Origin of the sequence: Acinetobacter dispersus (assembly GCF_009884975.1) — a bacterium.
GTDB lineage: Bacteria > Pseudomonadota > Gammaproteobacteria > Pseudomonadales > Moraxellaceae > Acinetobacter > Acinetobacter dispersus.
This window is the reverse complement of record NZ_CP041970.1, coordinates 2,881,502-2,996,844: the sequence shown is the minus strand read 5'-3', so window position 1 is coordinate 2,996,844 and position 115,343 is coordinate 2,881,502. Positions and strand designations below refer to the sequence as shown.

At 42.1% G+C, this 115,343-nt stretch carries 110 protein-coding genes, 2 tRNA genes and 1 pseudogene (2 of these 113 running past the window's edge); 81 read left to right on the top strand and 32 right to left on the bottom strand.

All coding sequences use genetic code 11. From position 1 onward, the window contains the following. From FPL17_RS13780 to galE, 14 genes are all read left to right on the top strand, one after another. Positions 1-742: the 3' portion of a lipopolysaccharide biosynthesis protein gene (locus tag FPL17_RS13780; protein ID WP_159885603.1), read on the top strand. 677 nt of this gene lie to the left of the window's left edge; 742 of the gene's 1,419 nt are visible here — the last part of the coding sequence; the start codon falls outside the window, past its left edge; the stop codon is at positions 740-742. Next, on the top strand, positions 739-2,145 hold the full coding sequence (locus FPL17_RS13775) for an O-antigen polymerase (protein ID WP_159885601.1): 1,407 nt from the start codon (positions 739-741) through the stop codon (positions 2,143-2,145). Before FPL17_RS13780 ends, FPL17_RS13775 begins: the two co-directional genes overlap by 4 nt. A gap of 5 nt (positions 2,146-2,150) precedes the next feature. Beyond that, a complete protein-coding gene (locus tag FPL17_RS13770) occupies positions 2,151-3,257 on the top strand; it encodes a glycosyltransferase family 4 protein (protein ID WP_159885599.1) in 1,107 nt (368 codons plus the stop codon). 3 nt (positions 3,258-3,260) lie between these two features. Next, a complete protein-coding gene (gene wecB / locus FPL17_RS13765) occupies positions 3,261-4,331 on the top strand; it encodes a non-hydrolyzing UDP-N-acetylglucosamine 2-epimerase (protein WP_159885597.1) in 1,071 nt (356 codons plus the stop codon). Positions 4,332-4,335: 4 nt separating this feature from the next. Next, a complete protein-coding gene (locus tag FPL17_RS13760; RefSeq protein ID WP_159885595.1) occupies positions 4,336-5,565 on the top strand; it encodes a glycosyltransferase family 4 protein in 1,230 nt (409 codons plus the stop codon). Between the two features lie 10 nt (positions 5,566-5,575). Then, positions 5,576-6,181, top strand: a complete 606-nt coding sequence (locus tag FPL17_RS13755; protein WP_159885593.1) for a sugar transferase — start codon at positions 5,576-5,578, stop codon at positions 6,179-6,181. Beyond that, positions 6,178-6,837 carry a NeuD/PglB/VioB family sugar acetyltransferase gene (locus tag FPL17_RS13750; RefSeq protein ID WP_159885591.1) on the top strand — a complete coding sequence of 220 codons (660 nt, stop codon included), beginning with the start codon at positions 6,178-6,180 and terminating at the stop codon, positions 6,835-6,837. Before FPL17_RS13755 ends, FPL17_RS13750 begins: the two co-directional genes overlap by 4 nt. 31 nt (positions 6,838-6,868) lie before the next feature. Next, positions 6,869-8,047 carry a DegT/DnrJ/EryC1/StrS family aminotransferase gene (locus FPL17_RS13745; protein WP_159885589.1) on the top strand — a complete coding sequence of 393 codons (1,179 nt, stop codon included), beginning with the start codon at positions 6,869-6,871 and terminating at the stop codon, positions 8,045-8,047. A 136-nt stretch (positions 8,048-8,183) separates the two neighbouring features. Further along, positions 8,184-10,058: a polysaccharide biosynthesis protein gene (locus FPL17_RS13740; RefSeq protein ID WP_159885587.1), complete on the top strand. Its 1,875-nt coding sequence runs from the start codon at positions 8,184-8,186 to the stop codon at positions 10,056-10,058. Between the two features lie 247 nt (positions 10,059-10,305). Then, on the top strand, positions 10,306-11,814 hold the full coding sequence (locus tag FPL17_RS13735; RefSeq protein ID WP_159885585.1) for a hypothetical protein: 1,509 nt from the start codon (positions 10,306-10,308) through the stop codon (positions 11,812-11,814). Positions 11,815-12,261: 447 nt separating this feature from the next. Beyond that, positions 12,262-13,137, top strand: a complete 876-nt coding sequence (gene galU, locus FPL17_RS13730; protein WP_159885583.1) for a UTP--glucose-1-phosphate uridylyltransferase GalU — start codon at positions 12,262-12,264, stop codon at positions 13,135-13,137. Positions 13,138-13,153: 16 nt separating this feature from the next. After that, on the top strand, positions 13,154-14,413 hold the full coding sequence (locus FPL17_RS13725) for a nucleotide sugar dehydrogenase (RefSeq protein WP_159885581.1): 1,260 nt from the start codon (positions 13,154-13,156) through the stop codon (positions 14,411-14,413). A 2-nt stretch (positions 14,414-14,415) separates the two neighbouring features. Continuing rightward, complete coding sequence (gene pgi, locus FPL17_RS13720) at positions 14,416-16,089, top strand: glucose-6-phosphate isomerase (protein ID WP_167515418.1); 1,674 nt, start codon at positions 14,416-14,418, stop codon at positions 16,087-16,089. Next, entirely contained in the window at positions 16,082-17,098 is a 1,017-nt protein-coding gene (gene galE, locus FPL17_RS13715) for a UDP-glucose 4-epimerase GalE (RefSeq protein ID WP_159885570.1), read from the top strand. Before pgi ends, galE begins: the two co-directional genes overlap by 8 nt. A 52-nt stretch (positions 17,099-17,150) precedes the next feature. On the opposite strand, the gene FPL17_RS13710 is transcribed toward galE, so the two are convergent. After that, positions 17,151-18,521, bottom strand: a complete 1,371-nt coding sequence (locus FPL17_RS13710) for a phosphohexomutase domain-containing protein (protein ID WP_159885568.1) — start codon at positions 18,519-18,521, stop codon at positions 17,151-17,153. A gap of 381 nt (positions 18,522-18,902) precedes the next feature. Between FPL17_RS13710 and lldP the strand changes: the two genes are divergently transcribed. From lldP to dld, 4 genes are all read left to right on the top strand, one after another. Continuing rightward, on the top strand, positions 18,903-20,570 hold the full coding sequence (gene lldP / locus FPL17_RS13705; protein ID WP_171519522.1) for an L-lactate permease: 1,668 nt from the start codon (positions 18,903-18,905) through the stop codon (positions 20,568-20,570). Positions 20,571-20,607: 37 nt separating this feature from the next. Further along, complete coding sequence (gene lldR, locus FPL17_RS13700; RefSeq protein ID WP_266095752.1) at positions 20,608-21,342, top strand: transcriptional regulator LldR; 735 nt, start codon at positions 20,608-20,610, stop codon at positions 21,340-21,342. Continuing rightward, complete coding sequence (gene lldD / locus FPL17_RS13695; protein ID WP_159885564.1) at positions 21,339-22,484, top strand: FMN-dependent L-lactate dehydrogenase LldD; 1,146 nt, start codon at positions 21,339-21,341, stop codon at positions 22,482-22,484. Before lldR ends, lldD begins: the two co-directional genes overlap by 4 nt. 276 nt (positions 22,485-22,760) lie before the next feature. Then, complete coding sequence (dld, locus tag FPL17_RS13690) at positions 22,761-24,467, top strand: D-lactate dehydrogenase (protein WP_159885562.1); 1,707 nt, start codon at positions 22,761-22,763, stop codon at positions 24,465-24,467. Positions 24,468-24,525: 58 nt separating this feature from the next. Here the strand turns inward: dld and FPL17_RS13685 are convergent, their stop codons facing one another. Next, positions 24,526-25,740, bottom strand: coding sequence for an amino acid aminotransferase (locus tag FPL17_RS13685; protein ID WP_004801828.1), 1,215 nt, complete (start codon positions 25,738-25,740; stop codon positions 24,526-24,528). Between the two features lie 453 nt (positions 25,741-26,193). Here FPL17_RS13685 and FPL17_RS13680 point away from each other — a divergent pair, with 453 nt between their 5' ends. The 13 genes from FPL17_RS13680 (at position 26,194) to FPL17_RS13620 (ending at position 38,755) form a co-directional block, all read left to right on the top strand. After that, positions 26,194-26,904: a GntR family transcriptional regulator gene (locus FPL17_RS13680; RefSeq protein ID WP_005186499.1), complete on the top strand. Its 711-nt coding sequence runs from the start codon at positions 26,194-26,196 to the stop codon at positions 26,902-26,904. Then, the gene (gene prpB, locus FPL17_RS13675) at positions 26,897-27,781 is read left to right on the top strand and encodes a methylisocitrate lyase (protein ID WP_159885560.1); all 885 of its coding nucleotides are present in this window, start codon (positions 26,897-26,899) and stop codon (positions 27,779-27,781) included. Before FPL17_RS13680 ends, prpB begins: the two co-directional genes overlap by 8 nt. Positions 27,782-27,899: 118 nt before the next feature. Beyond that, positions 27,900-29,057 (top strand): bifunctional 2-methylcitrate synthase/citrate synthase, encoded by a 1,158-nt coding sequence (gene prpC, locus FPL17_RS13670; protein WP_005200876.1) that lies wholly within the window; start codon positions 27,900-27,902, stop codon positions 29,055-29,057. Further along, complete coding sequence (gene acnD / locus FPL17_RS13665) at positions 29,057-31,675, top strand: Fe/S-dependent 2-methylisocitrate dehydratase AcnD (protein ID WP_159885558.1); 2,619 nt, start codon at positions 29,057-29,059, stop codon at positions 31,673-31,675. Before prpC ends, acnD begins: the two co-directional genes overlap by 1 nt. 76 nt (positions 31,676-31,751) lie before the next feature. Beyond that, entirely contained in the window at positions 31,752-33,092 is a 1,341-nt protein-coding gene (locus FPL17_RS13660) for an SIR2 family NAD-dependent protein deacylase (protein WP_159885556.1), read from the top strand. A gap of 326 nt (positions 33,093-33,418) precedes the next feature. Beyond that, the gene (locus FPL17_RS13655) at positions 33,419-33,562 is read left to right on the top strand and encodes a zinc ribbon-containing protein (RefSeq protein WP_004637424.1); all 144 of its coding nucleotides are present in this window, start codon (positions 33,419-33,421) and stop codon (positions 33,560-33,562) included. 127 nt (positions 33,563-33,689) lie between these two features. Then, positions 33,690-34,265 carry a DUF4126 domain-containing protein gene (locus FPL17_RS13650; protein WP_159885554.1) on the top strand — a complete coding sequence of 192 codons (576 nt, stop codon included), beginning with the start codon at positions 33,690-33,692 and terminating at the stop codon, positions 34,263-34,265. 42 nt (positions 34,266-34,307) lie between these two features. Continuing rightward, on the top strand, positions 34,308-35,009 hold the full coding sequence (locus tag FPL17_RS13645; protein WP_159885552.1) for a hypothetical protein: 702 nt from the start codon (positions 34,308-34,310) through the stop codon (positions 35,007-35,009). 72 nt (positions 35,010-35,081) lie between these two features. Further along, positions 35,082-35,969, top strand: a complete 888-nt coding sequence (locus tag FPL17_RS13640; protein WP_151716491.1) for a DMT family transporter — start codon at positions 35,082-35,084, stop codon at positions 35,967-35,969. Between the two features lie 571 nt (positions 35,970-36,540). After that, on the top strand, positions 36,541-36,993 hold the full coding sequence (locus FPL17_RS13635; protein ID WP_159885550.1) for a hypothetical protein: 453 nt from the start codon (positions 36,541-36,543) through the stop codon (positions 36,991-36,993). Between the two features lie 98 nt (positions 36,994-37,091). Further along, the gene (locus tag FPL17_RS13630; RefSeq protein ID WP_159885548.1) at positions 37,092-37,757 is read left to right on the top strand and encodes a pseudouridine synthase; all 666 of its coding nucleotides are present in this window, start codon (positions 37,092-37,094) and stop codon (positions 37,755-37,757) included. A 23-nt stretch (positions 37,758-37,780) separates the two neighbouring features. After that, the gene (locus FPL17_RS13625; protein ID WP_159885546.1) at positions 37,781-38,263 is read left to right on the top strand and encodes a GNAT family N-acetyltransferase; all 483 of its coding nucleotides are present in this window, start codon (positions 37,781-37,783) and stop codon (positions 38,261-38,263) included. Between the two features lie 126 nt (positions 38,264-38,389). After that, positions 38,390-38,755: a ribonuclease E inhibitor RraB gene (locus FPL17_RS13620; protein ID WP_159885544.1), complete on the top strand. Its 366-nt coding sequence runs from the start codon at positions 38,390-38,392 to the stop codon at positions 38,753-38,755. Between the two features lie 61 nt (positions 38,756-38,816). Here FPL17_RS13620 and FPL17_RS13615 read toward each other — a convergent pair whose 3' ends face one another. After that, the gene (locus FPL17_RS13615) at positions 38,817-39,284 is read right to left on the bottom strand and encodes an Lrp/AsnC ligand binding domain-containing protein (protein WP_005186529.1); all 468 of its coding nucleotides are present in this window, start codon (positions 39,282-39,284) and stop codon (positions 38,817-38,819) included. A gap of 139 nt (positions 39,285-39,423) precedes the next feature. On the opposite strand from FPL17_RS13615, the gene FPL17_RS13610 reads away from it, so the two are divergent. The 4 genes from FPL17_RS13610 to FPL17_RS13600 all read left to right on the top strand — a co-directional run bounded on the left by FPL17_RS13610 (position 39,424) and on the right by FPL17_RS13600 (position 43,803). Beyond that, positions 39,424-40,680: a D-amino acid dehydrogenase gene (locus FPL17_RS13610; protein ID WP_151716494.1), complete on the top strand. Its 1,257-nt coding sequence runs from the start codon at positions 39,424-39,426 to the stop codon at positions 40,678-40,680. 23 nt (positions 40,681-40,703) lie between these two features. Then, on the top strand, positions 40,704-41,807 hold the full coding sequence (gene alr, locus FPL17_RS13605; protein ID WP_216070844.1) for an alanine racemase: 1,104 nt from the start codon (positions 40,704-40,706) through the stop codon (positions 41,805-41,807). A 9-nt stretch (positions 41,808-41,816) separates the two neighbouring features. Further along, the gene (locus FPL17_RS18950) at positions 41,817-42,176 is read left to right on the top strand and encodes a RidA family protein (RefSeq protein WP_005186540.1); all 360 of its coding nucleotides are present in this window, start codon (positions 41,817-41,819) and stop codon (positions 42,174-42,176) included. Positions 42,177-42,366: 190 nt separating this feature from the next. Beyond that, on the top strand, positions 42,367-43,803 hold the full coding sequence (locus tag FPL17_RS13600; protein ID WP_159885542.1) for an amino acid permease: 1,437 nt from the start codon (positions 42,367-42,369) through the stop codon (positions 43,801-43,803). Positions 43,804-43,867: 64 nt separating this feature from the next. Here FPL17_RS13600 and FPL17_RS13595 read toward each other — a convergent pair whose 3' ends face one another. Beyond that, positions 43,868-44,749: a LysR family transcriptional regulator gene (locus FPL17_RS13595; RefSeq protein WP_159885540.1), complete on the bottom strand. Its 882-nt coding sequence runs from the start codon at positions 44,747-44,749 to the stop codon at positions 43,868-43,870. A gap of 165 nt (positions 44,750-44,914) precedes the next feature. On the opposite strand from FPL17_RS13595, the gene FPL17_RS13590 reads away from it, so the two are divergent. From FPL17_RS13590 to FPL17_RS13560, 7 genes are all read left to right on the top strand, one after another. Next, positions 44,915-46,432: a CoA-acylating methylmalonate-semialdehyde dehydrogenase gene (locus tag FPL17_RS13590; protein WP_159885538.1), complete on the top strand. Its 1,518-nt coding sequence runs from the start codon at positions 44,915-44,917 to the stop codon at positions 46,430-46,432. A gap of 14 nt (positions 46,433-46,446) precedes the next feature. Then, entirely contained in the window at positions 46,447-47,337 is an 891-nt protein-coding gene (gene mmsB / locus FPL17_RS13585; protein ID WP_159885536.1) for a 3-hydroxyisobutyrate dehydrogenase, read from the top strand. A 78-nt stretch (positions 47,338-47,415) separates the two neighbouring features. Further along, complete coding sequence (locus FPL17_RS13580) at positions 47,416-49,065, top strand: AMP-binding protein (protein WP_159885534.1); 1,650 nt, start codon at positions 47,416-47,418, stop codon at positions 49,063-49,065. Between the two features lie 10 nt (positions 49,066-49,075). Further along, positions 49,076-50,203, top strand: a complete 1,128-nt coding sequence (locus tag FPL17_RS13575; protein ID WP_159885532.1) for an acyl-CoA dehydrogenase family protein — start codon at positions 49,076-49,078, stop codon at positions 50,201-50,203. A gap of 21 nt (positions 50,204-50,224) precedes the next feature. Further along, complete coding sequence (locus FPL17_RS13570; protein WP_159885531.1) at positions 50,225-50,998, top strand: enoyl-CoA hydratase; 774 nt, start codon at positions 50,225-50,227, stop codon at positions 50,996-50,998. A gap of 13 nt (positions 50,999-51,011) precedes the next feature. After that, entirely contained in the window at positions 51,012-52,037 is a 1,026-nt protein-coding gene (locus FPL17_RS13565) for an enoyl-CoA hydratase/isomerase family protein (RefSeq protein WP_159885530.1), read from the top strand. 117 nt (positions 52,038-52,154) lie between these two features. Then, entirely contained in the window at positions 52,155-53,519 is a 1,365-nt protein-coding gene (locus tag FPL17_RS13560) for an MFS transporter (protein WP_159885529.1), read from the top strand. 126 nt (positions 53,520-53,645) lie between these two features. Here FPL17_RS13560 and FPL17_RS13555 read toward each other — a convergent pair whose 3' ends face one another. The 5 genes from FPL17_RS13555 to FPL17_RS13535 all read right to left on the bottom strand — a co-directional run bounded on the left by FPL17_RS13555 (position 53,646) and on the right by FPL17_RS13535 (position 58,545). Next, entirely contained in the window at positions 53,646-55,127 is a 1,482-nt protein-coding gene (locus FPL17_RS13555) for an aldehyde dehydrogenase (RefSeq protein WP_159885528.1), read from the bottom strand. A 161-nt stretch (positions 55,128-55,288) separates the two neighbouring features. Then, on the bottom strand, positions 55,289-56,431 hold the full coding sequence (gene argE / locus FPL17_RS13550; RefSeq protein ID WP_159885527.1) for an acetylornithine deacetylase: 1,143 nt from the start codon (positions 56,429-56,431) through the stop codon (positions 55,289-55,291). Beyond that, positions 56,424-57,410: a LysR family transcriptional regulator gene (locus FPL17_RS13545; protein WP_159885526.1), complete on the bottom strand. Its 987-nt coding sequence runs from the start codon at positions 57,408-57,410 to the stop codon at positions 56,424-56,426. The genes argE and FPL17_RS13545 overlap by 8 nt, the downstream gene beginning before the upstream one ends. Positions 57,411-57,445: 35 nt before the next feature. Then, the gene (locus FPL17_RS13540) at positions 57,446-58,117 is read right to left on the bottom strand and encodes a DUF1028 domain-containing protein (protein WP_159885525.1); all 672 of its coding nucleotides are present in this window, start codon (positions 58,115-58,117) and stop codon (positions 57,446-57,448) included. A gap of 14 nt (positions 58,118-58,131) precedes the next feature. Next, a complete protein-coding gene (locus FPL17_RS13535; protein ID WP_159885524.1) occupies positions 58,132-58,545 on the bottom strand; it encodes a RidA family protein in 414 nt (137 codons plus the stop codon). Positions 58,546-58,951: 406 nt separating this feature from the next. Between FPL17_RS13535 and FPL17_RS13530 the strand changes: the two genes are divergently transcribed. The 4 genes from FPL17_RS13530 (at position 58,952) to FPL17_RS13515 (ending at position 64,158) form a co-directional block, all read left to right on the top strand. After that, positions 58,952-60,241 carry a flavin-containing monooxygenase gene (locus FPL17_RS13530; protein ID WP_159885523.1) on the top strand — a complete coding sequence of 430 codons (1,290 nt, stop codon included), beginning with the start codon at positions 58,952-58,954 and terminating at the stop codon, positions 60,239-60,241. Between the two features lie 47 nt (positions 60,242-60,288). Beyond that, positions 60,289-61,692 (top strand): APC family permease, encoded by a 1,404-nt coding sequence (locus tag FPL17_RS13525; RefSeq protein ID WP_159885522.1) that lies wholly within the window; start codon positions 60,289-60,291, stop codon positions 61,690-61,692. A 28-nt stretch (positions 61,693-61,720) separates the two neighbouring features. After that, positions 61,721-63,121: an aminotransferase gene (locus FPL17_RS13520; protein ID WP_159885521.1), complete on the top strand. Its 1,401-nt coding sequence runs from the start codon at positions 61,721-61,723 to the stop codon at positions 63,119-63,121. Between the two features lie 200 nt (positions 63,122-63,321). Next, positions 63,322-64,158 carry a TorF family putative porin gene (locus tag FPL17_RS13515; protein ID WP_159885520.1) on the top strand — a complete coding sequence of 279 codons (837 nt, stop codon included), beginning with the start codon at positions 63,322-63,324 and terminating at the stop codon, positions 64,156-64,158. 100 nt (positions 64,159-64,258) lie between these two features. Here the strand turns inward: FPL17_RS13515 and FPL17_RS13510 are convergent. Both FPL17_RS13510 and FPL17_RS13505 read right to left on the bottom strand, forming a co-directional pair. Further along, a tRNA-Gly gene (locus tag FPL17_RS13510) sits at positions 64,259-64,334 on the bottom strand. A gap of 41 nt (positions 64,335-64,375) precedes the next feature. Further along, positions 64,376-64,448, bottom strand: a tRNA-Gly gene (locus tag FPL17_RS13505). 190 nt (positions 64,449-64,638) lie between these two features. Between FPL17_RS13505 and FPL17_RS13500 the strand changes: the two genes are divergently transcribed. From FPL17_RS13500 to FPL17_RS13480, 5 genes are all read left to right on the top strand, one after another. Beyond that, the gene (locus FPL17_RS13500; protein WP_004801908.1) at positions 64,639-64,947 is read left to right on the top strand and encodes a BolA family protein; all 309 of its coding nucleotides are present in this window, start codon (positions 64,639-64,641) and stop codon (positions 64,945-64,947) included. Positions 64,948-64,956: 9 nt separating this feature from the next. Next, complete coding sequence (locus tag FPL17_RS13495; protein ID WP_159885519.1) at positions 64,957-65,346, top strand: SirB2 family protein; 390 nt, start codon at positions 64,957-64,959, stop codon at positions 65,344-65,346. Between the two features lie 82 nt (positions 65,347-65,428). Next, positions 65,429-66,271 carry a ParA family protein gene (locus FPL17_RS13490; RefSeq protein ID WP_004801912.1) on the top strand — a complete coding sequence of 281 codons (843 nt, stop codon included), beginning with the start codon at positions 65,429-65,431 and terminating at the stop codon, positions 66,269-66,271. A 9-nt stretch (positions 66,272-66,280) separates the two neighbouring features. Next, entirely contained in the window at positions 66,281-66,670 is a 390-nt protein-coding gene (locus tag FPL17_RS13485; protein ID WP_005186579.1) for a hypothetical protein, read from the top strand. 210 nt (positions 66,671-66,880) lie between these two features. After that, positions 66,881-67,471: a LysE family translocator gene (locus FPL17_RS13480; RefSeq protein ID WP_005186582.1), complete on the top strand. Its 591-nt coding sequence runs from the start codon at positions 66,881-66,883 to the stop codon at positions 67,469-67,471. A gap of 15 nt (positions 67,472-67,486) precedes the next feature. Here the strand turns inward: FPL17_RS13480 and FPL17_RS13475 are convergent, their stop codons facing one another. Further along, on the bottom strand, positions 67,487-68,125 hold the full coding sequence (locus tag FPL17_RS13475) for a DedA family protein (protein WP_151716504.1): 639 nt from the start codon (positions 68,123-68,125) through the stop codon (positions 67,487-67,489). Positions 68,126-68,367: 242 nt separating this feature from the next. Between FPL17_RS13475 and FPL17_RS13470 the strand changes: the two genes are divergently transcribed. Both FPL17_RS13470 and FPL17_RS13465 read left to right on the top strand, forming a co-directional pair. Next, complete coding sequence (locus FPL17_RS13470) at positions 68,368-68,784, top strand: DoxX family protein (protein WP_005186591.1); 417 nt, start codon at positions 68,368-68,370, stop codon at positions 68,782-68,784. Between the two features lie 145 nt (positions 68,785-68,929). Further along, entirely contained in the window at positions 68,930-69,301 is a 372-nt protein-coding gene (locus FPL17_RS13465; RefSeq protein WP_159885518.1) for a NirD/YgiW/YdeI family stress tolerance protein, read from the top strand. A 49-nt stretch (positions 69,302-69,350) separates the two neighbouring features. On the opposite strand, the gene FPL17_RS13460 is transcribed toward FPL17_RS13465, so the two are convergent. Next, the gene (locus FPL17_RS13460; RefSeq protein WP_171067187.1) at positions 69,351-70,577 is read right to left on the bottom strand and encodes a DUF445 family protein; all 1,227 of its coding nucleotides are present in this window, start codon (positions 70,575-70,577) and stop codon (positions 69,351-69,353) included. Between the two features lie 445 nt (positions 70,578-71,022). Between FPL17_RS13460 and guaA the strand changes: the two genes are divergently transcribed. Beyond that, entirely contained in the window at positions 71,023-72,591 is a 1,569-nt protein-coding gene (gene guaA / locus FPL17_RS13455; protein ID WP_159885517.1) for a glutamine-hydrolyzing GMP synthase, read from the top strand. Positions 72,592-72,903: 312 nt separating this feature from the next. Here the strand turns inward: guaA and FPL17_RS13450 are convergent, their stop codons facing one another. The 3 genes from FPL17_RS13450 to FPL17_RS13440 form a co-directional block, all read right to left on the bottom strand. After that, positions 72,904-74,118 (bottom strand): MFS transporter, encoded by a 1,215-nt coding sequence (locus tag FPL17_RS13450; protein ID WP_159885515.1) that lies wholly within the window; start codon positions 74,116-74,118, stop codon positions 72,904-72,906. A 4-nt stretch (positions 74,119-74,122) separates the two neighbouring features. Beyond that, a complete protein-coding gene (locus FPL17_RS13445; RefSeq protein WP_159885513.1) occupies positions 74,123-74,995 on the bottom strand; it encodes an NAD(P)-dependent oxidoreductase in 873 nt (290 codons plus the stop codon). Positions 74,996-75,061: 66 nt separating this feature from the next. Further along, positions 75,062-75,646, bottom strand: coding sequence for a TetR/AcrR family transcriptional regulator (locus FPL17_RS13440; RefSeq protein WP_159885511.1), 585 nt, complete (start codon positions 75,644-75,646; stop codon positions 75,062-75,064). 391 nt (positions 75,647-76,037) lie between these two features. Here FPL17_RS13440 and FPL17_RS13430 point away from each other — a divergent pair, with 391 nt between their 5' ends. From FPL17_RS13430 to FPL17_RS13395, 8 genes and pseudogenes are all read left to right on the top strand, one after another. Continuing rightward, positions 76,038-76,826 carry an ANT(3'')-II family aminoglycoside nucleotidyltransferase gene (locus FPL17_RS13430; protein ID WP_159885507.1) on the top strand — a complete coding sequence of 263 codons (789 nt, stop codon included), beginning with the start codon at positions 76,038-76,040 and terminating at the stop codon, positions 76,824-76,826. A 218-nt stretch (positions 76,827-77,044) separates the two neighbouring features. Then, a pseudogene (locus FPL17_RS13425) lies at positions 77,045-77,571 on the top strand (PadR family transcriptional regulator). A 13-nt stretch (positions 77,572-77,584) separates the two neighbouring features. Then, on the top strand, positions 77,585-77,974 hold the full coding sequence (locus FPL17_RS13420; RefSeq protein WP_159885505.1) for a transcriptional repressor: 390 nt from the start codon (positions 77,585-77,587) through the stop codon (positions 77,972-77,974). 19 nt (positions 77,975-77,993) lie between these two features. After that, a complete protein-coding gene (locus tag FPL17_RS13415; protein ID WP_005186599.1) occupies positions 77,994-78,290 on the top strand; it encodes a DUF3861 domain-containing protein in 297 nt (98 codons plus the stop codon). 51 nt (positions 78,291-78,341) lie between these two features. Next, positions 78,342-78,611: a DUF2798 domain-containing protein gene (locus tag FPL17_RS13410; RefSeq protein ID WP_005186601.1), complete on the top strand. Its 270-nt coding sequence runs from the start codon at positions 78,342-78,344 to the stop codon at positions 78,609-78,611. Positions 78,612-78,780: 169 nt separating this feature from the next. Beyond that, complete coding sequence (locus tag FPL17_RS13405) at positions 78,781-79,728, top strand: pirin family protein (protein WP_159885503.1); 948 nt, start codon at positions 78,781-78,783, stop codon at positions 79,726-79,728. Beyond that, complete coding sequence (locus FPL17_RS13400; RefSeq protein WP_159885501.1) at positions 79,725-80,123, top strand: OsmC family protein; 399 nt, start codon at positions 79,725-79,727, stop codon at positions 80,121-80,123. Before FPL17_RS13405 ends, FPL17_RS13400 begins: the two co-directional genes overlap by 4 nt. 97 nt (positions 80,124-80,220) lie before the next feature. Then, positions 80,221-80,874 (top strand): glutathione S-transferase family protein, encoded by a 654-nt coding sequence (locus tag FPL17_RS13395; RefSeq protein WP_159885499.1) that lies wholly within the window; start codon positions 80,221-80,223, stop codon positions 80,872-80,874. 52 nt (positions 80,875-80,926) lie between these two features. On the opposite strand, the gene FPL17_RS13390 is transcribed toward FPL17_RS13395, so the two are convergent. The 3 genes from FPL17_RS13390 to FPL17_RS13380 all read right to left on the bottom strand — a co-directional run bounded on the left by FPL17_RS13390 (position 80,927) and on the right by FPL17_RS13380 (position 84,690). Beyond that, positions 80,927-81,538, bottom strand: coding sequence for an SPOR domain-containing protein (locus FPL17_RS13390; RefSeq protein WP_159885497.1), 612 nt, complete (start codon positions 81,536-81,538; stop codon positions 80,927-80,929). Positions 81,539-81,806: 268 nt separating this feature from the next. After that, complete coding sequence (gene argS, locus FPL17_RS13385) at positions 81,807-83,597, bottom strand: arginine--tRNA ligase (protein ID WP_159885495.1); 1,791 nt, start codon at positions 83,595-83,597, stop codon at positions 81,807-81,809. A 172-nt stretch (positions 83,598-83,769) separates the two neighbouring features. Further along, complete coding sequence (locus FPL17_RS13380) at positions 83,770-84,690, bottom strand: Dyp-type peroxidase (protein WP_159885493.1); 921 nt, start codon at positions 84,688-84,690, stop codon at positions 83,770-83,772. Positions 84,691-84,846: 156 nt separating this feature from the next. On the opposite strand from FPL17_RS13380, the gene FPL17_RS13375 reads away from it, so the two are divergent. Then, on the top strand, positions 84,847-85,470 hold the full coding sequence (locus FPL17_RS13375; RefSeq protein ID WP_159885491.1) for a LysE family transporter: 624 nt from the start codon (positions 84,847-84,849) through the stop codon (positions 85,468-85,470). Between the two features lie 9 nt (positions 85,471-85,479). Here FPL17_RS13375 and znuB read toward each other — a convergent pair whose 3' ends face one another. From znuB to FPL17_RS13360, 3 genes are read right to left on the bottom strand one after another with little or no spacing between them, the layout of a single operon-like run. Next, complete coding sequence (znuB, locus tag FPL17_RS13370) at positions 85,480-86,289, bottom strand: zinc ABC transporter permease subunit ZnuB (RefSeq protein ID WP_004801966.1); 810 nt, start codon at positions 86,287-86,289, stop codon at positions 85,480-85,482. A 3-nt stretch (positions 86,290-86,292) separates the two neighbouring features. Continuing rightward, complete coding sequence (gene znuC, locus FPL17_RS13365; protein WP_159885489.1) at positions 86,293-87,081, bottom strand: zinc ABC transporter ATP-binding protein ZnuC; 789 nt, start codon at positions 87,079-87,081, stop codon at positions 86,293-86,295. Next, on the bottom strand, positions 87,054-87,551 hold the full coding sequence (locus tag FPL17_RS13360; protein WP_004801969.1) for a transcriptional repressor: 498 nt from the start codon (positions 87,549-87,551) through the stop codon (positions 87,054-87,056). Before FPL17_RS13360 ends, znuC begins: the two co-directional genes overlap by 28 nt. A 220-nt stretch (positions 87,552-87,771) precedes the next feature. Between FPL17_RS13360 and FPL17_RS13355 the strand changes: the two genes are divergently transcribed. The 11 genes from FPL17_RS13355 to FPL17_RS13305 all read left to right on the top strand — a co-directional run bounded on the left by FPL17_RS13355 (position 87,772) and on the right by FPL17_RS13305 (position 96,578). After that, complete coding sequence (locus FPL17_RS13355; RefSeq protein ID WP_159885487.1) at positions 87,772-88,611, top strand: metal ABC transporter substrate-binding protein; 840 nt, start codon at positions 87,772-87,774, stop codon at positions 88,609-88,611. Positions 88,612-88,781: 170 nt separating this feature from the next. After that, complete coding sequence (locus FPL17_RS13350; RefSeq protein WP_005186627.1) at positions 88,782-89,180, top strand: ATP synthase subunit I; 399 nt, start codon at positions 88,782-88,784, stop codon at positions 89,178-89,180. A 99-nt stretch (positions 89,181-89,279) separates the two neighbouring features. After that, a complete protein-coding gene (atpB, locus tag FPL17_RS13345) occupies positions 89,280-90,155 on the top strand; it encodes a F0F1 ATP synthase subunit A (protein WP_159885485.1) in 876 nt (291 codons plus the stop codon). A gap of 82 nt (positions 90,156-90,237) precedes the next feature. Then, positions 90,238-90,483 (top strand): F0F1 ATP synthase subunit C, encoded by a 246-nt coding sequence (gene atpE, locus FPL17_RS13340; RefSeq protein ID WP_000424060.1) that lies wholly within the window; start codon positions 90,238-90,240, stop codon positions 90,481-90,483. Between the two features lie 39 nt (positions 90,484-90,522). After that, positions 90,523-90,993 (top strand): F0F1 ATP synthase subunit B, encoded by a 471-nt coding sequence (locus FPL17_RS13335; RefSeq protein ID WP_004656525.1) that lies wholly within the window; start codon positions 90,523-90,525, stop codon positions 90,991-90,993. 11 nt (positions 90,994-91,004) lie between these two features. After that, the gene (locus tag FPL17_RS13330; protein WP_005200699.1) at positions 91,005-91,541 is read left to right on the top strand and encodes a F0F1 ATP synthase subunit delta; all 537 of its coding nucleotides are present in this window, start codon (positions 91,005-91,007) and stop codon (positions 91,539-91,541) included. Between the two features lie 42 nt (positions 91,542-91,583). Then, a complete protein-coding gene (gene atpA, locus FPL17_RS13325; RefSeq protein WP_159885483.1) occupies positions 91,584-93,128 on the top strand; it encodes a F0F1 ATP synthase subunit alpha in 1,545 nt (514 codons plus the stop codon). An 89-nt stretch (positions 93,129-93,217) separates the two neighbouring features. Further along, entirely contained in the window at positions 93,218-94,087 is an 870-nt protein-coding gene (gene atpG, locus FPL17_RS13320) for a F0F1 ATP synthase subunit gamma (protein WP_005200697.1), read from the top strand. A 30-nt stretch (positions 94,088-94,117) separates the two neighbouring features. After that, complete coding sequence (atpD, locus tag FPL17_RS13315) at positions 94,118-95,512, top strand: F0F1 ATP synthase subunit beta (protein ID WP_004656517.1); 1,395 nt, start codon at positions 94,118-94,120, stop codon at positions 95,510-95,512. Positions 95,513-95,529: 17 nt separating this feature from the next. Beyond that, complete coding sequence (locus FPL17_RS13310; RefSeq protein ID WP_005200695.1) at positions 95,530-95,949, top strand: F0F1 ATP synthase subunit epsilon; 420 nt, start codon at positions 95,530-95,532, stop codon at positions 95,947-95,949. 143 nt (positions 95,950-96,092) lie between these two features. Continuing rightward, positions 96,093-96,578, top strand: coding sequence for a DUF2846 domain-containing protein (locus FPL17_RS13305; RefSeq protein WP_159885481.1), 486 nt, complete (start codon positions 96,093-96,095; stop codon positions 96,576-96,578). Positions 96,579-96,663: 85 nt separating this feature from the next. On the opposite strand, the gene FPL17_RS13300 is transcribed toward FPL17_RS13305, so the two are convergent. The 5 genes from FPL17_RS13300 to FPL17_RS13280 form a co-directional block, all read right to left on the bottom strand. Further along, positions 96,664-97,269, bottom strand: a complete 606-nt coding sequence (locus tag FPL17_RS13300; protein ID WP_151716518.1) for a hypothetical protein — start codon at positions 97,267-97,269, stop codon at positions 96,664-96,666. A gap of 172 nt (positions 97,270-97,441) precedes the next feature. Further along, positions 97,442-97,987: a glutathione peroxidase gene (locus tag FPL17_RS13295; RefSeq protein WP_151716519.1), complete on the bottom strand. Its 546-nt coding sequence runs from the start codon at positions 97,985-97,987 to the stop codon at positions 97,442-97,444. 118 nt (positions 97,988-98,105) lie between these two features. Then, positions 98,106-98,879 carry an AraC family transcriptional regulator gene (locus FPL17_RS13290; protein WP_005200693.1) on the bottom strand — a complete coding sequence of 258 codons (774 nt, stop codon included), beginning with the start codon at positions 98,877-98,879 and terminating at the stop codon, positions 98,106-98,108. Positions 98,880-98,893: 14 nt separating this feature from the next. Beyond that, positions 98,894-100,108: an MFS transporter gene (locus tag FPL17_RS13285; RefSeq protein WP_004801995.1), complete on the bottom strand. Its 1,215-nt coding sequence runs from the start codon at positions 100,106-100,108 to the stop codon at positions 98,894-98,896. A 290-nt stretch (positions 100,109-100,398) separates the two neighbouring features. Further along, on the bottom strand, positions 100,399-101,625 hold the full coding sequence (locus FPL17_RS13280) for an MFS transporter (protein WP_159885479.1): 1,227 nt from the start codon (positions 101,623-101,625) through the stop codon (positions 100,399-100,401). Between the two features lie 137 nt (positions 101,626-101,762). Here FPL17_RS13280 and FPL17_RS13275 point away from each other — a divergent pair, with 137 nt between their 5' ends. Both FPL17_RS13275 and FPL17_RS13270 read left to right on the top strand, forming a co-directional pair. After that, positions 101,763-102,416 carry a TetR/AcrR family transcriptional regulator gene (locus FPL17_RS13275; protein WP_373885796.1) on the top strand — a complete coding sequence of 218 codons (654 nt, stop codon included), beginning with the start codon at positions 101,763-101,765 and terminating at the stop codon, positions 102,414-102,416. A gap of 103 nt (positions 102,417-102,519) precedes the next feature. Next, the gene (locus FPL17_RS13270; protein ID WP_159886870.1) at positions 102,520-103,440 is read left to right on the top strand and encodes a DMT family transporter; all 921 of its coding nucleotides are present in this window, start codon (positions 102,520-102,522) and stop codon (positions 103,438-103,440) included. A 393-nt stretch (positions 103,441-103,833) separates the two neighbouring features. Here FPL17_RS13270 and tsaC read toward each other — a convergent pair whose 3' ends face one another. The 3 genes from tsaC to FPL17_RS13255 are packed head-to-tail and all read right to left on the bottom strand — an operon-like array spanning position 103,834 to position 106,732. Then, positions 103,834-104,403, bottom strand: a complete 570-nt coding sequence (gene tsaC, locus FPL17_RS13265) for an L-threonylcarbamoyladenylate synthase type 1 TsaC (protein ID WP_151716521.1) — start codon at positions 104,401-104,403, stop codon at positions 103,834-103,836. A 36-nt stretch (positions 104,404-104,439) separates the two neighbouring features. After that, complete coding sequence (gene dprA / locus FPL17_RS13260) at positions 104,440-105,570, bottom strand: DNA-processing protein DprA (RefSeq protein ID WP_159885477.1); 1,131 nt, start codon at positions 105,568-105,570, stop codon at positions 104,440-104,442. 10 nt (positions 105,571-105,580) lie between these two features. After that, positions 105,581-106,732, bottom strand: coding sequence for a LysM peptidoglycan-binding domain-containing protein (locus tag FPL17_RS13255; protein WP_151716523.1), 1,152 nt, complete (start codon positions 106,730-106,732; stop codon positions 105,581-105,583). Between the two features lie 124 nt (positions 106,733-106,856). Between FPL17_RS13255 and def the strand changes: the two genes are divergently transcribed. The 3 genes from def to FPL17_RS13240 all read left to right on the top strand — a co-directional run bounded on the left by def (position 106,857) and on the right by FPL17_RS13240 (position 110,016). Further along, complete coding sequence (gene def / locus FPL17_RS13250) at positions 106,857-107,387, top strand: peptide deformylase (RefSeq protein ID WP_005154485.1); 531 nt, start codon at positions 106,857-106,859, stop codon at positions 107,385-107,387. A 19-nt stretch (positions 107,388-107,406) separates the two neighbouring features. Continuing rightward, positions 107,407-107,844 (top strand): DUF2946 family protein, encoded by a 438-nt coding sequence (locus FPL17_RS13245; RefSeq protein WP_151716524.1) that lies wholly within the window; start codon positions 107,407-107,409, stop codon positions 107,842-107,844. A gap of 75 nt (positions 107,845-107,919) precedes the next feature. Next, positions 107,920-110,016: a TonB-dependent copper receptor gene (locus FPL17_RS13240; RefSeq protein WP_159885475.1), complete on the top strand. Its 2,097-nt coding sequence runs from the start codon at positions 107,920-107,922 to the stop codon at positions 110,014-110,016. A 45-nt stretch (positions 110,017-110,061) separates the two neighbouring features. Here the strand turns inward: FPL17_RS13240 and FPL17_RS13235 are convergent, their stop codons facing one another. After that, positions 110,062-110,823: a hypothetical protein gene (locus tag FPL17_RS13235; RefSeq protein ID WP_005186680.1), complete on the bottom strand. Its 762-nt coding sequence runs from the start codon at positions 110,821-110,823 to the stop codon at positions 110,062-110,064. Positions 110,824-111,138: 315 nt separating this feature from the next. Continuing rightward, the gene (locus FPL17_RS13230) at positions 111,139-114,633 is read right to left on the bottom strand and encodes a hybrid sensor histidine kinase/response regulator (protein ID WP_167515369.1); all 3,495 of its coding nucleotides are present in this window, start codon (positions 114,631-114,633) and stop codon (positions 111,139-111,141) included. Positions 114,634-114,818: 185 nt separating this feature from the next. Between FPL17_RS13230 and FPL17_RS13225 the strand changes: the two genes are divergently transcribed. Continuing rightward, on the top strand, positions 114,819-115,151 hold the full coding sequence (locus tag FPL17_RS13225) for a DUF485 domain-containing protein (RefSeq protein ID WP_004656466.1): 333 nt from the start codon (positions 114,819-114,821) through the stop codon (positions 115,149-115,151). A 1-nt stretch (position 115,152) separates the two neighbouring features. Then, positions 115,153-115,343: the 5' portion of a cation acetate symporter gene (locus FPL17_RS13220; protein WP_032864364.1), read on the top strand. It continues 1,525 nt past the right edge of the window; only the first 191 of its 1,716 coding nucleotides appear in the window; it begins with the start codon at positions 115,153-115,155; the stop codon falls past the right edge of the window.

Genomic DNA, 115,343 nt, shown 5'->3' with positions numbered 1-115,343 from the left:
CTTTTGGCTAATGCAAGCATGCTCTCGTATATTTCTACTAAATAATTCAACATTATTGGAAGTAGGGATTTTTAGTGTTGCTGTCAGTATATCAGCAGGTTTTAGTGTATTAACAACTATTTTTAATACAATATGGGTTCCGACAATTTATAAGTTAATTAAAGAAGGTGATCCAGTCAAGGAAGTAGAGTATGTAAGTCAGTTTATCGCATTGGTAATTTCATTTATATTATTTTCAATCTGTTTGGTCATGCCACTAATTCCTAAATTTTTACCAAATACATATAGTGGGATTGAATATATAATATTGTTATGTGTTTTGCAGCCGCTTCTTTATACATTATCTGAGTCTACGGCGATAGGAATATTAGTTAAGAGAAAAACGGTTCTATCTATATTTGCAAGTATTATTGGTTTGCTTGCAAATATGCTTCTATTATGGTTTTTAGTTAGAAGTAATGGTGCTATTGGAGCGGCAATATCTATAGCTATTTCATTTTGGATTTATTTTATTCTCAGAACAGAGATTTCTAGTCGAGTTTGGAAGGATTTTAAGCGGTCTAAATTATATTTACATAGTTTGCTTTGTGTGTTGTTCTCGCTGTTAGTTTCTTTAATGGGGTGGGAGCATATTTATATTGTTGTCGCTGCATTGTTTTTTTTGATATTTAGTGTTTTTATGTTTTTAGATGTTTTTAGAAATATTGTAAGAAATATTTCTTCATATATGAGGATGCTATGAGAGAAATGATTAATCAAAACAATAATAAAATATTATTGTTTCTTGTTTTTCCGATAGCCCTTCTTGTTGTTTTAGCAGGGTTTGTTTCAGAATTTTATGCAACGACACCCTTTATATCATTAACAGCATCTTTTTTGTTTGTAATTATTATATTTTCAAATATAGCTTATGGTAAGAATATGCTTATCAATCCATTAAGTATATTTTCTTTTATGTATTTAGGGTATGTGTTTGGTTCATTTTATTATGCTTTTAGTGATGGCGATTTTGGTAAATTTTTATCTTACTTGAGTTTGAGTAGGTTTGAAGCTGAGTTATATTTGTTTTATGCTATTTTGTATGCAGTTATTTGTTATTTGTTTTTTATATTTGGGTTTAGTGTTTTTTATAAGAAAAAAAATGTTGCTTTAAGAGGAGGGTGGAGTGGCTCTTATTATGATGGTTTGTTGGTTTTGTATAAGCCTATCTGTTTTTTTCTTATTAGTATCGGTTTGGCTTATTGGGTGTGGATGAGTTATACATTGGCAGGCGGAATTATCCCCATGTTATTGTATTTTCAAGCATTTAGACACTTGATTGAGGATGCGCAGTTAACAACTTTACCATATCATTTGTATTATGCTGGAATTTTCTTATGGTTAATTGCGTCAGTTGTTAAAAATAATAAAATTGGCTTCTATTTTATTTTTTTTAGTTTTCTTGGTTTGGTTATAGGTCTTTCTACGGGGCGTATTACATTAGCTTTTACCTATATAATGGCACAAATGATTTTTTATTATTTTTGCTTTCCTGAAAAAAGAAGAAGAATTATAATTGTTCTTTTTTCATTAATGAGTTTGGGGTTTGTTGTTTATTTTTTAAGAATATTGAGTAATCAGTATTTTATGGGTGTTGATCTTGATCTTTCTGATAAGAGTTTTGTAGGTACTATTATCGGGGATGGTAACATTACCGACTTGCAGCAATTAGTAATTGTTTTTAAAACATTTGATAGTTCTAATATTCTGCTAGGGAAGTCCTATTTAGATACTTTTAGAAATACAATAGGCGCACAATTTGGTTATGAACCTCATTCAATTGGGTTGCTTATTAAAGAGCTATATATTCCTAGTACATCTGGTGCACCAACACCAGGAGCTATTGGTGAAGCATATGCAAATTTTTTATTCCTAGGACCTGCAATAATGTTTTTTGTTGGCAGTGTTTTCTCATATATATATATGAAGGTCTTGGATTCAAAAAACCCATTGCTAATAATGGTTTATTCTATTTTTTTAGCAAGGTTCGTTTTTATGTACCCCAAAGTAGATTCAACGATGATGGTAAACTTTCTTTGGGGTGCAGGACCTTTGATTGTAATCTGGTTTTGCCTAAGATTAACCTTTAATTTGATTAAAAAGTAATTATTATGAAAATTGCACATTTAACATCAGCCCATCCCCGATTCGATATACGGATTTATTGGAAAGAGTGTTTATCCTTGTCTAAAATATATGAGACTTATCTAGTTGTTGCTGACGGTTTTGGAAATGAGATAAAAAATAATATAAATATTGTTGATGTAGGTAAACCAAAGTCTAGAAATGATAGGTTGTTAAATGCTTCTAATAATGTGCTAATTGCAGCTCTAGAAATTGATGCTGATATTTATCATTTACATGATCCTGAGCTATTATCTATTGCATTAAAATTAAAAAAACGTGGATATAAAGTGGTTTTTGATGCTCATGAAGACCTTCCTAAACAAATTTTAGCTAAGCCTTATTTAAATAAATTTTCGGCAAGAATTATATCTTTATTAGCAAAATATTATGAAAGATATATCTGTTCCAAAATTGATTATATAGTAGCTGCGACACCTGCTATAAGAGATAAGTTTTTAAGTTTTTCTAATAATGTGGTAGATATTAACAACTATCCATTACTTGGTGAGCTTACACCTTTAAGTAAAGACTGGAATAATATAAAAAATGAAGTCGTTTATGTGGGGGGGATCTCTAAAATAAGAGGAGTTGAGGAGGTCGTTGACTCTTTGTCTTTATTAAGTACCTCAACTAGGCTTAATCTTGTAGGAACTTTTGGAGAAAAAATAACTTATGAAAGTGTAAAAAAAAATGTGGGTTGGCTTGCAGTAAATGAACTTGGACAATTGAATCGTGAAGATGTTAAAGAAATATTGCAACGATCAGTAGCTGGATTAGTAACTTTTTTACCAGTACCTAATCATATTGATGCACAGCCTAATAAAATGTTCGAATATATGAGTGCAGGTATACCTGTTATTGGATCAAACTATCCTTTATGGAAAACTATTATTGAAGATAATAATTGTGGCCTATGTGTTGATCCTACTAAACCTGACGAAATAGCTTCAGCAATTGATAAATTGATAGCAGATAAAAATCTTGCAGAAGAAATGGGTAAAAATGGAATTAAAGCTGTAAACGAGAAATATAATTGGACGATTGAAGAGTCAAAATTGATTGGACTATATAACGTATTACTAGGTAGCTAATTTATGAAAATTCTTACTGTTATTGGTGCACGACCACAATTTATCAAAGCAAGTGTGGTTTCAGCTGCAATCCGGAAAAGTTCAGGGTTACAGGAAAAAATTATTCATACTGGACAGCATTTTGATGAAAATATGTCTAATATCTTTTTTGATCAATTAGGCATTCCTAAACCTGACTATCAGTTAGATATTAATAGTGGTAGTCATGGTGCTATGACTGGACGTATGCTTGAAGCAATTGAAAAAATTTGTCTAGAAGAAAAGCCTGACCGTTTAATGGTGTATGGGGATACTAACTCCACGTTAGCAGGTGCATTGGCAGCTTCTAAACTTCATATTCCTGTTGCGCATATCGAAGCGGGTTTACGTAGTTTTAACATGCGTATGCCAGAAGAAATTAACCGAATCTTAACCGATCAGGTCAGTGATATTCTATTCTGTCCTACGGATACAGCAGTAAAGAATCTTAATAATGAAGGATTCAATGCCAAGCCTGTGAAGGTTTTAAATGTAGGTGATGTTATGCAAGACTCATCTATGTACTTTGCGGAAAAAGCAGTAAAAAGTGCGGTATTGGATCATATTCCTGAAACAGGATTTATTGTCGCGACTTTGCATAGAGCCGAGAATACCGATGTACCTGAACGCTTAAAGGCGATTATTGAAGCATTAAATTATATTCACCATCACATTCAGCCTGTGGTTCTACCTTTGCATCCACGTACACAGAAAGTTGTAAAATCTCTTGGTTTAGTGCTTGAGATGAATGTACTTGAACCTGTTGGCTACCTAGAAATGATCTGGTTACTTAAGCATTGCAGCGCAGTTGTCTCAGACAGTGGTGGCGTACAGAAAGAAGCATTTTTCTTTAAAAAGCCATGTATAACTATGCGTGACCAAACGGAATGGGTTGAATTGATTGAAAATGGTGTCAATGTATTGGCGGGTGCGGACACTCAAAAAATTATTGAGTTGACTCAAGCGATGCTAAATAAAAATATTGAAGATCCTTTCAATCTTTACGGTGGTGGTAAAGCGTCACAAAATATTGTTAATGTTTTAGCCAGTATGTAATGTTATGAGACAAAAAAAAACCTTTTGGTTTATTAATCAATATAGCTCAACGCCAGAAACAGCAATGGGTGGTCGACATTATTATCTGGCCCAAGAGTTAGCAAAGAAAGGCCATCAGGTTTATGTTATTGCTGGTCGATATAGTCATCTGTTACGTAATCCAAAGCAGTTTGACGAACAGTATTTTATTGAGGAAATTATTCCTAATTTCTCATTTGTATGGGTCAATTTACCTGAATATCAAGAAGCACATAGCAAACAGCGTGTACTAAATTGGTTTAAGTTTTCTTGGCTTTTACGTAATATGTCAAATGTAATTCCAGCAAAGCCAGATGTAATTTTATATTCATCTCCTTCTCTTATTGGCTATCTAGGTGCTAAGTATCTCGCAAACAAATTTAGGGTCCCTTTTATTTTTGAAGTTCGGGATATCTGGCCTTTGACTTTAATGGAACTGGGGGGACATTCCGCGAACCATCCATTTATAAAGTTCATGCAATGGATTGAAGATCGAGCTTATAAAAAAGCCGATTATGTATTTTCAAACTTATATAATGCTATTGAGCATATGCAGAGTCGCGGGTTAGACCCTAACAAGTTTCACTGGATACCAAATGGTGTATCTTTAGAAGAGGTCTCTCAAAAGCAACCTTTAAATACGGAGACACTCAGTCAGTTACCTAAAAATAAATTTATCATTGGATATACAGGAACTATTGGCGTCGCTAATGCTATAGATGACCTTATTGAGGCAGCAAAGATTCTTTCCAGTAGTCCGCAGTTACATTTTGTTCTTGTTGGTTCAGGAAAAGAAAAAGAAGGTTTAATAAGAAAAGTTCAATCTTTGGGTCTACGAAATATTACATTTATTGATGCAATTCCGAAGAAACAAATTCAATCTATGCTGGAAAAATTTGATATTTGTTATATTGGTTGGCAAAAAAATTCACTTTATCGCTTTGGTATAGCACCTAATAAACTGCCTGAATACCTATACGCAGGAAAACCTATTATCCATGCTTTTTCTGGTAAAGGGGATATTGTTCAGCAGGCACAGGCTGGAATCACGATTGAGGCGGAAGATCCTGAAGCAATCGTAGAAGCCGTAGAGCAATTATATAATTTAACTGCGGAACAGCGCCAAAGGTTAGGTACAAGTGGTAAGCAGTTTGTATTACAGCATCTTGAATATCGCATGATTGCAGAAAAACTCGAAAATATTGTTTTTAAGTAATGGATAACTAATGAAAAGATTACTAGATATCGTTATTGCTTCAACTGCCCTGATTCTGCTTTCACCTTTATATGTCTATGTTGCTTATAAAGTAAAAAAGAATTTAGGGTCACCTGTATTGTTTCGTCAGGTTCGTCCAGGCCTGCATGGTAAGCCCTTTGAAATGATCAAGTTTCGAACCATGAAGGATGCACTCGATGACCAGGGTAATCCATTACCAGATAGCGAGCGTTTAACTCCCTTTGGTAAGATGTTACGTGCAACGAGCTTGGATGAGATGCCTGAACTTTGGAATGTGATTAAAGGGGATATGAGTGTTGTGGGGCCACGTCCATTACTGATGGAATATCTACCTCTATATAATCAAGAACAAGCCAAACGTCATGATGTACGGCCTGGGATGACAGGATATGCGCAGGTCAATGGGCGTAATGCGATTAGTTGGGAACAAAAATTTAAACTGGATACTTGGTATGTCGAAAACAGATCTGTTTGGTTAGATTTTAAAATTATGTTGCAAACAGTGAAGAAGGTCATTGCCAAAGATGATATCAGTGAAGCTGGAGAAGTGACGATGACAAAGTTTGCAGGTACCCCATCGGAAGAAAAGGAATGAGCCAATCTATCTATGCGATCTATGGCGCATCAGGTTGTGGACGCAGTTTAATGCCTGTTGCACGACAACAGTTACAGCGCTTGAATAGTGCAGCCGAAATTTATTTTATTGATGATAGCTTACAAGAAGAAAAAATCGTTAATGGACATAAAGCTATAAATTATCAGACTTTTAAAGGTTTAAATGCTGCAGGTAAATATGTATTGATTGCAATTGCGAATAGTCAGATTCGTGAAAAAATCGCAAATCAGCTCTTTATTGATGGTATTCAATTGTGGACTGTCCAAGCTGATAATGTGGTGATGATGGACAATATTGAAATTGCTGAAGGTGCGGCATTGAGCCCTTTTGTTTCAATTACATCAAATATAAAAATCGGCAAATGTTTCCATGCTAATTTATACAGTTACGTTGAGCATGATTGCGTGATTGGTGATTACGTTACCTTTGCTCCAGGTGTGAAATGTAATGGTAATATTCATATTGAAGATCATGCCTATATTGGTACAGGTGCAGTGATCAAACAGGGCAAACCAGATAAGCCATTGGTGGTTGGTAAAGGTGCTGTTGTTGGCATGGGGGCAGTCGTGACGAAAAGTGTACCAGCAGGCGTAACCGTTGTTGGTAATCCTGCAAGAATTTTAGAAAAGAAGTAAGCCGTATTATTTTATAGATCAGGAAATTACAATGTTGAACACAGCATTCGAACCATGGCCAAGTTTTACGCAAGAAGAAGCGGACGCAGTTAAAGATGTATTACTTTCAAATAAGGTAAATTACTGGACAGGGCAAGAATGTCGAGAGTTTGAGAAAGAGTTTGCAACATTTGCGGGCACTCAATATGCAGTGGCTTTAACTAACGGTACCGTTGCCCTAGACGTCGCTTTAAAAGCTCTGGGAATTGGGGCTGGTGATGATGTGATCGTCACTTCACGCACCTTTCTCGCTTCTGCAAGCTCAATTGTAACGGCTGGCGCTAATCCTATTTTTGCTGATGTCGAGCTGGATTCCCAGAATATTTCACGACGCAGCATTGAAGCAGTACTGACACCAAACACCAAAGCGATTATTTGTGTGCACTTGGCGGGTTGGATGTGCGATATGGATCCTATTATGCAACTTGCTGCTGAAAAAGACCTCTATGTGATTGAAGACTGTGCACAAGCGCATGGTGCGCAATATAAAGGTAAGCCTGCAGGTTCCATTGGGCATATTGCTGCTTGGTCTTTCTGCCAAGATAAAATTATGACCACAGGTGGTGAAGGTGGCATGGTGACTACCAACGATGAGAGCCTTTGGAAAAAAATGTGGTCTTATAAAGATCATGGTAAAAGCTACGACAGCGTTTATAACAAGCAACATCCGCCAGGTTTCCGATGGTTACATGATTCTTTTGGTACCAACTGGCGTATGATGGAAATGCAGGCAGTAATTGGCCGTATTCAGCTAACACGTATGGCTGAGTGGACAAGAAAGCGAACTGAAAATGCAGAACAAATTCTGAAAGTATTTGAAGATTCTCCTTATTTTACTGTTCAATTACCTTCGAATAATTATGTACATGCTCACTATAAGTGTTATGTACAGGTGAATTTGGCTGCCTTACCTGAAGGTTGGTCACGTGATCGAATCATGCAAGAAATTAATGCACAAAATGTACCTTGCTTTAGTGGCTCATGTTCAGAAGTGTATTTAGAGCATGCCTTTGATGGAACAGCATGGCGACCTGAACAGCCTTTGCAGAATGCACAACAACTCGGTGAAACCAGTCTTATGTTTTTGGTACATCCAACCTTAAGCCAGGCCAGTATCGACAAAACAATTCGTGCCATTCAAAACGTGAAAAGTGCGATTCAACAAGCGTAGAAACAACGGCAAGAGAATGATACAAAGTCAAACTCTTGCTTTTATGATTATGTAAACAGTATGTAAAAGTCATTTCTAGTTCTATTAGAAATGCGTATAAAGATCAAACTGTAAAATGGATGATTAGAAGAGCATTGTGAAAAAGATTATTCATCAGTTCGCTTCAGCCCCAAGGCTGCTTAAACAGATATTCCTGGTTTTTTTGGATGCTTTCGCTTTTCCAGTGATTTTATGGTTGTGCTATGTCATTCGTTTATTTGATTTAGGTGCAGATGTTATTCCTGGGATTGATCATGGGATTGTCCTGGTCAGCCTGATTACTGTTTTAAGCTTGGCACTCACAGGTGTTTATCATTTTATTGTCCGAACCTTTAACGAGGTTTTTATCGTTAAGTTAGCGATTGCTGTTTCACTGACAATGATAGCACTGTACATTTTGAATGTACTCACGCCAGCTTACATCCCAATGTCGATTCCATTTATGTATGGATTTATGGTATTTGCTTGGGTATGGATTAGTCGCGCTGTTATTCGGTTTATCATTAAGGCATCTTTTTACTCAGAGATCGGGCGGAAAAGAATTGCAATTTATGGAGCGGGTGATGCTGGACAGCAAATTGCAGCTGCATTACATCGTTCTGATGACCACTTACCAGTTTTCTTTATTGATGACTTTGCATCTTTACAGGGACAGACTGTCGGTGGCTTAAAAGTTTACTCTGTTGAAAAGGCACTACAACGCTTTAAAAAAGAGCGTATAGAAGAAATTTTACTCGCAATTCCTTCAGTTGGGCGAGTACGTAAAACAGAAATTATTCAACAGTTTGAAATTGCGCGCTTAAAAATTACAGAATTGCCTGGCTTAACCCGTCTGGTTGATGGTGAAATACAAGTTTCAGATATACAAGAAGTTGATATTATTGATTTATTAGGACGTGATCCTATTCCGCCTATTTCACATCTGATTGCTAAAAACATCCAGAATAAAGTAGTGATGGTGACAGGTGCGGGTGGTTCAATTGGTTCAGAACTATGTCGACAAATTATCAAAAATCAACCAAAAATGTTAGTGCTGTATGAGCTCACCGAATTTGCTTTATATGATATTGATAAACAGCTGAGACAAACCGCAACTTGCGAGATAGTACCTATCTTAGGGACGGTACAAGATCAGCAAAAACTTGAACGTATTATTGAACAATACCACATCCAAACGGTTTATCACGCTGCTGCCTATAAGCATGTGCCGTTAGTAGAATGTAATCCGATTGCTGGGCTAAAAAACAATGCCATTGGTACTGCAAATAGTTTAAATGCGGCAGTGAAGAAAGGGGTTGAAACCTTTGTGTTGATCTCAACAGATAAAGCGGTGAGACCGACCAATGTAATGGGTGCCTCAAAACGTATGGCTGAACTCTATTGCCAAGCTGTTGCTGAAACCAAACCCGCTACACAAATCAGTATTGTACGTTTTGGTAATGTATTAGGTTCTTCTGGCTCTGTTGTTCCATTATTTAAACAACAGATTGCAAAAGGTGGGCCAATTACCGTGACGCATCCTGAGGTCACCCGTTATTTTATGACCATTCCTGAGGCCTCTCAGTTGGTGATCCAAGCGGGTGCATTAGGTTCTGGTGGTGATGTGTTCTTGCTTGATATGGGTGAGCCCGTCCGAATTCAGGACCTTGCACGTCAAATGATCAAGCTGAGCGGTTTGAAAGTGAGAGAAACTGGTTCACTGGACGGTGATATTGAAATTGCCTATAGTGGTTTGCGCCCAGGTGAAAAACTTTATGAAGAATTGCTGATTGATCAGGATAATACCGAATATACAGAACATACCCGTATCTTACGTTCGTTTGAAAAACATTTTCCATTGCACGAAATTGAATGTGTATTTGGTAAAATTAACCAAATGACAGCAATTGATCATGACGTGGACTGGGCCCTAACCCAGCTCGAACATTATGTTGATGGATACCAACGTAGCAATGACGTTAGAGTCAACTAAGTACTCTCATAGAGTATGATAGTAAAAATTTTTGTTTAAGCTTTTTTAAGGTCTAATATATCTTTATGATAACTAAAATGTAATTCATATCAAGGCATAGCAAGTTGTAAATTTAATTTTGTTATTAGATATTCAACTTGCTTTTTTATATGATAAAAAGAGCAAATAGACTGTAATAAAAATAGGAAATAGTATTTATTACCCTTAATTTTAAATTCGTTTATTATCGAAAAATAGAGGTGTTACGATGAAAATAGTAATAAAAAGAACTCATTTTTCATCTACTTTAATATTTTTAGTGGCTACTCTATTCGTATTAAGTATAACTACAAATATTACTCATGCAGATACTATTAATGCCACCAATAAATGCGGAGGGCTGCATGATCAACAATCTTGGAATTTATGGGATAGTTATGGGAAAAAACGTATCACAGATATATTAAATAATCGCCTAGTAAAACAAGGTGATACGTATGCACTTTATGATACACAAATTTTATTTAATAATTTATTTGATTTAGCCGTCCGCTGCAATTATCCGAATAGAATTCGGGAATTTGCCAATATTATCCAAATAACTTATCAAAGATTAGAACCTTTACCTCAAATCGGTGGGGAGGCTGTGATTTGGGTATGTCGGGGAGGTATTCACTGTCAAAATGGAAATTTACTAGGGAAAGAGGTTCAGTTAAATAGTGCGCAGTTTTTAGGTTTTGCTTCTGAAGTGGCTAATGAGCTAGATCGAGTTTATCCCAATGATTCTGATGCTCAACAGTTTGTTTTGCAAACCTCGAAAATATCTGCAAATCGATTAAGGGATTGGTCAACGAATACGCTTCCAAATATTTCTAAAAGAATAACAGCAGTTTCAAATGATATCCATAATGGATCTTCCAATATGATTACTGATAAGGACTTATGGCAGATCGTGATTTTTAGTAATATTGCTGGTGTCGTAGATAGACATCCAGATTATCTCATAAAGATTTTCGGGAATCAGAATAATTTTGACCACCATAAAGATTATTTGTCGGCACTATCTTCTTTAATGAAAGCTAGAATAAGTAAAAATTCAATCATGTATAATAATAAAAAAATTAGTATTAATGATCTAGATCGAGGGTTTTGGAATTCTGTTAATGATAATAAATATGCAGGTTATTCTAGTCCAGATGTTCCAGTGACTTGCGATCCTAATAATTCCCAAGAAACTATAGAGGTGGTTAATTTAGAGAATATAAAAAAACAACTAAATCTAGGTTGGGACTTTAGCCATGCACGTAGGTTGACAAATTTATTCTTTGCATTAGAAAGAAATCGTACTGCAATAAAAAAAGTGTATGGTGATAATATTGGTAATAATTTACCATCTAAAGCTGATATGGAGGGTTTTATTAATCAGTTAAAATCAAATGTTTGGAATCAAAATAAGAAACATCCACTATTCTCTAATTATTACAATGGTACGAATGGGTGGTATAGAGTGGGATATCATAAAGGGGGAAAGAATTGTGATGAAGGTGTTCCTCCTTATGGGTTGAGTAATTCTTATTTATCTGGTGGTTATATTGTATGGGGAAAGAATGACCCATTACTTTTACAACTTGGTGAAACTATATATAATTTGACCTATTCTAATAGTATTCAAGATCGAAAATTTATGAGTAGATATTATAGTGATTATCTGCCAAATTCACCAGGATATAAAATAAATGCACTTAATTTCCTCCCAACTTTAGTTGTATCCAAATGAAATATTGTAATTTTTTAAGTGGTAAATAATAAAGATTATATTTATATGTCTTTTGGATATAAGTAGAACTCTATTCCTGGTAGTAGATGGAAATGAGTGTTTAATTGGAGGGTTTATTATCTTAGTGGGCTATTACGACCTATTATAGATAGTCCTTTTCAACTTAGATAGTTGAATCTAAATACTACATTTTTTAACAATGTTAGTAATTAGATATGACTGTAGCAGAAGTAGCAACACAACTCATATCAATGTCAACTATCCACATAGTAGATAGAAAGTAAAGTCATCAAGAGAGTTCTTGTGCTAAAATTATGGCTAAATGTGTCCGTTCTAGTGAGACAATTTTATTATTGTAGGATAATGTTGAGTTATAACTAGAGATTAAAGGTGTAATTTTACTATACTCAACATAACTTTTAATCATCCACAAATTATTTAATTCTTATGATCAAAAAAGCAATTTTACCTGTCGCTGGTTTAGGTACACGTTTTTTACCAGCAAGTAAGTCAATTCCGAAGGAAATGGTAACGGTTGTAGATCGCCCTGCGATTGAGTATGTCGTACGTGAAGCTGTTGAAGCTGGCATTGAACAAATTATTTTGGTCACCCATTCATCTAAGGCGTCGATTGAAAATTACTTTGATCGCAACTTTGAGTTGGAAACCACTTTAGAGCACAAAAAGAAATTTGATCTGCTGAAAGAAATTACCGATATTTTACCAAAGCATGTCAGTGTTGTGAGTATGCGTCAGCCACAACCGCTAGGACTTGGACATGCAGTGCTGTGTGCTAAAGACATTGTGGGTGATGAGGCCTTTGCGGTGTTATTACCTGATGTATTGGTTAAGAACCAAACCAGTGACAACGATTTGTCACTCATGATTCAGCGTTTTGAACAGTCACAAGCAGCGCAAATTATGGTTGAAGCAGTGCCTGACAATCTTGTTGATCAATATGGTATTGTTGATGTTGCAGTTACGCCGAATGAGGGTGAAAGTATCAAGATGCAGGGCATAGTTGAAAAGCCTACTGTGGGTACAGCACCTTCAAATCTTTCCGTTGTTGGGCGTTATATTTTACCTGCTCAAATCATGGCACTTTTAGAAAATACGCCACGTGGTGCGGGGAATGAAATTCAGCTCACTGATGCAATCGCAGCATTACAACAATCGGAAGCTGTTGAAGCGTATAGAATGAAAGGGCAAACCTTTGACTGTGGTAGTAAATTGGGCTATTTAAAGGCTGTATTACACTATGGTATTGAGCATCCAAAATTGGGCGCAGATTTTAAGGGCTTAATCCAAGAATTAGCCCTCTAGTTCAGGGCATGTGGTTATGAAAGTTGCAATTTTTGGTAATACTTTATATGCAGGCGTCATGTCTGCATTATTGTCTGAATCTGGGCATTTTGTTTATTGGTGTTCCCATCTCGATGATCATTCTGCTGATCAACAATATGCATTTCATGATGAAAATGTCAGTCGTTTATTAGAGAAACAGCGTAATAGTGGTTTTCTAAATTATCGAGATTTAGAGGGTATTCCTTTAGATATTGATGCTTACTTATTTAGTTTTAACCAAACACAAGAACAGCAAGTTTTTCAATTATTGCAGTCGTTGAAACTACGCCCAATCATTCATCCTAAGCTGATGATCAATGCATCCACTTTTGGTTTGCAGGGTACTGAGCACTTTAAGCAAATTCTGTCTGAGGATGACTGGGTCTATTTACCAGATACCATCCAAGAGGGGAATGCTTTACATAGTCTGACCCAAGCTAAGCAATTGATTGTAGGATGCACTCAAGTTGCAGTTCAAAGCAAAGTGAAAGAATTGCTTCGACCATTTTTCCCCTTGGAACAACAATATTTGTTTATGCCGATTTTAGATGCTGAGTTTACCAAACTCAGCATTTCTGGCATGTTGGCAACACGGATCAGCTACATTAATGATTTGGCTGTTGTGGCAGAAAAACTCGGGATTGATATTGCTTCAGTCCGTCAAGGTATGGCTGCTGATAGCCGTATAGGTTCGGCTTATTTAGCGCCGGGTGCAGGTTTTGGTGGTGAAAACTTTTCTCATGATATCTTGACCTTGTCAAACACCGTTGCAAATACTGGGGTTAAAAGCCAGTTACTTGCCCAAGTTTGGGACATCAATGAGCAACAAAAAGAAATCCTGTTCCGTAAGTTCTGGAATTACTATCATGGTGATTTGCAAGGTAAATCAGTAGCGATTTGGGGCGCCTCTTTTAAAGAAAATACATCAAGTATTCAGCAGTCGCCTATTCACCAAATGTTAGCAGCATTGTGGGCACAAGGGGTGACGGTTCATCTACATGATCCACAAGCTTTGGATGAAATTAAACAGATGTATGGGCAACGTGAGGATTTAGTCCTCTGTGATGATCAGTATGATGCAGTGAAAAATGTGCATGGTCTGTGTGTATTAACCGCATGGAAACAATACTGGAGCCCAGAATTCAAACAACTCGAACAGCTGATGGCGCATCCTTTAATTTTGGATGGTCGCAATATTTATGACCCAGACTATGTAAAATTACAAGGCTTTGCATATATGGGCGTGGGGCGTTAATGATGATAAAACAGATTCAGCCCTTTACCGTTAAGGAGCCAGCGTCAGTACTTGAGCAGTTATCATCTTTGCAAAAGCAAATTAAAGATATCCATCTCAAAGAATTATTTGCAGCTGATCCTGCACGCTTTAAACATTTTTCGGTTGAATTTGATCAGATTGTTTTAGATTTTAGTAAGCATCGCCTCGATCAGAATATTTTAAATAGTTTGGTTGCCTTGGCTCAGGCACAAGATTTAAAACAATGGATCAAGACATTATTTTCTTCTGAACAGATTAATTATACCGAGCATCGGGCCGCGATGCATTGGGCATTACGCCTACCTCAATCTCATTCGGATTTTACTGAGATTAATCAAGCTGTGCACCAGCAGCTTGAACGCATGTATAGCTTGGTTGATAAAATTCATGCGGGTCAATACCGTGGGGCAACGGGTGAAGTCATTCAAGATGTGGTGAATATTGGGGTTGGCGGATCTGATTTGGGACCTGTTATGGTTACCCATGCTTTGTCTGATTTCAAGATCGCCACGGCAAAACCTCTGGACGTACATTTCGTTTCGACTATGGATGGCAGTCAGTTATCTGACCTGCTACATCAGCTGCGCCCAGAAACGACATTATTTATTATTTCTTCCAAGTCATTTGGCACCATTGATACCTTGTCGAATGCACAAACGGTTCGTCAATGGTTAGAAAAGTCGCTTGGACAGAATGAAAAAATTCTGCAGAATCATTTTATTGGGGTCTCGACCAAACCTGAAAAAATGACGGAATGGGGCATTGCCGCTGATAAGCAGCTGTTGCTATGGGATTGGGTCGGTGGCCGTTATTCGTTGTGGTCATGTATTGGTTTGCCGATTGCACTGACCATTGGTGTAGAGGGGTTTAAGCAGTTATTAGCAGGTGCTTATGCTATTGATCAACATTTTCAAACAGCGCCATTTCAGCAGAATATTCCTGTATTAATGGGCTTATTAGGCGCGTGGAACAATAACTTTCTGGATATCCAGACCCACGCGGTATTGCCTTATGATGGTCGACTCAAGTATTTCGCAGCTTATTTGCAGCAGCTCGAAATGGAGTCCAATGGTAAATCCATTCAGCGTAATGGTGAGAAAGTAAAGTCAGCAACATGCCCAATTGTCTGGGGCGAAGTGGGGCCCAATGCGCAGCATGCATTTTATCAACTGCTGCACCAAGGGACACATTCGGTCAGCTGTGACTTTATTGCACCTGTAAAACGTTATAATGCCAATCAATTTACCTATGCTGAAAGTGCAGAAGCCTTGATCGAACAGCATCATCTGGCCTTGTCGAATTGTTTGGCTCAGTCACGCTTATTGGCTTTTGGTAATCAAGCTTTGGCAGCAGATGAATTACAGGATTTACCTGCCTATAAACAATATGAAGGTAATCAGCCAAGTTCAACTATTTTACTCAAAGAACTGAATCCTTATAGTTTAGGGATGCTGATTGCGATGTATGAACATAAAGTATTTGTGCAGTCGGTATTGTGGAATATCAATCCCTTCGATCAGTGGGGTGTTGAAAAAGGTAAGGAAATTGCCAATCAGCTATTACCGATTCTAAACCGCGAACAAGATGATCTATCTTCTTTTGATACATCAACTCAAGGTCTACTTAGAATATTGTTAGGAAAGACAGATGGCTAAAATCTTAGTCACAGGTGGTGCGGGTTATATTGGTTCGCATACTTGTTTAGAATTACTCCATGCAGGCCATGAAGTGGTTGTATTTGATAACCTTTCTAATAGTTCTGAAGAAGCTTTGCGTCGAGTACAGAAGCTGGCAAATAAATCGCTAATTTTTGTACAAGGGGATATCCGTCATCAAGTTGAGTTAGACCAAGTCTTTCAAGATCATCAGATTGATGCGGTAATTCATTTCGCAGGTTTAAAAGCGGTAGGTGAGAGTCAGCAAATTCCTTTGGCATATTTTGATCATAACATTGCTGGCAGTGCTCAATTGTTCAAGTCAATGGAAAAAGCGGGTGTTTTTAGCTTAGCATTTAGTTCATCTGCAACCGTTTATGGGGAGCTGAATCCATCTCCTTATCAGGAAGAGATGCCATTGAGTTTACCCAATAATAATTATGGCTATACCAAATTAATTATTGAGCAGATGCTAGAAAAAATAGCGCTCGCTGATTCAAAATGGTCGATTGCTTTATTGCGTTATTTTAATCCAGTCGGTGCACATAAAAGTGGGCAGATTGGGGAAGATCCTCAAGGGATTCCAAATAATCTCATGCCCTATGTCACACAAGTAGCGGTAGGACGTCGTGAAAAACTGTCGATTTTTGGCAATGACTATCCAACCAAAGATGGTACCTGTGAACGGGACTTTATCCATGTGGTCGATTTGGCGAAAGCTCATGTGCTGGCTGTTTCCAATCGTCTCAACAATAAAGGTTGCCGAGCTTGGAATATTGGAACAGGCGCTCCAATTTCCGTTCTACAAATTAAAGAAACCTTTGAGAAAGTGAATGGGATTGAGATTCCAACAGAATTTGCGGAGCGGAGAGCCGGAGATTTAGCCGCATTTTATGCAGATGCTTCGCGAGCTAAAGCTGAGCTTGGTTGGCAGCCACAATATACTTTGGAAGATATGCTGGCAGATAGTTGGAATTGGCAGAAGCAGAATCCCAACGGTTTTAACTAAATACCAAGCAAATAAAAAAGGAGCGATATGCTCCTTTTTTATTTGGAATAAATTAACCCTGAATTAAAGCGGTTAATTCATCTACATAGTGCTGCATTGGTTGTGGATTTTGATCGGCACGGCTTTCAATGTTCAAGCGTAGTAATGGCTCTGTATTTGATGCACGGACATTCAGGCGCCATGCACCAAAATCAAGGCTTACACCATCAGTACGGTCTACTTGTGGATTTTGATCAGCATAATGATCAAAGATTTTTTGTACCGTTGCTTGGGTATCAGCTACTTTAAAATTGATTTCACCACTACATGGGAATTTGGCAATCATATTTTCAACCAGCGTTGAAAGTGATTTGCCTGTTTCAGAGAGCAGGGCAATGGTCAGTAACCAAGGGATCATACCACTGTCACAGTAAGCAAAATCACGGAAGTAGTGATGTGCACTCATTTCACCACCGTAAACCGCATTTTGCTCACGCATCACATCTTTAATGAAAGCATGTCCAGATTTTGATTGTACAGCGATGCCTTGGTATTGATCGACGATGTCAAAGGTATTCCAGACTAGACGCGGATCATGCACAATCTTTTCACCTGATTGTTTGATCAGGAAGGCCTGTGCCAATAAACCCACAATATAATAACCTTCGATAAACTGCCCTTTTTCATCAAACAGGAAACAACGGTCAAAGTCACCATCCCAGGCAATGCCCATATCAGCCTGATGTTGCAGCACGGCATCACGGGTACTGTCACGGTTTTCAACCAAGATCGGGTTAGGAATACCATTTGGGAAGTTGCCATCAGCTTCATGGTGGATTTTAATAAATTCCACTGGAATATTCAGTTGCTGGAATTTTTGTTCAATCGCATCAATCACATGACCTGCTGCACCGTTCCCTGCATTCACCACCAATTTGAGTGGTTTAATTTTTTGTGGGTCAATATAAGTGAGCAGGTGATCCACGAATTCAGGCAAAATATTGTAGTTTTGCGTCGTACCTTTATTGATAACTTCAGCGAATTGGCCTGATTCAGCCAGTGCCTGAATCTCTTTAAGACCAGTCTCTGCACTGATTGGACGTGCATTTTCACGCACCAATTTCATGCCGTTGTAATCCATTGGGTTGTGGCTGGCAGTCACTTCGATCCCGCCTTGTACATCCAAATGAAAAGCTGCGAAATAGACTTCTTCTGTGCCAGTCATGCCCAAATCAAGCACATTGATACCTGCATCATTCAAGCCACGAATTGTCGCCTGTTTTAAACCTTCACTACTTAAACGGATATCACAACCAATCACGACGGTTTTAGGTTGATAGATCTGTCCATAGGCACGACCAATGTTATAGGCAATCTCTTCATTGAGTTCTGTGCCAAGTTTGCCGCGAATATCGTAGGCTTTAAAACAAGTCAGTTGAGTCATATTGTTCAATTCATAGTGATGTGATTTGAGTTGTGAACACATTATACAGATATCGCCAAGAAGTCATATTTATAGTTCTTTATCGGCTGATGATCTAAGTTGAATTTGGCTCTAGTCATGAGGGCAATTGTTTTATCAGACTTTAGTCGAATGTGAAATAAGTAGAGCAGAGCAAAAGGATTGATTTATTTTTAATTATTATTGGTCATACCAATAATGATTGCGGTGATAGGGTTGATCCTGAGAATTCATATAATTAAGATGCATAAAGGTTGCGAATGAGTAAGATTTGCTGATTTATTAAATATTGGTCATACCAATATTGTGAAGATTTGTTAAATATCGAAGTAAAAACAAAATGACGCCCAGCATTTCAAGGAGATGAGAATGCTAAATGTGTGGCAACAACTATATGACCCTTTAAATAATATCTGGCTATCCAGTGCAGTCGCGTTGATCCCAATTATTTTCTTCTTTTTGGCGTTGGCGGTCTTTCGTATGAAGGGCAGTGTCGCGGGAACCTGTACCGTGATGATTGCCATGTTGATTGCTTTATTCTTTTATCAAATGCCAGCTGAAATGGCATTTGCTTCCGTGGTTTATGGCTTTTTTTACGGTTTATGGCCGATCTCATGGATTATTATCGGGGCCGTGTTCCTGTATAAAATTTCGGTAAAAACGGGGCAGTTTGATGTGATTCGCTCCAGTATTTTGTCGATTACCGAAGATCAGCGCCTACAGATGCTGTTGGTGGGTTTTGCCTTTGGGACTTTTTTAGAAGGTGCGGCAGGCTTTGGTGCACCAGTCGCCATTACAGCAGCTCTATTGGTCGGCTTAGGCTTTAAACCGCTATATGCTGCGGGCCTCTGTCTGATTGTGAATACGGCGCCTGTGGCCTTTGGTGCGATGGGGATTCCGATTATTGTGGCTGGGCAGGTGTCGGGTGTCGATACCATGGAAATCAGCCAGATGGTGGGGCGTCAATTGCCTTTTTTAACCATCATTGTGCTGTTCTGGATTATGGCCATCATGGATGGCTGGCGTGGCGTGAAAGAAACGTGGCCTGCGGTATTGGTCGGTGGTAGTGCTTTTGCGATTGCGCAATATTTGACTTCAAACTTTTTGGGACCAGAATTACCTGATATTACCGCTGCGATTGCCTCATTGGTCAGTTTGACCTTGCTGTTCCGTGTCTGGAAACCGAAACATATTTTCCGTTTTGAAATGACTGATGAACAAGCAGCCAGCCATGCGGCCTCATCACAACAGCGTTATAGCATTGTGCAGATTGCCAAAGCATGGTCGCCGTTTATGATTTTGACCGTAATGGTGACGATTTGGAGTATCAAACCCTTCAAGTCATTATTTGCCAAAGACGGTGCCTTGGCCAATTGGATTTTTAAAATCGAAGTGCCTTATCTGCATAAGTTGGTGGAAAAAATGCCACCGATTGTGTCTGAAAGTACCGCTTATGAAGCAATCTATAAATTTGATTGGTTCTCTGCGACAGGGACCGCCATTTTTATTGCCGCGATTATTACCATCATTTTCCTGAAAATGAAAACCCGTGACGCGGTTAGTACCTTTGCTGAAACATTAAATGAGTTAAAAAACCCGATTTATTCGATCGGCATGGTATTGGCCTTTGCTTTTATTGCCAATTATTCAGGTTTGTCTGCGACCTTGGCTTTAGCGTTATCTCATACGGGACATGCTTTTACTTTCTTCTCGCCATTCTTGGGCTGGCTGGGTGTATTCCTGACCGGTTCAGATACTTCATCGAATGCGCTGTTCTCCGCATTGCAAGCGACCACAGCCCAGCAAATTGGGATTCCAGAAGTGTTACTAGTCGCAGCCAATACCAGTGGTGGTGTAACCGGCAAGATGATTTCACCGCAATCGATTGCGATTGCCTGTGCAGCCGTGGGCTTGGTTGGAAAAGAATCGGACCTGTTCCGTTTCACGGTAAAACATAGCATCATATTTACAGTCTTTGTTGGCATCATCGTCACGGTACAGGCTTATCTGGTGCCGTGGATGATTCCATAACTCTAATCAAGGAAATGTGATGAGAATCTCCGATCAAGTGGTCATGAAATTACAGGCACTCATTGAGCAGCGCCAGATGAAAAAAGGTGATCGGTTGCCTGCTGAGCGTCAACTTGCGACCAGCTTAGGCGTATCTCGTCCATCCTTACGTGAAGCGATTCAGCAATTGAATAGTCAGGGTGTGCTCAGTAGCCGTCGCGGTGATGGCACCTATATTCAACAGTTGCCTGAGCAATGGTCACAACAGTTGATTGTGAACCCAATCAGTAACTTGATTGAAGAAGATCCGCTGTATCGATTCGATGTGCAAGAAGCCCGTTTGATACTGGAAGGTGGAACAGCATGGTATGCGGCATTGCGTTCAACACCTGAAGATCGCGCCAAAATCCATCATTATTTTGATGAGATTAGCCGCCATCAAAATGCTGGGGATTCGGCTCAGGCAGCAGTGGCGGATGCGGAATTCCATTTAGCGATTGCTGAGGCCTCACACAATATTGTGTTGATCCAGATGATGCGCAGTCTGTTTGACTTGTTGCAATACAACGTCTTGCTTGGGCGTAACAAAGTTTATAACCATCCTGTTAATGGTGACTTGCTCAGTGAGCAGCATTTTCAGGTGATGGATGCGATTGATCGTCAAGATCCCGAGGCTGCACGCCAAGCGGTGTGCGGTCATATTGAATTTGTGATTAATCATGTACGTGCGCTGGGCGAAGATGAAGCTCGCCAGAAACGTGCAACACGTTTAACTAGAGTTGATTCAAAATGATTATTTCTTCTGGCAATGATTATCGTGCTGCGGCACAACGTCGTTTACCGCCCTTTTTATTTCACTATATCGATGGTGGCGCCTATTCGGAACATACCTTAAAGCGCAATGTGCAGGATCTGTCTGAAATTGCCTTACGTCAGCGGGTGCTGAATGACATGTCGGCACTCAGTCTGGAAACTAAACTGTTTAATGAAACCTTGTCGATGCCAGTGGCTTTGGCTCCAGTCGGTTTAACCGGTATGTACGCACGTCGTGGTGAGGTACAGGCCGCAGTGGCTGCGGATCAAAAAGGCATTCCGTTTACTTTATCGACGGTTTCAGTTTGTCCGATCGAGGAAGTGGCACCTGCCATTCAGCGTCCAATGTGGTTCCAGCTCTATGTCTTGCGTGATCGTGGTTTTATGCGCAATGCTCTGGAACGTGCCAAAGCTGCAGGCTGTTCGACATTGGTGTTTACCGTAGATATGCCTGTACCGGGGGCGCGTTATCGTGATGCACATTCAGGCATGAGTGGACCAAATGCAGCGATGCGTCGTTATCTGCAATCGATGTTGCATCCACATTGGGCATGGAATGTTGGGATGTGTGGGCGTCCGCATGACTTGGGCAATATCTCGAAATATTTAGGCAAACCAACAGGGCTTGAAGATTATATCGGCTGGTTAGGCTCTAATTTCGATCCATCAATTTCATGGAAAGATTTGGAGTGGATTCGTGAGTTTTGGGATGGCCCGATGGTGATTAAGGGCATTCTTGATCCTGAAGATGCTAAGGATGCAGTGCGTTTTGGTGCTGATGGCATCGTGGTATCCAATCATGGTGGCCGTCAGCTCGATGGGGTGATGTCTTCTGCGCGTGCCTTGCCTGCGATTGCTGATGCGGTGAAGGGTGATCTAGCGATTTTGGCAGACTCAGGCATCCGTAATGGTCTGGATGTGGTTCGTATGTTAGCCCTAGGTGCGGATACGGTGTTATTGGGACGTGCTTTTGTGTATGCCTTGGCGGCGGCAGGTGGGCAAGGGGTATCGAATTTGCTGGATTTGATTGAGAAGGAAATGAGGGTAGCAATGACGTTGACGGGTGCTAAGTCGATTCAAGAGATTAAGGCGGATTGTTTGGTACAGGCTTTGAAGCTCTAAATTTTCGTATTAATACATCGCTTGTCTATTTCTGATGAGATTGACGCGACGGAGTCTTATCGAGAAAAGTTCGATATAAGTCGTTAACAGACGTTACTTTTTAAAAAAGTAACCAAAAACCTTTGCTTCGATGACGGTACGTCCTTGCTACCGCATCGAAGCAGGCGGCATCCCTGCCGCCAACCGCGATAGTATCTGTAAGGGATTTAAATTTTTTAAATTGTATTTTTCAATATAATTTTCAGTATCTTATGTAGATGATCCAAAGGAGCCATCATGCAAACATTTTCTCCCAAAGTGGTGATTGATCGTTTACAGCAGATTGTTGGACGTCAGCATGTACTGAGTGATGATCAAAGTACTCGCCAGTATCGTCAGGGCCGTCGTTTTGGTGAAGGCAAAGTATTTGCAGTGGTCATCCCGGGTACCTTGCTGGAACAGTGGCAGGTGCTGCAAGCGGCGATTGCAGCGGACTGTATTGTCATCATGCAAGCTGCCAATACGGGGCTGACCGGTGGCTCAACGCCTTATGGTGATGATTATGACCGACCTGTGTTGGTGATGAGTACCCGTCGTTTAAAAGGGATTCAAGTGATTCATGAGGGTAAGCAGGTGATCTGTTTGCCGGGGGCGACTTTGGACAATCTGGAGCAGATATTAAAAGGCTATGATCGTGAGCCGCATTCGGTGATTGGTTCTTCCTGCATTGGCGCTTCGGTATTGGGTGGGGTCTGTAATAATTCAGGCGGTGCCTTGGTACGTCGAGGGCCTGCCTATACCGAATTGGCGCTGTATGCACAGGTCAATGCCCAAGGTCAGTTGGAATTGGTCAACCATTTAGGTGTGAATTTAGGTTCAAGCCCAGAAGAAATCCTGACTCGTTTAGAGCAACAACAATATCAAGCGACAGATATTTTAGATGATGCTGAAAAGCAGGCATCCGATCAACGCTATGCGCAAGACGTCACTCAAGTCGATGCCGACAGCCCTGCACGTTTTAATGCCGATCCTTCACGCCTGTTTGAAGCCTCGGGTTCGGCAGGCAAAGTCTGTGTGTTTGCAGTGCGTCTGGATACCTATGAAAAGGTAGAAAGCAGTGTGTTTTATATTGGTACAAATGATGCCGATGATCTGACTGCGATTCGTCGTTATTTACTGACTTCATTGCCAAGCCTGCCGATTGCAGGGGAATACATCCATCGTGATGCGTATCATATCGGTGAAAAATACGGTAAAGATACCTTCCTGTTTATTGAGAAATTTGGCACCGCCAATGTACCGAAAGCCTTTGCATTCAAGGATAAGGTCGATGGCTTTTTAGAAAGATTTAAAATCAAAGGGCTAACCGATCATATTCTACAGGCGATCACGGCCTTGTTACCGAGCCATCTACCTAAGCGGATGACCGAATATCGTGATCGCTATGAGCATCATCTGATGTTACGAGTCGAGAACAATTGCAAAGCCCAGACCGAGCAATTCTTACAAGACTATTTTGCGGTGCATGCTTCCGGTAATTTCTTCCTTTGCGATGCTGAGGAAGGGCGTAAAGCCTTTTTGCATCGTTTTGCCGTGGCAGGTGCAGCGATTCGTTATCGCGATACCCATCAGGATGAGGTTGAGGATATTGTGGCACTCGACATTGCGTTACGTCGTAATGACCGTGAATGGGTCGAGCAGTTGCCTACGGAGATGGAACAGCAGATCATTCATAAACTTTATTATGGACACTTTTTTTGTCATGTTTTTCATCAGGATTACATTCTTAAAAAGGGCAATGATCCTTTAGCGATGGAACATCAGATGTGGCATTTGCTGGATGCGCGCCGTGCTGAATATCCTGCCGAGCATAATGTCGGTCATCTGTATATTGCCAAGCCTGCATTGGTGAATTTTTATCAAAAGCTTGATCCGAATAATTGTTTTAATGTCGGGATTGGGCAGACTTCTAAATTGAAGTATTGGGGTAAGGCCAAGTCCTAAATCTAAAAAAACAGGCAATAAAAAAGGCGCATCAAGCGCCTTTTTTATGCGTTACAACTTAAGCTGTTGCAGCAGATTTTGCTAAAACTTCAGCCACTGCTTTGGCAACTTTGTATACGTTGTTCATGTTCAGACCTGCAACACAGATACGGCCACTGCGTACCAAGTAGATTGCATATTCTTCACGAAGAATGTCCACTTGCTCAGCCGTTAAACCTGTGTAGCTAAACATCCCTTTTTGGTTCACAAGGTAGCTGAAGTCACGCTCAGGAAGGGCTTTAGTTAGCTCATCTTTTAAGATGCTACGCATTTTGATAATACGCTCACGCATCTCTTTCACTTCACCTTGCCATTGTTGATTGAGATCAGCATCATTTAACACTTGATCAACCAACCAAGCACCTGTTGTAGGTGGACTAGAGTAGATACGACGTACCGTTGCTTTCAACTGACCGAATGTGCATTTTGCTGCTTCCGCATCGTCACATACGAAAGTCAAACCACCAACACGCTCACCATAAAGTGAGAAGATTTTAGAGAACGAGTTGCTGACAATAAAGTTTAGACCTGCTTGGTCTAATGCACGAATGGCATAAGCATCTTGTTCCATATCATCGCCGAAACCTTGATACGCGATGTCGAGGAATGGAATCAGGTTACGTTCTTTTAATACCACAATGACTTGATCCCATTGTGCTGGGTTCAAGTCTGCACCTGTTGGGTTATGGCAGCATGGATGCAATAACACAATGCTTTGTTCTGGTAATGTTTTTAACGTAGACAACATCCCGTCAAAATCAACGCCACGTGTTTCAGCATCGAAGTACGGGTAGAAGTTGCTCTTGATGCCTGCACCGTTGAAGATCGCAACGTGGTTATCCCAAGTTGGCTGGCTGACCCAAACTTCTGAATTTGGGAAGTAGGTTTTTAAGAAGTCTGCACCGACTTTTAATGCGCCAGAACCACCAAGCGTTTGAATCGTTGCAACACGACCTTGTTGAATTGCAGGGCTGTTTGCACCAAACAATAAGGCTTGAATCGCATCACGGTAAGGTTTGAAACCTTCCATTGGTAAATAAAGCTTGGTTTGCGTATTTTTAGGTGCAATACGTTTTTGCGCTTCGATAATGGTATCAAGCTGAGGAACGATACTGTCTTCGTTATAGTACAAACCAATACTGAGGTTTACCTTTTCAGCACGTGGATCAGCATTGAACTGTTCCATCAATGAAAGGATTGGATCGCCTGCATAAGGTGGGATATGTTGAAACATTAACAATGTCCTTTTCTTCAACAAAGTGCATAGATGTCTGGGGAGGTTGGCGCTTTAGAAGCGGAACCTTTGATGCCCAATAATGTATCAATAAAGACTGCATGAAGCACGCTGTTATTTACATTTTGGTGCAGTATTTACTTACAAAATTTGTCGCCATGTGATCATTATAAAGATTGTCTACAATCAGGCTGTCATACCATGGTCGTAGCATGAACAGTCTAAGCCTGCCCAGTCGATTGGCTTGCAAGGCTAAATGAGGCATAGGTGCGTGATTAACCTATTGTTTTATCTATTCTTATATAAGATTTTTGGCAGTGTATTGATCAGCCACTGAGTGATCACAATCCAGTAGAATTGAAAGCACCAGTCTAATTTATTGTCGACAATCCTATTGCATTTTTTCTTTTATCTGGTTATAAAATCATAAAAATTGTAGAGATTGTCGACAATATGCAAGATACCCTTGTTCCTCAAGCCCTCAGCACAAGTCAGGGAATGACCCTGACGGAACACGTATTCAAGCAAATTCAGTCGGCGATTGTATTGGGACATATTCCTGCGGGCAGCAAGATTTCAGAACCTGAACTGGCGCGTATTTATGGCATCAGTCGAGGGCCTTTACGTGAAGCCATTCATCGTCTGGAAGGGCAGAAACTGGTAGAGCGAACTGCGCATGTCGGTGCCCGCGTGGTGTCACTGTCGCTACAGCAGTTTCAGGAACTCTATCAAATTCGTGCTTCTTTAGAAGGCTTGGCGTGTAAACTCGCAGCCCAGCATATTGATAAAAAACAGATTCTGGCCTTGCGTGATGTATTGCGCATGCATGCCGAAGATGAAAACTTTAAAGCAGGTAAAGGCTACTATCTGCAAGAAGGTCAGGACGATTTCCATTATTGCATTATCAAAAGCAGTGGCAATAAAACCTTAGAAAAAATGTTATGCGATGAGCTGTATCACCTCATCCGTATGTATCGAATCCAGTTTTCAAATACCCCAGATCGTCCAAGCAAAGCTTGGGATGAACATATCCGCATATTAGATGCGATTGCTGAAGGTGACGGTGAGCTTGCCGAAATGCTGATGCACCGTCACATCAATGCATCTTACAAAATTGTTGAGCAAACATTGCTACAAAATCAAGGAGAACAACAACATGGCTAAACAGTCTGCTGGTCAGCTATTCCGCGACGCGGTCGCAAATGAAAAACCATTACAAGTGGTCGGTGCGATCAATGCCAACCATGCGTTATTGGCAAAACGCGCAGGCTACAAAGCGATCTACTTGTCTGGTGGTGGTGTTGCCGCAGGTTCTTTGGGCTTACCTGATTTGGGTATCAGTAACCTTGATGATGTATTGACAGATGTACGCCGTATTACTGATGTCTGTGATCTGCCGTTATTGGTCGATGTCGACACGGGTTTCGGCGCTTCTGCATTTAATATCGCGCGTACCACCAAGTCGATGATCAAGTTCGGTGCTGCTGCGATGCATATCGAAGACCAAGTCGGTGCTAAGCGTTGTGGTCACCGTCCTAACAAGGCAATCGTGACTCAACAAGAAATGGTCGATCGTATTAAAGCCGCGGTCGATGCACGTACCGATGATAGCTTTGTGATCATGGCACGTACTGATGCGCTTGCGGTTGAAGGTTTGCAAGCTGCAATTGACCGTGCAGGGGCGTATATCGAAGCAGGTGCAGACATGCTGTTCCCGGAAGCGATCACTGAATTGGCGATGTATAAGCAATTTGCAGATCTGACCAAAGTTCCTGTTTTAGCCAACATCACCGAATTTGGTTCAACGCCATTATTTACTACGGACGAACTGGCTTCTGCCGATGTCAGCATCGCGCTGTATCCACTTTCTGCATTCCGTGCCATGAACAAGGCCGCAGAAAATGTTTATGAGACCTTGCGTAAAGAAGGCACACAAAAGAATGTGGTGGATACCATGCAAACCCGTCAAGAACTGTATGAACGCATTAACTACCACGCGTTTGAACAATATCTTGATGCATCGTTTGAAAAAGCAAAATAAGAAATCCCCCTAAATCCCCCTTTGAAAAAGGGGGACTTCCCTCCCTTTGGAAAGGGAGGGCTAGGGAGGGATTTTAGAACTCATAATTCACATAGAAAGAACAGAAAAGGACAATCTTATGAGCAGTAATGAAACGCCAACAGGCTTCAAACCAAAAAAATCAGTTGCACTCAGTGGACAAGTGGCAGGCAACACTGCACTCTGTACCGTAGGCCGCAGCGGCAACGACTTACACTACCGTGGCTATGACATTCTTGACCTTGCCGTCGGCAGCCAATTTGAAGAAGTGGCACACCTTCTGGTACACGGCAAACTTCCAAACAAAGCCGAACTCAAAGCCTATAAAGCAAAATTAAAAGCATTGCGTGGCTTACCCGCAGCATTGAAAACCGCACTGGAGCAACTGCCACCGTCTGCACACCCAATGGATGTGATGCGTACAGGCGTATCTGTATTGGGCTGCTTAACACCAGAACATGAAGACCATAACGAAGCAGGCGCAAAAGACATCGCTGATAAATTGATGGCAAGCTTGGGTTCAATGTTGTTGTACTGGTATCACTTCAGCAACAATGGTCGTCGTATCGAAGTTGAAACCAATGATGACTCGATTGCTGCACATTTCTTGCATTTACTTCATGGCGAAGCGCCATCGGAAGAGTGGATTCAAGCCATGCACACCTCTTTGATTCTGTATGCAGAGCATGAGTTCAATGCATCAACCTTTACGTCACGTGTGGTGGCAGGGACAGGTTCAGACATGTACTCGGCAATCACAGGCGGTATCGGTGCGTTACGTGGCCCTAAACACGGTGGCGCTAACGAAGTTGCGTTTGTGATTCAACAACGTTATGACAATGCAGACGAAGCAGAAGCTGACATTCGTAGCCGTGTTGAGAAAAAAGAAGTGGTGATCGGTTTTGGTCACCCAGTCTATACCGTTTCTGATCCACGTAACGAAGTGATCAAGCAAGTGGCGCGTGAACTGGCTGAAGCACAAGAAAATACCAAGATGTACCTCATCGCTGAGCGCTTAGAAGCGGTGATGAAAGAAGTGAAGAACATGTTCCCGAACCTCGACTGGTTCAGCGCAGTAAGCTATCACTTGATGGGTGTGCCAACAGCAATGTTCACGCCATTATTCGTGATTGCACGTACTGCGGGTTGGTCTGCACACGTGATTGAACAACGTCAAGACGGCAAAATCATTCGTCCAAGCGCGAACTATACTGGCCCTGAAAATCTTGAATTCAAACCATTGGCGGAGCGTGGTTAATGAACACAAAATATCGTAAACCGCTGGCAGGTACCCAGCTCGAATATTATGACGTGCGTCAAGCCGTTGAAGATATTCAGCCAGGCGCATACGAAAAGCTGCCATACACTTCGAAAGTACTGGCTGAACAGCTGGTGCGTAAAGCGGATGCCGAGAATTTAACGGCCTATTTAACCCAGTTGATCGAACGTCGTCAGGATCTCGATTTTCCATGGTATCCAGCACGTGTGGTCTGTCACGACATTTTGGGTCAAACCGCATTGGTAGATCTTGCAGGTTTGCGTGATGCGATTGCCGATAAAGGCGGTGATCCTTCCAAGGTCAATCCTGTGGTGCCAACTCAGTTGATTGTCGATCACTCTTTGGCCGTAGAGTTTGGTGGCTTTGACCCTGATGCCTTTGAGAAAAACCGTGCAATCGAAGATCGTCGTAACGAAGACCGTTTCCACTTTATTGAGTGGACCAAAACAGCCTTTAAAAACGTCGACGTGATCCCTGCGGGCAACGGCATCATGCATCAGATCAACTTGGAGAAAATGTCTCCAGTGATTCAAAACCGTGATGGCTTAGCTTTCCCTGATACCTGTGTTGGTACCGATTCACATACCCCACATACCGATGCACTTGGTGTGATTTCAGTCGGAGTCGGTGGTTTGGAAGCTGAAAATGTCATGCTCGGTCGTGCCTCTTGGATGCGTCTGCCAGACATCATCGGAGTTGAGTTTGTCGGTCAGCGTCAAGCAGGCATTACTGCAACGGATATCGTGTTGGCATTGACTGAGTTCTTGCGTAAAGAACGTGTAGTGGGTGCATATTTAGAGTTCTTCGGTGAAGGTGCTGACAGCATGTCTGTGGGTGACCGTGCCACCATCTCAAATATGACGCCTGAATATGGCGCAACTGCGGCAATGTTCTATATTGACCAGAACACCATTGACTATTTACGTCTGACCGGTCGTGAAGATGCGCAAGTGGCTTTGGTTGAGCAATATGCCAAAGAAATTGGTCTTTGGGCATCGGATATGACCCAAGCTGAGTACCCACGTGTACTTCGTTTTGATCTTTCAACGGTGACTCGTAACATTGCAGGTCCATCAAACCCACATGCACGTGTCTCTACGGCTGATTTGAAAGCAAAAGGCATTGCTGGGAATTTGGATCTTGCCAAGGCACAAGAAGCAGAAGGTTTAATTCCTGATGGTGCGGTGATTATTGCTGCGATTACTTCTTGTACCAATACCTCTAACCCACGTAATACCGTTGCTGCAGGTCTATTGGCACGTAAAGCCAATGAATTGGGCTTGGTACGTAAACCTTGGGTTAAATCTTCATTTGCACCAGGTTCTAAGGCAGCTGCGCTGTATTTAGAAGAAGCAGGTGTGTTGGGTGATCTTGAGAAACTTGGTTTTGGTATCGTCGCCTATGCATGTACTACCTGTAATGGGATGTCAGGCGCACTTGATCCTGTGATTCAACAAGAAATCATTGAGCGTGACTTGTATGCGACAGCGGTACTTTCGGGTAACCGTAACTTCGATGGCCGTATCCATCCATACGCAAAACAAGCGTTCTTGGCATCTCCGCCACTGGTAGTAGCGTATGCGATTGCAGGAACCATTCGTTTTGATATCGAAACAGATTCGCTCGGAAATGACAAAGACGGTAATCCAATTTACCTGAAAGATATCTGGCCTTCGGATGCTGAAATTGATGCGCTGGTGAAAGAAGCAGTGAAGCCTGAACAGTTCCGTAAAATCTACATTCCAATGTTCGATTTGGGTGTCAATGAAGAAGCGGCAAGCCCGCTATATGATTGGCGTCCAATGAGTACCTATATCCGCCGTCCTCCATATTGGGAAGGGGCGTTGGCTGCACCGCGTACTTTAGCCAATATGCGTCCGCTTGCGATTTTGGGTGACAACATCACCACCGATCACTTGTCGCCATCGAATGCGATTGTGTTAGACAGTGCTTCAGGTGAATATTTGGCGAAAATGGGTGTGCCTGAGGAAGACTTTAACTCTTATGCAACTCATCGTGGTGATCACTTAACCACACAACGTGCGACCTTTGCCAACCCGAAACTGTTTAATGAAATGGTGGTTCGTTCAGACGGCACCATTAAGCAGGGTTCAAAAGCACGTGTCGAGCCAGAAGGCGAAGTGATGCGTATGTGGGAAGCGATTGAAACCTACATGAATCGTAAGCAACCGTTGATCATTGTTGCGGGTGCGGATTATGGTCAGGGTTCAAGCCGTGACTGGGCAGCGAAAGGTGTTCGTCTTGCAGGTGTTGAAGCGATTGTTGCCGAAGGTTTTGAGCGTATTCACCGTACTAACTTAGTCGGTATGGGCGTTCTACCGCTTGAGTTTAAGCCGGGTGTTAACCGCAAAACTTTAAAGCTGGATGGTACTGAGCTGTATAGCGTGATTGGTAATATTGCACCGCGTTCGACTTTAACGTTGGTCATTGAACGTGCCACAGCAGATGGTAAGGAAGAGATTGTTGAAGTGCCTGTGACTTGCCGCCTAGATACAGAAGAAGAGGTTTCTGTGTATGAAGCGGGTGGGGTATTACAGCGTTTTGCACAAGACTTTTTAGAAGGTCAAGTCGCGTAATACTTTGATCTGAAAGTGATTGATTCGGTTTAATAAAGACCCTATCTTGATGATGGGGTTTTTTATTGAGAATAGAATGAATCATTATTTTGATATAGCTTATGCTGCTGTGAATAATAGGTTGTGCTTTATTACAGGGGCAGGTTTTACTAAAGCAATTACTAATCAAGAAGCTCCAACATGGGAAGACTTATTAAGAAAACTATGTAATGAATGTGATGCAACAGGCGAGCTTGAAAAAAAATTATTCCAAAGCACTACTAAAGGGAAATGTCCTGAATGTAATGAAGAACATGAAATACCTGTTAGTAAACCGATATTACCATTAGATGAGTTAGCTGAAATTATATCAAGTAAATTAGCTACCAATGGTTTGGATATTTATGATGAAATTAAAAAAATAATTGAGCTTCTAAAGCTTGCAGGAGAATATGGGAATATTGAAAAATTTTTTAAAGAACAGTCTTTTAGGGTTGTTACTACTAATTATGATAAGTTGATACTTCAATTATGCGAAGAGGGGGAATGCCAAACTATTTCTCCAGGAATGTTAATTCCTAGGCTGAGGTCTAAAGTCAAAGTTTATCATGTACACGGTTCGATTGATGTTCCCAATAATATGATAGTGACATCAAATAATTACTTTAAATTCATGAATTCAGAAAATTATTTTTCGAAAAAACTAAGCACGCTACTCTATGAAAATACTATAGTTATCCTTGGTTATGCACTTAATGATAATAATTTAAAATCGATCTTTAATAACTATAAAGAGTTTTCTAAAAATACAATGGCTTCGCCGAATATTATTTTAGTTACTAGACGTAGAATAGAATCACATATTAAAGATTTATATAAAAATACATATAATATGCGTGTGCTTGACGGTGTGGAAATTGATATTTTTTTTAAGAAATTAAATGATCAAATACCTAAGGCCGAAAATTGTAAAGAGGCTTCAATGAAAGCCATTCAAAGAGTTATGAGAAATGGATCGAATCGACGATATCGAAAAGACTATCTAAGATCATCGGATTCATTCTTTGAAATATTTAATGCTATGATTTCATCAGCCTATAATTTTAATACGCAAGAGGCTCAAAAAAAATTTTTAGATATTTTTGAAAAGAAGAGATCTTTGACAACAGAAGATGGAGCATGGAATCAGTATCGTGATTTGGCTAATTGGTTAACCTATTTTCTTATGAATATTGATATTTCAAATTTTCAAAATAAGGATGAGTTTTTAGAAATAATTTTTCATTCTTTGGAAACCATGAGTGAAAAATTGTCTCTAGGCTATTCATGGGATGCATATTTAATTTGGAAGCGGCATTGGGAAGATATTTTAAAAACAAATAAAGAGCTTATTTCTAAGTATATGGACAGTAAAGGGAAAAGTATTTCTTTTTCATAATTTTGAGAGAAGTGTGATTTTTAGCTAAATCAACATCAGCGCAAATAATCAATGCTATATATTTAGCAGTAACTGTTGATAAAACAGTTTCAAGTATAAAAAGCTTGATCTCCCATCGAGCTTTTTCATATTTAGTTGCTGGATATGCCCTACATATCTCATGATCCTCATGCATCAACATCTAATAGTTGTTTTGTATTTTGAAATATCCTGTATCTGTATGGCTTCACCTTTCCGCCACCGCCACCTGTCGGAAAGGTCAATAAATAATCAAAACTATCACGCTATAGTATATGTACCATTTCTAAAATCTATGGAGAGCAAAGATGGTAACTGCTGGCGAAAAACCTGGAACAGGCTTCTATTTTTGTGTTCAATGCGGACACCGCACCTATTTAGAAATTGGTACTGATCGTTTACCTCCGTGTACCAAATGCCTTGGCAATCAATTCAACAGTAAGAATGCCTAAGCCGCAAAATACCAAACAGTTACCCACTGTTTGAATAAAAGCCCTATCCCTTGATAGGGCTTTTTGTTACCTTAAAAATAAGATGTAAATAACAAGACCTGTCATAGGCATAGAAAGGTAATCCGTGATGGAAACAATTTTAGGACTCTGTATTGGCGTTGGACTCAGCGCAGCCTGTGGTTTTCGTGTCTTTGTGCCGCTGTTGGCGATGAGTATTGCTACCCTCATGGGATGGTATCAACCTGCCCAAGGTTTTGAATGGTTGGCACTTCCATCAGTCTGTATGGCACTGGGTTTTGCCACGATCTGTGAAATTGCAGCTTACTATGTGCCGTGGGTGGATAACCTGTTAGATACCATTGCCACACCAGCGGCTGTGGTGGCAGGTACACTGACCACGATGGCAGTCAGCAGTGGTGAAATGTCCCAGTTTGCGACTTGGGCCGCAGCATTGATTGTCGGTGGTGGAACAGCAGGCGTGGTACAAATGAGTACCGTAGCGGCACGTGGGGTTTCGACGGCAACCACAGGTGGACTGGGTAATTTTGTGATCTCGACAGGTGAGTTGATTGGCTCGGTCGTGTTATCGATTTTAGCCTTTATCATGCCTGTGGTGATTACGGTCTTGGTGATTATTCTTATTATTGTTGCCGCACGTTGGATTCATGCAAAACGTCAAGAGCAAGTGAGCCATTCTTTATAAAAGAAATAGAACCAATAACAACCTGAATGATGAAATAAAAAGATGATAAAGACTCGACTCATTGCACTCATCTTGGCTTGCTCAAGCCTATCTATACTGCCGCAAACAACCTTTGTCCAACAACAACCATCGGCAGAAGAACTGAAACTCCGCAAAGATAAAGTCACTTATAAAGCCTATATCCCTGCTAAATATCATCTCTTTGAAGCCATCGAAGGCGATTTGAATAAAGATGGTTTGAAGGATGTGGTGCTGATCGTCAAAGCGACTGATCCCAAAGCCTTTGTACATGATGAATATCGTGGGCAGTTAGACCGTAACCGCCGTGGTGCAATTGTATTACTCAGTGAAAAAGGCAAATACAAACCCGTTGTCAGTAACCTCAACTGTTTTAGCTCAGAAAATGAAGATGGTGGAGTCTATTTCCCGCCTGACCTATGGATGGAAATTAAAAATAATCTATTAAGTGTTTATTATTCGCATGGACGTTATGGCTATTGGCGTTATCTATTCCGTCTGGAAGGCAATGATCTACGCTTGATTGGCTATGATGATTCAAGCAATCATGGCCCCCTGATTCAAAGTCAAACCAGTATTAACTTTTTAACAGGCAAAAAAGTGATACGGAAAAATATGAGTGAAGATCCAGAAGATGATCCAAGGTTTAAAGAAACATGGAGCAAAATCAATCAGGCACCGATCTATCTATCCAAAGTGAAGGACTTTAATGATTTAAGTTTTTAAAGACTGGCGACTATCGAAAAACCAGTCAGAACAGCGTAAATTAGCGGCACTTATAATATTGCGTTCAAGCTTATGATGATCACTTGGATTCTGTTTACTCTCATGGCTGCATTCATGCAGGCTTGGCGCAATGCATTTCAAAAACAACTCAGTACGAGCGTGGATGTCTATGGCACCACACTGGCTCGCTTTATCTTTTCACCCATCTTTGCCTTTAGCTATTTGGCCTTTCTGTATCTGCATCAGCCGGTTACAGTCCCTGTGCATTTTTCCGATAAATTCTGGCTGTATATTGTGATTGCAGGCATTAGCCAAATCTATGCGACTGCTTTAATGGTGAAACTATTTCAACAAAAGAACTATGCCATTGGTGTCGGACTTGCCAAAAGTGAGGCGATTTTGGCTGCTTTGGTCGGTGTGCTGTTCTTACAGGAACATCTCAGCACATGGGGCTGGATCGGGGTAGTGATTGGAGGGCTTGCAGTATTTTTACTGAGTAAAGGCAAGCAACAGTCCGATCTGTCATTCAAAACCTTGATGATTGGACTCGGGAGTGGCCTGTGTTTTGCCATTACCTCTTTATTGGTGCGTGAAGCCAGTTTAGAGCTGAGCATGTTGCCATTTTTACACCGTGCTGCATGGGTGCTGTGCAGTCTGATTAGCTTTCAATGTATCGTACTGTTGATCTATCTCGGATTTTTTAGCCGACCGACGCTGTATAAGATGTGGCAACGTGTGGGCTTAACCTTAAGAGTGAGTATTTGTAGCTTTTTGGCTTCTGTCGGCTGGTTTAGTGCCATGAGTATGCAAACCGTGGCGATTGTCAAAACGCTGGGGCAGGTCGAAATCTTATTTAGTTTGTTGATTTCGGCTTTCTTTTTTAAAGAAAAGCTCGCTAAAACTGATCATTTAGGTCTGTGGCTGGTGATTGTGGCAGCGATCATGGTGATTTGGGCCTAAATGAGAGGCCGTATTTGAAAAAATACACATGTAAATTTGAATTTATCGAAATATAAATCGTGGTTTTTTATTGGATGTGGGAAATATTTTAACTTTTAGAATAGAGTATGCAAAATTATTTCATTGATTGCTAAAAATAGCAGTTTTTAGGAAAACAATCCCACCGTGATCTGCCTAAACTATGTCTCAAGGGTGTGAAAGGGATCGAAAAGAGTAGCATGCACCGACGCTTATAAAGCAAGTGTGTACGAACCCAAAAGGTCTCGATTCGGCTTAGGACGCTATAGATCAAAAGTTTATAGGCAAAGGTTATGGCTTACAAAGTCATAGGTGTTGAAGTAAACAACCTCTGTTTTCCCTTGATACCCTAAAAAATTTAATTGAAGAGAACAACAATAATTCGATCAAAATAATAAAAACTAGATCAATAAAACTAAAACTGAGTGTGAAACTAATCCTGTAATCTGAATATTGTGAATATAAATCGATATTTTTATATTAAAAAACAAAGTGATATAATTATTTTTATATTAATAAATCAAAAAAATCACAGTAATAGGTCAGTACCATCATGAATGAGTTCGAGCTTAAAATCCGCTATCCACATCAAATGAATCACAATGACATCGATCATGTCGGTACATTTGATTTGGCAACGATTTTAACGAAATTTGATGAGATGGCTTGGCGTCAACAGTTGGTTCGTCAATTACAACTCAATGGTGCAGATACCAGTTTTATTGTCAGTGATCATCGGACAGAACAGACCATTTCGATTACCCTTGACGCCTATGCCAAGTCACAACAACTGGAGTTTAAGCTAGACAGTGATATTCCAGTCATCATTCCTAAAAAAGATTTATTTGGCCTAGTCACGCGTAAAAGCAAAGACAGCATTTCGTTTAAACAGCTTAGCCTTGCTCGGGTGAAGGACTACCTGATTGCCTTTCTTAATCGAGATATTGAAAGCTTGGAGGAACGCTACAAAGAAAAGTTAAGTAAAGTGCTCAAAACACCATCTTAATTTGTCTTGAGACAACAGCTGAATCAGTGTTTGCGAAACTGTTTGGGACATCTATAATCGCTGCTGCTTCTGTCTTTGCTTGATTTGTTTATTTCTCCATGCCTTTAAATGACAATTTTATTTATACGCCGCCACAAGATCCTTTAGACATCGTTTACGAAGATGAGGACTTGCTGGTGATCAATAAGCCTGCGGGGCTATTGTCCGTGATGGGGCGGTTACCTGAACATCAAGACAGTGCCTATTTACGTGTTTTGGACAAATATCCTGCTGCTAAAGTCACGCATCGTCTGGATATGGCAACTTCGGGCTTACTCATGTTTGCCAAGCATCGGGAAGCAGAAGTCGCAGTCAGTAAAATGTTTCAGGCACGAACCGTCAAAAAATACTATGTGGCATTGGTACAGGGGCAAATTCAGTCAGAAGGTAGTGTCGAAGTCCCCTTAATTACCGATTGGGAAAATCGTCCACGTCAGATGGTACATTTTGAATTGGGTAAGCAAGCCAAGACCTTATTTCAATGTATGGCATATGATGCCGAAACTGATCAAAGTCGTGTTCGTTTAGAACCTGTCACAGGCCGTTCGCATCAATTGCGGGTACATATGATGCACATTGGCCATCCGATTCTGGGGGATAAACTTTATCATCCTGAGCCAACCAAATTTCATTTAAAACGAATGGCACTTCACGCGGCTTATCTGGCATTTCAACATCCACTCAAGCTGCATGAAGTTGAAATTCATTCTGAGGTAAGATTCTAAGCCAACAATAAATAGGCAAGATCATGTATTCAATTCAATGCGTTCTCTGGAAGCTACTGTCACAGGTACAACAAGATCAATTAAAAACATTGTTGTTAGAGGCTGATCCGAGTTGGGTAGAGATCGAAACATATTTATTTGATTCAAAAATCTTTGTGATCTTGAATGATCAAGCCCAGATCATTGCTCAGCTGTGTTTACTCGAAATGGATGATCAAGCTGAAATTAAAAATCTAACCGTGGCGGATGGCTATCAAGGACAAGGCTTAGCCAAAGCATTGATTCAACATGTAATCGAGTCTTCCAAGCAGCTGAATATACACACCTTATGGGTTAAAACAGGCAATTCCAGTCTGAATCAATTGGCACTGTATCAAAAGTGCGGGTTTCGTCTGTCGCATATTGAACGAGATGCTTTTAAAGACTATCCAGAACCGATTTATGAAAATGGGGTTCGTTGTTTAGATCAGGTGGTGTTGTGCTTGGACTGTATTGAAATACAGTAAGCCACGATATTTTGGGTTGATCATTTTTTGACTACAATATTGCTATTAATCCGTCTAAAAAATGACATAAAAATCGGTTAATCTATAGCCAAATATCAAGTCCAAAACACAACAAAGGATATTTATATGACTCGCGACTATGACCAATTCCCAGACAATGATAATGGCAACGTGCTATGGCAGATGGTTGAAGATGGTAATGAACTCAACGAGCCACATGAAGTCGAATTTTCGATTGTTTTTGAAAAACAAGAACAGGTTGAAAAATGTGCCTTGCATCTTTTACACCAAGAACAAAAAATTTCATTTTTTCAGGAAGAAGTACATTCAGATGGTTCAGATCTTTGGGTACTGAATATTCACGTCAACATGATTTTGGAATATGAAGATATTGAAGACTTGGAAGAATGGATGACCAAGATCGCCAAAGAGTTCAATGGTGAATATGATGGTTGGGGTTGTATGAGCTATATTTACGACGAAGATGAGTAAAACAGATCAAGCTCGATCTAATAAAAGCCCTTACATCAGGGCTTTTTTGTTGGGTAAAAGTTTATATACCCATATCTAAATATAAAGATTCTTTAACTTCTTCCATCACAATATAGCTATGTGAAGAAGCAGAGGCAGGCAGTTTTTTTAATAAATCACCTAATAGGCGTCGATAAGCACTCATTTCTTTTAAACGTGCCTTTACTAGATAATCAAATTCGCCTGAAATGAGATGGCATTCCAATACCTCTGGAATATCAACCAAATCACGTGCTACCTGATCAAATACATCACCAGATTTAGCAGACAGTTTGATTTCCAAAAACACCAGCAGGCTGCGATCGACATAAGCTGGGTTGAGTCGAGCATAGTAGCCCACAATAATCCCTTCGCGTTCTAAACGCTTCACTCGTTCCGAGCAAGGCGTCGTGGAGAGGTTGACCCGTGAAGCAAGTTCACTGATCGCAATTCGGCCCTCACGCTGCAAAATATCTAAAATCAGGCGATCAATACGGTCTAATTTACGCATAGAAGATTCCCTTTTATTTTAATTTTTTCGCGATAAAAATATTAAATTACCTAGATTATAGTCATAAAATCAGTGAAAAAAACTATTGATCCAAAAATATACTAGTTAAATAACCTAGTGTGTGCGTGAGGGATCTATTATGCGCGTAATCGTTTTAGGAAGTGGCGTCATTGGTGTGGCAAGTGCCTATTATCTTGCACAACAAGGTGCGCAAGTGACGGTACTTGACCGTCAGTCAGGACCTGCAAAAGAAACCAGTTTTGGTAACGCAGGCCAAATCTCCCCAGGATATTCAACGCCGTGGGCAGCGCCCGGTATTCCTTTTAAAGCCGTAAAATGGATGTTCCAACATCACGCGCCATTAGCAATCAATATTGATGGCAGTATGTGGCAGTTGCAGTGGATGGCTCAGATGCTGAAAAACTGTAATCCACAAAGCTATGCAGTGAATAAAGAACGCATGATGCGTGTTGCAGAATACAGCCGTGACTGCTTACGCGATCTCAGAGCACAAACAGGAATCAACTACGAAAACCGCGCGAAAGGTACCTTACAAGTGTTTCGTAACGAGGCACAACTTGAAGCTGTACAGCGTGATATTCAAGTACTCAAAGAGTGCGGTGTTGACTTTGATTTGTTGAATGCACAAGAGTTGGGTACGGTAGAACCTGCCTTAGCGCATACTGATAAATTGGTGGGTGGTTTACATCTGCCGAATGATGAAACAGGTGATTGTTATCTGTTTACCAATGCCTTGGCAAAATTGGCCCAAGATTTGGGTGTGGAATTTAAATTCGATCAAAATGTTGAAAAGCTGATTGTTGAAGGCGATGAAATCAAAGGCGTCATGGTCGATGGTGCGATTTTAACAGCCGACCGTTTTGTACTGGCTTTTGGTAGTTATTCACGTGATTTCCTGAAACCACTGGAGCTGAATTTACCTGTTTATCCAGTGAAAGGTTATTCGCTTACGATCCCGATTGTGGAACCAAAATTTGCACCACAATCAACGGTATTGGATGAAACCTATAAAGTTGCTTTGACACGTTTCGATCAACGTATCCGTGTTGGTGGTATGGCTGAGCTCAGTGGTTTTAATCTTGGTCTAAAAGAAGATCGTCGTGCAACCTTAGAAATGGTGACTCAAGATCTATTCCCAGGTGGCGATCTTGCTCAAGCATCGTTCTGGACAGGTTTGCGTCCGATGACACCTGACAGCACACCGATTATTGGTGCAACGCAATATAAGAATCTGTTCCTGAATACAGGGCATGGCACTTTAGGTTGGACCATGGCCTGCGGTTCTGGAAAATTGATCAGTGATCTGGTCATGAATCATCGTCCAGACATCAGCACTGATGGCTTGTCGATTCAACGTTATTCACACGCTGCATAATTGAACATACAAGGAAGTATCGTATGCCTCGTCCGATTACTGCAGTCATCCATACCCAAGCCTTACGCCAAAACCTAGCGGTCGTCAGGCAGTCGGTACCCAACAGCAAAGTGTTTGCGGTGGTCAAAGCCAATGCGTATGGGCATGGGATTGAGCGTGTCTATGAATCTTTTAAAAGCGCAGATGGCTTTGCCTTACTCGATATTGATGAGGCAAAACGCTTACGTGCTTTAGGCTGGACAGGACCTATTCTACTGCTTGAAGGGATTTTTTCAGCGCAAGACCTGTTTGATTGTGTACAGTACCAATTAAGTTTTACCGTCCACAATCAGCAACAATTGCAATGGATACAACAACATTGTGCTCCCGCTCAGTTCGATATTTTTCTCAAAATGAACAGTGGTATGAATCGTCTAGGTTTCAAACCACAGCAATACCGTGACATTTGGCAGCAGCTTAGCCAATCAGACAAAATTGCCAGTATTACCCATATGATGCATTTCTCCGATGCTGATGGTGACCGTTTTGGGCAAACAGGTATTGACTATCAACTGCAGCAATTTGAAGCCAGCATTGAAGGTTTGCCGGGGGAAAGATCCGTCAGTAATAGTGCTGCAATCTTAAGATATCGAACCCAATTGCAATCGGATTATGTCCGTGGTGGCATCATGCTGTACGGCAGTTCTCCCGATTATCCTAAACACACGATTCAAGATTGGGGCCTTGCACCGAGCATGAGTCTGCGTAGTGAAATTATTGCCGTGCAAGAACTCAATGCCAATGAAAGTGTTGGCTACGGCTCCAGCTATGTGGCCGAGCAACCGATCCGTATTGGTATCGTGGCGTGTGGCTATGCCGATGGTTATCAACGGATTTCAGCCACTGGTACGCCAGTTTTGGTGAATGGAATTCGGACTCAAACCATTGGGCGGGTCAGCATGGACATGCTGGCTGTGGACCTCAGCCCAATCAGCGATGCCGATGTTGGCAGCGAAGTGGTGTTATGGGGGCAGTCTAGTTCAGGAACAGTTTTACCCATTGACGACGTCGCAGTAACTTCAGGCACCATCGGTTATGAACTGATGTGTGGCGTGACTGCGCGCGTTTCATTTATGACTCAGGAATAAGGATTTATCATGTCACATTCAGATATTCAAAAGCTCAATACCAATGAAGTGATGAGTGCAGTCACAGTATTCAATAAGGTGGTGTATTTGTCAGGTCAGGTGCCTAAAAATGCCGACTTAGATATTGAAGGACAAACTCGTGAAGTGCTTGCAACCATTGAACAATTACTTGCTTCAGCAGGGACGGATAAATCTCGTCTACTCTCAGCACAACTATTTTTAAAAGATCTTTCAGATTTCCCTGTGGTCAATACCATTTGGATTGATTGGTTAAAAGGTCATGTCGCACCTTCACGTGCCACCATTCAGGCCGATTTGGTCAATCCAAAATGGTTGATCGAAATTGCAATTGTTGCAGCACAAAAATAAAGCGATCCGCTTTATTTTTGTTTAAAAAATATAAAAAAAGAAGAAAAGTAACGTATTTGCAGTAGATAAAACGTAGTCAGATACGTATTTTCTTGCAATCGAAGATGAGTCAGCAGTCTTAAAAAGACAGCTAGGGTATGGCACATAAATCAAGGCTGACTCATTTAGGAAAGAGTAAAAGGAACTTAAGATGACGGTTACACAGCATCAGTCAGAAGGCGAACAGTCGCCCCAAGACTTACAAAGAAAACTTTCAAATCGCCATTTGCAATTGATTGCAATCGGCGGTGCCATTGGTACAGGGCTCTTTATGGGCTCAGGCAAAACCATCTCCTTGGCAGGCCCATCGATTCTGTTTATTTACATGATTATTGGTGGAATGTTCTTCTTCTTAATGCGAGCACTCGGTGAGTTGTTGCTTGCCAATCTACACTACAAATCATTTGTTGATATGGCGCACGACCTGATTGGGCCATGGGCTGGCTACTACATGGGCTGGACCTATTGGTTGGGTTGGGTACTGGTCGGTATTGCCGATCTGGCCGCCGTGATCAATTATTTAACCTTCTGGCTGCCTGAAGGCACCATGTTTACCCCAATTGGACAGGCTGCCATTAGCGCAGGCTGTGTGCTATTTGTGCTGTTCTTGAATCTGCTGACGGTACGTCTGTTTGGTGAAATTGAGTTCTGGTTTGCCCTGATCAAGATTTTAGCGATTATTGGCTTGATCGGTGTCGGTGGCTATATGATCTTTAGCCATTTCCATGCACCGCATGGCGGTGTCGCTTCGCTCAGTAATGTCTGGTCGCATGGTGGTATGTTTCCTAAAGGTCTGGATGGTTTCTTGGCAGGTTTTCAGATTGCTGTATTCGCCTTTGTCGGCGTGGAACTGATTGGAACCACCGCTGCTGAAACCAAAGACCCACATAAGAATTTGCCAAAGGCTATTAATGCGATTCCGATTCGTATTATCTTGTTCTATGTGTTGGCCTTATTGGTGGTGATGTCCGTGACACCGTGGAACATTATCCGTGCAGATAAGAGCCCATTTGTAGAATTGTTCTTAAATGCTGGGATTGTGACATCGGCGATCATCATGAATTTGGTGGTACTGTCTTCAGTCATGTCTTCCATGAACAGTGGTGTGTTCTCCACCAGTCGGATGCTATTTGGTCTGTCTAAAGATGGTCAGGCACCGAATGCCTTTGGTCGTTTATCCAAAAGTGCCGTTCCAGCCAATGGTTTGATTTTCTCATGTGTGTTTATTATGGGCGGTGCGGTATTACAATATTTTGTACCGAATACCCTTGAAGCCTTCACACTGGCGAGCTCACTATGTGTGATTCTATTCATTAGTGTCTGGAGTCTGATCATGGTGTGCTATCTGCGCTACCGTAAGCTACGTCCAGAACTGCATGCACAATCGAAGTTTAAAATGCCGGGTGGCGTATTCATGTCCTATATCGTGATTGCTTTCCTGTTATTCGCTTTGGTGATTTTGGCACTTGAGCCAGATACCTTAAAAGCACTTTATGTTAGCCCATTATGGATAGTCATTTTGGCTGTGACCTATCAGCTGATGTATAAACCACGCATGAAAAAACTGGGTCGTGAATTAGCACAATAGTTCATGTCTATTCAGTAAAAAACCGATCTACATTGATCGGTTTTTTATGGTCTAGTCAATGTGTTTAATCCACCAATAAGTGCTGATATTGATCAGCCTGTTTGCGTAGATAATCCCAGACCAGTTTAATGCGGGGTTCGTGCTGCAAATCGACAAAAGTCAGCATCCAAAAGGTATGGGTGTAGCGCACTTGTTGTTCTAATACTGTTTCAAGTTCAGGTTTATCATTGGCTAAAAACTTGGGCAAAATCGCCAATCCTGCACCCGCACTCACTGCAATCTGCTGCGCTAAAATACTACTGCTGCGGAAATTAGCGTTCAGTTTTAAAGGTAAGCGTTCCAGACAGTACAGCTCGGGGCTATAGACCAAATCATCAATATAATTGACGAAGCGATGCGGGGTTAAATCCTGTAAATGCCGAATCGGGGGATGCTGAGACAGATAGCTTTTACTGCCATAAATTTTTAAACAATAATCCGAGAGTCGCGTAATGATATAGGGACCAGAGGTGGGTCGTTCAATCGAGACCACAATATCTGCTTCACGATGCGACAGTTTGATCATTTTCGGCACTGGAATCAGGTCAATGGTGAGCGAGGGATACTGTATGGAAAACTCTGCTAACAAGCGGGCTAAAAACGCCGTACCAAAACCCTCAGGTGTGCCAATTCGCACACGGCCTTGCAAAGGTTGATGCGGTTTTTCAATTTGCAGGAAAGCGTATTCCATTTGCTCAACCCGCGGCACCAATGCCATTCCTTCTAGCGTCAGCTCATAACCAGAGGCCTCACGTTTAAATAAGGTCACCCCTAAAGCTTGCTCCAACGCCTGAATCCGCCGTGCCACGGTACTGTGTTCTACGCCGATGATCCGTGCCGCATTGGTCAAGGTTTTAGTCCGTGCCAACACTAAAAAAAACTGTAGATGATCCCAATCCACTTTCATTGTTATTGTCGTCCATGTGCATATTTGCACAACGATCGTGCATTAATTTGCGTTGGTGGTCAAAGCTTTCTTTGCTAGTCTCGAATAAAACCTGAATAAAGAAAATACGACGATCGATATTTTCTGAACACTGAACACAATAAAAATACGGCCTATGGAGAGGTTATGAACACAATCCAAAATATTCAATTGGAAACAGCCAAGTTACTCATTAACGGCAGTTTTATCGAATCTGAAACCCAACAATGGCAAGACATTATTAATCCTGCAACGCAGGAAGTGATTGGTCGTGTGCCATTTGCTACGGTGCAGGAAGTCGATGCGGCAATTCAGTCTGCACAAGCAGCATTTGCGTCTTGGCGTCAAACCCCGATTCAGGCACGTATGCGTATCATGCTGAAACTGCAAGACCTGATTCGTGCCAATATGAAGGAGATTGCACAGGTACTGACTGCGGAACAAGGCAAGACTTTGGCGGATGCAGAAGGTGATATTCAACGCGGTTTAGAAGTGGTTGAGCATGCCTGTTCAGTTGGCACCTTGCAAATGGGTGAATATGTTGAAGGTGTCGCACGTGGTGTCGATACCTATACCTTACAGCAGCCTTTGGGTGTGTGTGCAGGCATTACGCCATTTAATTTCCCAGCCATGATCCCGCTCTGGATGTTCCCAATGGCGATTGTATGTGGCAATACCTTTGTATTGAAACCTTCTGAGCAAGATCCGCTTTCGACCATGATGTTAGTCGAACTTGCGATTCAGGCAGGTATCCCAGCAGGGGTGTTGAATGTGGTGCATGGCGGTAAAGAGGTAGTTGATCGTCTGTGTACCCATGCTGATATTAAAGCGATTTCATTTGTCGGTTCGACTGCGGTTGGCACACATGTGTATAACCTTGCAGGACAACATGGCAAACGTGTGCAGTCGATGATGGGTGCGAAAAACCATGTCGCGGTAATGCCAGATGCCAATAAAGAACAAACGCTGAATGCTTTAGTCGGTGCGGCATTTGGTGCGGCAGGGCAACGTTGTATGGCGTTGTCGGTTGCGGTGATGGTCGGAGACAGTAAACACTGGATTGCAGAGTTAGTCGAAAAAGCCAAAACACTAACTGTTAATGCAGGGCATGAACCAAATACTGATATTGGCCCCGTGATTTCAAAACGTGCCAAAGCCCGTGTACTGGATTTGATCAATAGTGGTGTCGAGCAAGGTGCAGAACTGTTACTCGATGGTCGTGATGTTCAGGTACACGGTTATGAGTCAGGCAACTTTGTCGGGGCGACGATTTTCAGTGGAGTGAATACCGACATGCGCATTTATAAAGAAGAAATCTTTGGCCCAGTACTGGCTATTATTTGTGTCGATACGCTTGAAGAAGCAATTGCGTTGATCAATGCCAATCCATTTGGTAATGGTGTGGGATTATTCACGCAAAGTGGTGCGATTGCGCGTACTTTCCAGAACCTGATTGATATCGGTCAAGTCGGCATCAATATTCCTATTCCTGTCCCTGTACCATTCTTTAGCTTTACTGGCTCTCGTGGTTCAAAACTCGGTGATTTAGGCCCTTATGGCAAACAGGCAGTACAGTTCTATACCCAAACTAAAACCATTACCAGTCGCTGGTTTGAAGACAGTAATGAAGTGGGCGGTGTCAATACCACCATCAGTTTACGTTAATAAGGGGATCACGGATGAATATCGCCTTTATCGGTCTAGGCAATATGGGTGGCAGAATGGCCCACAACCTACTCAAAGCCGGACTCACCGTCTATGGTTATGACCTTAGCGAAGTGGCCATTCAGCACTTTGCCGAGGCAGGTGGTGTGGTTTGTGACAGTCCTCAAGCGGCTGCCAAACAAGCCGATGTGCTGATCAGCATGTTACCTGCGGCCAAACATGTCAAAGAAGTCTATCTTGGTGAAGAGGGGGTACTTGAAGTACTGAAAGCAGGCAGCTTATGTATTGATAGCAGTACCATTGACCCGCAAACCATCAAGGATATTGCTGCGATTGCGCAGAGTAAAAATATTCATATTTGTGATGCGCCTGTTTCGGGTGGCACCATCGGTGCACAGGCGGGGACCTTGACCTTTATGGTGGGTGCCAATGATCAGACTTTTGATGAAGTCAAACCCGTACTCAGTCACATGGGCAAAAACCTGGTGCATTGCGGTGAGGTGGGTGCAGGTCAAATTGCCAAAATCTGCAATAACCTGATTCTCGGCATTTCGATGGCTGCCGTGGCAGAAGGCATGGCACTCGGTGCCAAACTGGGCATTGATCCAAAAGCCTTGGCTGGGGTGATTAATACCTCAAGTGGTCGTTGCTGGAGTTCGGAAGTCTGTAATCCATGGCCACAGATTAATGAAAATGCCCCCGCTTCGCGTGGCTATCAAGATGGTTTTGCCACACAGTTGATGTTGAAAGACTTGGGTCTTGCAGTAGAAGCGGCAGGGCAGGTCAAACAACCGATCGTATTGGGTGGGATGGTGCAGCAGCTGTATCAGCAAATGTGTATGCGCGGCAATGCGCATCTCGATTTTTCCAGCATTATTCAGCAATACCTGCCGCCAGAGGCATAACAGCTCAAGCCAAAGGATGGCTATCAAAAAATTAAACCCTGTCATGAATAACAATCAAAGCAGACTGAGGGAACACAGATGTTGAATTATAAAGAGACGGTACAGGCTTTTGATCTGCAAAGTACAGCAACACAGATGCTGTCAGGTTCAGTCGATGCATTGAATGCCTGTTATGAATGTTGTGATCGCCATGCACATGACGACAAGATCGCATTGTATTGGCAAGGCAAAGATGGTCGAAAAGAACAATACACTTTTCGCCAGTTACAGCAATGGTCGAGTCAATTTGCCAACTTCTTAAAATCACAGGGTGTAAAAGCAGGTGATCGTATTTCAGGATTATTGCCGAGAACACCAGAGCTGTTGGTAACGATTTTCGCTGCTTGGCGAATTGGTGCGGTATATCAACCTTTGTTTACTGCATTTGGGCCAAAGGCAATCGAGCATCGTCTGCAATTGGCACAAAGTAAGTTGGTGGTAACGGATACGGGTAACCGCCGCAAACTCGATGAAGTTGAGCGTTGCCCCGCAGTTGTCACGGTTGCAGATCAGCAAACGACACCGTTAAATCCAGAAGACTTTAATTTCTGGGATGAAGTACAGCAGCAACCTGAGCACTGTGACTTGGTCATGCGAAGCCTTCAAGACCCATTTTTATTGATGTTTACCTCGGGGACCACGGGCCCCGCTAAACCACTAGAAGTCCCGTTAAAAGCCTTACTGGCTTTTGCGCGTTATATGCAAGATGCGGTTGGTTTAAGGGAAGAGGATTCATTCTGGAATATTGCCGATCCAGGATGGGCATATGGCCTGTACTTCGGTATTACTGGTCCCTTATTTTTAGGGCACACCATTTTGTTCTACGATGGTGGTTTTAGCACGGACAGCCTGTGTCAAATTGTGAAGGATTATCAGATTACCAATCTGGCGGGGGCACCTACGGCTTACCGCATGATGATGGCGGCAGACCCTGCTCAAATGGCCGAGTTAAAAGGTCAGTTCCGTGTGGTCAGTAGTGCAGGAGAGCCATTGAATCCAGAAGTGATTCGCTGGTTTAAACAGGTGTTGGATGCACCGATTTATGATCATTATGGGCAAACTGAAGTGGGCATGGTGGTGTGTAATCACCATGGTTTAAGCCATGAGGTTCGTGCTGGTTCAGCGGGTTTTGCCAGTGCAGGCTATCGTGTTGCCGTGGTGAATGAACAAGGTGAAGAATTGCCTGCAGATACCCCCGGGATTTTAGCGGTGGATATCAGCCAATCCCCGATGATGTGGTTTGGTGGCTACCATGAAACGCGTAAATCACCTTTTATTGGTCAGTACTATTTGACGGGCGATACTGCCGAATTGCATGCCGATGGCAGCATGAGTTTTGTTGGTCGTAGTGATGATGTGATCACCACCTCGGGCTATCGGATTGGACCGTTTGATGTGGAAAGTGCCTTACTCGAACATGATGCGGTGGTTGAAGCAGCGGTCATCGGGGTGCCTGATCCAGAGCGTACCGAGGTAGTGAAAGCCTTTGTCATTTTATCGGCAGGCATTCAGCCTTTGGAGCAACTGGCTGAGGAATTGAGCCAGTTTGTGAAAAAACGTCTGTCTGCACATGCATATCCGCGTTTGGTCGAGTTCGTTACCGAACTGCCCAAAACTCCAAGTGGCAAAATTCAGCGCTTTTTATTACGTCATCAGGAAATTGCGAAACAGCAAGCAAAGGCAGGGTAAGGAACACAAGATGCAATTAACTGAAGAACAAAACTTAATTCGAGATATGGCGAAAAGCTTCGCTCAAGAACAAATCAAGCCCAATGCCAGTGACTGGGATCGACATGGCACTTTTCCGAAAGATGCCCTTGCACAAATGGGTCAGCTTGGCTTTATGGGCATGTTGATTCCCGAGCAATGGGGCGGTTCCGACACAGGCAACCTCGCTTATGTCTTGGCGCTTGAGGAAGTGGCCGCAGCAGATGGTGCCACTTCAACCATCATGAGCGTGCATAACTCGGTGGGTTGCGTGCCGATTTTAAAATTTGGTACCGATGAGCAGAAACAACGCTTCTTAAAACCATTGGCACAAGGTGAAATGATCGGTGCTTTTGCCCTGACTGAACCGCATACTGGTTCAGATGCGGCAGCCATTAAAACCCGTGCCGTGAAAGATGGCGATGACTATATTCTTAATGGTGCCAAACAGTTTATTACTTCGGGTGATAATGCAGGCGTGATTATCGTATTTGCCGTGACTGATCCAAGTGCGGGTAAAAAGGGCATCAGTGCCTTCCTCGTACCACGTGATACAGCAGGTTATGAGGTGATTCGCGTCGAAGAAAAACTCGGTTTACATGCCTCTGATACCTGCCAAATTGCGCTGACTGATGTGCGTATTCATAAAAGCCTGATGTTGGGTGCGGAAGGTGAGGGGCTGAAAATCGCGCTTGCCAATCTGGAAGGTGGTCGTATTGGTATTGCGGCACAGGCGGTCGGGTTGGCGCGTGCAGCATTAGAAGAAGCCACGCGCTATGCCAAAGAGCGTCTGACCTTTGGCAAACCAATTTTTGAGCATCAAGCACTGGCGTTCCGTCTTGCCAGTATGGCGACTGAAATTGAAGCAGCTCGACAACTGGTGCATTACGCTGCACGTCTTAAAGAAGCAGGGCAACCTTGTCTCAATGAAGCTTCCATGGCCAAGCTATTTGCTTCAGAAATGACTGAACGTGTCTGTTCAGCTGCGTTACAGGTGTTTGGCGGCTATGGCTATCTGAAAGACTTCCCGATTGAACGTATCTATCGTGATGCTCGAATTTGTCAGATTTATGAAGGCACCAGCGATATTCAACGTTTAGTGATCGCCCGTAGCTTATAACCAGAGAACAAGGAATCCGTGATGCAGTGGCAAACCATTTTATTAGAAAAACGTAATGGCGTAGGGTTGATTACGCTGAATCGTCCACAAGCCTTGAATGCGCTGAATAGTGAATTGATTAGTGAAATCAATCAGGCGTTGGATGCGTTAGAGAAAGATCGTGAGATTGGCTGCATGGTGTTAGCAGGTTCTGAAAAGGCCTTTGCCGCAGGTGCCGATATTAAGGAAATGGCCGAGCTGAACTTTCCCGATATTTATTTTGATGATTTTTTCCATCTTGCCGATCGTATCGCGCAACGCCGTAAACCTTTGATTGCTGCGGTCAGCGGCTATGCGCTTGGCGGTGGTTGTGAATTGGCCCTGATGTGTGACTTTATCTATTGTGCAGACAATGCCAAGTTTGGTCTGCCTGAAGTGACTTTAGGTGTAATCCCTGGGATTGGCGGCACACAACGTTTAACCCATGCGATTGGCAAAGCCAAAGCCATGGAAATGTGCTTTACCGCACGGCAAATGGGTGCAGTCGAAGCTGAACAAAGCGGGTTGGTGGCACGTGTGTTTCGTAAGGAAGAATTGCTTGAACAAACCCTGCAAGCCGCAGAAAACATTGCTGCGCGCTCTTTAACCGCCAACATGATGTTAAAAGAAACCATTAATCGCGCCTTTGAAGTCAATCTGACCGAAGGCTTACGTTTTGAAAGACGGATGTTCCACTCCATTTTTGCCACATCGGATCAGAAAGAAGGGATGCAGGCTTTTGTGGAAAAACGTCAGGCGAAATTTAAAAATCGATAAGAGATCAACAACAATGAATATCGAAAATCAGTTAATGATTGAGCAAAAAGGTAGTCTTGGCCTGATTAGCTTAGATCGGGTTAAACATTTAAATGCCTTGTCATTGGAGATGATTGAGGGCATCTGTAGTCAACTGGAATTATGGCGTTATGATGCAGCAATTCAGACAGTTTTGATTAAATCGAATAGCCCCAAAGCCTTCTGTGCAGGTGGTGATATTCGCTATCTATATGATAGCTATAAAAATGATACGGCTGATTATAAAGGTTATTTTAGTGCCGAATATAAAATGCTGAACCTGCTGCGTGACTATGCAAAGCCTGTGATAGTGGTGCTCGATGGTTATGTGCTGGGCGGTGGTTTTGGCTTGGCACAAGCTTGTCATATTGTGGTGAGCAGCGAAAAATCTCGATTTGCGATGCCTGAAACAGCGATTGGCTTTTTCCCTGATGTCGGGGCGACCCATTTCCTGTCTCGACTGGATGATATCGGCGTTTATCTGGCCATTACGGGCGAGCAGATCAGCAGTAGTGATGCCCTTTATTTAGATTTAATCGACTATCACGTACCCAGTGACAAGTTGGATGCTTTGCAAGAGGCATTGATCAATGAGCCGAATTTAAGCAAACAAAATATTGAGCATATTGTCGCTTGTTTTATTACTCGTCCCGCTGAAAGTGAACTGAAACAATTGACCGAAGCTATCCGTAAGCATTTTGGTTTTCAGCATTTGGATGAAATTGAGCAAAGTCTTGCAAATGAGCAGGATGAGCAATTGCAGCCTTGGGCAGAAAAAATGCTCAGCATCTTGCAGCAACGTTCGTTTATTGCCAAACAAACCAGTTTGAAACTACAACATTTAGGCCGCGGTCTTTCCTTGCCACAATGCATGCAACTGGAGCGTGACCTGCAAGATATCTGGTTTGAACATGGTGATTTTATTGAAGGGGTACGTGCCCTGATTGTGGACAAAGACAAACAACCACAATGGCAACAACGTAACCTCGAGCTGGAACAGATTCTAGAAAAACTCAGCTAAATCCAATCATGCATATTGACTCATCGAAGGAGTAGTAAAACGTTTGAAATGCTGATGGTCAGGATTGATGATCAGCAAAAAATATAAAACAAGAAAATCCAAGCAAGGAACATGATGATGCAAACAATACATGGAAACGGTTCATCTTCTAAAAAGTCATCCCACCGATTGGCAGGTATCTCCAGTATGGTGGGGACTACCATTGAGTGGTATGACTTTTTTATCTACGGTGCGGCAGCAGCTTTAATTTTCAATAAATTATTTTTCCCCAATTTAGATCCGCTGACGGGTGTACTTGCGGCGTTTGCAACCTATGCGGTGGGATTTATCGGTCGGCCATTGGGTGGTCTGGTGTTTGGGCATTTTGGTGACAAGATTGGTCGAAAATCGATGTTATTGCTCACCTTAATGTTGATGGGGATTCCCACGGTACTGATTGGTTTGTTACCCACTTATGAGTCGATTGGTTACTGGGCTGCAATTGGCTTGGTGATCTTAAGATTTATTCAAGGTATGGCCATGGGTGGCGAGTGGGGCGGTGCAGTGCTGATGGCGGTTGAACATGCGCCAGAAGGTAAAAAAGGATTTTGGGGAAGTCTGCCTCAAGCCAGTACTGGCGGTGGGTTAATGCTTGCCTCAATTGCACTAGGATTGGTTTCGTTATTACCTGAGCAAGCCCTATTTAGTTGGGGTTGGCGGATTCCGTTTCTAGCGAGTATTATTTTACTGGCAGTCGGTTGGTACATTCGAGTTAAAGTGCCAGAGTCACCAGATTTTGAAAAAGTGAAGCAGCAGGCGGAAGAAGTTAAAGTCCCTGCTTTACAGGTCTTTAAAAATCATCCAAAGCAACTGATCACTATTATCGTAGCGCGAGCGGCCGAGAATGCATGGTTTTATATTGCTTCTACCTTTACTTTGGCCTACACCACCACGCAATTAGGGATTGCCAGACAAGAGATCTTATTTGCCACCATTTGTGGGGCTATTGTGATTATGTTTATGACCCCATTATGTGGACATTTGTCCGATAAAGTCGGTCAGCGTAATATGTTTATGTTTGGCCTATGTGTGCTAGCACTATATAGCTACCCATTCTTTAGCATGCTCAATACCAAAGATCCTGTTTGGGTCTGGACTGCAATCGTGTTGGCGATCGGGGTGGTTTTTCCGATTATGTATGCACCACAGGCACAGCTTTTTGCCCGTCAGTTCCCCGCAGAAATTCGCTATAGCGGTATCTCGATTTCGGTGCAGTTGGCTGGTGTATTGGGTGGTGGTCTTGCGCCACTGATTGCGACAAAGTTACTTAGTGTCGGTGGTGGTAGCCCTCATCTGATTATGATGTATATTGGCAGTATGGCAGTGATTGCGATTATCTCGACCACCTTTATGCCACGTGATCGAAAATATGGTGTGGTAGTAGAAACTGAGATGAAAAAACCAAGTCTCAATTTGGATACCAAGATTACAGAACAGTCTTAACTTTATGTTCCACGTGGAGCATAAATGTTGTTCATGAATATATTTAATATTGTGGGAAGAGCACTAAATCATTTGGACCTATTTAGTGCTCTTTGAGACAGAAGAAACATGAACAACTTTATAAAACTATAATTGAATCCAAGTTGTTTTCAGTTGGGTGAATTTATCAATTGCATGTAAAGATAAATCACGTCCATAACCTGATTGTTTATATCCCCCGAATGGGGTGCTGACGTCCAAGGCATCCACAGTATTAATAGATACTGTACCGACCAAGAGCTGTTTAGACAGGAGGATTGCTTTCTGAATGTCTTTTGTCCAAATCGAGGCTGCTAATCCATAAATAGAGTGGTTAGCCAGTTCTACAGCCTCTTCTTTCGTTTCAAATGTTGTAATGGCGACAACTGGACCAAAAACTTCATTATGGAAGATATTAAAATTAGGATCTATACCAATCAAAACTGTAGGTGCCACATAAGTCGATACATCTAAATACGCGTCCAGTTGTAATTCAATAGTATGGCATTGCGCACCTTGGACCTTGGCTTGATGAATAGCTGCTCTTACATTCTGCGCATGTTGTTGATCAATCAAACAGCCCATATTGGTATTCGGGTCTAAAGGATCGCCAACCACGAGATTTTTAGCTTTTTCTACAAATTTTTCTATAAATTGTTGAGCAATACTTTTTTCTAATAAGATGCGGGAATTGGCAGAACAAACCTCACCTTGATTATAAAAAGCACCGAAAATCGCTTTCTCAACGGCTCGATCTAAATCGGCATCAGCAAAAATAATGTTGGCACTCTTTCCTCCAGTTTCAGGCCATACAGGTTTCATATTAGATTCGGCTGAATAGACTAAAAACTTTTTTGCCGTTTCCGTAGAACCTGTGAATACTAAACAATCTACATCTGGATGTCGTCCAAGTGCCTGTCCAGTGATATGACCCAAGCCTGTAACCACTTGAAAAACACCATCGGGAATGCCAGCTTGTTTTGCGAGTTCTGCTAGTTTTAGCGCTGTAAATGGCGATTGCTCAGCTGGTTTTAACACAACGCAGTTTCCTGTAGCTAGAGCAGGCGCGAGTTTCCAACTCGCCAAATCAAGTGGGAAGTTCCAAGGTACAACTGCAGCAACAACGCCGATAGGTTCACGGCTCACCATTGCCAGCTGATCCTTACTTGTTGGTGCAATTTCATCGTAAATTTTATCAATACTCTCGGCATACCACTCAAAGCAGGATGCAGCGCCAGGAATATCAACATTGAGTGAGTCTTGAATCGGTTTGCCGACATTTAATGTTTCCAGCAAAGCGAGTTCTTCTGCATTTTCACGAATAAGGTCAGCAAGTTTTTTTAATTTTTGTTTACGTTCGCGAGGTGATAAACAAGACCAGACACCGCTTGTAAAAGCATTTCTAGCATATTGAACGACCTGATCGACTTCATCAGCATCACATGCAGACATATCAACTAAATGTTCAGCTGTAGCAGGATTTGATACGCTATAGCTATGCTGACTCTTCACATATTTTCCATCCATAAAATAGGAAGATGGAAGTTTTGTTTGAGTAAGTTGATTTAACCAATCCTGTTTTAATTTCATTGAATTTCCCTGCAATTCTAGCTATATAGAATGCTTAAACGTATTATTTTTAGCTAATTTTGTGAATTCGCTTTATATAAGCCTTAGGTTAAGAAAAAACAAATTAGATATTTGTTTGGGCACATCTCTCATTATTTAATCAACATAATCTGATTTAAACGTTAACGACGAATCGCGTTGAGTAAGCGTTCAAAAAAATCATCACATTCCTGCATTTGTGAGATCTCGATATATTCATCTGGTTTATGTGCAACTTGAATAGAGCCTGGGCCACACACTAAAACAGCAGAATTCAATTGTTGATGAAACAGTCCTCCCTCAGTTCCAAATGAAATTTTCTGTAGCTCTGCAGCTGGATCAACGAGAGTTTGTAAGAACTTAACCGCTTGTATTGTTGTTGACGTATTCAAGCCCGGGTATTGATTTATTTCCTGAAAACTTACAAATTTTGCATGAGGGCTTTGCTCAATATAGTTAAAAATTTTCTCTTGAACCGAATTTATATTTTGTTCAGCGATATTACGAATTTCATAATCTAAAATGCATTCATTGGGGACGATATTTAATGCTTTTCCTCCCTGAATTTTTCCGACATGTACAGTGGTAAAAGGGACGTCGTAGGCCGTATCTAAACGTGGACCTTCAGCAATCTCTTTTTGAGTAAATGTGATTGCCTCAATAACGCTTTGCGCACAGTGAATCGCATTTACATATAAAGGTGCTAAAGCAGAGTGTCCCTCTTGCCCATGACAAATTGCTTTGAATACAGCTTTACCTTTATGTCCTGTTGCAATATTCATACTGGTGGGTTCGCCAATAATGCACAGCTCGGGTTGAACAATTAATTCAGAAAGTTGCTTGAGAATTCCTCGTACTCCAATACAGCCAATCTCTTCATCATATGAAAGGCATAAATGTAGCGGTTTAATCAATTGTTGGGTCTGTGCTGCTTTAAGCATGGCATGCATTGCACATGCGATAAAACCTTTCATATCCGCTGTGCCGCGACCATAAATTTTATTATCTTTAATAGATGCTTGAAACGGTTCAGTACTCCAAGCTTGACCTGCAACGGGCACGACATCTGTATGCCCAGATAGCAATATCCCAGCTTGATCTTGAGGACCTATGCTTGCCAATAAGTTGGCTTTGGTCTGCTCTGTATTGAAATTTAAAGTAATACGAATCCCTTCAGGTTCAAGTAAATCTTTTACAAACTGAATTAACGCTAAATTGCTTTTATAGGAAGTTGTATCAAATGCAACAAGTTGCTTGAGTAAGTCAATACTCGACAGATTAGACATCTGAAGAATCCTTGTGGGTTTGAGTTTTAATATGTGGATCATAGAAATGAGCAGAGCTCATACCGGGGATAAAGTGATCTGAGATAAAGCTTTTACAACGGCTAATAAAAGCTTGCACAACAATATTTGTTGGTACGTTTTTAGGTGTAGCAATACCTATATGCATAGGCCGATGTTCATCGGCAATACGGATGCGGATTAGGCGTTTACCATCTAGGCTGTAATTGTTCTTAGGACGGACATTTAAAATTGTGTAGCCAATATTATTGGCAACCATTGAGCGTACCACATCAATATTTTTTGAAGATCGTACAACGTTTGGGTTTAGATTTTGGGTGCGAAATAGAGATAAGAAATATTCATTGCTATAGGGCATATCTAGAAGAATCATTGGATATTGTGATAGTTCTTCTAAAGTTACTGCTGGCGATGCGGCTAAAGGGTGTTCCTCGCTCACGAGCGCATGTGGTGGCAGTTTAGTTAAAGACTCAAAATGAATCAGATGTTCATCAATATTAAGATCGTAAGTTAAAGCAACATCGAGATCATTGCGTATCAGAGAACTCAGAAGAGCTTGTTGATCATCTTCATAAAGATCTAAAGAAACCTGTTTATATAAATTGGAAAATCCATGGATGATATCTGCGTAGACCATCGGAGCAAAAGCGGGAAAACAACCGAGTTTTAATGGCCCGCGGATTGAGCCTGAAAATTCTGCGGCGAGAGAGTATAGGCCCGAAGCTTGGTTCAGAATGTGTTTACATTCCAACATGACATTCTTACCTACAGCAGTTGGAATTAAGCCTTTAGCGTGTTGACGAATAAATAGTTGGGTTTGTAATTCTGATTCAATATGTGCGATTGCAGCAGAAATAGATGGAGAAGATACATGTATCTTCTCCGAAGCAATAATGATGCTGCCACATTCAGCAGTTGCAACAAAGTATTCCATTTGTCTTAAAGAAATTCGATTTAACACTTTGGATACATCTCCATTGTATATCCCAAAAAAGTTTATTCATTTCCTGGAACACCATAGCTAGGAGCACTTGTTGGGTCTAAAGCTCTTAAAACATAATCATCAACTTGAGGTTCATATATTTGCCATAGTGCTATAAGTTCAGAAATGGGTTGATCTGACCAGTCCACTCGCAAATCGATAATTGGCCACTCCAATTTGTCAACAACCAAGAGACCAGCAGAATGTACATCTCCAGCTTCACCACCTGCTTGTTCTCCAGCTTGCAGTGCATACAGCAGGCGCTCAGCTAAAGCGCCTTTACTTTGCTCGAAATGTTCTAGCATGGCACTTGTAACAAGATCATTATCAAGTAAATTTCCTGCACAAACCACATGTGTCCCAATGTGTTGAGCATATATGCCTAATGTATTTTTTCCGCTAAATGCAAAGGGCTTATTGACTGTATCAAGTAAACTTAATTGGCGATATTCAATAAAATCAGTATTTTTAGTTAACTCAGTGATCGCATTTTTGGGTGAAAGATTATATTTGGCCATTTCAAGCAAAATGTTGGCCAGTTGGGGATCTGTTATATTTTGACTGGCTGCGACACCAACACCTGCCTTGGCTCGTATACATCTTGATGCGACAGCAGGAGAGGATGAACTGATCGCTGCACCGAACTGTCCTGTTTCACTACATCTAGCAATGATTGAAAATGTCATGTTGCTCTCGTTTTTTAGTCTGGAATAACAGCTGTTGCATCAACTTCTACAAGCCATTCGGGACGTGCCAAAGCTGAAACAACGAGCCCCGTTGAGACGGGATAAACACCTTTGAGCCATTTACCAACTACGCGATATACATCTTCACGGTAGCGTGGATCTATGATGTAGATGGTAATTTTACAAATATCGGCCAATTCTCCACCTGCTTCCTTGAGTAGCATGTCAATGTTATACATTGCTTGTTCGGTTTGACCTGTGACATCTGCAAGAGCAACACTTTCCGATGTATCGAGGTTCTGTCCGATTTGTCCGCGCAGAAAAACAGTTCGACCACGCGCAACGACAGCTTGGCAAAGATCATTATCTAAGTTCTGTTCTGGATAGGTTTTTTTTGTGTTAAATGTACGAATACGAGTATGTTTCACTGCATAATCCTAGGTAAATAATTATGTTTATCTAGTATGCGCAGTTCGTGTGTAGTCACAATTTTTGTTTTCCTTTCTATTAATTTACTTTTTCCGTATTAATGACAAAATTAAAATTTTATTTTGAATAAATCTATTTATTTCATTTGTTTATAGCCTTGATTCAGCTTTTTTGAGTCACTTGTTCTGAATATCCTATTTTCTCTTTGTTTCAGTGCTACCTATATTTTTCCTAAAAGCGTTGCGTGTTGTCTTGAAGCATGGATCTTTCATTTTTCATAAACAGAAATATGAAGAACACATATACAAGTTAAGCAATGTGAGATCGACAGTTGATAGTAAACGTGTACCAGACGTTTGAAAAAAGTTGCTATGAGCAACTGACTCCATTCGACAAGGAAAAATGATGAGCTTAGATAAATTAGAAATAGATACGGTAGTTGTCGGTGCAGGCCAAGCTGGGGTTGCGATGAGTGAGCACCTTACCGAACTTAAAATTCCGCATGTGGTACTAGAAAAAAATCGTATTGCAGAAGCATGGCGTACACGTCGTTGGGATTCATTGGTCGCGAATGGACCGTGTTGGCATGATCGATTTCCTAATATGGAATTTGATGCTGATCCAGATACTTTTGTACATCATGACCAAGTTGCTGAATATTTTGAAAAATATGCAAAACGATTTAATGCTCCAATTCATAGCAATGTTGAAGTCAAAAAAGTTCAATTAAATAAGCAAGGTGCTGGTTTTATTGTTGAAACGTCTATAGGTACATTGACGGCACAACGTGTTGTTGTGGCAACAGGACCTTTCCAAAAAGCAATTATTCCCCCCATTGCCCCTAAAAATGATGGTTTATATCAAATCCATTCAGATCAATATAAAAATCCCAAGCAAATGCCTGATGGCGCTGTTTTAGTTATTGGTTCTGGTTCTTCTGGTGTACAGATCGCGGATGAGTTAAATCGTGCAGGTAAAAAGGTGTATTTATCTGTAGGGGCACATGAGCGTCCTCCACGAGTTTATCGTCAACGTGACAATGTTTGGTGGTTAGGTGTATTGGGAGGTTGGGATAGTAGTAAGACCGATACTGGGCCTTTGAAAGGTTTGGCTGTTAGTGGAGCACATGGTGGGCACTCCATTGATTTTAGACGCTTAGCGTTAGACGGCATCACACTGTTGGGTATGACGAAACAATTTGAAGGTGAAAAGGTCAGTTTTCAAAATGATTTACAAACGACATTACAAGACAGTGATAAGGCTTATTTCGAATTTTTAGATACTGCGGATGCTTATGTGCAGCGTACTGGCATTGACTTACCTGAGGAGCCTGCAGCCCGAACTGTCTTAGATGATGCGGACTGTATTCAACAACCAATTCTAGAACTTGATTTAGCTCAAGAGGGTATTACCTCAATCATTTGGGCATCAGGCTTTGGTTTTGATTATAGCTGGCTAGAAGTAAATGCTTTTGATTTGAATGGTAAGCCTCAGCACAAACTTGGTATATCAACCGAACCTGGGATTTATTTTATTGGTCTGCCTTATTTATATGGCCGTGGCTCAAGCTTTATTTGGGGAGTCTGGCATGACGCAAAACGGGTGGCAGGACACATTGATATTCAACGTAATTATTTGGAATATAAAGATAAAAATCAAAGAAATGTAATCAATAAAGAAGAAAAAACTGCATGAGATAAGTTTTAAATTTAAGCGTTTAATCTCCACACTAGGAGGAGCACATGACGGTAAGAAATAATAGGCAAGGAAGCAGCTCAATTCATCAAGTAAAAGTGGTGAGTAAAAAACAATTAAGTTTATTTAATTTAATCGCTATTGCTGTTGGCTTGGTGCTATCACAAGGTGTGATGGTTGTTATTTTGCAAGGATTTGGATTGAGTGGAATAAGCTTCTTTATCCCGCTCATCATTGGGTTTGTTTTAGCACTTACTTATGCTGCATCTTTTGCCGAGCTAGCACTATTAATTCCCAAAAATGGCAGTATAAGTGATTATAGTCTGGTTGCAACAGGACATTTACCAGCAATGCTTTCAGTCTTCTGCGGTTATATCGTGGTCGCGATGTTTGCTGTTTCTGCTGAGTTAATTCTAATAGATGGCGTTATACAAAAAATATTTAAGGTTGATGTTCCATATTTTGGGATTGGTTTTCTTATTTTGTTTATGTCAGCAGGCCTCAATCTACTCAAAATTGATATTTTTTCAAAAGTACAGAACACCTTGGCTTTCATCATGGTTCTTTTGCTGCTTTTGCTAGGTCTGTGTGCTATTAGCGGTTGGTTTTACCCGCATACGCAAGTGGTCGATTATAAATTTACTTTTGATAACAATACTGTGGCACTTGTTGCTTTGGCTTTTTGGGGATTTGTGGGCGCAGAGTTTGTTGTTCCGATGATCGAAGAGTCAAAGGATGCGAGTAAGAATATCCCCAAATCGATGTATATAGGCTTAACCACCATTTTTATAACGATTTCTTTATATGGGCTAGGCGCACTTTATTTCTTACCAAAAGAGCAATTGGTTAATTCTTTGACTCCCCATATTGAATATGCAACGGCTGTGTTTGGGCAGACAGGCTTATTATTTATTGCGGTAGGTGCTGTTTTTGCCACTCTAAGTACATTGAACACGACTTTGGCTGCCTTGCCCCGTATGTTGCAGGGTATGGCTGTAAATAAACAGGTTTTATCTATTTTTGCTCGCATTAATAAGAAAAACAATGTGCCTTGGGTGGGGGTCTTATTTATTGCCTTCATCATCATGATACCCATGCTGTTCTCACACAGTGAAACAGAAGTCATTAAAGTTCTTCTCACAGCAGCTTGTATCTCTTGGTTAATCGCATATGTGATTGCACATACGAACGTGATTGTTTTGCGAAAACGATACCCACAGATGAACAGGCCTTATAAAGCACCTTTTTATCCATTCCTTCAAATTATTGGAATTATCGGGATGGTTCTTACAATTTTCTATGCTGTTCCTACATCAGATTTGCGAATCAAAATATTTACTTGGGTTGGCATCGTTATTGGCTTAACCACAATCATAAGCATTCTCTGGATCAAATTAGTGATGAAGAAACAACTCTTTCAACCTGAATCAATCGAAAGCTTAATGAAATGAAACTAGAATTTTAACAAGGAGTAATAACATGAATCAGTTATCAACAACACAAATCACTGAAATTTGGCAAAAAGATAAAGATCACCATATTCATCCATGGACTGACTTTGCAACATTTAAAGATGAGGGAGCCATGATCCTTGCGCAAAGCGAAGGGTGTTATGTTTTTGATGCTGAAGGTAATAAATATCTCGATGGCATTGGTGGTTTATGGTGTGTGAACGTTGGTTATGGGCGTCAAGAAATAGCAGATGCTATTTCAGAACAGATTATGCAAATCCCATATTATTCAGCATTTGGGCATCATACTTCGATTCCTGCTGCAAAATTATCGGCAAAAATAGCGGAATTGGCACCAGGAAATCTTAATCATGTTTTATTTGGCTGTGGTGGTTCAGTTGCCAATGATACCGCCGTGCGAGTCATTCACTTTTATTTTAATCAACTTGGTAAACCAACGAAGAAAAAATTAATTTCCCGAAAAGATGGTTATCACGGTAGTACATATATCAGTATGTCATTAACTGGGGTTGAGTTTGACCATATCGGTTTTGATATCGAACGTGAATTGGTGCACCACATTTCCTGTCCTAATCCATATCGTAGGGCTGAAGGCCAGAGCCTAGAGGATTTCTGTGACGAAAAAGTTCAGGAGTTAGAAAATAAAATTCTAGAATTAGGTCCAGACAATGTCGCTGCTTTTTTTGCGGAGCCGATTATGGGGGCAGGTGGGGTAATCGTGCCGCCTGCTGGCTATCATAAGAAAACCTTAGACGTCTGTCGAAAATATGGTGTGTTGTACGTATCAGATGAAGTCGTTACCGCATTTGGTCGCCTAGGGCACTTTTTTGCTTCAGAGTCTGAATTTGGTATTGTTCCAGATATTATTACTTGTGCCAAAGGTTTATCTTCTGGTTATTTACCTTTGGGCGCAACCCTTATTTCTGATGACATCTATGAAGTCATTAGTAAGCCTCAGGCCGATGGTGCGCTATTTACACATGGTTTTACTTACTCTGGTCATCCCGTTTCTTGTGCCGCAGCTTTAAAAAATATTGAAATTATCGAGCGTGAAAACCTACTCCAACATGTCAATGATGTTGGTCAATATTTTGAAGATCAATTAAAAACATTGGTTGACTTGGACATTGTGGGTGAGGTGCGCGGTAAGAAATTTATGATGTGCATTGAAAACTTAGCCAATAAGAAAACCAAGGAACTTTTCCCGAGCTCAGTTAATGTCGGATCTCGCATTGCCGATTATTGCCAACAAGATGGTTTGATCATTCGGCCCGTTGGGCATATGAATATTATGTCGCCACCCTTGATCTTAAATAAAGAACATGTGGATTTCATCATCAGAACATTGCGGAAAGCAATTTTAAACACGATCGCTGATCTTAAAGGTGAAGGTTATTTAGCTGCTTAGATTTTGAAAAGTAAGATTTAAATGAGAGGTGTTTGAATCTTACTTTTTTCATTTTAAATGAAGCTTTTATTTTTTATTACTACCATTTTTCGAATTTTCTATATCTCTGAATCGTTGGTGCTAACCACAATTGAATGACTGGCTTTTTTAATAGAGGCAGAGGAAGTCACATTCTAAATTTTTTAAAAAGGAATTTTTACATGCTGAGATTTCATCAAAGTTTGATGGCAATGCTGCTGTTTTCTAATTCTATTTATGCAGCAGATACTAATAAAAAAATCAATATTTCTGGTTCATTAACACTGGTTTCTGATTATGTTCTGCGTGGTGCAACGAATTATCCTGAGAAATCTGATGCTACATTACAGGGTGTTTTAACACTGAGTTATGACAGTATCTATGTGAGCTATTTTGGCTCTAAGTTGGGTTATTCGTTTTCTGAGATGCAACACAAAAATAAAATTTTAACTGATCCTAACTTAACTGATCGTGAGAAAACAGAAAATATTGATGTATTAAGAAAGCCTTCATCAGACTACTATGAGCATGATCTTATTTTAGGCTATAAAACAAGCTTAGATAAATGGGATTTAGACTTTAATATGGCGACTTATCTATATCCGGGTGGGAAAAATACAACAAGTGTTGAGATGGGTATCTTTTTGAATCGGTTGTTGAATGACCGTATTGGAAATAGCATAAATTTGACACTTCAAACTTATTTAAATGATGTTGTTTATGCAAGTCAATTTGATACCTACCTAACATTGAGCTATCTCCATCCTTTAATCAATAATTTTAGTCTCGGTCTTTCTAGTGCATTTTCATATTTTAATGATAATGGGAAATATGAAGGTGGTTCATTTCTGAATACAACTGAAGATTTTGCATGGAGATTTACCGCTGTTGAGTTATCTCGTCCAATTTTAAAAGATCAGAGTGCTTTAATATCAATGAAGTATATATTTGGTGGAGAGAATCGTTCTGGAGAAGGGCAGAAGAATATGCCTGTTTTTAGTGTAAGTTATAATTTTTAAGTAGTATCGCTATTTGCCCAAAGAGCTCCTGCAAATAAAAAATATTGAAACATCAACATAAAAAAAGCCCTAATCTTTCGACTAGGGCTTTTTTTGAATCTGGAGCGGGAAAGGAGACTCGAACTCCCGACCCCAACCTTGGCAAGGTTATGCTCTACCAACTGAGCTATTCCCGCTAATTGAGCAGTTTTTACTAAAACTTACACTAAAAAATTTGAGCGGGAAAGGAGACTCGAACTCCCGACCCCAACCTTGGCAAGGTTATGCTCTACCAACTGAGCTATTCCCGCATGCCGTGTATAATACATTATGCAAAAATAGGGTCAATAATTTTATGCAAAGAAATTGATTATTTGCATAAAATTAAAGCATTTTCATGCAAAAAAAGCATGGGGAAGCAAATTTTTGTACAAAAGTTTCCCTCAGATTCCGCTCATGTATACTAATGAGCTATCTCAATCTGACCTTACAGAGTGACTGATGAACTTAGAACAACAGTTGATTGAACATTTAAACACCCTCGCACCTACCCATCTTGAAGTGATTAATGAGTCGGCAGGGCATGGCGGATATTTCCCGGGTAAAGAATCACACTTTAAAGTCATCGTGGTAAGTGATGAATTTCAAGGACTACGTTTAGTACAACGTCATCAAAAAATTTATGCTGTTGCAGCAGAGTTGATGAGTCCTGGTCGAATTCATGCACTTGCGATTCATGCTTATGTACCGAGTGAATGGCAAGGCCAAGCACCTGCCAGCCCTGAATGTGCACATGCACCAAAAAGCTAAGGATCAATGATGGACCTCTTCCTTACTAAAATTGTGCATATGTCCGCAGTGAGCTTATTGATCATTGCTTTTGTATTACGTGGTTCAACGCTCTTTGTTGGGGTACAAGATCAACAACCCAATCCAAAAGCACGTAAAGGCTTGGTGGGATTACAACATCTATCTTTGACCTTAATTATTGTGACGGGTGCGGTTTTACTGTTCATGAATAACTTTGAGGTGCAGCCTTGGTTCTACGCCAAAGTGATTTTATTTTTTGTGTTGTGGTCTTCTTTGATCAAAACCTATAAAAAGGACAGCAGCATTTTATTGCAACAACGCCGTGCAGGATTACTCATCGGGACAGTGGCGATGCTGGGTATTCTTGGTTTGGTGATGATTAAGCCTGTTTTTGCCTGATTGTTCGACACATTGTTTGAGTAATTGTTTTGTCACTAGGTTAAACTGCATGCAGTTTACAAAAATATTATAGAGGGAAATCATGTTAACGCGTGTGGTGTTTAACCAAAAAGGTGGTGTGGGGAAATCAAGTATTACAGTCAATCTCGCTGCGATTAGCGCGAAACAAGGATTTAGAACCTTGGTGATTGACCTTGATCCACAAGCGAATTCAAGCCAATACCTTTTAGGTGAAGATGCAACCTATTCTGCGGATAAAGCAGCATTAGAGCCAAACATTGAAAATTTCTTTGATGATATTTTAGGTAGTACGCAGCAAAAGGGCTTGATCGGCAATGCGATTGGTTCAATCCTGAAAGCACCACGAGGCAAAGGCTTGGACAGCTATGTACACCGTTCTTCTTTTGATAATCTGGATGTGATTCCTGCAAGCCCAAGCCTAGGTGCATTGGAGCATGCACTGGAAAGTAAGCACAAAATTTATAAATTACGTGATTCGATTCAGTCTCTCAGTGCGCGCTATGACCGTATCTTTATTGATACGCCACCTGCGTTTAACTTCTTCACTTTATCTGCATTAATTTCAGCAGATCGCGTGCTGATTCCATTCGATTGTGATGTGTTTTCAAAACGTGCGTTACAAACTTTGATTGAAAATGTACTCGAAACCCAAGATGATCATAATGATCGCTTAGAGATTGAGGGAATTGTGGTCAATCAGTTCCAATCTCAGGCAAAATTACCTCGTGAAGTGGTTCAACAGTTAAAAGACGAAGGCTTGCCTGTGCTGGATAGCATGTTGCCGCCATCGATCTTGATGAAAGAATCACATCAAAAGAATTTACCCTTGATTCATTTGGCATCTGACCACAAATTGACCGTCGCTTATGTGACCCTGTTCAATGAGATTGAATCAAAGAAATAAGAGAATCTTATGAAACGCTTATATTGGATGCCTGTTTTGGCAGCGAGCATGTTATTGGGTGCATGTGCATCAACGGTTAAGCCTGCCTATGTGTCGCCTACACAATATCAAGCCCTTGGTTGCCAGCAGTTGCAAGCCGAGTACAACCGTATTCAGCTTTATATCGAAAATGGTGTACAAACACCAAAACGTACTGGTGTAGGGGTTGGTCTTGGACTTGGTGGGGGCTGGGGTAGAGGCGGTTGGGGCTTTGGCCCATCGATCTCGGTCAATATGGGACAGTCAATGAATACCAAAAATACTGAACTTGCCAATGTATTGGGACAACAAGATGCAATTGTACAAGCAGCGAAATTCAAAGGTTGCCCAATCATTGTGAAGCAACGTCCAAAATCATAAATTTTGTGTACTGATCGCCATTGTTCGCAATGGCGATGACTAACTAAATTATAGCAAAATGTTTCAAAATATAATGATAAAAATCAAATAATTGAATTAAAAACATCTCGTAAGTTACTGATTTGTCTTGTTCAACCACACTGCTAAAATTTGTGTTTTTGCCCTAAATTCGTTTAAGGTGGCGCCCATGTATAGTTGTTCGGTATGTGTATGATTGAGAGTTGGTTTTTTGTTTTGGCGATGTTGGCGGTATTGTTAATACCAGGTCCGACCAATGCTTTGCTTGCCAGTGCAACACATCAACATGGTGTACCTAAAACGATAACGTTTATCCCGATTGAATGGTTGGGTTATCTGTATGGCATTAGTTTATGGGCACTTTTCATTCATTTATTTGATCCGATTTGGCCAGCAATTGGTGCAATTTTACATACCGCAAGCTTGCTCTATGTACTTTGGATGGCCTTTCATCTTTGGAAAGGGTCGCATCTACAAAAACATGATCAACATCACCAGCATATTCGTAAAAGACAGTTATTTATCTCAACCCTAAAAAATCCTAAAACAGTGTTATTGGCTTCAGGAATTTTCCCGAGCGAAACATGGAATTCGATTGAGCAGGCTGCACTGGTATTTGCGGTGTTTAGTTTGATCCTGATACCCGTGAGTATCTTTTGGATGCTGTTTGGGCGTGCGTTATTGGCGGGAAGTTTGGTTGGAATCAAAGCCGACCACTTATATAAAGGGTCGGCGATGTTATTGCTGATTTGTATGTTGCCAATGATCTTTCGGTTGTTTTAAAAAACAAACCTAGATTTATTGTGCTTTACGATTATTCAGCTTTTGACGAATAAATCCAATCACACCCGGTAAAATACTGATAATAATGATACCGAAAATTAAATGGGTGAAATTATCTTTCACGATTGGCATATTTCCGAATAAATAACCAAGCGTAATGAACGATGCAATCCAGCAAAATGCGCCAACCACGTTATAGGTGAGGAAGAATTTATAATTCATGCTCCCTGCACCTGCAACAAATGGGGCAAAAGTACGTGCGAAGGGTACAAAGCGAGCAAAAATAATGGTTTTACCGCCGTGACGTTCAAAGAACTGCTGGGTTTTAATCAAATGTTGTTTATTGATAAAGCGAGAATTAGTTTCAAAAACACGTGGACCAATATAACGACCAATATGGTAGTTCAAGGTGTCACCAAGGACCGCAGCGATAAATAATAAAACACCTAGTACCCATGGATCCATTGCTCCTGTTGAAGCCGCCAATGCACCTGCAGCAAATAACAAGCTATCACCCGGTAAAAATGGCATCACCACTAAACCAGTTTCAACAAAAATAATTAAGAATAAAATGGCATAGATCCATACGCCATAATTGGTAATAAATTCTAAAAGGTGTTCGTCAACGTGCAGAATAAAATCAATGAGTTCCATGAAGATGTTAACACTATAAATGTGAGCTAAATCCTAGCAGCGCATCTGTAGAATGTCAGTATAAAAAGCAAATTAATTGGTAACTTTCAGAGAAGGGAAATTGGAAACAATGGTTTAACGGGAAAGACAATTTCTATTGTTGCAAATAAGGAACGATGTGTTAACTAAACTAGTGTTTATTGCAAAAGTAAAGATACATAAACTTGCTACTATGTTAAAAAACGAACAGTGTGGAATCAACCATGTTTAATCCAAATGTTGTTGTAAAAAATATCGTAACGCAATCTGGTGTATCAAACGTTGTCATTTTAGTTGCACGTTTATTAATGGCTTATATCTTTCTTGTTGCAGGTTGGGGCAAGATCGTTGGTTATGCTGGCACAGCGGGCTATATGGAATCAATGGGTGTTCCGGGTGCTCTATTACCATTGGTGATTCTGATGGAGTTTGGTGGTGGTTTGGCGCTGCTATTCGGTTTCCAAACACGTTTTGCATCTTTGGGTTTAGGGCTTTTTAGTATTATTACAGCCTTTATCTTCCATGCTGGTGCAGAAGATGCCATTAACTTTATGAAGAACTTTGCAATGGCGGGTGGTTTCTTTGCATTAATGCTCTATGGTGCAGGTCGTTTTAGTCTCGATCATTTGATTGAAAAATAACAATAGCAATAAGATACCCCGCTTTAATCAGCGGGGTTAAGCATATGTATGCATTACATAGATTACGCTTGATTACAAACTTAAGCCGACATCATCGACTATTTCTGTTTAGATTATAAGTTGTTAGAACAAAATAGGACATGAAATGAAAAGAATGATTGCAAGTTGTGGGATTGTCGTTTTAACGGGATTGTCTACGTTGACATGGGCAGGTAAAGATGACCATGTGATTGTACAAGAGGCTGCAAAGAATGTAGTTACGGTCAGTCAAGTTGCCAAACTGAAAGATGAAACGGGCGTGACACTGACAGGCCAAATCACGAAACATTTACAAAGTGATCATTATGAGTTCAAAGATCAAAGCGGTACGATTGGTATTGAAATTGATGATGATATCTGGCGTCAAGCGGGTCTAAAAGTCGGTGATCATGTGCGTTTGGTCGGTGAAGTAGATACGCACCGTTATAAACCGACAGATATTGAAGTGATTAGAATTGAAAAGCATGCGCATAAATAATGCCATTAAAAAAAGGAAGCTTAAGCTTCCTTTTTTATCATTGAAATGATTAGAGCATAAAGTGAATTTGCATTTCCCCAACCAGAAAACCGAGCACAGCACCGACAATAATCAATGACCACTCATCTTCTTTAAAGGCTGGACGCAGCATACCTTCAAACTCTTCAGGGCTGAGTTTCTGCATGCGCTCAACTAATGTATTCCGCACATTCATCGCATCTTCTGCATAAGATTCAACATAGCGCATCGTGTCTGGAAGTTGTTTTAAAATGCGTTCAGCCACTTCTGCTTTCAAGTTCTGATATTTTTCACCGCCAATTGCATAAACAACTAATGGGCGGACAATACCAGCTTGTAAATCAATTTCTTGTTTGACTTGACGGCTGACCAGCTCAATGACTTTATCCGAATGTGTGCCTGAAAAAAGCTCTTCCATCATGTTGCGTGAGGTCAAGAGTTGTTTAGAAATCAACGCAGCATAATCCGCAGCAACTTCATTTTGGCGTTTAATGAATAAACCCTGCCATGTATAGCCCATAATCTTTTTCGGATACAAAGGTCTAAACATCATTTGCAAAGCCATCCAGTCGCTAAAGAAGCCGACAAAGCCGCCAAACATCGGCAGCATCCATGGATATTTGCCTTGGGTCACGATCCAGCACAACATTTGCACCACACCAATCGCGAAGCCAAAAACAAAGCCGACATTACTAAAGAATTTGAATTCCTGTTTGCCGACTTTCTTAAAAATTTCGTTGAGGAGGCGTTTATCTTTGAGCAGGTTGTTGACCACCATATGTTTGATGTCGAAGTACTTGGTCACATCCTTTTGTACTTCACTCATAATATGTTCAACAATTTCAGGCGCTTTCGCCTGAACTCGTTTAATCAGTTTTTGTCGTGCAAACTCAGGCATGCCTTCCCATAAACCCGGCTGATATTGCTGTGCAACTTCTCGGGTAATGTCTTCAGCTGCTGCCATCAATGGTTTTTCAATTTCTTGGGCAATACGTTTCGGGTCGAGGCGGGCAAAAATTTCTTCAGGTTTGATGAGTTTAGAGGTCATCAACTCCACCGCAGTGGTGGCCATTTTTTCTGCTTTGCGAGGAACAATCCCTTGCCATCCAAGTGGCAGACCAAATAATCGCAACCCTTTAAATTCAAGCGGTGAAAACATCATTTGAATGGCAATGACTTTGGTCACATAACCAATAAAGCCACTGATAAATGGGATTGAGATGTATAACCAGAAATTCTGTTGAAAATCCGCAATCATTTCTTGAAACATTATTTTATTGGTCCTTCAAGTCCTAATTGTTGCTCGTGGTCGGGCAAGCGCTAGATGATGATAGTGAAATATTTTGGATATTGGTGATGCACCCATATCTTTAAATTTTTTAGTTACCCTTTATTTTTCCTTTGAATAAGGTCATCACAATCGTATAAAAAGGTAACGATGTTGTCGAATGAATACCTTTCCATGGCAATGCACATTTCGACTCATTATCTTAGCACCAATTTTTGTTTTGTGTTGAGCAGAATAGGCAACAATTGTTGATTTAACTCTCCTTATTGGCAGCAGGTTTGTGAAATTTTAGTTTAAATATCAGCGTTTATTGGTCAGCCTAACTAAAAAATCAGATAGATGATGAATTGCGGTGCGTCAAAGCGTGAAAAATGTTAGAATGTGGCGCTTAATTCATTTGCCTTTAAGATGAACCATGACGACCAATACTCAAATTACTGAAGATCGTATCCTTATTTTGGATTTCGGCTCTCAATATAGCCAGCTCATTGCACGTCGTGTACGTGAAGCGGGTGTCTATTCTGAAATGTATGCATTCGATATGTCTGAAGCAGACATTCGTGCGTTTAATCCAAACGGGATTATTTTGTCAGGTGGCCCTGAGAGCGTACATGAAGAAGGAAGCCCACGCGCGCCGCAAGTTGTATTTGAATTAGGCGTACCAGTATTGGGTATTTGCTATGGTTTACAAACCATGTCTGAACAACTTGGCGGTAAAGTAGAGCCAGGTACAGTGCATGAGTTTGGCTACGCCGAAGTTGATATTCTTGTACGTGATAAATTAATTGGTAAGTTACAAGATCGCGAAGACCAACTTCATGTATGGATGAGCCATGGCGATAAAGTCAGTGCAATTCCAGAAGGTTTCCAAGTCACTGCAAGCACGCCAAGCTGCCCATTCGCTGCTGTGAGCGATGAAACACGTCGTTTCTATGGTGTTCAGTTCCACCCAGAAGTGACTCACACTGCAAAAGGTGCTGAATTACTATCTAACTTTGTACATCAGATTTGTGGTTGCCGTGGTCTTTGGACACCGGAACACATTATCGATCTACGTGTAGAGCAGTTACGTCAGCAAATTGGCAATGAAAAAGTCTTGCTTGGTTTATCTGGTGGCGTTGATTCTTCAGTTGTAGCTGCATTATTGCACAAGGCAATTGGCGACCAGTTAACTTGCGTATTTGTAGACAATGGTTTACTTCGTTTAAACGAAGGTGATCAAGTGATGCAAATGTTTGCAGAAAACATGGGTATTCGTGTGATCCGTGCTGATGCTGAACAGCGTTTCTTATCTGCATTGGCTGGTGAAGTTGATCCTGAGAAAAAGCGTAAAATCATTGGTCGTGAATTTATCGAAGTATTTGCAGAAGAAGCACGTAAACTTGATGGCGTGAAATTCTTGGCACAAGGTACGATTTACCCAGACGTAATCGAGTCTGCTGCTACTAAAAATGGTAAAGCACACGTGATTAAATCACACCACAATGTGGGTGGTTTACCTGATGATTTAGAATTTGAATTGGTTGAGCCATTACGTGACTTGTTCAAAGATGAAGTGCGTAAATTGGGTACAACACTTGGTTTACCACACAGCATGATTTACCGTCATCCATTCCCAGGTCCAGGTTTAGGCGTACGTATTTTGGGTGAAGTGAAAAAAGAATATGCAGATATTCTTCGTCTTGCTGACGATATCTTTATGCAAGAGCTTCGTGCAAGTGGTTGGTACGACAAAACTGCTCAAGCATTTGCGGTATTCCAACCAGTGAAATCAGTAGGTGTTGTAGGTGATGGTCGTCGTTATGCATGGGTGATTGCACTTCGTGCTGTTGAAACCGTTGACTTTATGACAGCTCGTTTTGCACACTTGCCATACGAATTGGTTGATAAAATCTCAACCCGTATCATGAATGAAATTAAAGATGTTTCACGTGTTGTGTATGACGTGTCATCTAAACCACCAGCAACGATTGAGTGGGAATAAGACCAAGGGCAGGATGAAAATCCTGCCTTTTTTATGCTATAGCCCTCTATAACACGCTGAAATAGTTTAATTGCCCAGAATCTATCACCGTCCATTGCGGAGTACGCCTCGGAATTGACAGTATGGAGGCTCTTGTTTCATCGTCAAATTGCATATACCGTCACGGCTTAGAGAGCTTGTGATGGTATTTTTTTGGGTATTACTCCTTTGAAATAAAAAGGAGATTTTCCATTCAGGGAGTCCGATCATGGTCGCAAAAATCGACAGCGGACTGATTCTGTTCTCGAGCTAGAATTTTCCCGCCCATTGCTATTATGCCCCTCTGCGTCCGGCTCTGAAGCCGTGAGCCTTCGCCTGCCACACCGTCGCCAGTGCGATGACGATTAGCGGCAGAAGGGTCCAGGGCAGCCACGCTGGACCGGCCGTGTCGATCACCAGCCCTCCGACCAGTCCGCCGCCCGCTACAGCGAGATTGAAGATGGTCACGAGGATGGATTGAGCCACATCTGCATGTTCACCTGCGGAATCCGCCAGCGCCGTTTGCAGCAAGGTCGGTGCACCGCCGAAAGTTAGCCCCCATATGGTGACTCCGACCAGCACCAGCGCGGCCGATCCATGCGGTATCGCTAGCAAGGCTGCCGCGAGGGCGAAGGCGGCGAGGCTGATGAGCGTGATGCCCCGCAAGCGGCGATCCACCAGAACGCCGGTTCCCCAGATGCCGATAACCGACGCCATGCCGAAGACGAGAAGAATAAGCTCGACCCGCAATTCAGTGCCAGATGCGACTAAGAACGGCGCGACATAGGTATAAAGGATGTTGTGCGCCAATATCCATGCGAACAGCACTAACAACACTGGACCGATTCCTGGGATCAGGAACACCTTACGCACCGGCAGCCGCTGGTGTTGTGTCTGACCGGGGAAGTCGGGGACACCGAACCGTACCCATGCCAGAAGCAGCAAGGCGACAGAGGACATGATCCAGAAGACAGCCCGCCAGTCGAACAGACCACCGAGCCATGCGCCAAGCGGCACCCCGAGCGACAGTGCGATGGGTTGGCCGACACCGACGATGGCGAGCGCTCGGCCTTGCAGATGCGGCGGTGCAAGCCGCCGTGCATAGCCCGCGACCAGTCCCCAGACCACGCCCGCCGACATGCCAGCAATGAAGCGCGCGAGAAGTGTCATGCCATAGTGCGCCGACACGGCGGTCATGGTGTTGAAGATCAGAAGCCCGGCAATCGCCAACAGGAACAGCGGGCGGCGATTCCAGCTTCTTGTCGTCGCGATGACTGGGATTGCCGCCACTACCGAGCCGAGCGCATAGAGCGTCACGGTCTGCCCGGCCATGGCTTCCGATACGCCAAGACCCGTGCCGATCTGCGGCAGGAGACCCGCGGGCATGTTCTCGGTCATGATGGCGAGAAACCCCGCCACCGTGAACGCCAGCAATTGTCCGACCGGCAGACGCTCGTGCGTACCTTCCTCTGTCAGGCGATCAGTTTGGATGTTTTTGGAAACTGTCATGGCGTTACGCATCCGCTAGGAAAGAGGCTGCGATGTCCTTGTCGCTATATCCAGCCTCCTCGACCCGTTGGAAGCGGGCCAGACTAGCCGCTGCCAAATCCGCCTGAACGCCGGTGCCGGTCAGTGCGTCCAGGACAAGGCGCGCATCTTTCACCCCGTTGGTGACGGAGAAGCTAGCGGTGAAATCGCCTTTGAGCATCGCGCTGGCTTTACCCTGAAAATAACCGCTGTCGAGCGGTCCGCCAGTTATGGCCTCGACCACCAGTGCCGGATCGACGCCGAGCGCTTTGGCGATGGCAAGGGTTTCGGCCGTGCCATGCGTGAGCGCGAATACATAGGCATTCAGCGCCAGCTTGAGGCTGCTACTGGCACCCGGCCTGTCCGACACCCAAAGGGTGCGCTGGCCGATGGCGTCGAAAACCGATTGCGCAACGCGCCGACCTTCTTCGGGACCAGAGGCGAGAATGACCAGATTGCCTTGCTCGGCGGGCTGGCGGGTTCCCTGGACCGGCGCGTCGTAGAATATTAGACTATTTTCATCGGCGAAGGCGGCAAGCGTGTCGATGGCTTCAACACCTACCGTGCTGAGTTGCAGCCAGATCGCGCCTTTGCACAAGCCGGGCAGTGCCGCCACCATTGTCTCATTCACGGCAGGACCATCTTTCAGCACGGTGATGATGACATCTGCGTCCCAGATGGCATCAGCCGGATTGTCGAAGGCTTGCGCACCATTGGCCGTCAGGGCCTGGGCCTTCTCTGCCGTACGGTTCCATGTGCGGACATGAAATCCTTTGCGGGCGAGATTGAGGGCAACGCCTGTGCCGATAAGGCCGGTGCCGAGAACGGCAACTGAAACGGCGGGATTATTCTTTGTCATGTGTAGCTCCTGTGATGTTGTGGAAATTATTTAATGATCGTTCCATAACTGGTCAAAAAAAAGGGGTCAGATCAACGCGCTCAAGGTTTGATCGATGATCGTGGTCAGTTTGGCGCGATCCTTTGTGGAGGCGGTGCTGGTCAGCACACGTAACCCCTGCACGGCATTGAAGACAAAAAGCGCCAGCGTCTCGGCATCGGTGGTGGAGCGGATTTCGCCAGCATCCTGACCGCGCCGGATTGTTTCTTCGATGCCACGCGTCAGGATATTGAAATTGCCGCGTACCAGATCGGCAACATGCGCATCGCGATTGGCGACCTCGATCGCGCTGTTGGTGGCGAGGCATCCACGCTTCTCCGATGCGCTTAGATCGGCATCGACAATCCCCTGCATTAACTCTCGAAGGCGTTCGACAGGGGAACCTGGCTCGCGGAGTTGATCGACGTGGCCTTGCGCGCGCTTTTGATAGTGACGAAGCGCCTGCTCGAAGATGCCATGCTTGTTCGCATAGGCGGCATAGAGGCTGCCGCGTCCGAGACCTGTAGCATCCACAAGGTCTTGGGCGGAAGTCCCCTCATAGCCCTTGCGCCAAAAGGTCTCCATTGCGGCGTCAAGCACATGGTCTTCGTCGAACTCTCTAGGGCGGGCCATGGGTAATTTATTCCTATTCTTGAACGACCATACCATAAACACAACGCAAAGCGTTGTCAATATGAATGGGATTAAGCACGTCCTAAATCGGGCTGTGAAGCGGTATGATGCTGGTATTGTGAGCACTTTCGCTGATCGAGGTCTGCATATGGCGCGGCTGCTGTCGCTGGCGATAGATGGCGAAACCTTCGTCACACTCACTTGTCGAAAAAACAATGTTTTCATAAGTGGTGGCATTTCGACGGTAGGCACGACGGCATTTTTCTTATATGGAAAAATTCTTTTTTTTCAATTTATTATGCTGTTAAGTCAACAATTGAGTGGGAATAATTAAATGAAAAGGCAGGATGAAAATCCTCCCTTTTTTATACGATTGAGAAAGAGGTAAAGCATGTCAGAGACTTTGCAATTAGAACAATTAACAGCATTTTTACAGCAGCTTCTGGGTGAGTCGCTGTTTGGTATTTATCTATATGGTTCAGCTGTTGATGGTGGTTTAGGTCCAGAAAGTGATTTGGATCTTTTGGTTGTCATAACTCAAGCACTGACACTCCAGCAACGAAAACAACTGGCAGAAACCTTATTACAAATTTCGCATCCGATTGGTGCTGTACAACGTGCACTTGAAGTCACTATCGTACACAAAGATCATATTCTTTCGGGAAGTTATCCACTCAGCTACCAGCTACAGTTTGGGGAATGGTTGCGGGATGAGTTAAGCCAAGGTGTTATACTTAGCGAACATGCAGACCCAGATCTAAGTATTTTATTGAAGAAAGCACAAATGCATCATCGTACTTTGTTAGGGCCAAGTTTGACACAGTGGTCAGCTGAGATTCCTGTACCGCAACTCTGGCAGGCGATGGCAGATACCTATCCATCGATTGTGGCGCATTGGAATGAGGATGCTGATGAGCGTAATCAGATTTTGGCCTTATGCCGTATTTATTTTAGTTTGGTGACGAATGAGATTGCACCTAAAGATCAGGCTGCGCAATGGGTGATTGCTCAGTTACAACCGCAACATCAGCCTGTTTTGCAGCGCATGAGCCAAGAATATAAAGGTAAGATTGCAAAGCAAAATTGGCAAGATGAGCACCAAGCTATACGGCCGATTGTTGATTTCCTGAGTTCAAGGATTGATGAACAGCTTAAGAAGAAGGGTGGCCTGAACAAATAATAATATTTTAAAAAGTTGGTCTTATTTAAAGTTCGATATTAAAAAAGAGCGCTTAGGTGCTCTTTTTTATTACTTAACTTTTCTAAAAATATACCTATAAAGTAAATAATTCATTCAATATCAGAATTTTAAAATTTAAAGATATATCTTAACTTGCTATAAGATTAATTAAGATATATCTTAATATGCGTAAAGTAAGCAATATGAGAAAAATAAAGATGAAACACGTATCAGATCATCACGAACACGAACGTGATATCCAGCATCGAGAGCATCACCGTTCAGGCCGTCGTGGTCGTTTATTTGAATCAGGTCGTATGAAACTACTGGTGCTACATTTGATTCAACAAAACCCTAAACACGGTTATGAAATCATTAAAGAGATTAGTGATCTTGTAGGTGATGGTTATACCCCAAGTGCAGGAACAATCTATCCAACACTGACTGCATTGGAAGAAATGAATCTTATCCAGTTGCTCGATGTGGAACGTAAGCAATATCAGGTGACTGAATATGGTGAAGTTTACTTAAAAGAGCAGCAAGACATGCTGGCGGCATTACTACAAAAACTGCGATTGAGACGTGAAATTCATAATAATGATCAGTTGATTGATATTCATCGTGCTATGGAAAATTTAAAAACAGCACTACGTTTAAAGCTGAATATCGCGGATTTACAACAAGAGCAAATTCATGAAATTGCTGAAAAATTGATCAAGCGGCCATTGCGATTGGACGTTTATAAGTTGGGGGAAAAGATGTTAGAGCTACAACAGAAAATCAAACAGGCAGGGCTACGAGTCACGCATCCACGTATGGCGGTATTGTCCATATTGGCGCAACAGTCAGATGATCTTACGGTAAAGCAGATTTATCAGCGGCTTAACCTACAACAACAGCAATTAAGCTTGGCTACGGTCTATCGTGTGGTTAGTGATTTGGTGGTCGCAGGTTTACTTGCCAGTTATCAATTTCATCGTGCCGAGACAAAATTTAACCTTCCGAATTTGTCTAAGATCCAACTACTACAAATTCGTTGTGCAGATTTAACCACAGCAAAACAAGCACAATTTTTACAGTCATTGAAAGTTGTGTTTAATCAATATCAAGTTGACTTGATGCAGGTTGAAATTAAAGAAAGTGCTTAAAAAGCATATGGAGAACGTTATGAAACAGCACCAATACCATGTCACTGTGCAACATTTAAAAGATGCGAAAGGACAAGTCTCAACTTATACCGAGCGTTTAGAGTTTTATACAGGCAATCATGATGATATTTTCGAGATTGTGGAACGTTTGAAGAAAGCCGATTTTTTTGATGATCAAACCACCAAGTCATTTGCAGTGGGTTTGAAACTATTTAGTGAAGTGATGTTGGAAAATAATGATCATCCTCTATTTAAAGAGTTTCTCCCTCAGTTTGGTCAGTTTATGAAAAATCTCAAACAGCAAGTGAAGAAGTAGAGATGAAATTGCAAACTCAACTAAATATGATTTTATGGAAACGCGTTTAAGATGCAGGAGTTGAAAGTTACACCACGCCTTATCACCAAATTACCAGCCAAGTATGCGGCTTGGATCTTACCGTTGATTTTATCTTTTTTGATGAGTGGATCCTTGTCATTTGTGAATATGTGGATGAGCCTTGGTTTTATTCCAGAATTTTTGAACAAGTGGTTGGCGACATGGATGTTCTCTTGGCTGATTGCGTATCCGTTGGTGCTGGTTTTACTGCCATTGGTTCGCCGTTTAACAGGCTTAATTGTTGATATGCAACCTAAATAACTTTTTATTGATTCATATTTTCAAGGCGGGGCTTTTACTTCACTGGAACTGAGATTGTCTCATTGATAACACTCTGTGTATTACTAAAAGACTATATTGAAGAATGATTGTATTGTTAAGATCAATACATCAACTCATTGCAATAGCATAGGTAAAAGAGAGCAATATCATGAGCAATAATAACGACTACGATATTTCTGATTCAAAAGACTGCGAAACTTACATCAATCAATTTATTCAAGAATTCACCATTCGTTCGGCAGAAATTGGTAGGGGAACGATTATTAAACGTGCCTTGCCGAGCCGACAAAAACGCTTGGTCGGAGCATGGTGTTTCCTCGATCATGCAGGACCTGTCAGTTTTCCTGCGGGTGATGGCTTAGATGTGGGGCCACATCCACATATTGGTTTGCAGACGTTTACATGGATGATTGAAGGCACCATGATGCATACGGATAGTCTGGGTTCAAAGCAGATGATCCGTCCTAAGCAAGTTAATTTGATGACTGCTGGTCGAGGCATTTCACATACTGAAGTTGCACCAGATAGTGAAACGAAAATGCATGCGGCACAGCTATGGATTGCCTTGCCAGATGATAAGCTCAATATAGACCCTAAATTTGAACACTATCCGGAATTGCCTGTGGTGAGTAAGGATCAGGTTGAGTTTACCGTTCTGGTCGGTGATTTCTTGGAAACAACATCACCTGTGCAAGTGCATACACCTTTGGTCGGAGTCGATTTAACGGCACAAGCCGATACCAAAACCCGTATTCCTTTGAATCCAAAATTTGAATATGCCTTCATGGCATTAGAGGGAACTGCTCGCGTTAATGGTCATGAACTGACTGCTGATAATATGGTGGTGTTGGAGACAGGTTTAACTGAAATTGAAGTCGAATTAACGCAAGGTCATCGGTTGTTGTTAATTGGTGGTGAACCCTTTGAATCTCCAATCCTGTTATGGTGGAATTTCGTGGGCCGTACCATGGAAGGTCTAAAACAGGCTCGTGAAGACTGGATTAATCATGATGCACGTTTTGGGGAAATTCCAGATTATCAAGGTAAACGTCTAGAAGCACCGGTATTACCTGATCAAATGAGGGCGTCGAAATGAGTATTATCGCCAACGCAACAGTCCAGACTTTAGCTGAACCTTGGAAGGGCGAAGTGAGTAGTGGTACGCATCAGTTTTTAACCGATAAACCTGAAGCATTTGGTGGGCATGATACAGGGCCAGCACCATATGACTTCCTCACCGCAAGTTTGGCCTCATGTACTATGATTACCTTACGTATGTATGCCAAGCATAAGGAAATTGAATTGGGTGAATTTTCTGTTGAAGTGGATTTTCATACCAATCGTGAGCAACAGGAACGCATTGAGCGCCGTGTAATATTTAAACAACCTGTATCACAAGATTTACAAGAAAAACTTCTTAATGTGTGTAGCAAAACGCCTGTCACTAAAACTTTGTTACGTAGTTTAGACATTCACACCATGATTCTTTAAGACTAAAGTGCTATTGTGCTTGGGCAAAACATAATTCTAAGCGTAACTGTGAGAGGGATTAAAACCATAGTTACGCAGCTAAAAAGCAGGCACAAAAATGATTACCTTACATTACCTACAATGCTCACGTTCGTTCCGCATATTGTGGGCGTTAGAAGAACTTGGTGTGGATTGCCAAGTTGAGTATTACCAAAGGTCAGCCAGTTACGCAGCACCAGAAAGCCTTAAACAAATTCACCCTCTCGGTAAAGCACCTATTTTGGTCGATGGGGATGATGTGATTGTTGAATCCGCTGTGATTCTTGATTATTTACAGCAGCAGTATGATCTTCAAAACAAATTCAAACCTCAACAGGTATCTGATCAACGTCAATATTCATATTGGATGCACTATGCTGAAGGTTCATTGATGCCTTTATTGGTCATGACCTTGGTGATGAATAGTGTCAGTAAACATGTGCCTTGGGTGATTCGTCCGATTGCGGAAAAAATTACCGATGGTGTTAAGGCAAGTTTCGTCCGTCCACGGGTGAAAGAACATATTTTGTATCTGGAACAATACTTATCTGAGCATGATTATTTTGCAGGAGATTTTTCTTTTGCCGATATTCAAATGGCATTTCCATTAATTGCCATCCAAAACCGCTTACATGGTAAATATCCAAATATTCAGGCTTTTGTACAGCGTGTACAGCAACGTCCAGCCTTTCAACGAGCTGAGCAACGAACTTTACATTCTCAATGTGCATAATTTTGAGTATAAAAAAAGGGAACACATTGTTCCCTTTTTTTATGCGATCTTGTTAGCGTTTAATCACGATAGAATCAATACCGCTATGTTGTAAGGTCTGTTGCGCTGCAAGCGCAGATTCTTGGCTGTCATAGGGTCCTGAGAAAACGCGATACCATGTTTGACCATTTTCAACACTTTTCACCACATCTGCAGATAAACCATTCAGAATAATCTCTGCGCGACGTGCATCTGCACTGTCGGGATCTGGGTAACTTCGTACTTGTAGAATATAGGTGGCATGTGCCGGAGCAGTGGTTTGTTCACCTGATGCAGTATTTGCTGGATCTTCGGTTGTTGTTGTTTCAGGCTTTGGTGACTCAATAATCACGACATTACCTTGAGGCTTGGCCTCAGGTACAGCTTGTTCTGGAATAGGTGTCACTTGCTGTTGAGGAAGTAAGTCATAAAAACGGTAGTCTTTATTGGTGTTTTCTTCTTCATAATGTTCAGAGGTCACCTGATTTTTTGCAGGGACTGGCTGCCAAGGTTGCCAAAGCATGAGCATCACGCCAGCACATAGGATCGCGAGAATTGCGACAAGCATTCCTAACCACTTCGGAATGAGTGGCTTTTTGGGCTTGTTTGGTCGTTCAGATACACCACGTTGCGTTTTTCCAAACACCAGAAATTCCTCTTGATCCTATTAGATTAGTTTTAACTTGAATCTACTTAAAAACAAAGCATTATGTTTAAAAAATAATGCTTTGTTTACCATATTGTTAAACAATCATGGCTTAAGTTTACATGTGTTTAAGCTTTGATTTACTGGTTGCCGTTTTACCTCAGGCATAGCCTTCGGTCTTGCGACGATGCAAAGAGGGCTTGCTTACATTGTCACCTCAGGCATAGCCTTCGGTCTTGCGACGATGTGCAAAGCGTTGCTTTGCTGTTTACATCGTCTCAGGAGCGGATACACCGAGTAATTCTAAGCCATTGTGTAAAACTTGCTGTACGTTGATTGAAAGCAATAAACGTGCTTGTGTCAGTGCAACATCGTCACCCAAAACTTTATGCTCATTATACCAAGCATGGAATAGGGCAGCTAACTCTTTAAGATAATTACCAATTTGGTGTGGTTCATAGACATTTGCAGCGCGTACTAAAATATCAGGATAAGCAGCAAGCTTAGATAGGATTTCTGTTTCAGCATCCAGTTCTAAACGATTCGCTTGCTCACGTGCTGAAACAGCATCAAAACTGATTCCCGTAGAAGCTGCTTTTTCTAACATACGGCAAATACGTGCATGGGCATATTGAATGTAATACACCGCATTGTCTTTGCTTTGTGAAACCGCGAGGTCTAAGTCAAAATCGATGTGTTGTTCAGATTTACGCATCACGTAGTAGAAACGAGCAGCATCATTGCCAACTTCCTTACGCAAATCACGTAAAGTCACGAACTGGCCTGAACGAGATGACATTTGTACCATCTCACCGCCACGCCACAAGCTGACGAACTGAACCAAAAGCACAGTCAATTTCTTCGAGTCATAGCCCATTGCATCAATGGCAGCTTTGACACGTGAAATATAACCGTGGTGGTCTGAACCCCAAATATCAATCAGGTCAGTATAGCCGCGTTGTAATTTATTTAAGTGATAAGCAATGTCTGAGGCGAAGTAAGTGGTTTGACCATTACGACGTTTCACCACACGGTCTTTTTCATCACCAAATTCAGTTGATTTAAACCAGATGTTGCCCTCTTTTTCATAGAGGTAACCACGTTGATCTAGTGTCTCAAGTGCTTCATCAATTTTGTCAGTCAATGAGTCTTCACTGAACCACTTGTCAAAGGTCACACCAAAGTCAGCCAAGTCATCTTTAATATCATCTAAGATGGCATGTAACGCTGCTTGATGGAAAACACGGTAGTCCGCACCCAAGTGTTGTTGTGAGTTTGCGATCAAACCATCAATGTGTTTTTCTTTGTCGCCAGAAAGTACAACTTTGTTGCCTTCTGCATCTAGTTCTTCAGCGTATTGAACGTCTTCTGGTACATCTTTATAGATATCAGCAACGGCACGAACGTGTGCATTACCATCTTTATCAATAATTTCTTGAGCAATTTCTTTAACGTAGTCGCCTTGGTAGGCATTTTTAGGGAAAACTAAAGTTTGACCAGTTAATTCTAAATAACGTAAATAAGTTGAAGTCGCCAAAATATCCATTTGACGGCCTGCGTCGTTGACATAGTATTCGCGATCAACTGTTGCACCTGTTGCTTCTAATAGATTCGCAACGGTCATACCATACGCTGCGCCACGACCATGGCCGACATGCAGACTAGAAGTTGGGTTTGCAGAGACAAATTCGACTTGGATCTTTTTAGCTGCATTGGCTTGGCTACGACCATAGTCATTTTTTTGTGCTTGAATTTGGTCGAGTACAGCGTAGCGTTGGTCAGCATTTAAAAAGAAGTTGATAAAACCCGGACCTGCAATTTCTGCTTTGGTAATGTCAGCCACTTCAGGAAGGGCTGCCAAGATTTTTTCAGCTAGATCGCGAGGTTTCATACCTGCAACTTTTGAGCCGATCATGGCGATGTTTGAAGCAAAGTCTCCGTGACTTCGGTCTTTGGTACGGGTTAAATGGCTCGTGTTGGTCCAATCTGAAGGAAGTACACCTTGTTGTTGCAGGGTTTGTACCGCATGATCGAGAGCTGCTTGTATTGCCGTATTCATAGTTACCGAAAATAAATGTCGCGGAAAAACGAACAATATAGCAAATTTTATCGGCTTAAGGGGAGTGGGATTTGTGCGGAATTAACATATTCACATAAATCTTTTCTGAGTGATTGAAACCTTGGGGCTAATGCAGATGCTATGCTATTGAAAAACATAGCATCTGATGGTTTTAATCTTCTAAAATCTGTTCTAATAATTCATCGCTTGGCGCGAAGTAATAAGCACCATCAATCGCAGTGGTAAAATGCAGTAAGCGATCATGAATGCCATCACCTGTAGTTCCAAACATACGTTTCAGCATCTCATCAATAATGCTTAAATTGTTGGTGTAAGCGACAAAGAATAAGCCTTGCTCGCCTTTGCCATCACCGTAAGGCAAGCTGTGACGCAAGATTTCCATTTCCTCACCTTCATCGTCTTCAACGACTGTACGTGCCACATGTGAGTTTTCTGGTTTTACATCATCATCCAGCTCAATCGATTCAAGTTTAGTACGGCCAAATACATGTTCTTGTGCATCGACTTTCAACATTTGCCATTTTGCAAGATCATGAATATAACGCTGCGCAAAGATAAAGCTACCATCGGCAAAGGCACCTGCTGTTTCTGGTAGTAGTGCTGCTTCTGCACGGTCATCTGGAAATTGCGGATTCTCGGTTCCATCAATAAAGCCGGTCATATCACGGCCATCAAAGAAACGGAAACAAGCGCGCTCATCTAGAACTTCGACTTTGTCTTGAATGCCGTTAAAAAAAGCTTGGCTCATGGCAAAACAAATATCTGCACGGGCGCTGGCAAGATGAATAAATACATCCGCTGGCACCACTGGCATATTAAACGCACCTTGTTGTGGATCGAGCTGTTTAAAACCTTCAGGTGTTTGCGAATTGAGTTGTGCCCAAAGTTCGGGACCAAAAGCGATGGCTGTTTTAATCTGGTCATTCGGGTGTTGCGTGATCAAACGGTCACGTGCTGAAAGGAGAGCTTCAATCTGTTGTTTTAATTCGGCAATGGTTAAATCTTTTAAACGTAAAACAATAAAGCGGGCGTGGTCAGAAGGTAATGGAAGAATGACAGATTGCGCAGTCATTAAAAACTCCTTAGTTATTTTTAAGGGGAAAACGATAATTGTGCCTGATGTTGGTTGGGCTGAGTAGTTTATTTAAGAAATTTTATTGCCTAAAAAATCATCGTAACTATTCAATAAAACAGTATAATTCACCTTTTATTGTTCGACGCTGTTGTTATGTCTTTGCAGATTTGGTTTGCTTTTATGTTGGCGTGCTGGGTAATTAGCATCTCGCCAGGCGCAGGAGCAATTGCGTCAATGTCGAGTGGCCTCAACTACGGCTTTCGGCATGGCTATTGGAATGTCATTGGTTTGCAAGTGGCATTGTTGATACAAATCCTGATTGTGGCAGCAGGTGTTGGTGTGCTGTTTGCGACCACGCCTTGGGCTTTTCAGGTGGTGAAATGGTTTGGCGTCGCTTATTTGGTCTATTTGGCGTATAAGCAGTGGACTGCACCGATTCAGGCGATTGAGATTCGGCAGGAACAACCTCAATCAGCGATCGCCTTAATATTGAAAGGCTTTGTGGTGAATATGAGTAACCCTAAGGCGATTGTATTTTTGTTGGCTGTTTTGCCACAATTTCTGGATTTGAGTCAACCACAATGGCTGCAATACTTAATTATGGCAGCCACGATGGTGACGATCGACCTGATTGTTATGGCGGGCTATACCGGACTGGCTTCGAAAGTATTGAGACTACTTCGCTCACCAACACAGCAAAAATATTTAAATCGTGGTTTTGCGGTGATGTTTAGTGGTGCAGCACTTTTATTAAGTGCGATTCAACAGTCAAGCTGACTGCCCAATTTAGGCAGATTGAGCTTGGCTTTTGAGTTTTTGCGTGATGAAAATAGCGGCAAAGCAAAGTGCCATACACAGAACAATACTTAAGCCTGTAGAAATATTCAGTGCAGCACTCGACCATAGACCAACCGTAACACCGAGCTGTGCCAACACAAATGCCCAAACCACCATTTGTTTTGGTGAGTGTGCCAATAAGCGTGCACTCAGGGCTGGAATCACCAGTAAAGCGCCCATGAGTAATGAACCGACCGCACGTAAAGCCAATACTGTAAACAACGCCAATAACAACATGAAGATTAAACGTTGCCAGTTGGCACTCACGCCTTCACTCATCGCGATATCAGGATCAATTGCAATTTGAATCTGCGCTGACCACGAACGATAGAGTACGATTAATGCACCTGCGATCACCACGGCAAACATCGGTAAATCCGCCCATTCGATACTGAGTAAATCACCGAATAAATAGCTAAGCAATTCAGGACGCAAACTTGGTACTTGCTGAATCAGTAGCAGACCAGAGCAGAGGAGGGTAGCAGAGCTTAAAGCGAGTAATGCATCATTGGGTAGGCGTGAATCGTGCAAAACCCACAGCAGAGCGACCAGCAGCAGCGCAAGACAAGCGACCCCCAGCCAAAAAGGTAAATTCAGAATCCCTGCAACTGCGACACCAAGTAAGGTGCCGTGTGCCATGGTATCTGCAAAAAAAGACATTCTGCGCCAAAGCATCAAGCAGCCGAGAGGAGCCGTTAGAAAAACCAGTAATGACCCCATGATCCAAGCAGGGAGGAGGAGTTGTAACCATTCCATCATGGCTTAGACCTTTGGCTCAGGGTGAATATGTGGGCGTGGATCGTGCGAACACGGTTCGGCATGATCACTATGACCACAGTGATTGTGATGATGCTGATAGAACATACGTTGGGTGCCAAAAATCGCTTGGTATTCTGGATGCTGTTGAATACTTTCAGGTAAACCACTACAGCAAATATGTTTGTTTAGACAGACCACGCGATGTGTACCTTGCATCACCCATTGTAGGTCATGTGACACCATCAACACAGCACAGCCATAGCGTTCAGGTAAACTACGTACATATTCATAAAGCTCAGCTTCGGACTGAATATCCAAGCCTTGCATCGGTTCATCCAGTACTAAAATATCGGGTTGGCGCAATAAAGCACGAGCCAGTAAAACCCGCTGCCGTTCACCACCAGACAATTGCTGTACTTTAGAAGACTGTAATTTTTGAATGCCTGTGTCGCGAATAATCTCTTCGCGTAAAGCCTTTTCGCAAACTTCTAGATCAAGTAAATCTTGTACACGTAAAGGGAGGCTCGCGGAAGGGTTAAACTTCTGCGGAACATAGGCCATTTTTAATTTTTTAGAAAAGTGAATTTTGCCTTTATTCGGCGGCATGATACCCAATAGCACTTTGATTAATGTAGATTTGCCTGCGCCATTGGGACCAATCAACGTCACAATTTCTTTTGCTTGTAAGGCAAAATCTACATTTCTTAAAATATCCAGCTCATCACGACGAACAGAGATACTCTCCAGTTGAATAAGTGGAGGACTTACTGGCGTGTGCTGCACTGATGACATTTTCCAGAGATTTCAATAATGCTATGTTGCGCTAAAAACTGGTCTGATGATGCAAGTTGATCGAGTTGCTGGATCAAACCTTGTGCTGAGGCTTCTTTTACAGAATGACATTCCGTACAAATCAGAAAAGCCGCTTGATGACCTTCACGTGGATGGCAGCAAGGTATATAGGCATTAATAGACGTAAGTCTGTGGATTAAGCCTTTTTCTAATAAAAAGTCTAAAGTACGGTATACCGTAGGAGGCGCAGCAGGGCGGTCTGCTTGGCCTTTAATTTTAGCCAATAAATCATAAGCACCCATCGGTGCAGATGCATTTAAAATGAGTTCAAGGACTTCTTTACGTAAAGGTGTCAGACGAGCGCCAGTCGCAGTACATAAAATTTCTGCTTCGGCAAGGCGTGCTTTAATATCGTGATGACCGTGAACACCATGTAAAGCATTGTCATGTTCATGTGAACAAGAACTCATAGATTGACCTCATTGTTTTTGTAGAGCCTATTGAATTTTCACTGACATGAAGTGTCTGAATAGTGTCGCAATAGCCCCGCTATCATAACATGCAATTTATGATAACTATCTATATAAGTGAAATGCACGACGGATAGTGCAGCGAATCTAAAAATAGACATAGGCATTTTTCAACTTTTGTTATATTATAACATGATTCGCTAAATTGAGTAATGTTGTGATGTCTCGCCTATTTGTCTTGGTCTTGTTTTCGATGTTAAGCACATGGGGCTGGACACAAAGCTTGGTGGTTTCAACACACCCAATTTATCTGATTGCCAAAGAAGTAACAGACGGAATAGAAGAGCCGATTCTGTTATTAAAAGATCAAAGTGGTCATGACGTACAACTCACACCAGCTCACCGTAAAGCGATTCAAGATGCCTCTTTGGTAATTTGGCTTGGGAAAGCGCATGAAGCGCCTCTCGAAAAGATGTTGAACCAGAACCGTAAAGCAATCGCACTATTGGATTCAGGCATTTTAACGACTTTACCACTGCGTAATTTGCGTGGCGCATCTATGGCGAACACGGTTGATAGCCATGTTTGGTTAGATCCAAATAATGCGGTGCGTATCGCCTTCTTTATTGCAACTTTGCGTTCACAGCAATATCCAGAAAATAAAGCCAAATATATGGCCAATGCGAAAGAGTTTTCGCAACAAATGCTACAGGCGTCGCAGCAGTATGAAAGCTCAAATAAAGCAAAGAATTACTGGTCTTATCATGATGCCTATCAATACCTAGAAAGAGCATTGAACCTGAAATTTGCAGGTGCACTGACCGATGATCCACATATTGCACCAACTGCAGCTCAAATTAAATACTTAAGAGACAATCGTCCGCAAAATAAAATGTGCTTATTGGCCGAAACGACAGCAAGTGCTAGTCAGTACCAAAAAATGAACCCAGTAGTTTTCCAGTCGGTCGATGAAAGCATGCGCGGCGAAGACAATTTTGTAACTGCATGGAAAAAATTGGCTTTAAAAACTGATAAATGCGTAATAAGTGCACAAAATTGATCAAAAAAATAAAAATCAATTGACTCTAGCGTCAAAAAATATGGTAACGAAAAAAGCAGACTTAAGTCGAGAAAAGATTGCATGTTCAGGGGTGTAACTCTATAATGCCTGCGATTCGAAACGATCATGATTAAAACTTGTCAAGCAGTTCTGCTGTAAGTGGGTAAAAAATGAGCCAAACTAGTCGCATGATTGACCGACGATTAGCAAAAGCTTTGGTCTTCTTACAAGCATGTATGATTCCTATTGCAGCTTTGCTTGCATGGGCAATAAAAGATACAACTGCTGCTTTGAGTGCTGCGCTTGGGGCTTTGGTATGTTGGTTGGCACATTGTTATTTTGCTTGGCAGTCGTTTAGAACGGCAGGCGCAAGAGCATCAAAACAAGTCATGCTGAATATGTACCGAGGAATGCTCGGTAAGTTTGCGATTGTGATTGTGGGTTTTATATTAATTTTGAGCAATGTTAAACCGCTGTCACCGGTTGCGTTGTTTTGTGGATTTATTCTCGTACAAGCGATGTCGTGGGTCGCGCCATTTTGGGTGGCACGACTACAAAAACGAGGGTAAAGCACATTTTGAGATTTTTGGAAGTAGAGGCGGAATCATTGCCATCCGCATGATTCGTTTCTCTTCTTTTTAATGATTGACATTGACCAGGTGTGATTTATGGCTGCTGAAGAACATGCCCTGACTTCGACCGAGTATATCAAGCATCACTTGACCAATATGACCTATGGCAAAATGCCTGACGGTACATGGAAATTGGCTGAGACTGCTGAAGAAGCTCATTCGATGGGGTTCACTGCAATTCACTTGGATTCAATGGGTTGGTCTATCGGACTTGGTGTGATTTTCTGTTTGTTGTTTTGGATAGTTGCGAGAGCTGCGAATGCAGGTGTTCCAACTAAATTCCAATCAGCGATTGAAATGATTATCGAGTTTGTAGACTCAAGTGTTCGTGATACTTTCCACGGCAAATCACGTTTAATTGCACCATTGGCATTAACCATTTTCGTGTGGATTTTCCTCATGAACGCAATGGACTTAATCCCTGTTGACTGGATCCCGTATACAGCTCAATTGATTGGCGCAAACGTATTTGGTATGGACCCTCACCACGTTTACTTCAAAGTTGTTCCATCTACTGACCCGAACATTACCCTTGGTATGTCGTTGTCTGTATTTGTTTTAATTTTGTTCTATAGTATTCGTGAAAAAGGGATCGGCGGTTTCGTCGGTGAATTGGCACTTAACCCATTCAACCCAAGTAACAAATTTGCAAAAGCGTTATTGATTCCAGTGAACTTAATTTTGGAATTAGTAACTTTCCTTGCTCGTCCAGTTTCGTTAGCTCTACGACTGTTCGGTAACATGTATGCGGGTGAGTTGATCTTCATCTTGATCGCATTATTGCCGTTCTGGATCCAGTGGGCGTTATCTGTGCCTTGGGCTATCTTCCACATTCTCGTAATCACGCTGCAAGCATTTATCTTTATGATGCTGACCATCGTTTACTTGAGCATGGCAAGCGAAAAGCATTAATGGTATTGCCTGATTGTCACCTGACAGTTGGGCTTAAATTTTAGTTTAATTTGGTAATAACCTAACCTCTGAGGAATTTTTCATGGAACTCACTTTAGGTCTAGTTGCAATTGCATCTGCTATCTTGATCGCTTTCGGTGCTTTAGGTACTGCGATTGGTTTCGGTCTTTTAGGCGGTCGCTTCTTAGAAGCTGTTGCTCGTCAACCAGAATTGGCTCCACAACTTCAAACTCGTATGTTCTTAATCGCGGGTCTTCTTGATGCTGTGCCTATGATCGGTGTTGGTATTGGCTTGTTCTTCATCTTCGCTAATCCATTTGTAGGTTAATAGCTTAATTCCTAAATCCACATATTGAGGAATAGCGAAATGAATATCAACCTCACATTGATTGGCCAAGCAATTGCATTTGCGATCTTTGTCGCATTCTGCATGAAGTTTGTATGGCCTCCACTAATCAATGCGATTAGTGAGCGTCAGCGTAAAATCGCTGATGGCTTAAATGCTGCTGAAAAAGCAAAAGCTGACCTTGCTGATGCGCAAGCACAAGTTAAGGCAGAATTAGACGCAGCAAAAGCACAAGCGGCTCAATTGATCGAACAAGCGAACCGTCGTGCAGCACAATTGATCGAAGAAGCGCGTACCCAAGCATCTGCTGAAGGTGAGCGTATTCGTCAACAGGCGAAAGAAACTGTTGATCAAGACATCAATTCTGCTCGCGAAGAATTACGTCAACAAGTTGCTGCTTTGGCAGTTGCTGGTGCAGAAAAAATTCTGAACCAACAAGTTGACGCAGAAGCTCATAATGCCATGCTGAATCAGCTGGCTGCTAAACTTTAAGCGAGGCGAATATGGCTGAACTCTTGACGTTAGCACGCCCGTACGCCAAAGCAGCATTTGCTTATGCATCTGAGCAGAATGCAACTGACGCTTGGTCAAATGCGTTACAACTGCTCAGTGCTGCGGTGCAAGATGAAGCATTTTCCGCTTATTTAAATCGCCCTGAGCTGACTCCTGCGGAACAAGTAGGTCTTTTTGCCAAGGTTTTAGGTGAAGATCAAACTCAATCAGTGTCTAACTTTTTGACATTGCTTGCAGATAATGATCGTTTAGTTTTATTGCCTGAAATCGCAACAGAATACGAACTACTTAAATCGCAGAACAACAACACATTGGAAGTAGAAATTGAATCTGCTTTTCCAATGGATGCGACACAAGAGCATATTTTAGCTCATGCGCTTGAAAAACGTTTTAACAGAACAGTTCATGTCACTGTTAACGTTAATCCAGCGTTGATCGCAGGTGTTGTGATTCGTGCAGGCGACCAAGTGATAGATGACTCTGCGCTTAACAAGCTTGAAAAAATGCGGACTCGTCTTCTTGCGTAATAGCAAAAAGACTGAACTTAAAAAAGATTGAGGAATAGCGCAATGCAACAACTGAATCCATCCGAGATCAGTGCGCTCATTAAACAGCGTATCGGCGATCTGGACACCAGCGCGACCGCGAAGAATGAAGGTACCATCGTCATGGTATCTGACGGTATCGTGCGCATTCACGGTCTTGCAGATGCAATGTACGGTGAAATGATCGAATTCGACGGCGGCTTATTTGGTATGGCACTGAACCTAGAACAGGATTCAGTGGGTGCCGTTGTTTTAGGTAACTACCTAAGCCTGCAAGAAGGTCAAAAAGCTCGTTGTACAGGTCGTGTATTAGAAGTTCCGGTTGGTCCTGAACTTCTTGGCCGTGTCGTAGACGCTTTGGGTAACCCAATTGATGGTAAAGGCCCAATTGATGCGAAACTTACTGATGCTGTTGAAAAAGTAGCACCAGGTGTAATTTGGCGTCAGTCTGTCGACGAACCTGTTCAAACTGGTTATAAATCAGTTGATACCATGATCCCTGTAGGTCGTGGTCAGCGTGAGTTGATTATTGGTGACCGTCAAACTGGTAAAACAGCAATGGCGATCGATGCGATCATCGCTCAGAAACATTCTGGCATTAAATGTGTATACGTTGCGATTGGTCAAAAACAATCAACAATTGCAAACGTGGTACGTAAGCTAGAAGAAACTGGCGCTATGGCGTATACAACTGTTGTCGCAGCTGCGGCCGCTGATCCTGCAGCAATGCAGTATTTAGCTCCGTACTCAGGCTGTACAATGGGCGAATACTTCCGTGATCGTGGTGAAGATGCATTAATTATTTATGATGATTTGTCTAAGCAAGCTGTTGCTTACCGTCAAATTTCATTACTTTTACGTCGTCCACCAGGTCGTGAAGCGTATCCAGGTGACGTATTCTATCTTCACTCGCGTCTTCTTGAACGTGCTTCGCGCGTTTCAGCTGATTATGTTGAGAAATTCACGAACGGTGCAGTAACTGGTCAAACTGGTTCTTTAACTGCGTTACCGATCATTGAAACTCAAGCTGGTGACGTATCTGCATTCGTACCAACCAACGTAATTTCGATTACTGACGGTCAGATCTTCTTAGAAACATCATTATTCAACGCAGGTATTCGTCCTGCTGTGAACGCGGGTATCTCGGTATCTCGTGTTGGTGGTTCTGCTCAAACGAAGATCATCAAAAAATTGTCTGGTGGTATCCGTACCGCTCTAGCGCAATACCGTGAATTGGCTGCGTTTGCTCAGTTTGCTTCTGATCTTGATGAAGCAACGCGTAAGCAACTTGAGCATGGTCAACGTGTAACTGAGTTAATGAAGCAAAAACAATATGCTCCATACTCAATTGCTGACCAAGCTGTTTCTGTATATGCATCTAACGAAGGCTACATGGCTGACGTAGAAGTGAAGAAAATCGTAGACTTTGATGCTGCGTTAATCTCTTACTTCCGTTCTGAACATGCTGCGTTAATGCAACAGATCGATGAAACTGGTGATTACAACAAAGACATCGAAGCAGCATTCAAAGCAGGTATTGAGAGCTTCAAAGCGACTCAAACTTACTAATTTTAGCAATAGCTAAAACTTTAGTTAAGTTTGGTTCACGGATCAACCTTCGGAAGCTCGCAAGAGCTTTCGAATACTAGGTTAAGCGTATGGCAAATTTAAAAGAAATTCGCGCCAAAGTAGCTAGTATCAAGAGCACGCAAAAGATTACTCGCGCGATGCAAATGGTAGCTGCTTCGAAAATGCGTCGTGCGCAAGAGCGCATGGCTCAGGGCCGTCCGTATGCCGATAATATGCGCCGTGTAATTGCTCACTTAGTCCAAGCAAACCCTGAATACAAACACCGTTATATGGTTGAACGCCCAGTTAAGCGCGTTGGCTATATTGTGGTGTCTTCAGATCGTGGCTTGGCAGGTGGCTTGAACATTAACTTGTTCAAGAAAGTTGTGCAGCATGTCAAAGCACAGCAAGAGCAGTCAATTGAAGTTGAATTTGCTTTGATTGGTCAAAAAGCGGTTTCGTTTTTTAAGAATTACGGCGGTAAAGTGCTTGGTGCAACGACCCAACTTGGTGATGCACCGAGTTTGGAACAGTTAACTGGCTCAGTACAAGTTATGCTTGATGCATTTGATAAGGGCGAATTAGATCGTATCTACCTCGTATCAAATGGGTTCGTCAATGCAATGACTCAGCAGCCTAAAGTTGAACAACTTGTTCCTTTAGCACCGGCAGAAGAAAGCGATGACCTCAACCGTACTTATGGTTGGGACTATCTCTACGAACCAGAAGCAGAAGAATTGTTAAATGGTTTGTTGGTTCGCTATATCGAGTCTATGGTTTATCAAGGTGTAATTGAAAACGTTGCATGTGAGCAGTCAGCTCGTATGGTCGCGATGAAAGCAGCGACAGACAACGCAGGACAATTGATTAAAGACCTACAACTCATTTACAACAAGCTGCGTCAAGCCGCGATTACTCAGGAAATTTCTGAGATCGTTGGCGGTGCCGCTGCCGTTTAACATTATTAAGTTTGAATTGAGGAGACAGCAATGAGTAGCGGTCGTATCATTCAGATCATCGGCGCGGTTATCGACGTCGAGTTTGAGCGCAATAGCGTTCCTAAGATCTATGACGCTCTCCAAGTTGACGGTACTGAAACTACATTAGAAGTTCAGCAACAGCTTGGCGATGGTGTTGTTCGTACCATCGCAATGGGTTCTACAGAAGGTCTTAAACGTGGCCTAAATGTAACCAGCACAAATGCACCGATTTCTGTTCCAGTAGGTCCAGCGACACTTGGTCGTATTATGGACGTATTGGGTCGCCCAATTGATGAAGCAGGTCCTGTAGCGACTGAAGAGCGTTTGCCGATTCACCGTCAAGCACCTTCTTATGCTGAACAAGCAGCTTCTACTGATCTTTTAGAAACTGGTATCAAAGTCATCGACTTACTTTGCCCGTTTGCGAAAGGTGGTAAAGTTGGTTTATTCGGTGGTGCGGGTGTTGGTAAAACCGTTAACATGATGGAGTTGATCAACAACATCGCGAAAGCACACTCAGGTTTATCTGTGTTTGCTGGTGTTGGTGAGCGTACTCGTGAAGGTAACGACTTCTATCACGAAATGAAAGATTCTAACGTTCTTGACAAAGTAGCAATGGTCTACGGTCAGATGAATGAGCCACCAGGTAACCGTTTACGCGTAGCGTTAACTGGTTTGACCATGGCTGAATATTTCCGTGATCAAAAAGACGAAAATGGTAAAGGTCGTGACGTATTATTATTCGTCGACAACATCTACCGTTATACACTTGCGGGTACTGAAGTATCAGCATTGTTAGGTCGTATGCCATCTGCAGTAGGTTACCAACCGACACTTGCAGAAGAAATGGGTGTTCTTCAAGAGCGTATTACGTCTACTAAGTCTGGTTCGATCACTTCGATCCAAGCAGTATACGTACCTGCCGATGACTTAACAGATCCATCGCCTGCGACAACATTTGCTCACTTAGATGCAACAGTTGTATTGAGCCGTGACATCGCATCTTCTGGTATTTATCCAGCGATCGATCCACTTGACTCAACTTCACGTCAGTTAGATCCATTGGTTGTTGGTGCTGAGCATTATGAAATTGCACGTTCTGTACAGAACGTATTGCAACGTTATAAAGAGCTTAAAGACATCATCGCAATCTTGGGTATGGACGAGTTAGCAGAAGAAGACAAATTGGTTGTTTACCGTGCGCGTAAAATCCAACGTTTCTTCTCTCAACCATTCCACGTAGCTGAAGTGTTTACTGGTGCGCCTGGTAAATTAGTACCGCTTAAAGAAACGATTCGTGGCTTTAAAGGTCTATTAGCTGGTGAATACGATCACATCCCAGAACAAGCGTTCTATATGGTTGGTGGTATTGACGAAGTGATTGCTAAAGCTGAGAAACTCTAATTTAAGGAGATCATCTCATGGCGACTATGCAATGTGATGTCGTAAGTGTTAAAGAGTCAATTTACTCTGGACAAGTTACGATGTTAATCGCAAAAGGTGCGGGCGGTGAACTTGGTATTTTACCAGGGCATGCACCACTCGTAACTTTACTCCAACCGGGCCCGATTCGTGTTCAGTTGGAAAATGGTACAGAAGAAATCGTTTATGTATCTGGCGGTGTGTTAGAAGTTCAACCTCATGTTGTTACCGTACTTGCAGATACTGCAGTTCGTGCTGACAATTTAGATGAAGCTGCAATTTTAGATGCTCGTAAACAAGCTGAAGCATTGCTAGCAAATCAAAAGAGTGACTTAGACTCTGCTGCTGCACTCGCATCTCTATCTGAGATTGCAGGTCAGCTTGAAACGATTCGTAAGATAAAAAACCGCGCATTGTAATTTGCAGGTTTGACATAAAAAAGCCACCGTAAGGTGGCTTTTTTTATGGGAAGAAAAAGTTTAAATGTATTTAAATAGTTCTCATTATCATATAAATTTGTTGTGCTTATTTATATTATTGTAAAGCCCAAGGAAACTTAAAAATGAAATCTAAAATCGTTCTTCCACTTATTATTTCAAGTCTGTTTGTTGGCTGTGCCTCTGTTCCAAAAGCCAACCCACAACTTTCGCAGCAGGCAAAACAGTTATCCAATCCTGCTGATGGAAATGCCGCGATTTATGTTTATCGTTCAAATAGCGTGGTTGGTGGAGCAATTAAGAAAGATGTCTGGGTGGATGGAGAGTGTTTGGGTGAGACTGCACGTGGCACATTTTTCTTAAAAGAAGTTACTGGTAATCAAGAGCATACGATTTCTACTGAATCTGAATTTTCGCCAAACCATTTAGTCCTTAAGACCGAAGCTGGCAAGCGCTATTTTATCCAACAATTTATTAAACCAGGTGTATTTGTCGGTGGGGCAAATTTAAAGCAAGTCGATACGACAACTGGTGAAAAGGCTGTGGGTGAGTATCAACTCGCACAGTCTGGTAAATGCAGTAAAGCGACAATTTCACTTGATAAGAAATAAGAGAAAGCCACCGAAAGGTGGCTTTTTTTATATAAAGAATAAATAGAGCATCAAGTTTGAATCATTGCGACAAGAACCAATAATATTAACTTGTAGGCTGTTCAGATTCAGCCTTATTTCCCAACACTAAGGTTGCCAGTTTCACCATATCCATTTGAATTGTATTAAATTGCTTTTCTATCTTGGCAAAATCAATTTTTGAAAGATCGGTTTGACCATGCAATAGTGGCATATTCAGCAACTGTTGATTTGCACTCAATAAGCTTTGGCGAATTTGATCTACTTCCGTACTCTTTAAGTTGAGTGCCAGCAAGGCATCATGTAAACCATTCAATTCTTGGCTTAAAGCACCTGTTGTCTGTTGCAGGCTTTGAACATTTTTATCTTGAATCGCTTGTTCAAGATTGCTTTGTGATTGCTTAAGCAGCGTGACGTAGTCATCAGTCTCGATTTGCAACTTGGCAATATCACGGGCGATGTTCAACATATTGCCACGACTTAAGGGTTGGGTGTCTTGAGTGACTGTTGTTACGCTTTCTTCATTTTCAGAAGCTGTGTCTGTCTGTTCAAATGTAGTTGTTTGCTCAGTTTGTTCATTCTCTTGAGGGGCTTGGTCGCAACCAGTGAGCGTTAATGCCGCCGCAAGTGTAGATACAGAGAGAATGGCTTTGAGGGATAGATTTTCCATCATGGCTGAACGACACCAGATTATAAGAAGATGGTCACTATAATGAGAAAGTGTGGAGAAAGAAGTGATTTTTGCAATTCAGCAACAGTTTGATGGAAATAGAGAGATGAAGGGCTTTTTAAGTTTTGAATAGAAAAGAGCAGATTAAATGCTCTTTTCTATTTATATCTAAAAATTATTTCGCTAATTCTGCTTCAATTGCGCTGACAATACGCTCGTCATCCGCAGTAATATCTGGTGCAAAACGAGCAACAATTTCACCATTCTTATTCACTAAGAATTTTTCAAAATTCCATAACACTTCTGGTGGATTGTTTGGCGTTAAACCATAATCGACTAAGTCTTTCCACCATGGACCTTCACCTTGACGCTCTGGAATTGCTTGGGTCAGGGTTTGATATAAAGCGTGTTTATCCTCACCCGCAACAGAGATTTTTGCGAACAGAGGGAAGTGCACATCATAGTTCAGTGAGCAGAACTGTTGGATTTCATCATTTGATCCTGGCTCTTGTTCCAAGAAATTATTCGCAGGAAAACCAAGAATTTCTAAACCTTGATCTTTTTTGGCTTGATACAGTTTTTCCAGACCTTCGTATTGTGGTGTTAAACCACATTTTGATGCAACGTTGACGATCAACAGGACTTTGCCTTGATATTGATCTAGATCGACTGCTTGACCTTTAATGTCTTTAACTGGAATGTGATAAACCGATTGGCTCATGGAATACGTCCTAATTTGTTGTTGTGACAATACCCGTTTGTTTTAACTGCTATTGCCGCATAGTGCAATGCTCTTGATATGAATCCATACAAATAATCAGAAAAACCAAGCCTTTATTTTAGAGGGAGGCATTTTTAAGTTGAATGGGGGTTTGTCCCGTATAGCGCTTAAAGAACTCAATAAAGCTGGAACTGTGGTGATAGCCTAAAGCAAAGGCCAACTGTTTAATGGTCATCCCTTGGCGAATTTGATTGATGGCAAAAATAATCTTGGCACGATTGCGCCATTCTGACAGCGACAGTTGTAACTCTTGCTGGCTCAGACGAAGCACGTGCCGCTCGCTCACCGTAAAGTTCTGTAATACCTGTTGTAGACTGCTATTAAATAATTCAGGATCAGACAGCTTTTCTAGGATTGGCGACAAAATGGGATGGCTACTTTGCGGTAAGTAATGTGAATAAGCAGGCGCTTGTTTGAGCTGATCGAACAGCACTTGTAGCAGGTGTTCGAGATATTCAGGGGGGGCAGCTTGTTTTTGTTGCTCTAAGATTTGTAGTACCAATGCCCGAAAGAAAGGCTCGATACTAAAACAACGACAAGTATTCCCTAAAAAATCGCCAAACTTCGGATGTAGGCGGATACAGATATAATGAATTTCATGCTCAACGGGGAGTGATTGATGTTCGGTTCGTGAGGGTAACCACAATCCATAACTCGGTGGTGATAGGTAGTATTGACCTTCAATATCAAACTCTAAAGTCCCATTCAAACTGAAATTGAAATCGCCCCAAAGTGAAGAATGAGGTGTGACAATATCGTCTTTTTGATACAGAAATTCATGCACTTCTATACCGTGTAAAAAGGGAAATTGTTCAGCAACATCATGCTTCATTTGAGGGTCTCATTTTAGTTTTCGTAGGTCACTTTAGGATTGTTTAGACCTTTGGCTAAAGTAAAAATGCTAATCAAAGCTAAGGCAACAAAACTAATTACACCATAAATTAAGATATTTTCATTGAAATGATCAACCACATAACCACCGAGTAGTGAACCTGTGGCAATCATGACTTGGAACATGCCGACGAACAAAGGCATACCTTTTTCCACGGCATGAGGAGCATGCACAAACATCCAGATATTGGCTGAGGTAGGGAAAGCACCGAAAGCAAAACCCCATAAGGCGGTCAGTACAATGGCACCAAACTCATGAACTGCAAAGATTGGGAAGCCAAAGAAGACGATTGCAAAACAGATCCCGACAAAGGCAAGGGTATAGCGCACATTTAAATTGCCACTATAGCCTGCAAAGGCATTACCAAAAATACCTGCAATGCCATAAAGCAGAAGCAATGAGCTAATGGTGGTTCCGTTAAAACCTGCAATATTTTTAAAGAAGGGTGCCAAGTAACTATAAGCACAGAAGTGAGCAAGACCAATCAGTAATACGATCAACATGCCGCTACGTGCTTTGGGGGTACGCAATAATGCAGGTAGGTCGCGTAAATGAATGGCAGACTCAGGTTTCAGTTTAGGCAAGAAAATCACTTGTAGAACCAAAACCAGCAGTCCAATCACCGCAGTAATGCCGAATGCACTTCGCCAGCCATAGAATTCACTCAGCCATGTTCCGATTGGAACGCCTAGCACAGTTGCAAAAGTAACACCTGCCATCACAATTGCAGTGGCTTTGGCGATAGGTAAATGGGGTGGTGCAAGCTTGCCACTGAGCGCGATTGCGGTTGCCCAGAAGCCGCCAATTGAAATTCCGAGTACCAAACGACTGAGCAATAACACATTGAAGTTATCGGCAAATGCCGTAATGGTGTTGGCTATGACCATAATTGCGGTCAGTAAGATCAATACATAACGACGATCAAGCTGTTTGACCCAAATGGGTAATAGCGGTGCAGCAATTGCTGCCATTACACCAGGCAAGGTAATGATTAAACCTGCAGTCCCGACGGAAATATTTAAGTCCGCTGCGACACTATTCAGTACGCCTACAGGCAAGAATTCGCTGGTCACCAATGCAAAAGCACCAATAGCGACAGCTAAAATTGCATACCAACTACCTTGCGTGGTTTCGATGGGTCGTGCATCTGAGGAAGTGGATTGTTCCATGTGAATGTCCTTATTTGTCAGTAAGATGACAAAAGGTTTATGAAAAATGAAGTTTTTATAACGATCGATATAAAATAAAATAGTAGATAAATGCAAGGTCGTCAATTAATTTAATAGTGATCGTTATAAAAATATTTGTAAGGCTTATGATAAATATGCATAGCTTGGGAAAGTTACGCGCAAATGGAAATGAACCAATAGGGTCGCCTTAACAGGTTGTGTAGAGGCGACTAGTCATGATGCGGATAGAAGAAATATCTAAGCAGGGGGATTCAGTATGATCTCTGCTTTTATCCTTGCTTTTGATAATGGATTTTAGGGTTGTTCAGACCTCGTGCTAGTGTAAAAATCAATACCAAAGAGCAGAGGACCAATGGCAACATAGCGAAAAATAAAACTGTACCATTAAAATAATCAACGATAATGCCGCCAAACATACTGCCCAACGCAATCAAGATTAAAAAGGTCAAAGTCACCATTGGCATACCTTTTTCAACGGCTTCAGGCGCATGTGTAAACATCCAGATGTTGACTGCGGTTGGGATAATGCCATAAGCGAAGCCCCATAAAGCAGTCAATATGATTGCAGAGACGACATGTGCGCCAGACAGTGGTAAGCACAGAAAGGCAAAGAAGAAGGTGATACCACTGACTGCAAAGGTATAACGGATATTCTTCTGCCCCAGATAGCCTGCAAAAATATTGCCAAAAATCCCTGCAATACCATAGACCAGTAGTAAACGACTAATCAGGCCATCAGAAAAGTCCAATTGATGCTTAAAAAAGGCAGAAAAATAACTATAAGCCGCAAAATGTGCAAAGCCCATAAAAATAAAGATGATCAGACCTTTACGCGCTGCAGGATGTTGCAACAGGATCGGAAGTTCTTTCCAACGCAATGAAGAAGCGGGTTTGAGCTGAGGCAGATACAGATACTGGAAGATAAACAGCAATACCCCCATCAATGAAATTGCCGTGAAAGAGGTCTGCCAGCCATTATATTGAGCCAACCATGTGCCCATCGGTACCCCCAATACACTGGCCAAGGTCACCCCGAAAGCCACCCAAGCTGTTGCTTTGGCAATCGGTAAATGGGGCGGTGCAAGGCGACCGCTTAAGGCGACGGCAGTGGCCCAGAATCCGCCAACGGCAACGCCCAGAATGATACGTCCGACTAACAGCAGGATAAAGTTAGGCGCAAATGCGGTGAGAAGATTGGCAATAATCATTAACAGGGTGAGCATCAGTAACAGAGTTCGTCGATCTAGTGTCTTCGCCGAAATTGGAATCAGCACTGCAGCAAACATACCGACGATTGCGGTCAATGAAACGGTTAGACCTGCTGTTCCAACCGAGACTTGAAAGTCCCTTGCGATGTCATTGAGTACACCAATCGCAAGAAACTCACCTGTGACCAAGGCAAAAGCGCTGAAGGTAACGGAGAGTAATGCGAGCCAGTTTCCTTGTGAGGGGTTCGACTCCAGCGAGCTGATCTCAGTTGCAGATGGGTTTTCCATAAAAATTCCCTTTATTGTTAGTTAGATAACAATAAAATTGAAAAATAGTAATTTTTTATAACGATCGATATAAAATAAAATAGTTGATTAATGTTGCTGCGTCAATTAATTTGATAGTGATCGTTATGAAAATATCTGTGACTGTTATGACAAATGCACCTGATCCCCTGCCAACACCATGTGATGACAGCTTGAAAAAAAAGCGCGGCCGTCCAAAGTGCTTTGACGAGCAGCAGGCTTTGGAAAAAGCCATGTTGTTATTTTGGGAGCATGGTTATGAAGCCACATCGATCAGTGATTTAACACAAGCGCTAGAGCTGACTGCACCGAGCTTATATAGTAGCTTTGGTGATAAAGCTGGGTTGTTTTATAAATGCATCGATTATTATTTGGCACATGAAGCTTGTCCGATTGTTCCTATTTTTTTAGAAGCCAAAACCGCCAAAGTTGCATTTGAGCTTTATTTATATGACAACGTTAAACGTTTGGCTCAACCCAATAAACCTGCAGGTTGTATGTTGGTAGTTGCGACTATGAGTTGTTCTGACAATGCGCAGGCGGTGCAACACAATATTCTGGAAAAACGTTTGCAGACCAAGCAAAAACTGTTTGAGCGTTTAGAGCAGGGAGTTGCCAACGGGGATTTGCCAGCAACAGCGCCTTTACAGGAAATGACAGACTTCTATGCAACGGTTGTGCAGGGGCTAACGATTCAAGCACGAGATGGGGCGACTGTTGAACAACTGCATAAGGTGGTTGAACACGCGATGCGCGCATGGGAGCTGTTCTAAGCCACGATGTCGTGACTGCGATATAAATGTCTGAAATACGATATTTCAATTATTTTGGACATCTTCCACAATACTCCCATTGCTGAGATATGGTGAGAAAATGATGGGTCAGTTAAGTAAGTACCAAAAATGGGCCTTCGTATTGCCCTTGATTGCGGTTTTGATTTGGTCGTTGAATATTGCTGTGACACGCTATGTGGCGGACTATATTTCGCCTGTAAGTATCAGTTTTTATCGTTGGTTTGTTGCCTTTATTATTTTGACACCGTTTATGTTGCCGAAAGTATGGCGACAACGCGCTGTAATTCGTCCATTGATTCCTAAATTAGCCGTACTCAGTGCTTTTGGTATGGTGTTGTACCAAGGTTTATCTTATACCGCTGCTCACTATACGACTGCGACCAATATGGGCATTGTGAATGCCTTTGTCCCGATCTTTACCATCTTTATCTCTTATTTTATTTTAAAAGATGCACCAAATCGGTTTGCCATTTTTGGCAGTCTCTTATCTTTTGCAGGCTTGATTTATGTGATGAGTCAAGGTCACCTCTCAAACCTATTTGATCAAGGTGGGCATTGGGGCGATGCAGTCATGGTATTGGCTGTGGGTTTCTATGCGTTTTATGGCGTGTTTTTGAAAAAATGGCAGCTACAGCTTCCTTTATTAAGCAGCTTGTATGTACAAATTGGTTTTGCGCTGCTGTATCACATCCCATTCTTGCTCTGGTTTGGCCTAGATGGGATTAATGCTCAGAATGCAGCGAGTGTTCTCTATGCGGGCATGTTCCCTTCATTAATTGCACCGTTATTATGGATGATCGCAGTACAGGCGATTGGTCCAAATCGCACCAGTATTTTCATGAATTTAATGCCAGTATTCACAGCGATTATTGCCAGTTTCTGGTTGTCAGAGCACTGGACGATTTATCATAGCATTGGCGGTCTGATGATCTTGATGGGGATCATTATGGCGCAGAAGAAAACGGTTAAAGCAACGGCTCCGCTGGCTGAGTCGGCATCATAAATATGAAAGTTGGTGGTGCGTTTGTTTAAAATATCAACAAACGCACCAAAAATATTTTTTTATGACTGTGCTTTCTATATGATTTGCAAATATATTTTTAAGATTTACTAAATTTACGATCAAAAAAAAGCTGAATAAAAATATAAATATAATTTTATTGAAAATGAGGAAGTGACAAAATTGGTACGCTTTTCACACTTTTTGTTAGATAAATAATATATTTGTATAAATGGGACGATTCCCTCATAATACCAACCACAGCAAGATGATTCATTTTTAGAATGAATAAGTTGCTCACCAAATTTACGAACCCTCTGGATGTGATTATACACATCCTTTTATGCTCAGTTATCCCTATATAACTGAGCTTTTTTTTGTCCGCTATTCACCTAATTAGGCGCGAACAACTTCACCTGTTAGTGCATTCAAAATGCGACTTGGTTCTCGGCTCAACCCTAAATCACCTTCGAGATAATTTAATGAAGTGCTGAAGTAATGTTGCGCTTCTTCTAAGCTTTGTGCGGGTGAGAGACCTGCAGGGTTAGCGCTGGTAGAGACAATAAAGCCGCCAAATTGTTGACATAGTTCCATGCATAGTGGGTGTGTCGTGACACGAACTGCGACCAAAGGATGTTGGCCTTTGATCCATGTTGGAATACTTTGATCAGCAGGCAGTAGCCACGTTGTGGCACGTTCTGTCTCAAGGCGATTCGACCAACTTGCAATCACTTGATGACGTAGCTCAGCACTCAAGCCTTGCAGTAAATGCTCAACTTGGTCTAAATGCCCTGCCAATAAAATCACGCCTTTTTCAACGGGACGATGTTTGAGTTCTAAAATGTCTTGAAACGCTTGTTCATTGAATGGATCACAACCCAATCCCCAAACTGCTTCTGTCGGATAAGCCAGAACTTGTCCGTGTTTTAAAAGTTGAGCTGCTTCAGAAATAGAGGAAGTAATCATGGGATGTATGTGAAAACAGGAGAGGGTATGACTAGTTTAATGCATTGGGCGGCAACGTAAATAGCGTCCTGCTTGTTGCATGCATAAACCGAGTAATTCTAACTCCATCAATTGTGCAGTCAGTTCTGCAATTGGCATCGGATGACGTTGAATCAATTGATCTAGGTCTTGTCCGACCCAATCTAAAACTTGATAAAGCGCAATCAGATGGTTGGGTAAAGTAGGAGGGGCGACAGGTGCTTCTTCGGTTATTTGTTGCTGGGTTTGCCATTGCGTTGGTAGTGCAAGATCTTCGATGATTTGTTCGGGATGATCAACCAGAATTGCACCTTCGCGAATCAGTTGATGACAGCCTTGATGGTGCTCACTATAAATATGCCCCGGAATCGCGAACACCATTTTACCTTGTGTTGCCGCTTCATTGGCGGTGATCAATGAACCACTTTTGAGCGCTGCTTCTACTACTAAGACACCTAGACTTAAGCCACTGACAATTCGATTCCGACGAGGGAAATGCTGTTGCAAGGGCATGGTGGTCGGTAGAAACTCAGTCACCACTGCACCTGACTGAATAATCTGTTGAGCGAGCTGTTTATGCTGAGCAGGATAAACCGTATCTAAGCCTGTGCCAGTAACGGCAATGGTTCTCTGATGAGCTAATCCACCTTGATGTGCTGCCTGATCAATTCCATGTGCGAGTCCGCTACTAATAAAAAAGCCTTTTTCACTTAAATAATAAGCAAAGTCATAAGCGACTTGTCGTCCATGGGGACTGGGTTTACGACTGCCCACCATAGCAATTTGCGGTTGTAATAATGCTTGCGCTTGACCTTGTCCAAATAAAATGGGTGGACGATCTGCATAAGGCAGCAATTGAGTCGGGTAGCCAATATCATCAGGCGTTAAAATAAAGTCACTATGTCGACATATCAATTGAACCAGTTGTTCGAATTGTTGTTGACCTTGAGGTGTTTGTAATTCGTCTACGCGTTTTAAATGATTGGCATGTAAGCCAAGTTGGGACCATTCAGAGAAACGATGCGGTAGCGTTGCTTGCTCACAATTACCAAAATGTTGCTGAATTTTGGCAAAACTCGATAGCGAATGTTGAACCAAGTACCACACCAACACAGTGTGATAGTGATGAGGCGATAGTTGATTCAACATAGGCAATTATTTAGTCATCAAGACGAGGTGGTTTGATATCTGAACCAATCTTGATAGGTAACTCACTCTCTAATACGTAGGCATAGCTGATTCGATCGAAACTCTTAAAGACCATGACACTACCCAAATATTGTCCAGGGAGTTTTACTTGTTCTTTGGTCTTTGGATCTCTTACAACTTCGCCATCTTGGTAGATACTGAACACTTGGCCTATTTCTACACCATCCGTTGTACCACGATCCACGGTGACGACGCCATTTTTGGCTGCTGTACCAATAGATCCCATCACACGAATGATTTTTCCGCCATCTTTCACTTGATTGGCATCAATTGGATAGAACAAGGTTGGTAGCATGGCATCTTGTTCAGCCATAACACGATCGCCACGACGAACTTCGCCGTTATAGCTATCTGTCAGCTCAACTGTGGTGATGTCATTTTCGTTACGAATCGCAACGCCTGAAGCGACTTGGGTCAGTTCAACGCCAAGGATCTGCTTTTTGCCATTCTGATCTAGTACGGTATATGGTTCACCCTCACGGAATACGCCATAGCGTTGACCATTTTCAAGCCCTTTGCCACGTACATAAACACTTTGGCCTTTACCCGCCATGACACGGTTGTCTGCTGTGCCTAAAATATATGGCGTATTGGCAATCGCATCTGCGGGTAGAACTGAAGTACGTTCTAGCCATTGCTGAATATGGGCCAAGGGAATCACGGGAACGCTATTATTCAATGCTTCAACACGAACTTGCGGACGTAAATTAGAAGTATTGCCTGTATAGCGGCGAATGATACCGTCACAACCATCACCTTCATCTTTACCGATTAAAGGTTTACCGTTCAAACTACAAAGTAGTAAGCGATCTCCAGGATAAATCCAGTGCGGATTTTTCACATGTTTATTGCTTGCCCAAATTTCTGGCCAGCGCCAAGGCTTACTTAAAAACTTGCCTGAAATATCCCAAAGCGTATCGCCTTTTTTTACCACGTAGACATGAGGTGCTCCCACTTTTACCGACGGTGGGCTGACATTCGGGCTTGCCGCATGAGCGAAATTCACGCTCATACCCAATCCCGCACAAATCGCAGCGGCAATCAGTTGTTTTTTTAACCCCAAGGCATGAAATGAGTGTATGCCGTTTAAAACCTTTTTCATTATCATAATTCCTAAAAATTATGTGTGTAGTTGCGCTATAATAACGACTTTACACACAATTTTTTTTGATCAAGCATTCCCTTCAGTTGGTTTTCTGATCAATGGCTTAAGTGAGGACGACAGTATGGCCTTATTACCTATTCTAAGTTTTCCTGATTCCCGCCTTCGTACCATTGCCAAGCCAGTCGAAGAAGTCACTGATGATATTCGTCAGCTTGCAGCAGATATGTTTGAAACCATGTACGAGGCACCGGGTATAGGTTTAGCGGCAACTCAGGTTGATCATCATATTCAGCTTATTGTTATGGACATCTCTGAAGAGAAAAACCAACCGATGGTGTTCATTAACCCCAAAGTCACTCCACTGACCGAAGATACTCAGCCTTATGAAGAAGGCTGTCTCTCTGTGCCTCAAATATACGACAAAGTTGAGCGTCCGTCACGCGTAAAAATCGAGGCAATTAACCTTGAAGGTCAAGCATTTGTGTTAGAAGCTGACGAACTTCTCGCTGTTTGTATTCAACATGAAATGGATCACTTAAATGGCAAGCTTTTTGTTGATTATTTATCGCCATTAAAGCGCCAACGTGCCCGTGAAAAAGTGGAAAAATTGGTTCGCCAGCGTGAAAAAGAAAAAGTTGCAGTCAAACGTTAAGCTTTAAAATCATTTAAAGATGTTTTCTTTGTTTCGTTGTGGCTTGCTACTCGCATTAACCGCGGTCTGTTTACAGATTGCGGTTTTCTTGCAACCGCTACTCCCGAAGCAATATCAAATCGCACCTGTATGTGAAACCATTACCAAGGCTTTGCTTTTGCCTCAAGCGGAAACAGCGCAAAGCCACTCGGTACATAGAAAACATCATCACAGCCATCAGCTTGAGCACGCTCAAGTCTCGATGCCGCAACATGATCATCATGATCCCAATCACCAGTGTCAGTACTGTACAGTTTATGCCAATTTAGTATTACCCCCTGAATTAGGCGTAAAAGAAGTTCTGGTCCGTATCCAAATCCGTTTAGTTGCTTATCAACAAGCTTTTAAGCATGTTTATTTTGCACTGCAACGGTTGTTCCTGTTGCCTCAAGGGCGGGCTCCACCTTTCTTTGCATAACTTAAAACTTCATTTTCATTAGGGTTTTTTAGAACTTTAGTGCTGTTTTATTTATGTTTTGAAGAGAGACCAATCATGGCTCAACCTAAATTTTTATTACAACCGCTCACGGTTGCGATTCTTGCTGCCTCAAATACTGCAATGGTCTGGGCAAATCCAGTTGTACAAGCAGATCATTCACATGCGCATGTTTCACTTGCGCCAATTGTAGTCACTGCACAGCAACCGAATGAGAATAATGGTTTGGTGGTACAAGCCGATCCTAAGCAGCCGATTCAACCTGTACCAGCAACCGATGGGGCAGATTATTTACAGAGTATTATGGGTTTTAATGCCATTAAAAATGGCGGTACCAATGGTGATGTCACGTTCCGAGGCATGTTTGGTTCGCGTATTAAAATGTTGGTGGATGGCAGTGAAAACCTTGGCGCTTGTCCATCGAGAATGGATGCACCTACCTCATATATTCAGCCTGAAAGTTTTGACAAAATTACGGTGATCAAAGGGCCGCAAACAGTTCAATATGCCAATACGGGTTCAGCCGCAACAGTAATTTTTGAACGTGAACCTGAAAAATTAACCCAAGAAAAACCGTATCGTGGACAAGCAAGTGTGGTGATGGGCTCGTATGGGCGTCTTGACCATAATGTTGAAGCTGCCGTTGGTGATGAAACGAAATATGCGCGTTTAAATGCCAATCGTTCGGAAGCAGATAATTATAAAGACGGTGATGATCAATCCGTACATTCGAACTGGAAACGCTGGAATGCTGATTTGGCTTTGGGCTGGAAACCAACGGATGATTCTTGGTTGGAGCTCCGTGCAGGTAAAGGTGATGGTGAAGCTGCCTATGCCGGTCGTGGTATGGACGGTTCACAATTTAAACGTGAAAGCTTAGGTCTACATGCTGAGCAGAAGAATCTGACAGATGTGATTAAGAAAATCGAAGCACAAGTTGACTACAGCTATAACAATCACATCATGGATAATTTCCGTTTACGTACACCACCAATGACAACCATGAAGATGCATGGCATGGACATGACTGTACCGAATAAAATGGAAATGGAAGTGGCCCGCCGTACCCTAAACACCCGTTTAGCAGTGACGACAGACTGGGACAAGTTCAGTGTAGTGTCTGGGGTCGATACCCAGCATAACAAGCATGGTGGCAACATGATCATGTATGCAATGCCAAGCATGAATTCACCATTCAGCAATGATTTGAAATTCCAGTCTTATGGTGCGTTTAGTGAATGGACCTATAACACCGATGCGAATCAAAAATGGGTTGCGGGTGCGCGTGTTGATCAAGTCAAAATTGATAGTCTGGAAAATGGTAAGAGTCGAAGCGATACCAACCCAAGTGGTTTTATCCGTATCGAAAAAACCTTACCTGAGCATGGTTTAAAAACTTATGCAGGTTTAGGTTATGTTGAACGTACCCCAGATTTTTGGGAACTCTATAGTACCTCTACCGATCGTGGGGTGGGTTCAACCGATATGATGGGTAAAACCACTTATCGTATGATTGATAACTTAGATAACCTGAAAAACGAACGTACTGCGCAGTTAGATGTCGGTTTTCAAGCAGAACATGGCGCATGGAATACATGGGCTTCTGCTTATGCAGGTTTAATTAAAGACTTTATCTTGTTGCAATACGGTGGATCAAATCAACGCTATCCTTTGGCGCGTAATGTAGATGCGACCATTGCTGGAGCTGAAGCTGGGGTCGGTTATCAATTTACAGATCACTTGCAAGCGGATGTTTCAACCATGTATGCATGGGGTAAAAACACTTCTGACGGTCGTGCTTTGCCACAAATTGCACCTTTAGAAGGACGTGTGAACCTACGTTATGTGGAAGAAAAATACAGCTTGGGTCTGTTATGGCGTGCTGTCGCTAAGCAAAAACGCGTGAGTTTGAATGAAGGTAATGTGGTCGGCTATGACATGAATGAAAGCAAAGCATTTAACACTTTGGCCCTGAATGGGACCTATAAGTTGACAGATGCGGTTGATGTATCAGTGGGTGTCGATAACGTGCTAGATAAAACCTATACCGAACACCTGAATAAAGCAGGTGCGTCGATGTTTGGTTATGGGGCAAGTGAGCAGTTCAATAATATTGGACGCAACTACTGGATGCGTATGAGCATGAAGTTCTAATCAATAAAAAAACAAGGTGGCTCAGCCACCTTGTTTTTTCTGAGTTTAAGCCAAACAATCCTGTTTTGGCATTAAGCTATCGCAATACAATGGATTTAAAGCACATTGCAAATCATCGATTTGTTCTTGAGTCACATAGCCTTTGGCTTTGAGATATTCTGCGACACGATCATCACGCAGACTTAAAAATGCTGCATCATAAACGCCTAAATCGACAAATAAAGCGGCCGTTTCCAAGCTATTAAAATGGTCTAAGAACACATCATTTTCATACATTAAGAAAATATGCGTCAAAGCAGCGTTGGCATCGACTTTTAAACGTTGCGCTAATTGTTCAGGGCGCGTTTTGATAAACAACAAATCCGAAAGTTCATCGAACTGGGTTTTATCCAGTTGGTTTTCACCACCTTTGACATGTCCTAACCATGCTTTAAATACCAACACCGCACCACCACGTAACAGCATGCTCCAGATTTGATGGCGTGTTTCATGATCAAGATGAGCTGATTCTGCTTCGAGTGCTTCTAAGAACGTCTCTTCTTGCTCTGCAAGTTTTTCAAATAAGCCAAGACCTTGTGGATGATAAGCTGCAGGTGCGAACACATCAAAATTGAGTTGGTTAAAGACATTGAGTGCCAGTGGAACAGCGGCTTGGTAAAGCGTATTTAGTGCGCGTAAATGTGTTTCATCCAGTTTGCTGTGTACAAAGATGGTTTGCCAATCCAGTTCAGGTAACAGGGCATTCGCACTGTATTGGCGATAAAACTGTTGTGAGCTATAGTCAGTTGAAGGGTGACTGTTATTCATGATCAATGTCCTTTTTGACAATTTGTAATGAGAAACCCAACAAGCCGAGGTCTAGGTTTCGTTGAACTTGATCAATTTATGCGGTATCGAGAAAACAAGTAGAATACGACTAAAGTTGTAGATGTAATTTTAATGGTAAAATTTAATAGTAAAAACAATAACTTGTTAAATTGTAAGTAAGTGTACAAACGTTCACTAATGTAAGTGAACGTTTTTGCCATAGCCAATAATGATTTGAGCACTTTGGTCAATTCATCATCGCGCAAAGTGCATTGTTTTGATCATTTTGGCCTATGTTGCAAAATATTTTGCTAGTTATTGCATGGGCATGATTTTTAAACCAGATAACCATGCACGTAAGCCTGCAGGTTTGAGCGGCTTTCTCAACAACACAATATTCTGCTGTTTTAAATATTGTGGAAGTTCTGGATCAGAATCTGCGGTAATCAGTGCTACAGGAATATGAGCCAATCGATGTTGTTCAATGAAGTCTAGACCACGTTGATCATGGTTCAAATGCTGGTCGATCAGCCAGACCTGAATGTCTTCTTGTTCAATCAGTCGTAGTGCTTGCTCAGGTTCTGTTGCAGTAAAGATCTGATAGCCCCATTTGCTGAGTAAAGTCCGCATGCCTTCTAAAATGGTTTCGTCATTGTCCAAGCACAACACTTTATAGGCGGTATGTTGCAGTGCTGGCACATGTGGTATTGCCATTTGAATTTTTGGTGCTTCAGCGAGTGGCACTTCAATCATGAAGCAAGAGCCTTTACCCAGTTCCGAATAGACATGCACAGGGAAATCAAGCAGGCTGGTCATACGTTGTACGATGGCAAGTCCGAGACCAAGACCTTGTTCACCCCAAGGAGAGGTATGGCCACAGCGTTCAAATTCTTGGAATAGCTTCAGGCGTTGTTGTTCATGAATACCGGGCCCCGTGTCCCAAACCCCGATACGAATATGCTTCGGGCGTTGTGCAGAACGTAACACACCAACCACCACACGACCTTGAGCGGTATAACGCAATGCATTGCTGACAAAGTTCTGGATAATACGTCGCATCCATTGCGGATCGGTATCGACCCAAAATTTAGTGTCGTGAACAGACAGATGAATATTGCGTTGTGCTGCAATTGATTTGAACTGTAATTCCAGATCATTTAATAAGTCATGCAGTGCATAAGCTTGGCGTTTCGGTTGAATGGTACCGCCTTCCAAACGGGCGATATCTAGGAGTGCTGAGAGCATACTTTCAGCCCCATAGAGTGCGCGATCCAGTTGTTGTAAGGTCTGTTGGTCTTCGGTTGAATGTACACTTTGCTCTAATGCGGTACTAAATAAACGGGCTGCATGCATGGGTTGTAATAAGTCATGACTGGCTGCAGCAAGGAAGCGGCTTTTCGATTGATTGGCTTTATCGGCTTGTTCTAGCGCGAGTTGTTGCTCGGTCAATGCATTGGCAAGCTGCTGAGTTCGGTCACTGACGCGTTCTTCCAGCACTGCTTCATTTTCACGGAAGGCGGTAATATCGGCGAAAGTGGTCACGAAACCACCGCCCTCAATGGGATTACCACGCATCTGAATGACTAAACCATCTTTACGAATCCGCTCAAACTCATGTGCACTGCCCACTTTCATCCAGTGCAGTCGTTTACGCACATGTTCCTCGACAGGGCCGGGGCCACATTCACCGCGTTCAGCGTTATAGCGAATCAGATCGGCAATCGGACAGCCGACGTAGACCAGATCTTTAGGATAATCAAATAGCTTGAGATATTGGTTGTTCCACGCCACCAAACACATATTTTTATCTACCACACTGACGCCTTGGGTCATATGGTCGATCATGGTCATGAGTAGATTCTGGTTAAAACGTTGCCATTGTGAGGCTTGGTCAAGAATATTGGCAACTTGCCCGAGCGCCAAACCATTGTTAATCATCGCAGTAGTGAGCAGTGTACGGGCAGAAGCGGCGCCAATAATTCCTGCCAGATACTGCTCGGTGAAACGCCACCACATACCATTGGCAACGTGATTTTCATTTAACACCACATGGTTTTGTTCACAAAACTGTTGGAAGGCTTGAAGGGTAGGCTTATCACCCGTCACACGTTTGGCGAGTGCCAATAAGTCGCCGACTTTCAAGCGTGCGGCATTCAGGTGTAGATCGGTTAGATCGGTATTGGACTGAGCCGATGGCAGAGGTTTACTTTCATAATAGAAAAAGCTTTCCGCCTGAATTTGCTCTGCCACACTTGGACGATATAAACGAGACACCCAGATATACAGCACCACATTGAGACCCAGTGACCATAGCACGCCGTGGGTGAGGGGAGCAAAGGATTCGAAACCAAGCAAAGCCTCTGGACGCAGACCATTAATATTAAAAGGCCCAAACAATAATAGGTGTTGTGCAAACTCTTGGTAATGGTCAGGAAGGCTACGTAATACTGTTGGAAATAGTAGCGTGTAGCTCCACATGGCAAAGCCCATGAGTAAGCCGACATAAACCCCTTGGCGACTTGCACCACGCCAGTATAGTCCACCAATCAAGGCTGGAGAAAACTGGGCCACCGCACTAAAGGCCAATAAACCAAAGACTGAAAGCTGATTGATATCGTTAAAGAAATGGAAGAATAAAAAGCCCAGTAGCATCACACTGACGATACTGATGCGACGAGTCAATTTGAGCACACGAGGTAGGTGCTGATCATGACGAGAAATGATTTTAAAGCGCCATAATGCAGGCATGATCAGGTCATTACTGAGCATGATCGAAAGTGCTACCGAGGCAACCAATAGCATGCCTGTCGAAGCTGAAAAGCCACCTAAAAAGGCCAATAAAGCCAACCATTCTTGTTGATAGCTTAAAGGTAGAGCCAATACTGCAATATCAGGTGTACCAAGTGATTCAGGTAAAGAGTGTAAAGCCCAACTGGCAATCGGAATAATCGCAATCACAGTAAGAATCAGATAGGCCGCGAACCAGCGTCGTGCGCCACGAATATGCTTTTCATCCCGTAATTCGACTACTGCCACATGAAATTGACGCGGCAAGCAAATCATGGCTAAGCCTGCGAGCAAGGTTTGCACCCAAAAAGTTTCAGGCACTCCTAGTTGTTGCAGGTCATGGAAATGCTGACTGACATCGCTACTGACTTGTTTGATATTGTCAGGTGACTGTAATAAGAAAAAGGCCGCCACACAGAGCAGTGCAAATAGTTTAACAAAGGATTCAAACGCCACTGCCAGCATTAAACCGCCGTGCTGTTCGGTATGGGCAATATGACGTGTACCAAAAATCATCGCCAAAATTGCCAGTACCGCAGTCAGCACTAACACACTATTGGTGGTGGTATGGATATGCGCATTTTGTTCAAGAATGACCGATGCACTAAGGGCAATGGCACGCAGTTGCAAAGCCAGATAAGGCACGATGGCAATCACAGCAAGGATGGTCACCAGTGCGGCCAAGCTACCACTTTTGCCATAACGCGCTGCGACAAAATCGGCAATCGAAGAAATTGCATGATGTTGACGAATCCGACCTAAGCGTTTCCAGATGTCATAACCAAACCAGATGAACAGCAAAGGACCCAAATAAATCGGTAGAAAAATAACCCCCTGACGTACCGCAGCACCCGTCGCGCCGTAAAAGGTCCATGATGAGCAATAGACGCCTAAAGTCAAACTAAACAGCAGCATACGGCCGCGGGTACTTAAACGGCTGGCATGTTTTTCACCAAAAAAAGCGCAGCCGAATAACAGCACAATATACAGGGCAAGGACACCAAGAATAAGCCAGCTGTTCATATTGCTCACGTGATCAAATTCCATTTTTTATCATACCCGAAGTGCAGGTATAGCAAGGAGTAGAGATTGTCATTTAGAGACCAAAGTCTAAGTTACGAGTCAAGCATAATCTTGTTACTTTGGATAATGAAAAATCCCATGTGAAAAAGGGGTCCACGGTTGGACACAAAAATAAGGAGTCAATTATGGATGATTCACAGGTAGATCGAATTCTACGAAATCCAAAGTTTCAAGAGATGGTCAGCAAAAAGCGCACATTAAGTTGGACATTAACAGCAATCATGCTGTTTATCTACGTTGGCTTTATGCTTTTGGTTGGCTATAACAAAGAATTTTTAGCAAGTTCATTTAGCGGTGGTGTCACCACATGGGGAATTCCCCTTGGTTTGGGCATTATCGTATTGTCATTTATCTTATGTGGTGTGTATTCCTATATTGCCAATACGAAACTTGATCAACTGAATGAAGCAGCCCTCAAGGAAGTTGAGGCCATTGCACATGAAAAAGGGATGCACTGAGATGAAAGGGACATCATTCAAAGCGATACTATTCACGCTGCTCAGTTTTTGCTGCTCAAGTATTGCATTCGCGGGCCCAGACCTAGGTGCTGCTGAACAGCAGGCGACCAACTGGCACGCGATCATTATGTTTACGATCTTTGTCGGTTTCACATTGTTCATTACCAAATGGGCGGCAAAGCAAACTCAATC

What these genes read in the sequence shown, in the direction of transcription:
- FPL17_RS13775 (WP_159885601.1), top strand. Translation starts at nt 739, where the DNA reads ATGAGAGAAATGATTAATCAAAACAATAATAAAATATTATTGTTTCTT.
- FPL17_RS13770 (WP_159885599.1), top strand. Translation starts at nt 2,151, where the DNA reads ATGAAAATTGCACATTTAACATCAGCCCATCCCCGATTCGATATACGG.
- wecB (WP_159885597.1), top strand. Translation starts at nt 3,261, where the DNA reads ATGAAAATTCTTACTGTTATTGGTGCACGACCACAATTTATCAAAGCA.
- FPL17_RS13760 (WP_159885595.1), top strand. Translation starts at nt 4,336, where the DNA reads ATGAGACAAAAAAAAACCTTTTGGTTTATTAATCAATATAGCTCAACG.
- FPL17_RS13755 (WP_159885593.1), top strand. Translation starts at nt 5,576, where the DNA reads ATGAAAAGATTACTAGATATCGTTATTGCTTCAACTGCCCTGATTCTG.
- FPL17_RS13750 (WP_159885591.1), top strand. Translation starts at nt 6,178, where the DNA reads ATGAGCCAATCTATCTATGCGATCTATGGCGCATCAGGTTGTGGACGC.
- FPL17_RS13745 (WP_159885589.1), top strand. Translation starts at nt 6,869, where the DNA reads ATGTTGAACACAGCATTCGAACCATGGCCAAGTTTTACGCAAGAAGAA.
- FPL17_RS13735 (WP_159885585.1), top strand. Translation starts at nt 10,306, where the DNA reads ATGAAAATAGTAATAAAAAGAACTCATTTTTCATCTACTTTAATATTT.
- galU (WP_159885583.1), top strand. Translation starts at nt 12,262, where the DNA reads ATGATCAAAAAAGCAATTTTACCTGTCGCTGGTTTAGGTACACGTTTT.
- FPL17_RS13725 (WP_159885581.1), top strand. Translation starts at nt 13,154, where the DNA reads ATGAAAGTTGCAATTTTTGGTAATACTTTATATGCAGGCGTCATGTCT.
- pgi (WP_167515418.1), top strand. Translation starts at nt 14,416, where the DNA reads ATGATAAAACAGATTCAGCCCTTTACCGTTAAGGAGCCAGCGTCAGTA.
- galE (WP_159885570.1), top strand. Translation starts at nt 16,082, where the DNA reads ATGGCTAAAATCTTAGTCACAGGTGGTGCGGGTTATATTGGTTCGCAT.
- FPL17_RS13710 (WP_159885568.1), bottom strand. Translation starts at nt 18,521, where the DNA reads ATGACTCAACTGACTTGTTTTAAAGCCTACGATATTCGCGGCAAACTT.
- lldP (WP_171519522.1), top strand. Translation starts at nt 18,903, where the DNA reads ATGAGAATGCTAAATGTGTGGCAACAACTATATGACCCTTTAAATAAT.
- lldD (WP_159885564.1), top strand. Translation starts at nt 21,339, where the DNA reads ATGATTATTTCTTCTGGCAATGATTATCGTGCTGCGGCACAACGTCGT.
- dld (WP_159885562.1), top strand. Translation starts at nt 22,761, where the DNA reads ATGCAAACATTTTCTCCCAAAGTGGTGATTGATCGTTTACAGCAGATT.
- FPL17_RS13685 (WP_004801828.1), bottom strand. Translation starts at nt 25,740, where the DNA reads ATGTTTCAACATATCCCACCTTATGCAGGCGATCCAATCCTTTCATTG.
- FPL17_RS13680 (WP_005186499.1), top strand. Translation starts at nt 26,194, where the DNA reads ATGCAAGATACCCTTGTTCCTCAAGCCCTCAGCACAAGTCAGGGAATG.
- prpB (WP_159885560.1), top strand. Translation starts at nt 26,897, where the DNA reads ATGGCTAAACAGTCTGCTGGTCAGCTATTCCGCGACGCGGTCGCAAAT.
- prpC (WP_005200876.1), top strand. Translation starts at nt 27,900, where the DNA reads ATGAGCAGTAATGAAACGCCAACAGGCTTCAAACCAAAAAAATCAGTT.
- acnD (WP_159885558.1), top strand. Translation starts at nt 29,057, where the DNA reads ATGAACACAAAATATCGTAAACCGCTGGCAGGTACCCAGCTCGAATAT.
- FPL17_RS13660 (WP_159885556.1), top strand. Translation starts at nt 31,752, where the DNA reads ATGAATCATTATTTTGATATAGCTTATGCTGCTGTGAATAATAGGTTG.
- FPL17_RS13655 (WP_004637424.1), top strand. Translation starts at nt 33,419, where the DNA reads ATGGTAACTGCTGGCGAAAAACCTGGAACAGGCTTCTATTTTTGTGTT.
- FPL17_RS13650 (WP_159885554.1), top strand. Translation starts at nt 33,690, where the DNA reads ATGGAAACAATTTTAGGACTCTGTATTGGCGTTGGACTCAGCGCAGCC.
- FPL17_RS13645 (WP_159885552.1), top strand. Translation starts at nt 34,308, where the DNA reads ATGATAAAGACTCGACTCATTGCACTCATCTTGGCTTGCTCAAGCCTA.
- FPL17_RS13640 (WP_151716491.1), top strand. Translation starts at nt 35,082, where the DNA reads ATGATGATCACTTGGATTCTGTTTACTCTCATGGCTGCATTCATGCAG.
- FPL17_RS13635 (WP_159885550.1), top strand. Translation starts at nt 36,541, where the DNA reads ATGAATGAGTTCGAGCTTAAAATCCGCTATCCACATCAAATGAATCAC.
- FPL17_RS13630 (WP_159885548.1), top strand. Translation starts at nt 37,092, where the DNA reads ATGCCTTTAAATGACAATTTTATTTATACGCCGCCACAAGATCCTTTA.
- FPL17_RS13625 (WP_159885546.1), top strand. Translation starts at nt 37,781, where the DNA reads ATGTATTCAATTCAATGCGTTCTCTGGAAGCTACTGTCACAGGTACAA.
- FPL17_RS13620 (WP_159885544.1), top strand. Translation starts at nt 38,390, where the DNA reads ATGACTCGCGACTATGACCAATTCCCAGACAATGATAATGGCAACGTG.
- FPL17_RS13615 (WP_005186529.1), bottom strand. Translation starts at nt 39,284, where the DNA reads ATGCGTAAATTAGACCGTATTGATCGCCTGATTTTAGATATTTTGCAG.
- FPL17_RS13610 (WP_151716494.1), top strand. Translation starts at nt 39,424, where the DNA reads ATGCGCGTAATCGTTTTAGGAAGTGGCGTCATTGGTGTGGCAAGTGCC.
- alr (WP_216070844.1), top strand. Translation starts at nt 40,704, where the DNA reads ATGCCTCGTCCGATTACTGCAGTCATCCATACCCAAGCCTTACGCCAA.
- FPL17_RS18950 (WP_005186540.1), top strand. Translation starts at nt 41,817, where the DNA reads ATGTCACATTCAGATATTCAAAAGCTCAATACCAATGAAGTGATGAGT.
- FPL17_RS13600 (WP_159885542.1), top strand. Translation starts at nt 42,367, where the DNA reads ATGACGGTTACACAGCATCAGTCAGAAGGCGAACAGTCGCCCCAAGAC.
- FPL17_RS13595 (WP_159885540.1), bottom strand. Translation starts at nt 44,749, where the DNA reads ATGAAAGTGGATTGGGATCATCTACAGTTTTTTTTAGTGTTGGCACGG.
- FPL17_RS13590 (WP_159885538.1), top strand. Translation starts at nt 44,915, where the DNA reads ATGAACACAATCCAAAATATTCAATTGGAAACAGCCAAGTTACTCATT.
- mmsB (WP_159885536.1), top strand. Translation starts at nt 46,447, where the DNA reads ATGAATATCGCCTTTATCGGTCTAGGCAATATGGGTGGCAGAATGGCC.
- FPL17_RS13580 (WP_159885534.1), top strand. Translation starts at nt 47,416, where the DNA reads ATGTTGAATTATAAAGAGACGGTACAGGCTTTTGATCTGCAAAGTACA.
- FPL17_RS13575 (WP_159885532.1), top strand. Translation starts at nt 49,076, where the DNA reads ATGCAATTAACTGAAGAACAAAACTTAATTCGAGATATGGCGAAAAGC.
- FPL17_RS13570 (WP_159885531.1), top strand. Translation starts at nt 50,225, where the DNA reads ATGCAGTGGCAAACCATTTTATTAGAAAAACGTAATGGCGTAGGGTTG.
- FPL17_RS13565 (WP_159885530.1), top strand. Translation starts at nt 51,012, where the DNA reads ATGAATATCGAAAATCAGTTAATGATTGAGCAAAAAGGTAGTCTTGGC.
- FPL17_RS13560 (WP_159885529.1), top strand. Translation starts at nt 52,155, where the DNA reads ATGCAAACAATACATGGAAACGGTTCATCTTCTAAAAAGTCATCCCAC.
- FPL17_RS13555 (WP_159885528.1), bottom strand. Translation starts at nt 55,127, where the DNA reads ATGAAATTAAAACAGGATTGGTTAAATCAACTTACTCAAACAAAACTT.
- argE (WP_159885527.1), bottom strand. Translation starts at nt 56,431, where the DNA reads ATGTCTAATCTGTCGAGTATTGACTTACTCAAGCAACTTGTTGCATTT.
- FPL17_RS13540 (WP_159885525.1), bottom strand. Translation starts at nt 58,117, where the DNA reads ATGACATTTTCAATCATTGCTAGATGTAGTGAAACAGGACAGTTCGGT.
- FPL17_RS13530 (WP_159885523.1), top strand. Translation starts at nt 58,952, where the DNA reads ATGAGCTTAGATAAATTAGAAATAGATACGGTAGTTGTCGGTGCAGGC.
- FPL17_RS13525 (WP_159885522.1), top strand. Translation starts at nt 60,289, where the DNA reads ATGACGGTAAGAAATAATAGGCAAGGAAGCAGCTCAATTCATCAAGTA.
- FPL17_RS13520 (WP_159885521.1), top strand. Translation starts at nt 61,721, where the DNA reads ATGAATCAGTTATCAACAACACAAATCACTGAAATTTGGCAAAAAGAT.
- FPL17_RS13515 (WP_159885520.1), top strand. Translation starts at nt 63,322, where the DNA reads ATGCTGAGATTTCATCAAAGTTTGATGGCAATGCTGCTGTTTTCTAAT.
- FPL17_RS13500 (WP_004801908.1), top strand. Translation starts at nt 64,639, where the DNA reads ATGAACTTAGAACAACAGTTGATTGAACATTTAAACACCCTCGCACCT.
- FPL17_RS13495 (WP_159885519.1), top strand. Translation starts at nt 64,957, where the DNA reads ATGGACCTCTTCCTTACTAAAATTGTGCATATGTCCGCAGTGAGCTTA.
- FPL17_RS13490 (WP_004801912.1), top strand. Translation starts at nt 65,429, where the DNA reads ATGTTAACGCGTGTGGTGTTTAACCAAAAAGGTGGTGTGGGGAAATCA.
- FPL17_RS13485 (WP_005186579.1), top strand. Translation starts at nt 66,281, where the DNA reads ATGAAACGCTTATATTGGATGCCTGTTTTGGCAGCGAGCATGTTATTG.
- FPL17_RS13480 (WP_005186582.1), top strand. Translation starts at nt 66,881, where the DNA reads ATGATTGAGAGTTGGTTTTTTGTTTTGGCGATGTTGGCGGTATTGTTA.
- FPL17_RS13475 (WP_151716504.1), bottom strand. Translation starts at nt 68,125, where the DNA reads ATGGAACTCATTGATTTTATTCTGCACGTTGACGAACACCTTTTAGAA.
- FPL17_RS13470 (WP_005186591.1), top strand. Translation starts at nt 68,368, where the DNA reads ATGTTTAATCCAAATGTTGTTGTAAAAAATATCGTAACGCAATCTGGT.
- FPL17_RS13465 (WP_159885518.1), top strand. Translation starts at nt 68,930, where the DNA reads ATGAAAAGAATGATTGCAAGTTGTGGGATTGTCGTTTTAACGGGATTG.
- FPL17_RS13460 (WP_171067187.1), bottom strand. Translation starts at nt 70,577, where the DNA reads ATGATTGCGGATTTTCAACAGAATTTCTGGTTATACATCTCAATCCCA.
- guaA (WP_159885517.1), top strand. Translation starts at nt 71,023, where the DNA reads ATGACGACCAATACTCAAATTACTGAAGATCGTATCCTTATTTTGGAT.
- FPL17_RS13450 (WP_159885515.1), bottom strand. Translation starts at nt 74,118, where the DNA reads ATGACAGTTTCCAAAAACATCCAAACTGATCGCCTGACAGAGGAAGGT.
- FPL17_RS13445 (WP_159885513.1), bottom strand. Translation starts at nt 74,995, where the DNA reads ATGACAAAGAATAATCCCGCCGTTTCAGTTGCCGTTCTCGGCACCGGC.
- FPL17_RS13440 (WP_159885511.1), bottom strand. Translation starts at nt 75,646, where the DNA reads ATGGCCCGCCCTAGAGAGTTCGACGAAGACCATGTGCTTGACGCCGCA.
- FPL17_RS13430 (WP_159885507.1), top strand. Translation starts at nt 76,038, where the DNA reads ATGTCAGAGACTTTGCAATTAGAACAATTAACAGCATTTTTACAGCAG.
- FPL17_RS13420 (WP_159885505.1), top strand. Translation starts at nt 77,585, where the DNA reads ATGTTAGAGCTACAACAGAAAATCAAACAGGCAGGGCTACGAGTCACG.
- FPL17_RS13415 (WP_005186599.1), top strand. Translation starts at nt 77,994, where the DNA reads ATGAAACAGCACCAATACCATGTCACTGTGCAACATTTAAAAGATGCG.
- FPL17_RS13410 (WP_005186601.1), top strand. Translation starts at nt 78,342, where the DNA reads ATGCAGGAGTTGAAAGTTACACCACGCCTTATCACCAAATTACCAGCC.
- FPL17_RS13405 (WP_159885503.1), top strand. Translation starts at nt 78,781, where the DNA reads ATGAGCAATAATAACGACTACGATATTTCTGATTCAAAAGACTGCGAA.
- FPL17_RS13400 (WP_159885501.1), top strand. Translation starts at nt 79,725, where the DNA reads ATGAGTATTATCGCCAACGCAACAGTCCAGACTTTAGCTGAACCTTGG.
- FPL17_RS13395 (WP_159885499.1), top strand. Translation starts at nt 80,221, where the DNA reads ATGATTACCTTACATTACCTACAATGCTCACGTTCGTTCCGCATATTG.
- argS (WP_159885495.1), bottom strand. Translation starts at nt 83,597, where the DNA reads ATGAATACGGCAATACAAGCAGCTCTCGATCATGCGGTACAAACCCTG.
- FPL17_RS13380 (WP_159885493.1), bottom strand. Translation starts at nt 84,690, where the DNA reads ATGACTGCGCAATCTGTCATTCTTCCATTACCTTCTGACCACGCCCGC.
- FPL17_RS13375 (WP_159885491.1), top strand. Translation starts at nt 84,847, where the DNA reads ATGTCTTTGCAGATTTGGTTTGCTTTTATGTTGGCGTGCTGGGTAATT.
- znuB (WP_004801966.1), bottom strand. Translation starts at nt 86,289, where the DNA reads ATGATGGAATGGTTACAACTCCTCCTCCCTGCTTGGATCATGGGGTCA.
- znuC (WP_159885489.1), bottom strand. Translation starts at nt 87,081, where the DNA reads ATGTCATCAGTGCAGCACACGCCAGTAAGTCCTCCACTTATTCAACTG.
- FPL17_RS13360 (WP_004801969.1), bottom strand. Translation starts at nt 87,551, where the DNA reads ATGAGTTCTTGTTCACATGAACATGACAATGCTTTACATGGTGTTCAC.
- FPL17_RS13355 (WP_159885487.1), top strand. Translation starts at nt 87,772, where the DNA reads ATGTCTCGCCTATTTGTCTTGGTCTTGTTTTCGATGTTAAGCACATGG.
- FPL17_RS13350 (WP_005186627.1), top strand. Translation starts at nt 88,782, where the DNA reads ATGAGCCAAACTAGTCGCATGATTGACCGACGATTAGCAAAAGCTTTG.
- atpB (WP_159885485.1), top strand. Translation starts at nt 89,280, where the DNA reads ATGGCTGCTGAAGAACATGCCCTGACTTCGACCGAGTATATCAAGCAT.
- atpE (WP_000424060.1), top strand. Translation starts at nt 90,238, where the DNA reads ATGGAACTCACTTTAGGTCTAGTTGCAATTGCATCTGCTATCTTGATC.
- FPL17_RS13335 (WP_004656525.1), top strand. Translation starts at nt 90,523, where the DNA reads ATGAATATCAACCTCACATTGATTGGCCAAGCAATTGCATTTGCGATC.
- FPL17_RS13330 (WP_005200699.1), top strand. Translation starts at nt 91,005, where the DNA reads ATGGCTGAACTCTTGACGTTAGCACGCCCGTACGCCAAAGCAGCATTT.
- atpA (WP_159885483.1), top strand. Translation starts at nt 91,584, where the DNA reads ATGCAACAACTGAATCCATCCGAGATCAGTGCGCTCATTAAACAGCGT.
- atpG (WP_005200697.1), top strand. Translation starts at nt 93,218, where the DNA reads ATGGCAAATTTAAAAGAAATTCGCGCCAAAGTAGCTAGTATCAAGAGC.
- atpD (WP_004656517.1), top strand. Translation starts at nt 94,118, where the DNA reads ATGAGTAGCGGTCGTATCATTCAGATCATCGGCGCGGTTATCGACGTC.
- FPL17_RS13310 (WP_005200695.1), top strand. Translation starts at nt 95,530, where the DNA reads ATGGCGACTATGCAATGTGATGTCGTAAGTGTTAAAGAGTCAATTTAC.
- FPL17_RS13305 (WP_159885481.1), top strand. Translation starts at nt 96,093, where the DNA reads ATGAAATCTAAAATCGTTCTTCCACTTATTATTTCAAGTCTGTTTGTT.
- FPL17_RS13300 (WP_151716518.1), bottom strand. Translation starts at nt 97,269, where the DNA reads ATGATGGAAAATCTATCCCTCAAAGCCATTCTCTCTGTATCTACACTT.
- FPL17_RS13295 (WP_151716519.1), bottom strand. Translation starts at nt 97,987, where the DNA reads ATGAGCCAATCGGTTTATCACATTCCAGTTAAAGACATTAAAGGTCAA.
- FPL17_RS13290 (WP_005200693.1), bottom strand. Translation starts at nt 98,879, where the DNA reads ATGAAGCATGATGTTGCTGAACAATTTCCCTTTTTACACGGTATAGAA.
- FPL17_RS13285 (WP_004801995.1), bottom strand. Translation starts at nt 100,108, where the DNA reads ATGGAACAATCCACTTCCTCAGATGCACGACCCATCGAAACCACGCAA.
- FPL17_RS13280 (WP_159885479.1), bottom strand. Translation starts at nt 101,625, where the DNA reads ATGGAAAACCCATCTGCAACTGAGATCAGCTCGCTGGAGTCGAACCCC.
- FPL17_RS13270 (WP_159886870.1), top strand. Translation starts at nt 102,520, where the DNA reads ATGGGTCAGTTAAGTAAGTACCAAAAATGGGCCTTCGTATTGCCCTTG.
- tsaC (WP_151716521.1), bottom strand. Translation starts at nt 104,403, where the DNA reads ATGATTACTTCCTCTATTTCTGAAGCAGCTCAACTTTTAAAACACGGA.
- dprA (WP_159885477.1), bottom strand. Translation starts at nt 105,570, where the DNA reads ATGTTGAATCAACTATCGCCTCATCACTATCACACTGTGTTGGTGTGG.
- FPL17_RS13255 (WP_151716523.1), bottom strand. Translation starts at nt 106,732, where the DNA reads ATGAAAAAGGTTTTAAACGGCATACACTCATTTCATGCCTTGGGGTTA.
- def (WP_005154485.1), top strand. Translation starts at nt 106,857, where the DNA reads ATGGCCTTATTACCTATTCTAAGTTTTCCTGATTCCCGCCTTCGTACC.
- FPL17_RS13245 (WP_151716524.1), top strand. Translation starts at nt 107,407, where the DNA reads ATGTTTTCTTTGTTTCGTTGTGGCTTGCTACTCGCATTAACCGCGGTC.
- FPL17_RS13240 (WP_159885475.1), top strand. Translation starts at nt 107,920, where the DNA reads ATGGCTCAACCTAAATTTTTATTACAACCGCTCACGGTTGCGATTCTT.
- FPL17_RS13235 (WP_005186680.1), bottom strand. Translation starts at nt 110,823, where the DNA reads ATGAATAACAGTCACCCTTCAACTGACTATAGCTCACAACAGTTTTAT.
- FPL17_RS13230 (WP_167515369.1), bottom strand. Translation starts at nt 114,633, where the DNA reads ATGAACAGCTGGCTTATTCTTGGTGTCCTTGCCCTGTATATTGTGCTG.
- FPL17_RS13225 (WP_004656466.1), top strand. Translation starts at nt 114,819, where the DNA reads ATGGATGATTCACAGGTAGATCGAATTCTACGAAATCCAAAGTTTCAA.